We start from the raw sequence: 93064 nt of genomic DNA, 5'->3' as shown, positions 1-93064 counted from the left end.
CAGCAGCTCGATCGCCTTGCGCGCCAGTCCGTTCACCAGGCCGTACACCAGCAGGATGTGAAAAATCACAACGCCGGTGATGCCGATGATGCGTCGCTTCGGATCTTGGCGTTGGCCAAATTCCATCTCGAATCTCCTCCTCTATCTCCCGCCCCGAGATCCAGGACGGGCGAACGAATCTAGTCTTTATGGTTCTAATGACCGGCACACGATACAAACACATGTTACGAATATAGTGCGTATACGTATCGTTTGCTTCTATCCATTATCTGTTGACTTGCGCACGAATACAACCACGCCCATCGGACTAGCGTGAGCCCCTGAATAACATCAAAAATGCGTAGAGCATGGTCTTCAGCGACATCAGGCCCATCGCCTTGCGGATCTCGACGGGTTTGACGATCGCTCGTATGGGCATCGCGCCCATGATCGTGCCTTCGACGATCAGAGTGCCGTTCAGGTGGTAGATCTTGCTGATCTCCATCAGTTCGGAGTTGTCGCTGGCGTACAGTTTCATGGCTTATGTCTCGCTGGGATGGCACAGGTCTGTGGGTACGGCGAAGATCGTCGCCATTCGCTGGTAACGGGAGCAATCCGATTGGTATGCTAATGTACTGTTCGCGGATAAACCAATCAATCCAACAAGAGCGGGCGCCCGTCCGAGGCCTGCGGTGGCCCCACGAACCTGGGCGGGAGAAGGCGTTTTCATGAGCAAGGCATACGATATCGTCGTGGTCGGCGGTGGATCGAATTCATTGACGGCCGCGGCCTATATGGCCAAGGCCGGCAAGCGCGTGCTGGTACTGGAAAAGAACAGCCGCTGCGGTGGCGGCGTGGTTTCGGTCGAAGTCGCGCCGGGCTTCATCCACGACACGCATGCGACCGGCCTGATGACCTGCATGGTCAACCCCGCACTGTCCAAGGACGAGCTCGGCCTGAAATCCAGGTTCGGCCTGGAATTCAAGGAGTGGGACGCTGCGTTCACGACGCTGTTCGATGACGGCTCGGTACTGGCGACGGCCCAGGACGTGGACCGCACCGCACAATCCATCGCGAAGTTCTCGACCAGGGACGCCGAGAGTTATCGCGAACTCGCGCGCCGCTGCGTCAAGCTCGGGCCGCTGCTGAATGCCGGCGCGGCGACGCCGCCGATGCCGTTCTCGCGCTTCATGGGCCTGCTCGACGGCAACGAGATCGGATCGGAACTCGCGGCCGGTTTGTTCAACAGCGCCTACGACGTGATCTGCCGCTATTTCGAGTCCACCGAAGTGCGCTTGCACTATCTGAAGTGGATTGGCGAGGCGATGGAAAACCCCGAGTCCAACGGCACCGGCGTGCTGGTCTACAACCTGCTCGCGCTGGTGCACGGCTCCGGTCCGTACGCGGTGGTCGGCGGCTCGCAGCGGCTGTCCGACTCGCTGGTCAAATGCATCGAGCATCACGGCGGCACCGTGCGCACGCAGGCCGAGGTCGTAAAGCTGCAGATTTCCGGCGGCCGCGCCCGCGGCGTGGTGCTGAAGGACGGCGAAACCATCGCCGCGAAAGATGCAGTGCTGGCCTGCATTCATCCCTGGAACCTGAAGCAGTTCATCCCCGAGATCGACGAGCGCGTGGCCACCGATGCGCGCGCCACCAAGCTCAGCAATCATGGCGCGGTCAACCAGCAGATTTCGCTGTCGCGCGAGCCGATCTTCATCGGCGGCAACCCCGACATCCTGCGCAACAGCATGGTCGTGGAATATATGCCGCGCGGCGATTTTCTCGGCATGCGCAAAATCTACGACGGCTATCGCTACGGCGAGATTCCCTACGGCCACTTCAACCCGTTGTCGATCATCAACTCGTTCATCGACAAGACCCGCGTGCCGACGCCGGATCAGTGCGCGCTGTATCTGTATCACTTCGCGCCCATGCATCTGAAAGACGGCGGCATCGACGCCTGGGACGAGCGCCGGCAGGAATACGGCAACCTGGTCTGGGACGCATTCAAGAAGTACACGATCAATATCGACGAGAGCTGCATCAAGGGCCGCCTGATCGAGACGCCGCTCGACCATCACCGTCATTCCGGCAGCATGATGCAGGGCGACATTTTCGGCATCGGTACCGCGGGCGGACAGATCCTGGGCCGGCGGCCGACGCCGGCGCTCGCCAACTACCGCGTGCCGAACATCGGCGGCCTGTATCTGACCGGGCCGTTCATGCATCCGGGCGGCACGGTCACGATGGGCGGGCGCCCGACCGCGATGGTGATGTACCAGGACATGGGCATCGATCTGAGCGTCGGCTTCGAGATCTGAAGCTCGGAGCCCTGCTGCATCCGATGCGGGGCCGGCGGACACGTCGGCAAGGGATTGCCGACCTACGGAAGCGGCTCCAGCAGCCTGGAGCGCAGTTGGTCCCGGCGCGGCGGGCTCAGCCCGGCCTGCTGCTCCAGGTACCCGTCGACACCGCGATGCTCGCGTTCGATGCAGGCCAGGACTTCTTCCAGATATTCGCTGCGTACGCGGAACGCATCGACGCCGGCCGGCACCGGGCCATCGCCGGAATGCAGGATCGCGGCGATGCGCTCGCGGCCGAAGTGGCGATCGCTGAGCATGTAGTCGGCCTCGATCGTGTCGCGCGCCACTCCGAGCGCATGCAGGATCATCGCGCAGACGAAGCCGGTGCGGTCCTTGCCGGCGGCACAGTGGATCAGCACCGGACCGCGGTTCTCGATCAGGTGATCGAACAAGGCACGCAGGGTCGCGGCGAAAGCGAGCGGAAAGCCGCGATAGGTTTGCATCATGTAGGCGCGAGCCTGCTCGTGCGTGTCGCGCGGATGCCGGATCAGTGCATCGCGGATATCGGCTGCACCGGCGTCGGCGCTTCCATCGGCGGTCAGCAGCAAGGGGCTGACACCCTCCGGCCAGCGATTGGGCGCCCGGCTGCGCTCGCCGGCTGAACGCAAGTCGCAGATCAGCGCGATGTTCAGGCCTCGCAGAACATCGAGATCAGATTCGCCGAGACGATCAAGCGCCTCGCAGCGATACAACTGCGCGCTGCGCAGCCGGTAACCGTTCGCAGCCGTCAGCCCCCCGAGATCGCGGAAGTTGGGCGCCGCCTCCAGCTGCAAAGACAGCGCGGATGCGGCATCGTTTTTAGAACTCATAGGCTACTCAGGTCGCGACGATCAGCCGCATTGATACTGCGCTTTGTTTGCAAAGCCGAGTCAGATTCGCGTGGTCCGGCCTTTCCAGTAGCGATCCTTCACCAGCCGCTTGACCAGCTTGCCGGCCTCGTTGCGCGGCAGCTGATCGACGAAATCCACCGAACGCGGGCACTTGATCGGCGTCAGCCGCGCGCGGCACCAGGCGATGATATCGGCCTCGAGAGCCTGGGCGTCGACAACCTCGCCCCGCGCCTGCACGACCGCTTTCACTTCCTCGCCGAACTCCGGATGCGGCACGCCGATGACCGCGACATCGGCGATCGCCGGATGCGAGTACAGCAGGTTCTCGGCCTCCTGCGGATAGATGTTGACGCCGCCGGAAATGATCATGTGCGACTGCCGGTCGGTCAGGTACAGATAGCCTTCGGCATCGAGGTAACCGACGTCGCCGAGCGAGGCCCAGCCGTCTTCGGTATAAGCGCTGCGCGTCTTCTCCGGGTCCTGGTGGTACTCGAAGCGATGGCCGTTGTACATGTAGATCGCGCCCAGCACCATCGGCGGCAATATCGCACCCTGCTCGTCCTGTATGCGGATCGAAGCGCCGGCGAATGCACGGCCGACCGAACCCTTGTGCAGCAGCCATTCCTGCGAGCCGATCAGCGTGTGACCCACCGCTTCGGTGCCGCTGTACATTTCCTCGATCACCGGTCCCCACCACGCGATCATCTGCTCCTTGACCGCGATCGGGCATGGCGCCGCCAGGTGGATCGCGCAACGCATCGACGACACATCGCAGGCCGCGCGCACACTCTGCGGCAGATTGAGCATGCGGATGAACATCGTCGGCACGAATACACCGTGCGTGGCGCGATAGTCCGGTATCGCCTGCAGCGTCGCCAGCGCGTCGAACTTGCGGAACGCGACCACGGTGCCGCCCGTGCGCTGCACGCTGAGCATGAAGCGCCCCGGCGCCGCGTGGTAGAACGGCCCCGGATTGACCATCACGGTTTCACTGGAAAGGCCATAGCGATCAACCAGCATCGTCAGCCGCGGCGGGGCGGTTTCGGGCGGCTCGTCCGGCAACTCGGTCCGCACACCCTTGGGGCGGCCCGTCGTACCCGAGGAGTACAGCATCGACGGGCCTCGGCGCCGGTTCTGCAGGGCCAGCGGCGGATGTTGCGCGAGCAGGTCCTCGTAGGAGCCGAAGCCGGGCCGCGCGCCATCGAGCATCAGGCAGCGTAGATCGCCAGCGCAGCGTTGCGCGACGGCCAAGGCCGTCGCGGCCAGCATCGCGGAACTGATCAGCAACTTGGCACCGGAGTTTTCAACGATATAGGCCGCGTCGTCGACGCTGGACTGGCTGCCGACACAGGCATACGTGATGCCGGAATTCTTCGCCGCCCAGCACAGCTCGGGATAGCGAATGTGGTTTTCGATGAAGATCGCGATGGTGTCACCTTCGGCCAGCCCCAGCGCCTGGAACAGCTGCGCGGCGCGGTCGGCGTTGTCGACCATTTGCCGATAACTGATCGATTCACCGACGTCCGCCAGGATGAGCGCTGGTTGCGTAGGGTGACTCAAGGCGTGTTGTCGAGGATGCGCATTCATCATTCAATCTCCTTCCCGCGGATGCGACCCGACACCTTATCGGACAACGACTAAAGACAGTATCTCTGTGCGGCACAGAACAGAACAGTCTTTAAACATATCGTACGCTAGCTATCTTTGAATAGGTCGGTTTTCCAGGCGCCGCTATATTTAGGTCGCCTGCGTACCGTTTAGCGGGTGAATCACTACCACTTAATTGTAAAGCTGTATCCGCCGCTGGGTCCGACGCCATTGAATAACCCCCTTGCAGTTCTTGTGCAAAGCAATCGACTACGTCTCAGCGTCGCCCGTATTCGGCCGGCGGACGACACCTGTCAGCACGCACCAATAGCACTCAGATGGCAAGCACGGCCGATTCAGCCGATGCAACTACAACAGCGGAGGAGAGACAATGCAATCAAGAACAAAAAGGGGCCGATATCCAGGTATGGCGTTCAAGCCATGCCTGTTCGTAGCCGCCGCCATCGGGGCTACGAGCGCCCAGGGGTTTCAGATTGACGCCGGACCTGACTGGCAAGTCCACTGGGACAACACCGTGTCATACAACCTCGGCATGCGCGTGCAGAGCGTCGATGACAAGATCGGCGACAACCCGCTTTTCAACGAGTCCGACTACAAATTCTCAAAAGCGGGCGACATCGTCACCAACCGTATCGCCGATCTGTCCGAGTTCGATGCGGTTTACAAAAACGATATCGGTTTCCGCGTCAGCGGCTCGGCGTTCAACGACTTCGCCTTTGATGACGACGTCGAGTTCAACCCTGGAGAGGTCGCTCCGGGCACGCCGTACTCTGCGCTGAGTACCTATTCCAACAACAAGTTCAGCAGCTATACCAAGCGCTATTACCAGCGCGGCGCCCAGCTTCTCGACGCTTTCGTATTCGGCAACTTCGATATCGCCGGACACGCCAGCTCGGTACGTATCGGGCGTCTGACTCAGTTTTGGGGCAATGCACTGATTTTCGGCGCGGAAGGCATCAACTACTCGCAGAACGCGTCCGACAACATCAAGGCACTCAACTCGCCTGGAACCCAGGCCAAGGAACTCGCCATTCCGCGGGCACAGTTCCTGTTTCAGACCGCGCTGACGCCGACGATGACCTTGGCGGCACAGGTTTTCGGCGAGTTCTACGGCAACCGCCTGCCGGAAGGCGGCACCTATCTGGGCACGTTCGGGTTCGCGTTTTCCGGCCCCGACCAGTTGCCGGGCGGTGCTGGCACCAATGGTGGCAGCCGCGAGCCCGGCAACTTCAATTCCAATTACGGACTCAAGTACACCTGGAGCCCCGACTGGATGAGCGGCGGCAATGTCGGTGCCTATTATCGCCGTCTGGACGAGGTACAACCCTGGCTGCTATTCGGCGTGGACCCAGGCACCGGGGCGGTCAACTACCACCTTAGCTACAACGAGAACGTCAAACTCTATGGCTTGAGCCTGGACCAGCAGATTGGCCAACTCAGCACCGGCTTCGAGGCCTCGTACCGGCAGGGCACGGCGCTCAACAGCGCGACCGGCCCCTTACCCACCGATCTGTCGGGCCGCCAGGGGCCACGCGGCAATACGATCAACCTGATCGCCAATGTACTGGCAGGCCTCACGCCGACGGCGCTCTATCAGACCGGCACGTTCCTGGCCGAAGTCGCCGTTACCCACAAAGTATCGGTGACCAGCAACCAGGCGCTGTACAACGGCGTCGACAATGCATCGGGCTGCCCCTCCGGCTCCAAAAAGGACGGCTGCTCCACCGACAATGCAGTCGGCATCGCGGCGCAGTTCGATCCCCAGTGGCTGCAGGTGTTTCCCGGCGTCGACCTGGATACACCGGTCTTCGCGCAATACGGCATCTCGGGCAATGGTCCCAGCGTCGGCGGCGTGATCAACCAGGGAACGATCGTCTACACCGCCGGGGTGCACGCCTTCGTACGCCAGCGCTACAACCTGAGCCTGCAGTACAACGGCTTTCACGCGCCGACCAACGGGCTGACGAATGCGGCCGGTGGTGCTGCAGGGGGCGTGCCGCTCGGAACTCCCGGATTCCCGTCCTACTACAACGCCAACAACCAGCAGTTCTTCTTTAACGACAAGGGCTGGGTTTCCCTGACCTTCTCGACCGTATTCTGATCGGAGACCCACTATGAGAATAATTAGAACGATGCTGGCGGCCTGCTTTGCCGCTGCGATATCAGGCACCGCGTACGCCGCGGTGTCGCAGCAGGAGGCCGATCAGCTAGGTGGCACCACACTCACCGAATTCGGTGCCGAAAAGGTCGGCAATGCCGACGGCAGCATTCCGCCGTACACCGGCGGCCTGCCCAAGGACACGGCTCCTGCGGGCTGGAAGCCGGGGACGGGCCGCTACGATAAAAACCCGTTCGACGACGAGAAACCGCTGCTGTCGGTCAATGCCGGCAACATGGACAAGTATGCCGACCGCCTGACCGCGGGCGCTGTCGCGATGATGAAGAAATATCCGGACTACCGGATCGACGTCTATCCGAGTCATCGCAGCCAGGGCTACCCGGCCGAATGGCTGTCGCACTGCAAAACGAACGCGACGACGGTGAAGATGACCAAAACCGGCAACGGCGTTGAAGGCGGCCACTCCTGCGTCGCCTTTCCGATCCCCAAGGACGGCAACGAAGTGCAGTGGAACAACGCCACGCGCTACGTCTACGGGGTCGACGTCGAGATCTCCATGTCCAACTGGCTGATGGACGCCGCCCAGCACGTGACGGATCTCGGGCATATCACTTATACGCAGTCGAACTACTGGACGGACCCGGCCACGAACACGACACCGGGTTACCGGCTCGGAATCAGCCAGGGCGCATGGAAAGGGCCTCCGTTCCAAGTCGGCACGCTGGTCAGACAGACTCGGTCACTCGACTACGACAAGCAGTCCACACTGGCATGGTTCTACTCGCCGGGGCAGCGCCGCGTGCGTCTGGCTCCAGAGTTCGCCTTCGATACGCCGATCGCTTCCTACGGCGGTGCCATCACCTATGACGAGCAGTTCGGTTTCGGGGGGTCGCCTGAGCGCTTCGACTGGAAGCTCGTCGGCAAGAAAGAGATGTACGTCCCCTACAACGACTACAAGCTGTTTTTCACGCCGGTCGACAAGCTGTTCAGCAAGGGCTTCGTCAATCCCGACAACTTTCGCTTCGAGCTGCATCGCGTCTGGGTGATCGAGTCGACTCTGAAGCCCGGCAAACGGCATGTCTATTCACGCCGGACTTTTTATATCGATGAGGACACTTGGGCGGTTGTGGCCAGTGACTCCTATGATCAGAGTGGAAAAATTTATCGTGTGGGCTTCATTCCCAGCTACCCGGTCTGGGACAAACAGACCTTCGTCCAAGGTATGAATTTTTACGACATGACCAAGGGATCTTTCCTGATCGGCCCCGTCTATAGCCGGCCCGAGGATGGCGCAATCGTCAGCGACAAATTCCCGGCGGACTCATCCAAATGGTCACCGGACCGGATGGCGGGTAGCGGCATTCGTTGATGCATGCTGGATGAGCGGATCACGCAGGGCGGCGACAGCACCGAAACGTCGCTGGCTTCCCTGCGTGATTTCGCATGACGATGTAGAGCGAGAAGATCCAGTGTCTCCATCAATAGTGCAGAACCAATCTGCCGGCGAGCGCAACCCGTGCGACAACGATTATCAGCAACGGAACAACGGCGACTGACGACACTATTCGTCGGCCTCTATTTTTTAATGTCGACCACTGGCGTCGCGGACGCAGGATCGAACAAGCCCTTTCGCGATCCACTGAATACGCCGGCAGATGTCCTGATCGGGGCGCTGAATCCGGCACAGCAGCCGATACTGGCTGCCGCGCAGGCGGGCAAGCAACTGGTGGGCGTGGGACTGCGTGGTCTGATTGTCCTGTCGGACGACGACGGTCTCCGGTGGCACCAGATCAGCGCTCCGGTGCAGTCCGACCTCGTTGCCGTGCAGTTTCCAACTTCGCAACAGGGCTGGGCCACCGGCCACGAAGGCGTCATCCTGCATACTGCGGATGGCGGCCAGAGCTGGACCAAGCAGCTCGATGGCCGAATCAGCCAAAGCACGCTGCCAGTGCACTATCGGCAGCGCATCGATGCGGGTGAAACCGCGATGCAGCCGTTTCTCGACGAGATCAATCTCAACACTTCCGGCGGCCCCACGCTACCGTTCCTGAGCGTGTACTTCGAAGACGGCACGACCGGCTACGCGGTCGGCTCGTTCGGCATGATCGTGATGACCCGGGACGGCGGCAAAACCTGGATTCCCTGGCTCGATCACATCGACAACCCGGACTTCCTGAATCTCAACGACATTCGCAGGATCGGCAGCGAGATCGTGATCGTCGGCGAGAAAGGCAGCGTGTTCCGGCTCGATCGGGCGCAGCAGCGCTTCGTGTCGATCTCGACGACTTACATCGGCAGTTTCTTCGGCATCGTCGGCAACCAGGACTTCCTGCTGGCCTTCGGTCTCGCCGGCACGGTGTACAGAAGCCGCGACGGCGGCGCGAACTGGGACCTGATCGCCTCGGGCGTTCACGCAACACTGACCGCTGGGTCGATGTCCGCCGACGGCTCCACCGTGCTGCTGGCCACCGAGAACGGACAACTGCTGGCGAGCGACAACCAGGGCCAAAGCTTCAGGTCGGTTTCAACCACCTCGCCGATGCTGTTTACCGCAATGATCCCGACCGCCGACGGCGGACTCGTGCTCGCCGGCTACCAGGGCCTGGCGAAGCAGCCGATGCCGGGCCAGAGCCCGGCCACTTCCGGCAATCACTGAGAACCCAATGGCCGCTTCCCTGCAGACCGATGCGATGCCGGTGGTTCGCGATCGGGCGTCGTTCGATTCGAAATCCGGCAATGTCCTGGAACGGCTGATCTTCAACCACCGCCTGGCGATCGTGCTGCTCTGCACGCTGGTGTCGGCTCTGCTCGGCTGGCAGGCGATCCAGCTGCGCGTCAATGCCAGCTTCGAAAAAATGCTGCCGCAGTCGCAGGCGTATATCCAGAACTATCTCGCCAACAAGGATTTCCTGCGCAGTCTCGGCAACTCGATCCGCATCGACGTCGAGAACACCAAGGGCGATATCTACGATCCGGACTATCTGAGGGTTCTGCAGGACATCAACGACCTCGTATTCCTGATGCCCGGCGTGGATCGCTCGTTCCAGAAGTCGCTGTGGACGCCCGGTGTGCGCTGGACCCAGGTCACCGAGGAGGGTTTCCGCGGCGGCCCGGTGATGCCGCAGGACTACGACGGCACGGCGGCCTCGCTGGATACCTTGCGCAGCAACGTCGGCCGGGCCGGGCTGGTCGGCAATCTGGTCGCCAACAACCAGAAGTCGAGCACGGTTTTCGTGCCGCTGCTGGACCTCAATCCCGATACCGGCGCGCCGCTCGACTACGCCGAATTCGCGCGCGCGCTCGAAGACAAAGTCCGCAGCAAGCAGAACGCCTCCATCCACATCCACATCGTCGGCTTCGCCAAACTGGTCGGCGATCTGATCGATGGGCTGGTGCAGGTGATGGCCTACTTCGCCGTCGCTGCAGTGATGGCCGGCATCGTCATTTTCCTTTACACGCGCTGTATCCGCAGCACGCTGCTGGTCGTGGCCTGCTCGCTGATGGCCGTGCTCTGGCAACTCGGCATCGTGCATCTGCTCGGCTACGTGCTCGATCCCTACTCGGTGCTGGTGCCGTTCCTGGTGTTCGCCATCGGCGTCAGCCACGGCGCGCAGAAGATGAACGGCATCATGCAGGACGTCGGCCGCGGCACGCATCGCTATGTGGCAGCGCGTTATACGTTCCGCCGCCTGTTTCTGGCCGGCTTGACCGCGCTGATCGCCGACGCGGTGAGCTTCGCCGTGCTGATGATCATCGACATCCCGGTGATTCGTGATCTGGCGATGACCGCGAGCCTCGGCGTCGGCGTGCTGATCTTCACCAATCTGGTGCTGCTGCCGATCCTGCTGTCCTATATCGGCGTCAGCCCCAAGGCCGCCGCGCGTGCGATGCGCGCGGAATCCAACATGCCGGGCCGATTCGCGCTGCCGCGTCTGGCCTGCTTCACTCAGGCGCGGTACGCCGTTCCGACACTGATCGCCGCGGCGATACTGGCGGTGGCCGGCTATGTCGTCAGCCTCAATCTGAAGATCGGTGATCTCGACCCGGGCGCGCCGGAGCTGCGAGCCGATTCGCGCTACAACCGAGACAACAGCTTCATCGCCGCCAACTACGGCCTGTCCAGCGACCAGTTCGTGATCATCGTCAAGACGCCGACCGCCGGCATTGCGACTTTCAACACACTGACCGAACAGGACCGGCTGCAGCAGAAGCTGCGCGAGCTGCCCTCGGTGCAGACCGTCGCCTCAGCGTCGCAGGTGATCCGCTTTGCAACCTCGGGCAGCTACGAGGGCTCGCCGAAGTGGCTGTCGATCAATCGCGATCAGGCCGTGCTTTCGCCGGGTGCCAACTTCGTCAGCGACAACAATCCCGAACTGATCAACAAGGAGTGGTCTCTGGGCACCGTGATCGCCTATCTGAAGGATCACAAGGCCGAGACGCTGGAACAGATTGTCGAAGTCTCGCAGCAGTTCGCCGACCGCCACAACAATCAGGATGTGCAGTTTCTGCTCGCTGCCGGTTCCTCCGGCATCGACGCCGCCACCAACATCACCGTCAAGCAGGCCAATCGCACGATGCTGCTGCTGGTCTACGCAGCGGTCATCACCCTGTGCTTCATCACTTTCCGCAGTTGGCGGGCCGTGGTCGTCGCGGTTGTGCCGCTGGCGCTGACCTCGATCCTGTGTGAGGCCCTGATGGTCGTGCTCGGCATCGGCGTAAAAGTCGCGACGCTGCCGGTGATCGCGCTTGGCGTCGGCATCGGCGTGGATTACGCGCTGTACCTGCTGAGCGTGCAGCTGACACTGCAACGTTCAGGCCTGCCACTGGGCGATGCCTACGCCCGCGCGGTGAGCTTCACCGGCAAGGTCGTCGCGCTGGTCGGGGTTACGCTGGCAGCCGGCGTCATCACCTGGGCCTGGTCGCCAATCAAGTTCCAGGCCGACATGGGCATCCTGCTGACCTTCATGTTCCTCTGGAACATGCTCGGTGCGCTGGTCCTGATCCCGGCGCTGTCGAGTTTCCTGCTGCGAGACGTAGCTACCATGGTCCACGTCGGCGAGCGTGCGGCGCACGCCTAGCCCACCGAATCATTGGAAATGGGGCTGAGGGACGCCCGAGGCCGGGTGCCGCGACCCGTGTACATTCAATCTATGCTGGCCGAAGACCGGCACCGACATCGTAAGCAAGCAATCCAATAGAATGTCGCCAGGTCAACGGAGACGAACTTGAACGACACGGTTCTGGTGCAGGAACAGGACGGCATTCTGGAGGTGGTGCTGAATCGCCCGCAGAAATACAACGCGATTTCCGACGAGATGCTGGAGATGCTGCGCGAAACGGTCGACCGCTTTGGCGCCCGGCGCGATCTGCGGGTCATGCTGATCCGTGCGGCCGGCCCGTATTTCACCGCCGGCATGGACGTGAATCCCGAGCTTTCACCGAGCGTGGCCGGCAGCACGCTCGATGGCCGGCACTGGTACCGCACCAAGTTCCACCGCATGTTCGACGAGCTGGAGGCGATCGAGAAGCCGATCGTCGTCGCCCACCAGGGGCCGTGCCTGGGCGGCGGCCTGGAAATGTCGCTGTCCTGCGACTTCCGCCTGGCCGCGGCCAGCGCGCGCTACGGCCTGCCGGAAATCGACATCGGCGCCCTGCCCGGCTCCGGCGGCATCAGCCGCCTGACCCGCATCGCCGGGCCGCACTGGGCACGCTGGCTGGTGATGGCCGGCGAACAGGTCGATGCCGCGCAGGCACTGAGCATGGGCATCGTGCACGCGGTGTACCCGGACGAGGAATTCGAAAGCCGGGTACGCGCGTTCTGCGCCAAGCTGACCCGCCAACCCTACGAGCTGCTCGGCCTGGCGAAGCTGTCGATCGAGCTGGCGACCGATCTCGACCGCGCGCAGGCGCGCAACGTCGAGCGCATCAGCAACAGCATCCTGTTCACCGGTGCCGAGCACAAGGCCCTGCTGCAGGCCTTCCTCGACCGCCAGGCGGCCAAGCGCAAGGCGCGTGATGGCAGCGCGTAAACAACTCGTCGTTCTGCGGACGCGGAAGTGAGTTCGGGTCCCGCAAACAGCCCATTCCGCCTCGACGGCAAGGTCGCGATCGTAACCGGTTCGACACGGGGTATCGGCCTGGCAAGCGCCAGGCTGATGGCGCAGGCCGGCGCGAAACTGGTGATCTCGTCGCGCAAGGCCGAGCGCTGCGCCGCGGTCTGCGACGAGTTCCGCGCGCAGGGTTTTGACGCGATCGCGGTTGTGTGTCACGTCGCGCGCGACGAGGATCGCGTGCAACTCGTCGAGCAGACCCTGGCACGCTGGGGACGCATCGACATCCTGGTCGCGAATGCGGCGATCAATCCCTCGTTCGATTCGCTGCAGGATCTGCCGCCGGCGGTCTGGCAGAAAGTGCTGGACACCAATCTCACCGCAGTCTGGCATCTGTCGCGCCTGGTCCTGCCGACGATGGCCGCCCAGGGCTCGGGCGCGATGGTCATGCTGTCGTCGACCGCCGGCACGCTCGGCGTGCCGAACTCCGGAATCTATGCGGTTTCCAAAGCGGCAGGGAATCACCTTGCGCGCCAACTCGCGGTGGAATGGGGCGCGCAAGGCGTGCGCATCAACGTGGTCGCACCGGGCACCACGCGCACCGACATGATCCGCTCGCTGATGGCGGTTCCGGGCGCGGAACAACAGGCGATCGCCAGCACCGCGCTCCGGCGTCTCGGCGAGCCGGACGACGTCGCCGCAGCCGTGTTGTTTCTTGCCTCGGACGCAGCGCGCCACATTACCGGCCAGATTCTGGTCGTCGATGGCGGCCAGTCGCTAAGCTGATGCTTCTTCGGGATCTGTCACCGATCCACCCATGACCGATCGCATCCGATCTTCCGCGTTGACGGGTTATCGCCGGCTAGTGGCGAAACTCGGCGGAGATGCGGACAGCCTGCTGCAGCGCGCCGGCATCGCCCCGGGTGCGCTGGAGGTTTCGGATGAACTGATCTCGTTCCGCTCGATGGTCCGGCTGCTGGAGGCCACCGCCATCACCCTGGCCTGCCCCGACTTCGGCATGCAGCTGGCACTCGAGCAGGACATGCGCATCCTGGGGCCGGTCGGCATCATCGGCCTGAATTCGCCGACGGTACGCGACGCGATCGCCGACATGATCGAGCACATCGGCTTCTACAGTCCGGCGATCCTGTGCCGGATCGACGAGCAAACCGATCCGCGGCGCCCGCTGCTGACCTACGACCTGCGATTCTCGGGCGAACCCCACAAGCGCCAGACCATCGAACTCGCCATGTGCCTGTTCCATCGTCACATGCAGACGCTGACGCACGGCCAGGGCTGGCTGGAGACGGTATTGTTCCGTCACGCCACGCCGCTGCCTCAATCGACTTACCGGCATTACTTCGGCACCGCCGCGCAATTCAGCCAGCCGGTCAATGCCTTGGTGGTAAGGGCGGAGGATCTGCGCCGGCCGCTCGAAAATACCGATGCGCAGCTGCGCCGCGTGATGACCGACTATCTGCGCCAGTTCAGTACCAGCAACCCCTTCGATTTTCGCTGCCAGGTCGAGCAACTGATCCGTCGCCTGCTGCCGAGCGGCCGCTGCAACCTGCAATACGTGGCCGGACAACTGCATCTGCACGAACGCACACTGCAGCGGCGCCTGACTCAGCTGAACCTGCATTTTGAAGACATGGTCGAGTCGGTGCGGCGCGAACGCGCCGAGGAACTGCTGTCGGAGTCGAAGCTGTCGATGGCGCAGATCGCCGAGCAACTCGGCTACCTGGATCAGAGTTCACTCAATCGCGCTTGCCGCCGCTGGTTCAGTACCGCGCCCAGGCAGATCAAGGCCCTGCATCGCCCCCAGCCGGAGCAGTGATAAAGACCTTTGATCGCGATCGCAATGACCTGATCCGCGCGCCAACTGTCATCAGATGCCAAGAAATTGTCGCTAGCAGCAAAAATGCTCCTCAAGGCCGTTCGCCAGAATGGCCGAGCTAAAAAGCACCGCCGTCAGGCAACTCCGTTGCCAGGAACGCGGAAGAATAACGAGGAGAAATGTCGTGAAAAAACACCATGTCGTGCCGTTTGCGCTGAGCTTCTGTCTGTATATCCCGATGGCGGCCGCACAGGACGCCGCCAGTCCACCGGCGGCGGAAGCCATCCCGGGATCGATGCCAGAACCGGCTCCGGCCGAATCCGCAGCCGGCGCAGCTCCCGGTGCCGCCGCTATACCGGAGCAAACGGCGGGCATCGAAGAAATCATCGTCACTGCGCAGAAACGCCAGGAGGCGGTCAACAGTGTGCCGATGTCGATCACCGCATTGAGCGGCAATTCCTTGCGCGACCAGGGCATCAGCAGCGTTGGTGATCTGCAGAAGATCGTGCCCGGCTTCCGCTATACGCAGAGCGCCTACTCCACGCCGATCTACTCGATCCGCGGCATCGGCTTCAACGAAAGCAGCCTCGGCGCCAAGCCCAATGTCAGCGTCTATGTCGACGAAGTCCCGCTGCCATTCCCGATCCTGACCGCCGGTGCGTCGATGGACCTGCAACGCGTGGAAGTGTTGAAAGGCCCGCAAGGCACGCTGTTCGGCCAGAACTCGACCGGCGGCGCCGTCAACTACATCGCGGCCAAACCCACCGATACGTTCTCTGCCGGTTTCAGCGACGAATACGGCAGCTTCAACACATCGGTCATCGAAGGCTTCGTCAGCGGACCGCTGGCCGACACGCTCAAGGGCCGCGTCGCGATCAAGACCGAGCAGGGCGGCGACTGGCAGCAGAGCTACACCACCGACAACGAGAACGGCAAGAAGAACAAGACCGCTGCGCGTGTGCTGTTCGACTGGGCGCCGAGCGGGGCGCTGAAAGCCGAGCTCAATCTCAATGGCTACGTCGACCGCTCCGACGAGCAGGCCGCGCAACTGATCGCGATTACCCCGTTGAGCCAGGCCAGGGTCGAGAAGTACACGCCGGACCTGCTGACGTATCCGACCTCGCCCCAGGACAATCGCGCCGCAGACTGGGGGCCGAGCGATACCTACAGCCGCGACAATCGCTTCGTGCAGTCCGCGCTACGCGTCGACTACGAGCTCACGCAGGACCTCACGCTGACCTCGATCTCCTCGTATTCCAGCTACAAGCAGGACCGCGACGTCGACCCCGATGGCACCACGCTGCAGAACATCGAGTACCACACCGACGGCGACATCGACTCGGTAAACCAGGAACTGCGCCTGGCCGGTGCGCTGGGCGAGCGCACGCGCTGGATCGTCGGCGCCAACTACGCCCACGACAAGGTCAAGCAGCGCGACGACGGCAACGTGACCTACAACGGCAACGCCTACGCGCTCGGCTCGCCGCCGTTCTTCGTCTACTACAACTACTCCGACCAGAAGTTCGACACGAAATCAGCTTTTGCCAACGTGGATTTCGATCTGACGGACCGCCTGACCGCCCACGCCGCCGCGCGCTATACGCAGGCCGATCTGGACTTCTCCGGCTGCACCGGCGACAGCGGCGATGGCTCGCTCGCCACGGCATGGAACCGCGTCTTCGGCACCGCCGTCGCTGCGGGGGATTGCACCACGACGACGCTGGAGGCCGACGGCAGCCTGAACGCCGGCTTGAAGAGCCGCACACTCGACGAGAACAACCTGTCCTGGCGCACCGGCCTGGACTGGAAGCCGGCCGACGGCACCTTGCTCTATGCCAACATCAGCAAGGGCTACAAGTCAGGCAGCTTCCCGATTCTGTCGGCGAGTTTCGACGCGCAGCTCGATCCCGCGACGCAGGAGTCCGTGCTCGCCTACGAGACCGGCTTCAAGACCCGGCTGCTGGATCGCACGATGCAGTTCAACGGCGCGGTCTTCTACTACGATTACAAGGACAAGCAGGTGCGCGGCCGCGTGATCGATCCGGTGTTCGGGCCGCTCGAAGCCCTGGTCAACATCCCCAAATCAAGCGTCAAGGGTGCCGAACTGCAGCTCACCTGGCTGCCGGTCGCGGGCCTGACGACGAATGTCGGCGGCACCTATGTCGACAGCGAGATCAAGGATTTCCAGAACTACGATCCCTACGGCCACCCGGGCGATTTCAGCGGCGAAGCCTTCCCGCTGACGTCGAAGTGGCAGGGCTTTGTCGACGCGCAATACGAGTGGCCGCTGAACAACGATCTGAACGGGTTCGCCGGGGCCAACCTGAGCTACCAGAGCAGCACCAACGGTGGGCTCGGCGATCTGGACATCCTCAAGATCGACGGCTACGCGCTGCTCGACCTTCGCGCAGGCGTGGCCACGGCGGATGGCAAATGGCGCTTCAGCGTCTGGGGCCGCAACCTCACCGACGAGTATTACTGGACGATCGCCGACCACATCTCGGACACCACGGTGCGCTATACCGGCATGCCGACCACGGTCGGCGTCAGCGTCGCCTACCGCTACGAATAAGGAGCCTGCCATGGGAATCGACGCACTGTCACAGGAACTGAGCCGCATCGAATCGGATTCGGTTCCCTGGCTGACTTATCCGCTGATCGAGAACTCGCAGTTCAAAGTCCTCAAGGTCAACGAGGAAACCAACACCGTCATCCTCAAGTTCAGGATGGGGCCCAACGTGGTGACTCCTCGCCACGGCCATCACTGCGTAGCCACCGCGTACACGCTGGCCGGAGCCTGGTACTACGGCGACCTCGAGTTCCGCGCCGGCGACATCGCGTTCGAGAACACGCTGGAGATCCATCAGCCGATCACACGCGGCGAAAGCGCAGAGTTGTTGACGACCTTCATCGGCGGACGCGGCAACGATCGGCTGCTGGAAGAACATGCGGACGACGGCTCGTCGCATGTCTTGCGCACGCGCTTCTTCAAGGCGATGGAAGGCATCACCAACGAGCAGCTCGCGCTGCTCGACCTGCAATCGCTGATCAACTGAGCCGCCATAGCTCGTCGCTCGTAGCTCGTAGGTTGGGGTGAGCGCAGCGAACCCCAACGGGCACTCCCGACGGCTGGCATCTCAGTTGGGGTTCGCTGCGCTCACCACCAACCTACGAGGCCCGACGGGGCTCTCGATGACTTAACGAGATCACGATGATCCGCAATCGATGGTGGCTGCTGCTCGCAGCATCGGCATGCTGCAACGTCCACGCAGAAAGCATAATCGACGGCGCCGCCATCGCCGACGAGTCCCGCACCGGCGACTGGCTGTCCTACGGCCGCGACTACAGTGAGCAGCGCTTCGTTCCGCTGTCGCAGATCAAACCGGACAACGTCGGCAAGCTCGGCCTCGCGTGGTCGCTGGATCTGCCCGGCATCAAGTCGCTGCAGGCGACGCCGCTGGCAGTCGATGGGACGATCTACTTCAGCGGCAACGATTCGATCGTCTTCGCCGTCGATGCGCGCAGCGGCCAGCTCAAATGGCGCTACGATCCGGAAGTCTGGAAGCACGCCGGCAAGCGTTATCGCCTGCTGTTTCCGGCCAATCGCGGCGTCGCCTACTGGAAGGGCCGCGTCTATGTCGGCACTTACGACGGCCGCCTGATCGCGGTCGACGCCGCGACCGGCAAAGAGAGCTGGGCAGTGCAGACGCTCGAAGGCGAAACCGGGTACATCACCGGCGCGCCGCGCGCGTACAACGACAAGATCATCATCGGCAACGGTGGCGCCGAGGCCGGCTATTCGCGCGGCTACGCCACCGCCTACGACGCCGCAACCGGCAAGCGGATCTGGCGCTTCTATATAACCCCGGGCGAGCCCGCCAAAGGCTTCGAGAACGCCGCGATGGCGATGGCCGCCAAAACCTGGAAAGGCGAATGGTGGAAGTTCGGCGGCGGCGGCACGGTGTGGAACTCGATCACTTACGACCCCGAGTTCAACCGCATCTATCTCGGCACCGGCAACGGCGGGCCGTGGAACCAGAACGTGCGCAGCCCCGGCGGTGGCGACAACCTGTTCCTGTCGTCGATCGTCGCGCTCGATGCCGATACCGGAGCCTACGCCTGGCACTACCAGACTACGCCAGGCGAGAGCTGGGACTACAACTCGTCGCAGGACATCGTGCTGGCGACGCTCAAATGGCAGGGCAGGAATCGCAAGGTGATCCTGCATGCGCCGAAGAACGGGTTCTTCTATGTGATCGATCGCAGCGATGGCAAGCTGCTGGCGGCCGATGCCTTCGGCAAAGTCACCTGGGCGACTCACGTCGACATCGAGTCCGGCCGGCCGGTGGAAACACCGGAGGCGCGATTCCCCGGCGGCGCGGGCCTGCTCTACCCTAGTTCGGTCGGCGTCCATGACTGGCAGGCGATGTCGTTCAATCCCCAGACTGGGCTGGTCTATATCCCGACCGTGGACATGCCGCAGTACTACAGTCAGAAGAACATGGACCCGCGCAGCTGGGTCGAAAAACCGTTCTTCTACAACACCGGCTACGACGTGATCGAAGTCGAGGGCCTGGGGCAGATCAGGCTGTCGGCCTCGCTGATCGCCTGGGACCCGATCGCCAAGCGCAAGGTCTGGGAGACGCCGATGCCGGGGCTGTGGAACGGCGGCACGGTGACCACGGCCGGTGATCTGGTATTCCAGGGCAATGCAGCCGGTGAGTTCGCTGCGTATCACGCCAGAACCGGCAAGAAGCTGTGGAGCTTCGACGCGGGCCTGGGCATCGTCGGCGCGCCGATCAGCTACCAGATCGACGGCCAGCAGTACGTCGCGATCCTGGTCGGCTGGGGTGGCGCGCTGCCTGGCGCTTTCGGCGTCGGCGTCGCCCGGCACGGCTGGGTCTACGGCGCGCAGCCGCGCCGGCTGCTGGTGTTCGCGCTGGGCCGCAAGAGCGTCTTGCCGCCGACGGTAAAAGCGCCGATGCCGATACCATTGGATGACACGAAACTGACGATCGACAAGCCCCTGGCGACGGCCGGGCAACAGCTCTTCAATACATCCTGCCATCTGTGCCACGGCTTCATGGCGATTTCAGGCGGCGGCGCGCCGGACCTTCGCGCCTCGCCGTTGATGCTCAGCCCCGACGCGCTGCGCAGCGTATTGCAGGACGGGGCACTGGCGTCACGCGGCATGCCGCAGTTCGACGACCTGAGTGATGAGCAGATTCGCAGCCTCTATTTCTACGTCCGCGACCGCGCGCGCAGCGATCTTGCCCGCCACAAAGCAGAGCCCGCGGGTGATACGGTGCTGCCCACCGGCAGTTGAATGACGGGGCTCAACCTGTCGCGGAGATGCAGCATTCATTCGATCCGTCGTCACTTGGAACCGCTGAAGTAGGTCGGCAATCCTTTGCCGACAGAAACTCCTCACGTCGGCAAGGGAAGGGGTTGCCGACTTACCCACGCCGTCCTGTCTCCACTGCAACCCGGAGTACCCGATGAATCCCGAAATCATACAAGCCGCCTACTATCGCGACCGGCTGCACAATCGTGTTGCGGTGACTGCCGACGACTTGCCGCTGTCGTTCGAGGCGATCACCGATGGCTGGCTGACAGCCGTGCTGTGCGACAAGGCGCCCGATGCAGCGGTGACGGCGCATCGTCTCGGCGCGATCGATACCGGCACCTCCAATCGCCGTCGGATTTTTGTCGACTACAACGCGGCGGGCGTGAAAGCCGGACTGCCGGCCGCGATGTTCTGCAAGGCATCGCAGGATCTCGCCAACCGCATCGTGCTCGGCGTCTCCGGCGCGGCGCGCTGCGAGACGCTGTTCTACACGCAGGTACGGCCGCTGCTGGATATCGAGGCGCCGATGTGCCACTACGCGCGCTTTGATCCCGAAAGCTTCAACTCGATGATCATACTCGACGACCTGACCGACACGGCCCAGGCGTTCTGCAATCACAAAACCGTGATCACGCGGCAGCGCGCGGAAAGTCAGATGCGCCTGCTGGCCAAGGTCCACGGCAGCTGCTACGGCAATGAGGCCTTGCGTGAGCGCATCGCCGGGTTTCCGACGTTCAAGGAATTTTTCACCGACACGCTGGGCTTCGGCATGCGCGAAGGCTCGGAGGCGGGCTTCCTCGCAGGCGCCGAGGTGATTCCGCAACGGCTTTACCAGCGCGCCGCAGCGATCTGGCCGGCCACGCTGGCCGCGGTCGATGCGCTGGACCACGGCCCGCGCACACTCGGGCACGGCGACGTGCATCTGAAGAACTGGTACGTGGCCGGCAACGGCGAGATGGGCCTGGCGGACTGGCAGTGCTGCTCGCTCGCCAACTGGGGCCGCGACTTCGCCTACACGATCGCGACCGCATTGACGGCCGAGGACCGCCGTGCCTGGGAGCGCGAGCTGCTCGCCTACTACCTCGAACAACTCGCGGCGGCCGGCGGGCCGGCGGTCGCCTTCGACGCCGCTTGGGATATCTACCGCCAGCAGCTGATTCCAGCGCTGACCTGGTGGACCGTCACCTTGTGCCCGACACCCGATATACCTGACATGCAGCCACGCGACGTGACGCTCGAGTTCATCCAGCGTATCGCCACCGCGATGGACGACCTCGATTCGCTGAGTCTTTAAGTGTTACCCAGCGGTTCGATCTGCGGCTCGCCGGCATCGCCCGGGGTGCGCTGGAGGTTTGGAAAGACCGGCGTAGATCGGCCGAGATGCAATCGACCAACGACCCGTCTCCAGTGTCCTTTGCATACCGTACGCTAGACTATCAATATGCCGTCACCGATGAGCGCGACCATGATCCCGAAAATCCTCGAGCTGGTGCCATGGACCGCGACGATGCCGGCGCTTCCGCAGGCGATCCTGATCGCGTTGTCTTGCCTGATGTTCGTGCTGGCGAGCTGGTTCGTCGTCGCCGAGACGCGGCGCCGCGGGGACTGGGTTCCAGTATTCGCGTTTCTGGGCGGCGGGCTCGCAGTGGGCTACGAGCCCCTGGGCGATATCCTGGTGAGCGTGCTGTATCCGGTCCATGGGCAAATCGGCTGGATCGATTTGTTCGGCCGTCAGGTTCCACTGTTCATCGGCGTACTCTACTTCTGGTACATGTCGGTGCCGGCGCTCTACTTCCTGAAAAAGGTGGAGCAGGGGCTAAACCGGGCGACACTGTGGAAGCTCTATGCGTTTACGCTAGCTATTGCTATCGGCATCGAGATTTTCGGCGTCAATCTCGGTGCCTGGGTGTACTACGGCCCGCAGCCCTTCGTCGTCCTCGGTGTGCCCTTGAGCTGCCCGATGACCTACAGCGCATTCCTGGTGACGATTTCCATCGGCCTGCACGCAATGGCCACCCATCTGGATCGGAGGCATCACTGGCTGATCCTATTCGGTCTTCCGCTATGCATGGGCGGTGGCCATTGCGCTGCGGCGCTGCCGATCGCGGCCGCGATGTTCACCACCGACAATCCGCTATGGATCCATCTCGGCGCTTTAGCATCCTCCGCATTCAGCCTGTTGCTGGTCTACACCGCCAGCCTGATCTACTGCAACGACGGCAAGGCCGCGGCGCGCCGCCACGCAAACCGGGCCTGGAACGGAACCGCTCCAGCGCTCTGACGAGACCGCGCCCCACCGCCAGAACGCTCCGCCGGAGGTTGCCGAAGCAACGGCCGGGGGTGGCTGCCCGCAATATTGGTACATTAGATTAACGTACGCTAATGTACGACTACGGCTCACTCAGAAGCCCACCGATATCGGCGACGGAGACAGCGATGCAAGACAACAAGGCGGTCGTCACGGCATTCATGCGCGCGCTGGGCAGCGGTGATCTGGATACGCTCCAAGCACTGATCACCGAGGACATCCAGGCGGTCTGCACCGGCACCAGCGTCGTGTCGGGAACCCGCCACCACGCCGACATCTGCGCAGTCGCCGGATTTCTCGGCACGGTGACCCGCGGCGGCATCGATTTTCAGATCCTCAGCATGACCGCCGAGGACGAGCGCGTCTCCTGCGAAGTCCAGGGATACTCGACTCTGGTCAACGGCACGGCGTACAACAATCAATATCACTTCCTGTTCTTCATCCGCGACCGACGTGTCTTCAGGATCAGGGAGTACATCGATACCAAACTCGCCGATGAGGCGCTCGGGCCCTTGCTGCAGATCGCTTCGGCCTAACGTCTCCCGCAGTGCAGCATGACGGATGGCCGGTGTGGGATCACCCTTGGCCGGATCCGGTAGCTTACTAGTTAGCTTGCGACCGATATGCTTGCTGTCTATCGTGAGAGCCGCGCACGGAGAAGTCCTGCAGACTCGGCCAGACAGCCGAATCAGGGATCAATAGAGGAGAAGCTCCACCATGTACGACGCACACGCCGCCCTGCTGGCGATCGACCAGCACACTTTCACCATCATGGCCTGCCTGCTGAGCACGGCATTTTTTGTGTTCGTGTACTTCTTCATCGCCTTCGCGATGGCCAGAAAACAGCAGGTCTATGTCGTGCCCTTCATCGGCTCCGCCGTGTTCCTGTGGCACGACTTCAGCTTCGTGCTGATGTACGACAAGTGGTTTCATTTTTACAACCACTGGTGGGTCAAGATGTGGTGGTTCGCGCTGTGCGCAACCGTGGTGCTGGAAGTGGTGATGCTGTACCAGGTCTACCGCTACGGGCACAAGGAGCTGTGGCCGAATCTGTCCAAGCGCGCCTTCGGCATGCTGATCGTGCTGGGCACCATCGGCATCGGCTTGCTGTGGGCGCTGGTCAAGGTTTCGCTCGGCGACGAGTTGTTCTTCATCACCTTCGCCATCACCGCGTCGTTCTCGGTGCCATTCCACACCGCGGTGATGTCGCGGCGCCAGAGCCGCGCGGGCCAGTCGGTCGTCATGGAACTGTCGACCATTGCGATGCTCTGGTCATTGACCGGCGCATTCGCCCAGATCGATGCGTTCTTCCGATCGCCGGTCTACCTGGCCTACGTGGCCACATTCACGCTGTGGCCGCTGGCCAATATCTGGCTGATGCGCCGCCTGCCGCCGGTTGCGGCCGGCAGCGTCACGCGTACCAGCGGTGGCCGCGCGATGGCCACAGCCTGAGCTTCGCAATATACGGATAAGGCCTGGCCAACAGGCCACGGCGACGGAACATTGCCTAGCGGAACATTGCTTGGCATCAACAGATCGTGCAGCTCGGACGACAAGCACGGCTATCAGGGAGAGGACGAATGCATCACGCTACTGTGAGATTTCTGCTGGGCGTCAGCGCCGGCATCTTCGCACCCACGACGCTGGCGCAAGCCGAGGCACCGGCCGCCACCGAGGCCAGCGCCGGTGCAGACGCCGATAGCGGCCCGGCCGCGGCGCCCGCAGCCGACGCTCCTGCGAGCCTGGACACCATCCCGGTAGCAGGGCCGGCCGAAGCCGAAGCCGCGCCGGAGCGAGCCCACAGCAGCAGCCGCCTGATCGAAGAAGTGATCGTGACCGCGCAGAAGCGCGAAGAAAACCTGCAGGACGTGCCGATATCGGTGCAAGCATTTTCGGCCGAAGCACTCGACGCACGCGGCGTCAGCGACTCGCTGAACCTGCCGACGGTCACGCCCGGCATGGTGTATTCGGTGATCGCCGGCTATTCGATCATCTTCATCCGCGGTGTCGGCACCGACGCCTTCGTACCGTCGGCCGACGCCAGCGTCTCCACCTATATCGACGGCATCTTCTTCCCTTTTTCGCACGGCCTGGTGCAATCCTTCGGCGCGGTGCAGCAGGTCGAAGTGTTGAAAGGCCCGCAGGGCACACTGTTCGGCCGCAATTCCACCGGCGGCGCGATCAACGTGATCACCAAGAAGCCGACCGATACCTTCGAAGGTTCGGTGCAGGCGAGCTACGCCAATTTCGACGCGATGCAGACACGCGCCTACGTCAATGTGCCGGTCACGGACACGTTCGCGTTCAACGTGTCGGCGCTCTACAACCTGGCCGACAGCTACTACAAGCTCACCGCCGATTCGCCGCGTGTTCCGCTACCCCGGGAGCGCGAGCAGGGCGCACGCATACGCGCCAAATGGTCACCGACCGACGACTTCGACATCACGCTCAGCGGCCTGCTGGTGGAGCAGTCCGGCATCGCGCCGGTGATCAACCAGAACACCTCACCGAATGCGCAATACGTGCTGCTCGGCGTCACCACGACGCCCAAGTACCAGAGCAGCATCGACAATCACTCGTACAGCAACTCGCGCAACCCGGTGATCTATGGCGAGGCCAACTATCGCTACGACTGGTTCGACACCAAGCTGCTGGCGAGTCACCAGTCGATCACCACTTCAGCGGCAATCGACTATGACGCCACCAAGGCACCGCTGGTGAGCTTCGACGCCGATCAGCTGGCGCGCGTAAACACGCAGGAGCTGCAGATCATCTCCAACGCGACCACGCCCGGCGCGGACTGGTTCAAGTGGATTGGCGGCCTCTATCACATCGACAGCTATGCCGGCTTCGACCCGGTGCTGTTCTCAGTGGGCCGCGATGTGCCTGTGTTCGACGACATCATCACCACGCTCAACGACCAGCTCGGCCTGCTCGGCAACACCAACCTGCTCGACGGCCTGGGTACCCGCGTGGACATCCAGGCACAAGGGTTCCTGAGAACCAAGTCGCTGGCCGGTTATGCGCAGGGCACGGTGCAGCTGCCCTATGACTTCGCGCTGACGCTGGGCGGCCGCTATCAGACCGAGAGCCGCGAGCTGCAGGATTCCAAGGATCAGCTGCAGGTGTCGGACGGCGTGTTCGTGCCGCTGTTCAATTTTGCGAACCAGAAGGCGGATACCTCCAACTTCTCGCCGAAAGTCACGCTCGACTTCCGCCCGGCCGACGATGTGCTGACCTACGCCTCGTACCAGAAGGGATTCAAGAGCGGCACCTACAACATTCTCAACATCTACACGCCGACGCAGTATATCGAGCCGGAAACCGTCACCGCGTACGAACTCGGCGTGAAGAGCCAGCTGTTCGATCACCGCCTGCAGTTCAACGCTGCGGTGTTCGACACCGAGATCGACAACATGCAGGTGCAGTTCATCTCGCTGCTCAGCGGCGGCGCAGTGCGCTTCGAGTCGGCCAAGCACGCCCGCATCCGCGGCGCCGAGTTCGACCTGCTGTGGCAGATCGCGCCCGAGCTGCTGCCCGGCCTGATCGCCACCGCCAACGGCGCCTATCTGGATGCCAAGTACACCGACTACCCGAACGCCAGCGGCTTCACCGATCAGGGCATCCCGTTCGGCGGCAGCGGCTTCGTGCTCGGCGGCGGCGTGCTGCCAGGGCAGGACTTCGCCGGCAACCGCATCGTGCGTTCGCCCAAGTTCTCGGGCACCGGCGGCCTCAGCTACACCTTTGACGTGGGCCCCGGCACCGTCGAAACCGGCGCCGACGTCTATTACAACTCGGGCTACTTCTACACTGCGCAGAACTTGTCCAGGGCCGAAGAGCCCTCGTACGCCACGCTCGATGCGCGCATCAGCTATCTGTACACACCCTGGCGCCTGCGCATCACCGCCTTCGGCAAAAATCTGACCAATACGCTGCACGCGATCAACAAGCTGCCGACCGACATCGGCACCTGGACCACGTACGCGCCGCCGGTGACCTACGGCGTCCGCGTGAACTGGGATTTCTGAAGCAAGGCATGCAGCTTTTCAATGCCAGCGCGCGTACCCAGCGCCTGCTGATCGCGCTGAGCCTGGGCATGGCGACGGTCTATTTCGCGGCCCTGGTCTTCATGATGGGTATCTTCCCGCCGCCGGCACCGGACCTGAGTGCCGCGCAGGTCGCGGAGATCTATGCACACAGCAATCTGAAGTTCCGTATCGGCGTGGCGCTGACGATCATCAGCGGCGGCTTCTACCTGCCGTGGTCGATGGTCATCGCGGTGCAGATGGACCGGATCGAGCAGCGCACTTCGATATGGACCATGCTGCAGGCCCTGACCAGCGCCGCCGGCACCTGGATCTTCGCGCTGCCGCCGCTGCTCTGGGGCGCGGCGGCGTTCAACCCGGGCCGCAGTCCCGAGATTACCGCGCTGATGCACGAACTCGCCTTCCTGACGTTCTACTGCGCGGCTTCGTTCTTCCCTTTCCAGCTGATTGCGGTGGCCCTGGTCAGCCTGTCCCGCAACAACCTGGATCCGCACACCGCCTTCCCGCGCTGGCTGGGCTGGCTGACGCTCTGGACCGGCATCGTCGCCAGCGAAGGCTTCATCGGCGTGATGTTCAACTCCGGCCCGTTCTCGTGGAACGGCATCTTCGTTTTCTACTTGCCGGTGCTGTTCTTCACGATCTGGATGATCGCGATGACGGTGATGATGCTGCGCGCGATACGGCTGCAGCAGACGCAAGCGGCCGCGTGACTCGTAGGTCGGCAATACCTTGCCGACATGAGGCCTCGATTGCGCATCGCAGCTACACGTCGGCAAAGGATTGCCGACCTACGGGTTCGTTGATACTTTGAGGAGTCGCCATGTACGACTACGCCGCCGCGATCGATGCGCTGAACCAGCACTGGCGCACGATCCTGCCCTGCCTGATCGGGCCGGTCATTTTCAGCTACATTTATTTCACGACGGCAGTGCGCCAGGCGATCGCCGAGAAGGTCTATGTCGAGGCCTTTTTCAGCGCGGCATTCTTCTTCTGGCATGACCTGAGCTTCGTGCTGTCGTACGAGCTGTGGTTCGGCGGCGCCTACAGCCACTGGTGGTTCAAGGCCTGGTGGTTCGCGCTGCTCGGCACGGTGGCGTTCGAGGCCTACCTGATCTACCAGGTCTACCGGTACGGGCACAGGGAATTGTGGCCGTCGATGGCACGCCCGAAGTTCGGCGCGCTGCTGGTGCTCGGCACGCTGGCCATCGGCGCGCTGTGGTTGCTGATCAAGCACGGCATCGCCGACGATCTGTTCTTCGTCACTTTCGCGGTAACCGCGGTGATTCCGGCGGCGCCGTATCACACCGCGCTGATGGTGCTGCGCAAGAACCGCGCGGGCCAGTCAGTGGCGCGGCAGCTGTGCATGGCCGGCAACCTCGTGTTCCTGACGGCGGCTTTCGCCCAGGTCAGCGACTTCTTCCTGTCGCCGGTCTACCTGGCGTTCGCCAGCGCGTTCACGCTGTGGCCGCTGGTCAATATCGGGCTGATCCGCAGCCTGCCACCGGCGCCGGCCTCCGGGCCGTAGCAGCCTGCCCCGTCCTTTCAATCTCTTACACTAGGAGACCCGCCGCCCGGACTGTGCACAGCGAATGTTTCGACCTGCCCGAATCCGCCACTACCTGGCCGTGATGCAGCTGCACGGGTTCAAGGCCGAAGCGGTGCTCGCCGGCAGCGGGATCGATGTCGCGGCACTGGCTGAACCGAGCTGCCTGATCGGCCTCGATGCCTACCGCAGGGTCGTTTCCAACCTGTTGCGCCTGAGCGGCAACCAGGGCATCGCGTTCGATCTCGGCAGCAGCAGCGAGATCGCCGACCTCGGCATCGTCGGCTACGCGATGATCTCCTCGCCGAGCCTGCGCCAGGCGCTGCTGCTGTGGATGCGCTACAGCCGCAGCCTGGTCGGCACCTGCTGGGGGCTGCATACGCTGGTCGAAGGCCCCGAGTATTCGTCCGTCGAAATAGCCGAGGAAATCCCGACCGAAGGCGGGCTGGCGTTCTGCGTGGAAGAATTCCTCGCGATGACGCACAAGATCGGCGGCACGCTGTCTGGCGAGCCCCCTTCATTCCACCTGGTGGAGTTGAGCTACCCGCCGCCCGCACACGCAGCTCTCTACCAGCAGACTTACGGCTGCCCGGTCCGGTTCTCGGCGTCGCATACCCGCGTCACGATGGCCACACGCTGGGTCGAGAAGTCGCTGCGCAGCAGCGATCGCGAGTTCAACGATATCTGCCTGCAGAATTGTGGGCAGATCATGCGGCAGCTGTCCCAGGAGAGCCCCTTGCTGTCCCGGCTGCGCTTGCTGCTGCTGCGCAGACCGAGCGCGACACCTACCCTGGACGAGGCCGCCGAAATCCTCGGCATGAGCGGGCGCACGCTACGCCGCCAGCTGCACGAACAGCACCGCAGCTACCAGAAGCTGGTTGCCGACTTCCGCACCGAGCTGGCCTGCGAATACCTGCGCTCGTCCAGCCTGTCGTCCAAAGAGATCGGCTACCTGCTCGGCTTCGTCAGCAGCAACGCGTTCCGCCGCGCGTTCAAGAGCTGGACCGGACAGACGATCAGCGAATTCCGCGGCAGCGAAATCGACGGGGACGACGCCGAGCCAGGCACCGGATAAAGCGGTCGCGCCGGGCAAGTGTCTAGTGTCGCGACACAGTGCTAACGAAACTTTCACAACCTACCGTCATTCCCGCGAAAGCGGGAATCCAGAGCCGCCGAGCGCGCATCTGTAAACTCTGGATTCCCGCCTTCGCGGGAATGACAGTTCCAAATTAATGTGTGGCACTACTAGGCCCCCGCCCTCACTACCGCGCCCCGCGACCGTGCGCGGCCGCAACCGATGCGCCATGGGCGACACAAACCAGACGGCCCAGGGTCCACATCAGCAGCAGCGACATGCCGATCGAAACCAGCGCGGCGATGTTCGTCACCACGGTGCTCTGACTCGCGTTCAGGGCGATGAACACCGGCAGCGCCACCGGGCCATGCGTGGCCATCAGGGCCAGCGGCGTCAGAGGAATGAACAACAGGCTCATCCGCTCCTGCAGCACCGTGCGACGCAGGAAATGAAACAGCACCGCCATCGCGAACAGGCAGAAGGGATTGGCAAACCACCACCAGGCCGGGAAGCCCATCAGGAAATTCAGCGGCTGGTTGTCGCCATAGTATTCCCAGAGCTGGTAGTGCAACGGCACCAGTTCGAAAACGGTGACGAATACCACGCCGATACCATACATCCTCCACCACTGCGCAGCTGTCACGCCTTCGGCGATGCGGCGCATGATGTACAGAATGCTGCCGCAGAAGTAGAACAGGTAGATCAGTCCCAGAAACGTCGGCATCTTGCGGTCTATCGCCTCGATCCAGGTCCACTGCCCTTGCTGCGGATACACGCATTGGCCTAGGAAATTGTTCAGCGGCTCGTAGGTCACCGCGAGCCCGCAGCCGATGAACAGCGCGATCGGAAACATCGAGCGCTGCGCGCGGGCAGTGCGCAGCGCATTGATCAGCGAAAGCACCGCTAGAACCGCAAAGAACACGGTGATGATCAGTTGGGGAGTCTCGGGCATCGCCAACTGCGGTTGAGGCGTGATCTGGCTCATTGTGTCCTCTGCTGCATCAGGAATTGACGATGGGACTTTGCTGAAAATGCGTGTGGGCGGCAGCTCTAGAAATTCCATTCGACGCGTACGCCATAGGTCGCCGGCGGCGCGAGTATCTTCGCCACGTCGAAATCGAACTCCTGCATGCCGTAGTAGTACTTGGTGTCGGTGAGGTTCTTGCCGAACACCGTAATACGCGTACTCCAAGGATCGTACAGATAGCTAGCGCGCAGATTGAGTATCCCGAAAGGATCCTGCTTGGCTCTGTCGACGTTCTGTGCCGAGAAGTAAAAGCCGGTGTTGTAGTAATAGTCGCCGGCAATTTCCGCCGATCCGTGACCGGCGTTGAATGCGTAACTGAGCCCGGCGTTGCCGGAGAACTTGGGTGTGCGTACCAGGGTATTGCCGGTGAAATCGCGGCCAGGAAGAATGCCGCCGCCCACCACCAGGCCGGTGCCGCCGAAGAACAGGCCGGTGACGTCGTCGTAGCCGCTACCGTTTTGGTAGTCGGTATAGACGCCTTTCAGATAGGCGCCGCCTCCGGTCACCACCAGGCCTGGCAGTGTCTCAGGCAAGGCCTGCCAGGTGAGATCGAAATCGGCGCCGCGAATCCGGGCGCCGCCGGCGGTCTCGAAGCGCGTCGCACCGCCGCTCAGCAGCGACACCGACTGGGACTGGAGATTGTCGATCTTGTTCTGAAAAATGGCTCCATTGAGTCGCATGGCGCCGTCGAGCATTTCGGCCTTGTAGCCGGCCTCTAGCGTGGTGACCTCTTCGGGTTTTATGTACTGTGAGCGCTCGTAGATGTTGATGATGTTGTACGTACCGCTCTTGAAGCCCTTGCTGAAGGAGAAATACGTGTGCTGCTTGTCGTTGATCTTGAAATCGATGACAGCCTTCGGCGACAGGTTGGTCGTATGGCTGGATTCCGGCGCAAAGTCGGTCAATGGCAACTCGCTGCTCTCGTCGGCCGTCCCCGGATTGAGCTGAACCCCTGAAGTCGACTTGACCAGGCTACGGGTTTCGACCTGGTATCGCGCCCCTAGAGTAAGAGCGGCCCAGTCGGTGATATCGGCTGTCGCCTGTGCGAAACCCGCGGTGGACTTCGTGTCGATGATGCCCCGCGCACCGATCGTGACTCCGGCGTTGACGCCATCGAGCGTGCCGCCGAGTATCGGCAAGCCCTCCAATGCGCCGATCAGCGGATTCACCACGTTGCCGAGCGCGGCTTCGAGAGGCCCGGTCGGGGTCTTCAGAAAGTTGAGGACGTTCTGCGCCACGTACAGGTTCAGCGGATCGAAACCGGCGGAACTCTTGATGTAATACAGGCCGCCAATCCACTTGAGCCAGTCATACGTGAAATCGTTCGAGATGAACTGCAATTCGGCGGTCTTGACCTTGGCGAACTGACCGACCGCCTCAAAGCTGACCAGCGGCGCTGACGAGCCGTCGAAATCGATCAGCGCGGGTGATTTGATGTTCTGATCTCCGCCGATGAAGCGCATATCGAGCCACGGCAAGTTGTACTTGATGTCCGCGGTCCAGACCTTGGTGGTGTTGTCCCCGTATAGCGGAATGTTGGAGCCGCTGACGTAATCAGGCTCCTCGGTCACCCCCAGCGCAACGCCAAGAGGCTTTACGTCACGGGTCGGAAAAACCTCCGCCTGCGAACCCTTGGTATTGAGATAGGTGCGACCGAACACCGCCTTCAGATCGTCGAATGGCCTGATGCCTACTTTGATCGAATAGCCCTGTGAAATTTCTTTCGGCAGGCCGTCCTGCCGCGGTTCGTCCTTGACCGCCTGTTTGTAGTAGCTGTCCTCTGTATAGCGCAGGCCCGATAGCGAGACTGCGATTTCATCCGTAACCGGGATGTTGGTGAAGGCGCGCAGGTTGGTCTTGTCGAAATTCTCGTGAGTCAGCAGCACATTACCTTCGAAGGTATCGCCGGGCTGCTTGGTGATGATGTTGATCGCACCGCCGGTGGAATTGCGTCCAAACAGCGTGCCCTGCGGGCCTTTCAGGATTTCGATGCGCTCGACCGAGCCCAGCGACGACGCCAGACCGTGCCCGAATGGGAAATAGACGCCGTCGATGTAGGTGGCGATGCTCGCGTCCGCCGACGGGATGAACACATCGGTACCGACACCGCGGATATAAATCAGCGTGTAGTTGGCAATGATGTTGTACTGCATGCCGGGCGTGCTCAGCGCCAGTGCCTTGGGCTCTTCGATACCCTTGGCGTCGAGCTGGCCGGCACTGAAAGCCTGCACCGAGATCGGAACGTCCTGCAGATTCTCTTCACGCTTCTGCGCGGTAACGACGACTTCCTCGATCAGGCGATTGCTCGGCCGTGCCTCCGCCGGCTCGGCGGCCTCGTCAGCGGCCACCTGGACCGGAACAGTCGGCAGTTCGCCTTCCGCCGATGCAGCGACGGACTCGGGTGCGCCCGCATCTGCGGTGCCGGTACCCGCTTTTTCTTCAGTGCCGGCGGCACTTTGCGCCTGCGCGGCCCCCATGCCGAAAGCCAGAAAGCCAGCGGCGATTGCGCCTGTACGAACTTGCATCTGGTCACTCCCCCGTGTTGACGCTTTGAAAGCATCTTGTTGTACTCGCACCAATAAACTGTAACGTGTTCCAGTTCTCTTTTACATACTATCAACTTAAAAAGATCGTTTCAATACGGAATGTAAGCGTACTAGTTAGTCAGTAACCGCCGGGATCGCCTGACACGCAGGCAGGCAGCCACGGGCGATGCCCATACCCGACAGCGCGCGGGATGACCCAAGGTCGGGCGCATGACACAATGCATTGGCTTGCTGTTTGCCGATGCCGGGGCTCGCCCGGACGGGGTCGGACCGATTCGCAAGCGCCGCCAGATGAGCCCGACCGACCATGCGTCTCGCTGAAAGAAAATACTTCACCACCACCAAGTTCGACCGCTTCGAGAGAATCATCGAAGCCACCAAAAAGCGGCTGGCCGAGGTCGGTGCCGACCGGCTGACGATTCGCGATCTCGCCGTCGCCAGCCAGGTGTCGGCGGCAACGCTGTACAACCGTTTCGGCAGCAAGGACAACATCATCTCCGTCGTGGTGATCGACCATTTCGAGCAGGTGGTGCGGCTCGCCCTGTCCAAAGAGAATGGCGCGCGCGAGCCTCCGGTGGCCCGGATACTTCATGTGCTCAAGCTGCTCGAGCGCAACACCTGCGACAACCGTGGCCTGGTCCAGGCCTTGATGAGCATCCACTTCAAGATCGACAGCAACGAGGAACTAAGGGATCAGCTGTTCCTGCAGTGCTACGAGCTGCTGCTGGGCATGGTCGAGGATCTCTATGCCGGCAAAGCCCTCAGCAACTCGATCCCGGTCGCGCTGCTGGTGGAGGAAGCGACCGACAAGATCTTCAGCGTCGTACTCAAATGGGCGCAGCAGAAGTTTCCGAACGAGCAATTGCTGGACCGTCTGATCCTGGGCGTCCTGTCGGTGCTGGTGGCCGGCTCGCAGGGCCGAGGGCTAGTCGAACTCGAAAATGAATTGAATGCGGCTGCGTCGCGGATCAGCGCCGCGCCGCTGCAAAAGAAAAATTCGAAGCCGGCAGCCGGAAAAAAAACAGCGGCGGCGGTACCGCGCGCGGCGCACAGATCCGGTGGGGTGCGCGCCCCAAAATAGGCTGAAGCGCGGCAGCTACTTCGCGAAACGCAGCGATCGACTAATTGTTAACAGGCCCTAGAACGTCCAGTTGACCCGCACGCCATACTCGATGGGCGGCGCCAGGGTATCGGCCCTGCCGAAGTCGGTATGGAATTGCTGAGTGTCGTAGCGCTCGTTGGTCAGATTGCTGCCAAAGGCCGTCAGGCGGACGTCCCAGGGCTTATACAGATAGCTGACACGGGCATTGACGACCGAATAGTGCGGCTCAAATGAGACCGGGGAGTTCTGCGCCAGAAAATAGAAGCCGCTGTTGTAGTAGTAGTCGCCACCGATTTCGATCGTCCCGTCGGTCACGTCGATGGTCTGGCTCACGCCGATCGTGGCCGTCGATTTCGGCGTGCGCGCAATGCGATTGCCGTTGAAATTGCCGTTGGCAAACGCGAGCCCCGTTGTCTCGTTAAATCCGGTGCCGTTGGTGTAATCGGTGTAGATCGCTTTGAGCAGGGACAGGCCCGGCGTGAACACCAGGCCCGGATCGAGATCGGGCAAGGGAACCAGGAGCATGTCGAACTCAACGCCACGGATGCGAGCCGCGCCGGCATTCTGGAACCGCACGGCGCCGCCAGAAGTCAGCGAAACGAATGCTGTTTGCAGATCCTTGATATCGGTCTGGAACACCGCAGCGTTGAAGCGAACCAGGTGATTGAAGAACTCCGATTTGATGCCGAGTTCGTAGGACGACACAATTTCCGGCTTCACGAAGTCGGGTTGCTGATAAATGTTGACAATGTTGTAGGTCGCACTTTTGAATCCCTTGGAGTAGGAGGCATATGCCAACACATCCTCGAAGGGTTTGATGTCGAGCGTGATCTTCGGCGAGAGGTTGTTCTCCTTGGAGCTTCGCGGGGCATATTGGATAAGCGGCGTTGTGCTTCCGCCCAAATTATCGACCTCGACGTTCGATACCAGCAGCGCGCGCTTCTCGACCTGATAGCGGCCACCCAGTGTCAGATTCAGCCAGTCGGTGAAGTTGTAAGTGCCCTGCACGAAACCCGAGTAGGAATCGGTACCCAACAGGCCGCGGAAATACAGCCTTACACCTTGAGGTGCCGGCAGCCCCGCCAACGACAGCGCGTCGAGTGCGCCCCGCGGAATGAGATTGACGATTTGCCCGGTTGGCAGGGTCAGCAGGCGGCTGGCGACCTGCAGGTAAGCCGGGTCGTAGCCGCCGACACTGTGCAGATAGTAGAAGCCACCGACCCATTTGAACCGATCGGCCAGCCAACTCGTATCGTTGGAGGTGAGCTGCAATTCCGCTGTCTTGATCGTCTGATATTCGGGCTGCGCAACGAAGTTGATCAGCGGTCGCGCGGACCCGTCGAAATCGTATTGGAAGTCGTGCGAATCGACCTTGTAGTCACTGCCGATGAGCTTGATGTCGAACGGATCCGATTTCCAGATGCCCTGGCCATAGATCGCGGTGGTGTCGATCGTGATCATCGGGAAGGAGTCGTCGGTGACGACATAGTCGCGCTGCTCGGCCGGAACCAAGGCCACGATCGCGAGCGGGCTTGGATGCGTGGTGATCGACGAAGCGGCTACCGAGCTGACCTGGCGTGTGCGGATGCCGGTGAGCGTGAAGTCGAGCGAGTCGAGGGGCGTCCAGCGTAGCTTGATGCGTCCGCCGCGGGTTATATCCTGCATCAGCGGTCGGCCATCGGCATTGTCCCGAACATAGTAGGGATCGGAGTTGTTATAAACGACCGACAAACTCGTCGCGAGCGTGTCGTTGAGCGGAATATTCGTGTAGCCGCGAAACTTGAAGTCGTCGAAGCGGCCGTAGCTGGTCTGGATCTCGGTTGCCTGGCTCTGGTCGGGATCTTTGGTGACCACATTGATGGCACCACCGGTTGAATTGCGGCCGAATAAGGTTCCTTGCGGCCCCTTCAGGACTTCAATGCGCTGCAGCGCGCCGAACGACTGGGCCAGGCTATGCGCCGACGGGAAATAGACGCCATCGACGTAGGTTGCGATGCTCGGATCGGCCGACGGAATGAAAGCGTCGGTTCCGACGCCTCGCAGGAAGATAATGCTGTAGGACGCAAGGTCCGTGAACTGGAGGCCGGGCGTCGCCAGGGCCAGATCCTGAATGTTGACCAGTCCACGAGCATCCAGCGTGTCGGCACTGAATGCGGATATCGAGATAGGAACGTCCTGAAGCTTCTCCTCTCGCTTTTGAGCCGTGACCACAATTTCTTCGATCAGCCGCGAGGATGAACCCCGCTTGAGTTCAGGGGCGTCCGGGGCCGGCGCATCGGCAACAGGGATCGTCGGGAGCGCAGCGGAATCGTCGCCGGCCCCACCGGCGTCCGTCGCTGTCGCTGGCTCGTCCTGCGCCTGTGTCGCGATGGTGGGCAATGCCAGCGCCAATGAGAGGACCGCGAAGCGAGCCGAACGGCCGCGCAGGCCTCGGGTTGCCGTTATGTTTTTCATGAAATCTCCCCCTGTCCCTTATTTTTTTGACTGCAGCACTTTTGTCGATTCCAGGTCTTCGATCGCATTGGAGGTGCGCTCGATAATGGGAATGGATATCGAGTCCGGCTGCATGGCCGGTTGAAGTGCGCCCGCCCCTATCGTGAAAACCCAGGCGAAATACGGATACAGGGTCGACTGGCGGTATTGAAGCCAGGCTGCATCGAAGCCCAGGCGCGGGCCGCCAAAGGCCAGCAATCGATCCAGATAGAAGCGAAGCAACTCGTCCTCCCACGCACGGCGGTCGGCTACTTTCAGGCTGGTCGTCAAGATGTAGGCGTAGTCGTATGCCCAGCCGCCACGCTGCACGACTTGCCAGTCGCTGTAGCCCATCCGGCCATCGCGCGTCATGTAGGTGTTTCCCACATGCGAGTCGCCGTGAAGCAGCGTCTGCGGCCCCGAACTCAGCAGTTCGAACGAACGGCCGTAGGCGTTCCACAGTTCTTGTTGCCGGGGAAATAGCGCGGGAGGGATGACTCGCTCGGCCCGCTGCGCCCCGATCAGGGAACGCTTCTGCATCGCGATCAGCGCGCTGGTCTTTGCACGAAACCGGGCCGGGGTCATCAGCCAGGACAGCTCGCCGTTGAATTGAGAGCTGTTCCACATGGCGCCGTGCCAGGCCGCCATGTTCGCGAGTAAATCCTCAATCCGCGTACGGGTGATATCGGTGGCCGGGGAACAGAAGCTCACTCCCTTGGTCGCCACGATGTCCTCCATCATGGTGATCGACCGCCATGACGCCGGATCGCAGGAGGCGTGGTAACCCCAGGGCGCCTCGATCTTCAAGTGAGGCCGGATCTGCGAAAAGAAACCGGACTCGCCGCGAATCACACCGGCCAGGCCCAACACCATTCGCTGCGTCCACTGCGCGGTGGACTTGGTGTACATCGAGGCCGGCAGTCCCGCATCGACACCAGCCTGGTTATAGGTCAGGCTGATCCGTCGACGGCTCGATGTCCCTGCGCTCCCGTCGACGGGTTTGACCGAGAGGACTCGGGCACCGGGGATGTCCTTGCACAGCACCGCGGTCAGCCATTCCGGTGTGAGCGCTTCGGCGGATCGAGGCACTTCGCTTGCGGACGTCGGCTTCAAATTGGTCATCCGTTCACGGGCGATCTGAAGCCCGATCTGTGCCGCCCGATGAATGATTTGAGTGGTGTCTTTCAAACTAGGCATGCCCGCTCCCCATTGCGGGCAGCGGAAGGACGAGCTTGCCGTCTTTGCGGAATGGCGAGTCGCTGGCCAACACGAAGCTGATCAGGTAAACGCAAACGACCGCCATGAGCCAGGACCATAGTCCGGCGACGTGCGTGAGCGCCGGGCTCAGTGAAGCATTGTTCACGACCGTTATCGCCGGGTAGGCCAGCAGCCCATAACTGACCAGGTCGATCGTGGGAGATATCAACGGAATCAGGAAAAGCTTCCAGGCTTTCAGGTGCGGCATCAGCAAGTACACGGTGACGACACCGCCGAACTCGCCCAGCGCATTGATCGGCGGCCACCACAGCGGCAGCCAACCGATGAAATCCAGCGGCTGGTTTCCGTAGTAGTAATAAAGGCCATGGCTCAGCATCAGGTTCTCCATGACGATGTCGACGACGACCGGCGTGAAGAACCCGATCCAGATCATTTTTCGGGTAATGCCGTAGCAGAACCACAGGTAGTTGGCGGCCGCAATCGCGCCGAAATAAACGAAGTATCCGATGCACACCCACGGCGGAATGCCGCGCCCCAACAGGGAGAAAACCGTCGGTTGCTCCACTTCCGGGTGCCAGCAGGCGCCCAGAACATCGGCAAACGGCTCGACCAGTGCGCAGAGGCAACCGCCGACCATGAACAGCAACATGATCTGGCCCTTCCGTTCCCGGACATGCCAAAGCGCATACAACAGAACGGGCAGGCCGAAGCAGAGGTAAACCACAGCGGCCCAGAAGCCCACGGTGTGGTTGTAGACCGCATCGACCGGCGGGATCGGGAGGCGCAGTTGCGCGTCCCACAGTGTGGGTGTCGTCACCAGAGGATTCTCCTTTTGCACTTTTCTTCGAGTTCGTACACAACCGAACCGTAATCTCTATGTACTAACTATAAGCGTCGGCCCTTTGAAAAGGACTAGCTGAAATCGCCGTCTGTATATGCAAAGATCGCCATCTAAATTGGGCAGGCGTCCTACTCCATGTCGCGTGAGGTTGCATGTTCCGGCCGATCAAGATTCGACACTACGTTTCGCTGATGAAAACCAGGGGCTTCGATACCGCGGACGTTCTTCAAGGCTCGAAGATCAAGTCGGAACGGCTGGACGATCCCTCGTACTTACTCGATCTGAAGCAATGCGAGGCGGTGGTTTCCAACCTGATTCGCCTGACCGGCGATCAGGGCATCGGACTGACGATAGGAGAGCAGGAAAACCTGGCCGATTTCGGGATCATCGCGCAGGCGATGATCTCGTCGAAGGACTTGCGGCAGGCGGTCGGCTACTGGATTCAGTACAGCAATCTTGTCGGCATGCTGATTCACATCACCCTGATCGAAGAGCCCAGAAAAGAATGGACGGTCGTATTCTCAGCAACCGAGCCGCTCGGCTTCATTTACAACTTCTGCGTGGAGGAGATTCTTGTCGCAGGCTTGCGACTTGGCTCCGCACTCGGCAAGGTGCCGCTGGTCGTCAAGGAAATATCCTTGTCGTACCCGGCCCCGCTTCACGCTCATCTCTATAAGGAGCGTTTTGGGTGCCCGATCCATTTCAACGCTGCGCGCAGCAGCCTCACAATCAAGTCGCCCGGACTGGACATTGCATTGCCGGGATACGACGAAGAATTGAATGACATCTATCGCAGGCGCTGCCGCGAAGTCATTCGGCAAATCAGAAGCAAAGACCCTCTCGTCGCTCGACTTCGCAGCCTGCTTCTGAGTCGCTCATCCTCTCTGCCTGACTTGGAAACGGCAGCGGGCATGCTCGGGACCACGCCGAGAACGCTGCACCGTCATCTGGTGAGCGAGGGGTCCAACTACCAGCAGACCGTGAACCGGTTTCGCCTGGAGCTGTGCATTCAGCTCCTGAGATCCGGCGATCTGACTCTCAAGGAGATTGCGGTGCAAGTTGGCTTCCGGGACACCAATTCTCTGCATCGAGCGTTTAAGAGCTGGACCGGATCTACGATCAGGACATACCAGTCATCAAGGAAGTTCAGCAGTCAGCCGCGTGGTTAGACGCTACGGCGTAGTAAGCAATTTTCGCCGGGCTTGGTTGCCCAAGTGCTTCAGCTGAGGTCCTCAAGGATGTCCCACGATACGGCACTTCAGACGAATGGAAGTGCTTTCATGAGATCTTGACAGTTCAACGCCACGTCAGTACCGGACCATTCCTAACGAACGCAAGCGTCTCGCAGGCGTTGAGGTCCGTGTTACTTCTTGAAGAACATGCCGAAGACGAAGAGCACCAAGCTCAAGCTCAACAGCTTGAATACCTTGCGCAGCTCGGCCGGCGTCAACATTGCCTCTGTCGGCATGGCGCCCATGATGGTGCCGACAACGATGAGGTTGTTGCCCTCCGTCTTGAGGCTGCTGACTTCCATCAGTTCAGCATTGTCCGATGTGAAAAGCTTCATGGCAGGTCCTGTTCTGTTGTGAGAGGAAAAGCGATTTCTACGTAGATGCTCAACCCGATCTCCTTGTGTCTTAAAGGACGGTGAAGGCCTTCTTCAGGTCCATCTTCCAGTCCATCATCATCCGCATCGCAGTCGCGCGGCCGCCGAAGGTCACGGTGCCGCCCGGATGCTGCGACGGGCCGGCGAGGTACAGCGCGTCGATGCCCGGCACCTTGTACTGCGCCAGTTCGACCAGCGGGCGGCGGCCGAGCAGCTGGCCCGCCGTGGTGCCGATGCCGAAGATGTCGCCGGCCATCATATTGTTGGAGTGGTGGTGATGATCCAGCGGCGTCTCGATATGCCGCGCGATGATCTTGGAATCGTCCATGTTCGTGCAGTAGCTCTTGAACTCTTCCCAGATCGCATCGGCGAAGGCCTGGCCGTGTTTTTTCCAGCCCTCGAGCCCCCCATCGGCGAGCACGCGCGGCGCGAAGTGATACAGATACATCGCGCAGTGATCGTGACTCGGTGCGCGCGTCGGGTCCTTGCGCGAATTCATGATCGTCAGCGGGCTCAGGTGGGTCTGCGGGATCTCGCCGTAGCGGTACTTGTCGAAGACCTTGCGCACTCCAGTCAGGTCCTTGCGCACGTACTCGATGCACAGCGCCTCGGACCACGGGTCCTGCCCGGCCTTGAACTGCGGCCATTCGGATAGCGCGATCTGCTGATTCAGCGCGCCGTGATTGCTGAGCTTGACGCCGCGCGCGGCGCGCACCAGCGCCGGGTCGACCGCACCCGGCAGATATTCCTCGAGGCGCCAGGGATGGATGTTGGCCATCACGGCGTCTTTCGCCAAGATTTTTTCACCATCGGCCATCAGCACGCCGGTGGCCTTGCCGCCGCTGATCAGCACCTGCTTGACGGTGGCCTGGGTGCGCACGGTGCCGCCGTAGTGCTCGATGCATTTGATCAGCGAGTTGGTGACCGCGCGCGAGCCACCGACCGGGATGTGGCCGTCGTAGCTGTGCGCCAGGCCCAGCAGGTTGACCAGCGTGACGCCGGTGCCTTTCACGTCCGGGCCTTCCATCGCCTCGGCGCACCACTTGCACAGGTGGATGCGGACTTCGTCGCTCTCGAACAGGTTTTCGAGGATGTCATAGACGCTCATGAACATCATGTCGACGAGCCGGCGTCCGCCCGGGCTCGAGTCGAGCATCGAGATGAACGGGCCGGTCGGCAGCGGCGGCGTCGCCGCGCTCTTGCTCAGCAGCGGCAGCAGCGCGACGCACTCTTTCGCGAAGCGCCGATAGGTCTCCGCATCCTTCTGCGAATAGCGGGCGATGTCCTCGCAGGTGCGGTCCAGATCACCGTACGCGACCAGGCCGTCGCCGCTGTCGAAGATCGTCGCGAAACCGGCCTGCCAGGTCTTCCACTGCAAACCGAACTTCGATGCAAGGCCGAGTTCGTCGTCCTTGACCGCGGGGCTGGCGATGCACAGGTAGTAACCCGAGGCATGCGGGTCGTGAATGAAGCCCGGCGCGATCTCGATCGATACCACGCCGCCGCCGCACTGCTCGTTCTTCTCCAGCAGCAGCACCTTCTTTCCGGCCTTCGCCAGATACGCCGACGCGACCAGCGAATTGCTGCCCGCGCCCACCACCACCACGTCATAGCTTGTCGACATTCGTGTCTCTCTTTAGATGTTCTTTGATGATGGGTTGGATAGCGATGCCATCGCGCCTAGCCACCGATGCGACGCTCATGGCCTGCCCAGAACGGATCGCGCAGCTGATACTTGACGACCTTGCCGAAGGCGTTGCGCGGCAGCGCTGCGACAAACTCCAGCGAGCGCGGAATCTTGAATCCGGCAATGCGCGTGCGCAGGAAAGCGGTCAACTCCTCCGCCGTCGCGATGCTGCCGGGCTTTAGTACGACGATGGCGTGCACCGCCTCGCCCCAGCGCTCGTGCGGCACGCCAATCACTGCGGCTTCCTGTACGGCCGCGTGCAGCACCAGCTCGCGCTCGATCTCGGCCGGATAGATGTTCTCGGCGCCCGATACGATCATGTCCTTGTAGCGATCGGTCAGGTAGAAATAACCGTCAGCATCGCGGTAGCCGGCGTCGCCGCTGCGATACCAGCCGTCGCGAATCTGCAGACGATCTTCATCGGGCCTTCTCCAGTAGCCTTTCATCAGGCCGAGGCTGCGCACCCAGATCTCGCCGACCTCGCCCTGCGCCACCGGCTCGCCATCGATGCTGCGGACATCGAGTTCCGCCGTCGGGCCGGCCTTGCCGATCGACAGCAGATGTTGCGGTTGCGCGGGATCGTGATCTTCCGGCGCGAGAAATACACAGGTGCCGGCGACTTCGCTCATGCCATAGCCCTGAGCGAAATCGCATTTGAAAACGGTCAGCGCTTGGGTCAGTGTTTGCGGCGCAATCGGCGATCCCCCGTACATCACCAGGCGCAGGCTGGACAGCTCGTAGTCGGCGATCCGCGGCGAGGCCAGCATCATGTTGATCAGCGTCGGCACGAGCAGCCCGCGCGTCGGGCGCTTTTCGGCGATCGCGGCGAGCAGCGCTTCCGGATCGGCCGCGTCCATCAGCAATACCGCAGCCCCGCGATAGAACGCCATCATCGTCGCCGACAGGCAGCCGATATGGAACAGCGGCAGAGCGGCGAAGAGTTTCTCCTGCGGCTCGTTCCATTGCATCCACCTGCCCAGCCCCAGCTCGGCCTGGCGCGGCGCGATGAAGCCGCGATGCGTCAGCTGCACGCCCTTGGCACGGCCGGTGGTGCCACTGGTATACAGCAGCACCGCTGTATCTTCAGGATCGGCGGAAGGCACTTCCGCAAGATCGCCGTCGGCGAACCAGGTCTCGAGGTCGTGTGCGCCGGTCAGCGTGTCGATGCTGAAGCGGCATAGTTTGTAGCCGGTGTCGGATACGGCCGCTTCGAAATCGCGATCCACCATCGTCAGCGCGGGCTGGGCGTCGTCGAGTACCTGTGCGAGCTCGGCTGCCGCCAGTCGCCAGTTCATCGGTACGAAGATCGCGCCGACGATACTGCAGCCGTACAGCAGCAAAAAATACAAATCCGGATTGCGGCCAAGGAACGCCAGCCGGTCGCCCTTGCCGATGCCCTCGCGCCGCAGCGTCGCCGCAACGCGGCAGCTCTCGCTCCACAGCTGCGCGTAGGTCAGCTGCCGCTGCCGATACTCGATCGCCAGTTGCGCGGGCTGCACCGCCGCGTAATGGCGCGGAAGCTCGGCCAGCGTGCGGATCGCGGCGCTGCTCATTCAGAAATCCCAGTTCAGACGAATGCCGTAGACCGCCGGCGGCGCCAGCGCGTCGAGCGCGCCGAAGTCGTTGGTGAAGCGGCTGTAGTTGTATTTCTCGTTGAGGATGTTCTTGCCGAACACCGTCATCCGCAGATTCCATTGCTCGTACAGATAGCTGATGCGCGCGCCCATGACGCCGTAGGCCGTCTCGTGATTGAAGTCGGTGTTCTGCGGCAGGTAGTAGAAGCCGCTGTTGTAGTAATAGTCGGTCGCCAGCTCCAGCGGCCCGCCCGGCACGTCGAAAGTCTGGCTCAGGCCAACCGTTCCGGAGAACTTCGGCGAGCGCACGATCTGCTTGCCGGTGTAGTCGTTGCAGGCGTTGTAGACACCCAGATTGTTGAATCCCTGGCCGCAGGGGAAATCGGTGTAGCGCGGGTCGAGCGCGGCGCCGCCGATGGTGAACACCAGGCCGTTGAACACACTCGGGAACAGCTGGCTGGTCACGTCGAAATCGACGCCGCGGACACGCGATGCCGGTGCGTTCTGGAACGTCACCGCACCACCGGCGAGCAGCGAGATGAACTGCACCTGGTCGTTGCGGATCTCGTACCAGAATGCGGCGCTGCTCAACCGGGTCGTGCCTTCGAACAGATCGGTTTTCAAGCCGACTTCATACGCGGTCAGCTTCTCGGCCTTGACCACGTCCGGCTCGGCGAAACGCAGGAAGTTGACGACGTTGAAAGTCGAGCTTTTGGTAGCGGTCTGGTAAGACAGGTACAGCAGGCCGCCGTCCCAGAGCCGGAATTCCGGTGAGATTTTCGGGCTGAAGCTCGTCGTGGTGTCGCTCTCGCCGGAGAAGTCGGTGTACTTGATGCCGGGGCCGTCGCCCGGCGTGTTCACTGCGCCGCTGGAGTCGACGATGGTGCGCTTTTCCTGCTGCAGGCGGCCGCCGAGCGTCAGCGCGAACCAGTCCGTGAAGTTGTACGTGCCCTGCGCGTAAAGCGAGTTGGAATCGGTATCGAGAATGCCGACTGCATTGAGCAAGCCGTCGTCGAGTAGCGGCGGGACGCCGAGCGGCCCCAGCACCGGCGCAAGCAGTGCGTTGACGCCGCTCAGCAGCGAGCCGGCGACGCCGAACTGCGCCGGGTTAAGTCCCTGCCGCCCCTTGAAGAAATAGTAGCCGGCGATCCATTTGAGCTTGTCCGAAGCCCATGAATCGGCGTTGGACACGATCTGGGCTTCGGCGGTCTTGACGTCGGCAAACTGGAAGGCCTCGAAGTAGACCAGGGGCGTCGGCGAGCCGTCGAAATCATATTCGGATTCGGTATGCAGACGCTGATCGCTGGCGATCAGCTTGACGTCGAACCAGTCCGTGTTCAGCGTGCCCTGGCCGTAGATCACGGTGTTCGCCAGGTTGAAGTAATCGCCGGCATCGTTGGCGCCGCCATAGCCGGTCTGCGGCGTGATGACCGCGCGGAAGTCCGGCGCCGGATCGGAGTTGGTCGCGAACATCGTGCTGACGCCGGTCTGTTCGATATGAAAGCCCGCCAGTGTCAGATCCAGATTCTCGATCGGGTCCCAGCGCAGCTTGACGCGCGCGCCGCGCGCGATTTCCTGCGGCATCGGGTTGCCGTTGATGGTGCCGTCGAGATAGCTGTCGGCATTGTTGTAGATGCCCGATACGCTGACCGCGAAGTTGTCGGCGATCGGAACATTGACGTGCGCGCGCGTCTGCACATCGTTGAAGCGCTGGTAGCTCGTCTGCAGCGATACCTCGGTGTCGGTGAAGCTCGGCGCCTTGGTGTACACGCTGATCGCACCGCCGACCGCATTGCGTCCGAACAGCGTGCCCTGCGGGCCCTTGAGCACTTCGACGCGCTCGATCGCGCCGAAGTTCTGCGCCTGGCCGTGCGCGAACGGAAAGTAGATGCCGTCGATGTACAGCGCGACGCTGGGATCACCGAGCAGGAACGCATCGGAGCCGACACCGCGCAGGTAGGTCACCGTGAAGCCAGCCTGCGAGCCTATCGTCAGGCCCGGCGTCACCAGCGGCAGGTCCTTGGGATCGCTGACGCCCTTGGCGTCGAGCATGTCGGCACTGAACGCGTTAATCGAGATCGGCACGTCCTGCAGGTTCTCTTCGCGCTTCTGTGCGGTAACCACGACCTCCTCGATCATGCGGCTGTTGCTGTGCGCGCGCGGCTCGGTGGCTTCGGCCGCGCCGGCGACCGGGATCGTGTCGAGTTCCGCCGCAGCGGCGGGCTCAGGCGCTGTGGCGGAGGATTGTGCCCCGGCCGGAAACGAAATCAGCAACAAGCCCAGAACCAAAGTCCACGACTGCTTCCTGATCATGCCCGTCTTCATGCCCGTCTCCTCCATCGCATTTTGAGATCGATGGGCTTTTCGCCCTTTTAGGTTCATGCTTAACCAAACCGTACACCATGTATACCATTTATTTTGGCGTATCGTAAACATGTGTACTAAATTAATGCAGCCGGTAAAGCGGCCTGGATGCGGCTCGGCTACTGTTCAGTGCGTCAGCGATGCCGGATCATCTGCGCTTCATTCAACCGCCATGGCGAAGGATCTTATTCATGCCGCAGCAGAGGGCCGCGATCCAGACGGGCTTCCTGATTCACGATGTCACCCGCCTCGGTCACCAGATCTTCGACGAGCACATCAAGCCGCTGGTCGGCATCACCCGGCCGCAGTGGTGGTTGCTGATCAGCCTGACCAACCGCGACAGCCATACGATGACCCAGGTGGAACTCGCGCGGCTGCTCGACATCGGCAAGGTCGCACTCGGCAAGATGGTCGACAGGCTCGAGGCCAAGGGCTTCGTCGTCAGAACCACCGACAACGAAGATCGCCGCTCGAAAAGCGTGCGGCTGACGCAGAAAGGCGAAGAGCGTATCCGCCACGCGGAGGAAATCGAGAACGAACTGAGCTTGCGCTTCATGCTCGGCATCGCGCCGGACAAACAGCGGGAACTGGAGCAGATGCTGGCGACGATCAAGCAGAACCTGCTGACGATCGCCGCCGCGCCGGCACCGCCGGCCCGCGCGCACCGTGCACCGTGCACCGGCCAAGACCACGCGCCGCGCCAAGAGCAGCCGCTGACGCAGCCGCTGACGGATCAGGCAGGCGCTGCGAGCGACCGCTTCGGCAGGCGCGACACCACGAACAGGTTCGCGAGTCCCCAGATCACCGCTGCCGCCCCCAAGGCGAGCCAGGGCAGCGAACGGAAATACGGCGGCAGGTACAACAGGCCGGCCAGCCAGTAGAAAACCGGGATCGCGGTATAGCCAACCCACATCAGCCGCGACTGGCCAATGCTCGATCGGCGCCGCAGTATCAGCGACATGCCGAACGGCGCGCACCAGAACGCGGTGAGCCCGAATGCGAACAGATAGAGATCGTCGACCAGCACCGCCTTGACCGCAATCCAGACACCGGTCGACAGCGCCAGGCCACCCAACACCAGCGCCGTGAACACCGCGCGCGACACCTGCGGCAGCAGTTCCTGGTGGCCGTAGCGCAGCAGCTGCCACAGGAACACCCAGGCCGACGCGGACGTAAGCACCAAGCCAAGCCAGAACAGCTTCAGGAACCAGTGATCGTATTCGACGAACCACTTGTGCCAGAGCAGCGCGTAGCTCATATCGTGCGGGATGAAGAAGTACAGCCCCGCGAGCGGCATCGTGTAGACGCGGTCGCGAAAGCCCAGCCGCATCGATTCGAAATAGTAGATCGCGTTGCCGAGCAGCGCCGCGCCGCACAGCAGCAGCACAGGCACCGGATGAGCATCGACGGCGGCAAGAACGGCAGCGGGATCGTACATCGCTAGCTTCCTCCCATGGCCGCGCTCGGCCGCGTCAAGATTGTCGGGCCGGAGCCCGACCCACATTCCGCCGCGGGTTCGGTGCTTTCCATGAACCTGGCGCAGACCGTAGGGCGGGTCGTGACCCGCCGCCTTTGTTCGGGCTCGACGACGGCGGGTCACGACCCGCCCTACACCGGGTCATGGCCCATGAGCAGGTCCGCAAGGAACACGCGGCTTTCCAGGTACGTATACATACCGTACTCTATGCTTATCAACGGCGCAATTCACGACGTCGGAATCGAGTGCGGCGGCACCAGCGGAGATCGAGCGTGTTCCAGGAATTGAGAGAATTAAAAAAAGGCGCAGCCGTGATCATCGGCGGCAGCGGCGGGCTCGGCATCGAGATCAGCCGCAGCTTCGCGCGCGTGGGCAGCGCCGTGGCGTTCAACTATCACCAACGCGCACAGCGGGCCGAAGCGCTGCATTCCGAATTGGCGGACGCAGGCGCGCGCGCGCTGATGCGCCAGGCCGATCTCGCCGATGTCGGATCGATCCGCGCACTATTCGACGCGGCCGAACAACAGTTCGGCAGCATCCACACCGTGGTCTACGCGTCGGGGCCCACGGTGCGGATTTCGGCGATCGCCGATCTGCCGCCGGAGGAATGGGCCGGCATCGTCAACGCCGACGTCAACGGCTTCTTCAACCTGGTGCATGTCGCGATCCCGGCATTGCGGCGCTCGCGTGGATCGCTGGTCGCGCTGTCCACCGCCGGCACGCGCCGCTTTCCGCCGCTGGACGTGATGTCGGCCGGGCCGAAAGCCTCGGTCGAGATGCTGGTGCAGGGCATCGCACGCGAAGAAGGCCGCAACGGCATCCGCGCCAACTGCGTCGGCGTCGGCCATATCGACGCCGGCCAGGGTCTGACCATTCAGCAGGACCCGCGCGGCAAGCGCCTGGCCGAGCGCGTGCTCGCCGCAACGCCGTTGCGGCGCCTGGGTACCGCTGCCGATATCGCCAATGCGGTGCTGTTTTTCGCATCGCCGATGGCGAGCTTCATCTCCGGCGAAATGCTGTGCGTGGACGGCGGTGGGCATGTTTAGCCCGAACTTCAGCATAGACCCGATCGACCCGGATCAGGAGTAGCGCATGTACGATCCCGTCGCGACACTTCAGGCCATCGACGAGCACGTCGTGCCGATCATGCTGCTCAATGCGCTGGCGCTGATCGCCAACGTGATCTACTTCGGCGAAGCCGTGCGGCTCGCGGCGCGCGATCGTCTCTACACAATGCCGCTGGCGGGCACGCTGCTGTTCATTCCTCATGACCTGTCGTACATCCTCAACTACGACAAATGGTTCAACCAGTACCATCACTGGTTCAGCGAGCTGTACTGGTTCGGCCTGATCGCGACGCTGGCGCTGGAGCTGCTGTTCCTGTACCAGACGATAAAATACGGCCGAAAAGAGCTGTTTCCGAGGCTGACGCAGAGGTCTTACACTGCGCTGCTGCTTGCCGGCCTGCTCGGCGTCAGCGTGTTCTGGTGGGTGCTCAAGCAGAACCTGGCGGACGATCTTTATGTCGTCAGCTTCTTCGTGACGACGATGCTGTGCCCGATGCTCAGCATCGGCCTGTTGGTCAGGCGGCAATCGGCGCGCGGCCAGTCCACTCTCATGTGGATCGCGTTCTGCGCGATGGTGATCGCATACTTCGGCTGGACCCAGTACCTGGGTGACTACTTCCGCTCGTTCTGGTGGCGCGCTTTTGCCGTCGTCGATCTGGGCTGGGGTCTGGCGATGCTGTGGCTGGTCCGTTCGATTGGCGACGTAGGTCGGCAATACTTTGCCGACATCGCGTCGGCGACAGGCACGTCGGCGACAGGCACGTCGGCAAAGGATTGCCGACCTACGTCGGGCGTGCCCACAGCGTGACCGGCTTGTTGCGCAGGTCGGCGTAAATCGTCTGGCCGTCGACGCGCGCGGGGAACAGATGCAGCGGCGCAACCGCCGGGCCTGAGCGCGCTGCGCCGGTCCGCAAGTCGAAGCAGGCACCGTGAAACGGGCACGAGATCTGGCCTGCCATCAGCTTGCCGCGATCCAGCGGCCGGCCCATATGCGTGCAGTGGTTGTGAGCAACGACGACGTCGGCGCCATCCAGCATCAGCAGCAGATCGATGCCGTAAATGCTGCGCACCAGCTTGCGCTCACCGGCGAAGTCCGCGATGTCCGCAAGCGGCGTCCACTCCGGAAAATCGCTCAAAGCTGCAGGCCGCCATCGACGGCGAGACTCTGCCCGGTGATGAAGCTGGCCTGGCGCGAGCACAGGAACAACACCGCGTTCGAGATATCGTCAGCCTCGCCGAAACGCTGCAGCGGAATGGTCTTGGTGCGGATCGCCTCGCGGGACTGCTCGTCGAGCTTTTCTTCGAGGCCTTTCTTGCCGAGGCCGGCGTTGATCCAGCCCGGGCCGACGCAGTTGGCGCGGATACCGAAGCGGCCGGATTCCTTGGCGACACCACGCATCAGCATCTGGATCGCCGCCTTGGGCGCCGCCGACATGATGTCCGCTACCGGCACGCGCTCGACCGCGCTGGTGATGACCGCGACCAGGTTGCCGCCGTCGCCCTGCGCACGGAAGGCGCGCACTGCCGCCTGGATCAGATGGAAAGCACCGTTGAGGTCGGCGTTGACCACGTGGTGCCACTGCTCGTCGGGGATCTTGCCGATGAAATTGAACTCGAAGTGCGGGCCGGCGGCGTAGATCACGTCGGCGATGCGGCCGTGCCGGCTCGTCACCTCGGTGAACAGCGCGTTCACCTGCGCTGCGTCGGCCAGATCCACGCGATGACAATCGCAGCGGCCACCGTCAGCCTCGATCTCGGCCTTGATCGCGGCTGCCCTGGTTTCGCTGCTGTGGTAGGTGATGGCAACCGGCAAGCCGGCTTTCGCAAAGGCCCTGGCGATCGCCTCGCCGAGGCCGCCGCTGCCGCCGGCGACGATCACCACGCCGGCTTCGAAATCGAGGTTGAGCCCCATGTTCACGATGTCCTGATGGGTTGAGAGGGACAACGTCGGCAAGGGATTGCCGACCTACGGTCCGATCGAACGAGTAGGTCGGCAATCCCTTGCCGACGTGCCCGGCGAAAGGCTGTGATTCCACAAGGTCTCAAAGACCGAGCGTCTTTTCCAGCACTTCGTGGAAATGCAGGATGCGCTGCTCCTGGTAGCGGCCGAACGTCGCCACGGCGCGAGTGTCGGACGCCGCCCGCAGGCCGCTCTGGATGCGTGGCAGGTTGCTCATGTCCTGGTCGAAGATCACCGCCAGCAGGCCGATCTCGGGTGCGCTGTTGAACAACTCGTCGAAGCCGATCTCGCGGATCGGCGCGGAAGGCGGCCGCGGCGCCCCGCCACCCGGCAGCGGCGCGGTAAGCCTGACGCTCATCACCGACTGGTTGGGGTCATCGCCGTAAGGCAGGAACTGGTACACCAGCGGCAGACCTTCGCCGTACCAGGGGCAGAAGTTCGGAAACATGTGGTATTCGACGCTGTCGATCATCGTCACGTCCGGCCAGGACGAGAAGTCGCGTGCCAGCCCGGCGCCCATCATCTGCCGGCGCCATTCGGCAACCTGGGCACGGCCGCTCAGCTTGGAGTCGACGTCGAAGCTCGGCACCGGCACGCCCGGCATCGCCAGCGCGAACGCCTGGAACGCATAGTTGGCAGCCTCGGCGATCGAGGCCCCGTCGCCCAGGTGCGGGCTCGGCGTCGCCAGCGGCGTGATCAGGCGGCTGATGTGGGCATCGCCCTGCTCCCAGATGTCGTACTGCGTCGATGCGTCGCCGGTGAAGCCCAGCGATTCGGTATGCGTCTCGACCACGTGGTAGGACTCAAGGAAAGCCTCCATCGTGATTTTCCAGTTGGCGCGGACCCGCTTGCGGATATGGAAGGCGGTAAAGCGGTTCTCCGGCTCCCAGCTCTTGAAGTGATCCGGCATCACGCCCAGGTAATTTTCCAGCGGCGCCGCATCCGGATCGGGATTGATGAAGACGAAACCGCCCCAGGTCGCGACCCGGGCTTCGGGCAGCTTGAACTCCTCGGTCTTCACCTGCGGGAAATCCCAGCGGCTCGGGATGTTCTTAAGGCTGCCGTCGAGCTTCCATTCCCAGGCATGGAACGGGCAGCGGATGCTCTCGCTCCAGCCGTTGCTGGAGCACAGCTGCGTGCCGCGATGCAGGCAGCTGTTGTTGAACGCCCTGATCTCGCCCGGGCCGCTGCGCACGATGAACCAGGACAGCGTGCCGACGTCGTACTTGTAGCGGTCACCGACTTCGGGGATGTCTTCTTCCCGGCAGGCATACTGCCAGGTCTTCTTCCAGAGTTTTTCTTTCTCGAGTTCGGCGAACGCCGGGTCGTAATAGCGCGACAGCGGGATCTGCCTGCTCGGCGGCAGGTAATTGCCCTGCTGCTTCAGGCCGGCCGGTACCGCGCGGCTGTCGGCCTCGAGCAGGCCCGTCACCAGGGGGCTGGCCTTGGAAGAAAAACCTCGAACGATGTCGCCGAACTCTCCAGCCATGATGCTCTCCGAATAATGGAGCGCGCCGACGCTGCGCGCACCGGTGATCGCCCTGAATTTTCGGTAGTTTGGACCTCATGTGAATGGTACGCAAGCAATCGGTTTCCGGCTGTCCATGACTGCGGCTCGATCATGCGCGCTGCCCGCCCGCCTCGCGGTGGACCGCCTTCATCGCCGGCAAAGTCATGCCCACAACCCAGATGAAAAAGATGAATGCGGGGATATAAAACGCAACGACACCGTTCCACGAGAACGGCCCTTTCTTAAACCAGAAAATCATGCTTGAAACAACAACGGCTGCGACTTCGTGTCGCAACCAACGCCGAAGCTCACGCGAGGCGAAGGCTTCGCGTGCAGCGCCCTATTGGGGCGCGATGGTGGCTGCGCAAAACTTATTTCTAGGCCGCAGCGGCGGCATCCCTAAATCGATCTTCCCGAGGCGAGCGCCCGTAACGGGCTTTGTAGACTCGACAAAAATGGGCAGGGTCCTCGAAACCCCAGTCGCCCGCAATCTCGATGATGGTCCGGTGTTGCACCCTGGGGCTCATCAGCATCTCACGGGAAGCTTGAAGGCGATGCTCACGGATGAGGCTCGCCACAGACACCGGGGAAAGTGCGGCGAATGAGGCATGCAGATAGCGCGTGGAGACGCGGCAATGTTCCGCGACACGCGCTGGATCAAGTTGGGGATCACTCAAATGGGAGGCAATGAATGCCATCGCGCGGTCCAGCGTTCGCTGGTGGGCGTGCGGCCCCGGGCTATCGGGTACACAACTATCGGCGAGTCCCGTCGCGACGCCCCCTATCAGCTCGAGCAGGTTCGCCCCCAGTCGCTCCCTCTCGGCCGGCGACAGAAACGGGCCATCGTTGAGTGCGACATCGAACATGGAAATCATCATGCGGCCGCTGCCGGGCAACAACGGAATCTCGCGACCACAAGCATCGTCGAGATTCGGAATCTGCCGCCTCAGCAGCGATCCGGAGACGCGGACATGCATCGCGGAGAAGAACTTGCCAGGCACTTCAGAGCGGATGCGGGCACTGAACGGCCGGTTGGTCGAGAGGAGTGTGCAAGTGCCCGCTCTCAGTTGGATATCCGAGCCGTTCTGGCAGATGCCGAGCTGCGCAGCAACTGGTGCGCATACCACGTAATAGTCGACTCGATTCATCCGAATGTGGCGTTGGTCCCGTGCGCCCCATTGTTCTCCCAGGCCGCTGTAGCGCAGCACGTCCACGGGACCCACCTGCAGACCTGCCAATGAGGGTGGGCGGCTGCGAGCACAGACATCGCTCTGATACTGCATTGCGCACAGCTCGTTGCGAATCACGGCGGTGAAGTGCGGCGGTTCGGCCGGTGATCCCATCGAGTGAATATCAGATGTCATAGCGCCCTCCGAAACAGAACAACGCTGAAATCTCGAACCTTCATGATGAGGCCGCTGCTAACAATGGAGAGAGGCTCATCGAAGTCAGTCGCGCCCGAAAAATGGCCTGACGCAGTACATAGAAGTTCAGAAGAAAAAAACCGCTGAAGACGACAACGGGAATCCACAGGCCGAAGAGTCCGTTCCAAGCGAATGGCCCACTATGGAAGAAGAACAACATCTGATCGGGCAGAATCATAACAGTCAGCCACAAATTGGCGTATCCACACCAACGCGGGAACGGAGCCTCGGGACGGCGGTCCAGTAGCGCCGCCGCTGTCACCGCGAGCGGCATCGCGAGATAAAGCGAGACACCCCCCAGAAACTGAAGCCAGGCGAGATCGTTCATCAGGTAGATCAGCTCCGCCGAACGATCCGGCCGGAACGCTGCGACCAACCACCAGATGGCTGGATAGAATGTCAAGGCCATGTTGCCGGCGGCGCCAAGAAGGAACGTGTAAGTCAACATGCCCGCCCCTCGCTCTACCTGGGCAATGAAGTGCGTCATGGCGGCGGCAAAAGGGATGAAGATCAGCGCGGCAAACATCACGATCAGCATGCCGATGCGAATTCGCACATAATCGCTCTGAAATAGAGCACTGATTTGTTCGGCCGTATGGGTCGGTGGCGTCGCCGGCAGAAAACCGGCAACCAATCCCCAACCGCCCAGGACCGCAGCAAGGTAGAGAAGTGCGCTCCACGCACCGAACATCAATAACCCGGACTTTGCACTCTCATCCACAGCATCACCTCCGGGCGGCTACCGCCTTACTTGCGCTGGCCGCCGAATATGCCAGCCGTTGTCTGCACCAGCCTTCATTGCCTCAGAGAAACACCACAGCCCAAGCACTGCTACAGGTTCTCGATAGCAGATCGCGACACAGCTGAATAGAGTCCAACGACCCGACGCTTTAGGGGGATGGGACATGCCTTAAGACGAGGCACGGTGCGCGCCGCTGTCGTGGGTCTGGCGGTCTGGGTCGCGACGGTGCCGGCTTCTCCACCCGATACCCGTAATTACGGGTTATCGCTGGCCCAGTGTTGAGCGGATTGTTCAAAATGTCTCTCCTCATACTCGGGCCGTTCTGTTGCGGCTCAGATCAATGTTCATCGCCGTCTGTCGTCGCTTTCGATGCAGATTCGCGTCTCGTACCCAACAGCGCTCAACCTGCGGAGCGCCAGCTCGCGGGGGCGACTTGGATGTTATATTGACTAAACATTCACATTCAATTCGTGTTCTAGTCGCGACTGTCATCGATGGCAATTAAAGTTCCACGAGATTCTGGAAGGGCCGCCGGCCGTCGCCGAAAGATTCCCCGGCAGGTCCGCTCGGAGGCGACGGTGGCCAGTATTCTGCAGGCCACGGTCGCGCTCGCTGAAAAGGAAGGATTTAAGAGGTTGACCACCCCTCGTATTGCCGCGAAGGCCGGAGTCAGCATCGGTTCGCTTTACCAATACTTTTCAGATCGAGAGGCGATTTACAGCGCCCTGTATGACGCGACATCGACCGAGTGCGCCGTTGAGGTGCGCGCCAACATGATGAAGATGGTGAACGAGTCGCCGGAGCGGGGCATGCTGGCAATGGTCTCGGGTCTATTGGCCGTGTACGAGCACAATGCGCTGATCTTGCTCAGGCTGGTGAACGACGTGCCCGGTATGCGCGAGCGGACCATGATGCTGTCGTCGTTTGAGTCGTTGGTACGTGCCAGCATTAAGCTGTATGTAAAGCTGCATCTAGCCAAAGGCAGCGAAAGCAAGATGGAGACCCAGCTGTTTCTGATGGAAAGCGGTGTTGTTCATGCAATACAACGGTATGCACTCGAACGACCGCCGCTCGTCTTGCGCGAAAAGCTCCTCAAGGACCTTTCGAATACGGTCCTATATTATCTGAACGAAGAAGTGAGAATCAGTGGAGGTCGAGTGAAATCGACAAGGGCGACAAAGCCTTAGGGGTCGAAACGCAGCCTCACCCAGAGACCTTCAAGGCCCCTCTGTTTTGCCCTCGTTACCGAACCACTGGTCGAGTCGCGATTGTATGCGTCGACTCATTAACCGCTGCGAGTGTACTTTTTAGAATGGATACTGCAGACGCAGGCCGATGGCTCTAGGATCGCTGGGCTCCTGGAGGCGCCGGGATTGCACGAAGACGGAAGCGTGTACAAGAGGCTCTCGTCAATCAGTTCGAGCCGAGACGGGCGACAGCGCGCTCAAGAGTGGTGATTCGCGACTCGATATCTTGGTCAAAGTGCGTTTCATCGTCCCGATTGATCGCACGGATGGTCATCAGTGTGGTGCCCACTACCCATAGAAAGTAGACGGTGACGGCAACCCAGAACCCGAGGATGCCGTTCCACGCAAATGGTCCTGTTTTGAAGATGAAGACCCCGAAGGTGAGCCCGACACCGACCGCACACCAGAGTTGGAAGAACGCGAACCAGCGCGGAAAGACGGGATCAGGGCGCGAGTCGCGAAACGTAACGACAGCAAGGGCGACCATCTGAAACATCCCGGTGCAGACGATACCCAGGAACGGTAACCACCCCAAGTCGTTGAAGGTCTGAACGCGCGTAGCGTCATCCGGCCGGAAGGCGGCGACGAGCCAGAACGTGCATGGATAGACGAACTCAATTACTACGCAGCCCTGCGCCGCGACCCAAGCCCACATGAGAGGTGCACGCGGACCTTCTATGCGAAGGATCTGCGCAGACACGGCGCCTCCCCATGGCAACAAAAGCGCTGATGCAAAAATCGACAGCACCATGCCGATACGAATCCCCAGGAGGTTGGCTCGGTAGAACTGTGCAATGTCGTCTGCCCCCTCCATCGGAGATCGAGGCGGGACGAATCCTGCAAAGCCTACCCAGCCGATGAGGAACAGCACGATGAAGCCAAATACCGAATAGGCGCACCACAGTTGTACGCGCTTGTCACTCACTGGCTCCCTCCTCGTGCATCGCGGTTTCAGCGGCCAGCCGACCGGGCCAGCCGCAAACACCACCGGACGGATGCGAACCTGCGCCAGCCAGATACAGGCCCCCGAACGGCGTCTTGTAGCCGCCCAGACCCGGAGCGGGGCGGTTCATCAGCATGCGCGACGGGATCATGTCGACGTGGAAGTAGGCGCCATTGGGCGCACCGAACTGCTCCTCAAAGTCCTTGGGACAGTGCTCGATACTGCCGATCTCCAAATCGAGCCCGTCGACATAGTGACTGACAGCGGAGCGGATCTGCTGGCTGTACTCCGTCTTGCACGCATCCCAGCCGCCGATGGGATTGATCGGCGTGTTCACGTACAGATAGAACACGTCCTGACCCTTAGGCGCGATGCTCGCGTCATTGGCGGACATGATGGAGAAGTACAGTGGTGGCCTGAAATCCACGGGCTCGCCGCGCAGGCTAGCCTTGTGCTGGGCGATGTGCTGCTCCAGCGTGCCGGTCATAAACGTGGTTTTGCGCACGTCCATGTCATCGCGCCTGGCGCGCATGGCCACGGCCTTTTTGTAGGTGATCCGGCCGCCGACGGCGTAATCAATCTTGAACGGCGCCACCGAGACGGAGTTGGCGGGAATGAAGTCGATCTTCGTGCGCAGCTTCTCGTCCACGACCGACGCCGGCAGCAGTTTGCCCAGCACTACCTGCGGCGCACAGTTGGCAAGCACGGCATGGCGGGCGAACAGCTCCTGGCCGCCGACGATGCGCACGCCCTTGATGCGCTTGCCGTCGAGCAGCAGTTGCTCGACCTTGTGATTGCAGCGGATCTCGCCGCCCTTCGCCGTGAGCGCCCCCTCCATGGCCCGGATCATGCCGCTCATGCCGCCCACGGGCCGGAAGATGCCGGCGCGATGCACGCTGCCGAAAGCGGCGAGGTATACGCCGCTGGCTTGCACGGTCGCCGGCGCGAACATGCAGGCCCAAAACGCCCACAGTCCGCGCATGGCCTCGGACTCGAAAGTCTCGGCAATCATCTCGAACGCATTGACCGACAGCATGCGCCCCAGCACCTTGCGACTCTTGCGATCGATCGCGGCCTTGAGTGCCATCTTGATCAGCAGGCTCTTGGGAATCTGCGCCGGGTGGTAGGGCATGATCCCTTCGAGGCCGCCCATCACCAGGTCGATCGCGCCGCGCACATCGATGTAGGTTTGCGCGTCCCTGGGCGAAAAGTATTTAATCTCCTCCACGGTGCGGTCGAAGCTGTTGTGCAGCAGCAGTGTTTCGCCGTCTTCACCCATCCAGCCGTAGGGCGCGGCCATGGGTATGGAGTCGTAGCCGTACTGGCGCAGACCGAGAAAGTCGATCATCGGGCTATGCCCCATCAGAGCGTCGTCCATCGCGCCGATGCTTAAGTGATGGTTGGGCGCCGCCGTGACGAACGGGTGGCTCACGGAAAGCCCGCCGGTGATCGCTCGCTGCTCGACCACTAGAACTGACCTGCCGGCTTTGGCCAGGGTGCAGGCGGCTGTCAGGCCGTTATGCCCGGCACCGATGACAATGTAGTCCCAGGACTGATTCATGCGCTAAGTACGGCCCCCACGATCTATTGAACAGCGCAGTCTTCAGGCCGCTTTAAGTTGCGGAGCCGATTCGACGCTCTTGCCAATTTTTGACAGGACACGATCGGCGGCCTTTTCTCCCCATACCACCGCCGCTTCCATGGAGCCCGCGCCAAACAGGTCGCCCGCCAATTGCACGCGTGAGGGCGCGAGATTCGCAAAAAGTGTCGAAGTTCTGCGGTAGAAGCCAGGGGAGGCAAAGTAAGCGGTGCGGGGCTCTCTTCCCACGTGACCGAAGACGAAGTGCCCCTTCAATTCCGGATACCAGTTCTCGATGCGCTCACGACCCCAATCGATGATCGCTTGATCGGACATCGCCGCAAAGCGATCCCAGACGGCGTCGTCGGTGTAGATCGTGAACAGGCTGTGGCCCGGCGGCGCCCGATCGGGCGCCTTGTTGTGGACGAGCGCGAACATCATTAGGTCCGGACTTTCGATGGTTGCGGCCTGGGCTACATAGGCCTTGCTTCTCGTGGCGACGCTGTAGCCCAGCTTGAGATCGATGAGTCGGCAGTACTTGAGAGAACGTCCGAAATCCCCTGCATATTTTGCCAATCCCGGGAAAATACGCTCGGCATCGTCGTACTGCGCCGAGACGATGCAGTGGTCGGCTCGTAGCGTCTGGGCAACGCCGTCGGCGTCGACGACACCGACATCGACGCCACCACCCTGTTCAAGCACCTTGGCTACCCGCATGTTGTAGCGGACCCTCAGCTGGGTCGCGATGCCTTCGGGCACGCGGTAAAGGCCACCGAGGATCGTTACCATCGACGAAGCCCAACTATTGACGCCGCCCAGGGCCGTCAGTTGCGAGACCTTGCCCATTTCGGAACCCCCCAGCGTGCGCATCAGCGGATCGATCAGATAGTCCGCCGCTTCGCGTCCAAAGGCCTTGACCGCAAAGTCCTCCGCGCTTGTCTTGGGATCGTCCAGCGCGGCGAGCTCGCCCAGCTTGAAGGCGTTGGCGGTCTTGATCAGTTTGAAGTTGCGGATCAGACCAATCGCGAGCTGTAATTTCGCTTTCCACGACAGAAACGGCGTGAATAAGAGAGACAATGGACTACGGGTGTCGATGTCGACCATCTTGCCGTTGCGTAGCGAACTGATCACCGTGCTGCAATCGACGATATCGGCTTCCAGCCCCGCCGCCTTGGCCAACGCGAAGAAGCGGTGATAGCTGGCGGCCGATATCTCCGGACACATGTCCACGAGAAAGCCGTGGGTGCGCATTACCCCGCAGCGGCCACCGGGACGCGTACTGGCTTCCACGACTTCGACATCAACGCCAGCCTGCTGCAGTCGATATGCCGCCGCGAGCCCCGAAAGGCCTGCACCCACTACGACAACTTTCATGATTGAGCTTCCTGTCGCCTTGATTTCGGAGCCGCGTAGACGATCCCCTCATCCGCCGGACCGATAGTCGGTCATCGCCGGCTTAATGCGGATTGCATTGAGCGAGCATCGTAGGAAACCTTGTTCCTGTCTTGCCATGCAGCGAATCGGCTCTAGTAAATCCGCGCACTCCGAATCCGCAGCGGGGTACGGATCGACAAATGCTAGTTCACGCAAATGCAAGATCGCAACGAGCCAATGGGGCAGGCTACAGGACACAAATCACAAGTCCCTTCTGCTCCGGAGCGCGCTGCCATGAGGATCGCAACATCATCGACATCAGTTGAGACCGGCACCGTCATATCAGCAGCGCGTACACGAGCCTTGGATGTCCCCGCACATCGGGCGAGTCCGGTTGCGATCTGGGCCGCGCTGGGAGGGCTGATCTTCTGTTTTCAGGCCTATGTCCTTCTCAAATGGATGACGGGGCCCTATTTCGTTCCAACGCCGACGGGACCGGACAAACTATCGCAAGCACAGAGCGTCTACTTCTTGTTTCTGCAGATCGCCGTACCCCTGGGGGCTTTGTACTGTCTGATGAAATGGGTGGCGCTTCCCCGTATCCGTCTTGGCCATCTCACGGCAGACGGTCGCTTGTTTCTCGCGGGAACGCTCATTTTCTTCTGGGATATGAGCATGAACTACTCGTCGACCAGTCTGCTCTATAACTCGCACATGCTGAATTTCGGCGCATGGACCCTGGGTTCATGGCCCATGTGGTTCAGTCCTGCTGCGAATCTCCTGCCCGAGCCCGTATTAGTGACGATTCCGGGCTATACCGCTCTGGTGACGACGCAGGCACTCTTCGTATGCTGGCTACTTCGCAAAGCCAAGGTCCGTTGGCCGCGGCTTGGGATTCTCGCCAGCGTTGCCCTGATCATCGTCGGCTGCACCGTTGTTGATTCCACTATCGAATTATTGCTGATCCGCACCGGCGTATACGCATATCCCGGTGCTATTCGTTCATTTGCCATTTTTCCGGGACAGACCTACCAATTTCCTCTGAATGAGGGAATCCTGTTCGGTGGGCTTGGTGTCGGCTCCATGACGGCGCTGCTGTTTTTCCGCGACGATAAAGGTCAGACCTTCGTGGAGCGCGGTATCGAATCGCTGAAGTACGGCCCGGTGGCGAAGGGCTGGCTGCGTGGATTCGCCGTCTTCGGCTACTGCCACTTGATGTTCATCATTCTTTACGCGATTCCGATGCAGTTCTTTTCACTTCATGCCGGCGCATTTCCCGAAGGTTACCCCTCGTACATGCTCAACGGCATGTGTGTGTACGGCGTTACCGGCGATCAATGCCCGGGGCCCGGCGTGATGATTCCACGGATCGACACCCCGCAGTAGCCGCTGGCCAGCGCCTGTTGCGTTTTCTATAACGCGATCCGTAATAGGGATCGCTCACATGGGCTTCATGTACGTCTAAAAAGGGGAGAGGCCGCGCTGTAGGGCCGGTTTCGTAGGTGGCATCGAGATCACCAAATGTATGGAGGGAGAAAATTGACCATCAGATCCAAGCAGAAATTATTGTGGTCCCTGCTTGCATTCGCGGCCGGGGGCGGCCCATGCGAAGCGAACGCCCAAGACATCGCACGAGCGCTCTACAACGGTCCGTATGCGGCGATCCTGGGTCAATTCGACAGAACCGATGGCGACAATGAGTTGGGCGACGGAAGCGGCGTCACCCTTGCCGGTGGAATACGCCGAGGTGCAGTCGGATTTGAGGCGCGCGGCAGCTATACCTTCCACGGACACGGTACCGCTCTCGGCGCCAGCGTGGACGGCCTCGTTTTTCCGATAGACAAACTCTCCGGCCTATATGCAATCGGCGGAATCGGTTTGACCAACGTCGACGGCTACCCTGGCGTCGGCGACAAGACGTTCAATAACACGACCCTCAGCGGCGGAATGGGCTACCTCCTTCCGCTGCATTACAGCCGCTATGAATTCGGGCTTCGTGTTGAGGCCCTGTATCAATACGGCAAGAGGAACAAGCGGTCGCAGGACCAAGTGCCACCGACAGTCGACCTTCCGGTGGAGTCCTCGTTCCGGGACGTCATTCTGCAGGTCGGTCTGCAATTTCCATTTGGGGCGCCATTGCCGACCGAGCCGGAGCCTGCGGTGCCGGCGCAGGTGGTCCCTGTCGATCAGCCGCCGGCGGTAGCACCGGAACCCATGCCGCCTTCCCTGCCACCGCCGCCTTGCGAGGTTCCGGCAGCGGGGCAGCCCGTTTCGCTGGCGGGTTGCAGGACTGGCGATAGCTTCGTGTTGCGGGGCGTGACTTTCGAATTCGACAAGGCTCGCCTGACACCCGACGCCAAGATCATCCTGGACGGGATTGCCGACGCCTTGCTGACTCAGCCGGGCCTGTCCGTCGAACTGGACGGACATACCGATGACCATGGCGCGGCTGCCTACAACCAGAAGTTGTCTGAAACTCGGGCGCGATCGGTACTGGACTATTTGGTGCTCCGCGGCGTCGACGGCGGTCACCTCCAGTCCCGGGGCTTTGGTAAATCGATGCCGGTTGCGGACAACGCGACCGACGAAGGGCGCGCGCTCAATCGGCGGGTTGAATTCAAGATTTTAAGCGGACCGGACGCCATGCAAGCTCAGCCGGCCGCACTCGGCGCTGCGGCGACGGCGCTGCCGATCGAGAGTTCCGATGCGGGCGCTGAGGGAGGCAACTGATGCGCATATCAGAAGCCTGTTCGGCCATTGAGCGTGACTTCTCCCATAAAACCAATAAGCCCTGCGATAACGCGATGGAGATCGGAAAGATGTGCAGGACATTGTTCAGCTGCATTTTCTATTGGATGGGGGTGGGGGTCGCATCGGCGCAGCAGGGAACCGACTCGGATCCCGCACAAGGTTCCGCCCAAACCGCTGAACAGAGCCTGCCGCCGAACGATTCCAGTGCCGTCGTTGGCGCTGGCGCGTCCTACGACGCCGTACCCGTGGCGAACGCGACGGCAGAAGCTGAACCTGCCACGACGCGCGAACGCTCCTCAACCAACTCGATCATTGAAGAGGTCGTCGTCACGGCGCAGAAGCGGGAGGAGAATGTTCAAAACGTTCCGATCTCGATCAGCGCCTTCAGCGCGGAGAAACTGGAGGCGCTGGGTGTCAAGTCGGCCGATCAACTGGGCAAGATCACACCTGGCTTGACGTTCTCGAACCAGGCGGGCTATTCGCTGATTTTTCTACGCGGCGTCGGTAACAACGCGTTTCTTCCTTCGGCGGATCCGGTCGTCCCGATTTATCTGGATGGAGTGGCGCTTCTGGCAGGCCAAGGTGTAACCAGTACTCTAGGCCGCGTCGAGCGAGTCGAGGTGTTGAAAGGCCCTCAAGGCACCTTGTTCGGGCGCAACTCGACTGGAGGTGCCATCAGCATTGTCACACCCGATCCAGGTCCTGATCTGACGGCTGACGTGCAGTCCGAATTGGCTAACAACGGAACGCTGAATGAGCTGGTGTTCCTCAATCTGCCAATCGCCGACGGCCTGGGGGCAACGCTCACCGGCTACTCGCAGCAGCATGATCCATACACCACCAATCTCGCAGGGGCTACTGTTGCTACGTATTCGCGAGGCGGCCGCCTGAAACTTGTCTGGAACGTGACAGAGGATCTCTCGTTTAATGCCTCGGCAAGCTACGGCGAGCAATCCTCCAACGCTGGCACCACCGGTCAACTTACACGCGTTGCGCCTGATTTTTCATTGATTATCCCGCAGGACCCGAAACTGGACTACCACTATAGCGAGAATGTCGTCGGTGGCTCGGTTACGAATATGACGTTCTTTGCTGGCGGCGGAAACTGGCGGCTGCCTTGGGTCGACCTGAAGTTCATCGGCTCATATCAGCACCAAAATAGTCCATACCAGGCATATGACTACGACGGCAGCACGCTGCCGGTGCTCTCGTTCAACTCCTACGACCTATACTTTCGCCAATCCAGCGCGGAGCTGCAGGTTCTGTCTTCAGAAAGTACTCCGCTCAATGAGTATTTCTCTTGGGTCGGCGGTGTCTACTATCTGGACGGGACAGGAGGCTACCCGCACTTGAATCTGTCGGTTGCCAACGGAAACCAGTCAGCTGGCGTGCTAAGCATTATTCCCTCGTTGGATGGATTCATTAACAGCCTAAACGGACTCCTCGACACGGTCGGAATCGGGCCGATCGCGGGTTTGACGGGCCCGATCACGCTGGTATCCGGCGGTCTGCTCAATACCGAGTCGCTGTCCGGATACTTTCAAGGCACGACGCACTTTCAGGATATTTTCGATCTCTCTCAAGAACTCAATCTGATCCTGGGGGCTCGGGTCGATCATGAATCCCGGAGCCTGTCGGACAATCGCCTGGGCATCGTTCAGCCGGTCGGCACGTCAATGAACGAAATCAGGCTGATTCCTTTCAGTGTTCCCGAGGTCACTGCCCTGCAGGTTCCGATCAAGGTCGGCCTGCAGTGGTTTCCGGTAGAGCAAACCCAGTTGTATGGCTCGTTCTCCCGGGGATTCACCGCTCCCACCTACAGCACCGTAAACTTCTTCGGGCCGCCCAATGCCGTTAAGGGAGCCAAGACCAATGCGTACGAGCTCGGCGCGAAGACCGAGTTGTTCGACAGAGCGCTTAGGCTCAACGGTGCGGTGTTTTACACCGACGTATACAACGCCATTACGGGCTTTGCCTCCATTACCTCAGGTGGCGTCGTTGAGTTCGATAACGTCCCGCGCTCAAAGATCAAGGGCGCTGAGATCGATGCGACGTGGCAGCCTCTGCCTGACTTCGATCCCGGTCTGGTCATCTTGGGAAGCGCCAGTTACCTCAACGCGAAGTACACGAAGTACCCTGATGGCCGCGGCTATGATCCGAATACCGGTTTGTCATTCGGCCCTGGAAATCCCGTACCCGTGCTCGGGGCGGCCCGCGATTTCAGCGGCAACGATATCGATCGGACGCCGCACTTCTCCTACAACCTGGGGATCAACCAGAGCTTCCCGCTCGGAGAGACCGGCGAACTGGGAATCAATGTCGCAACCAACTACAGCGACGGCTTTTTCTTCGACCCTCAGAACGCGCCCGAGTATGCCAGCCCGTCCTTCCAGTTGTGGGATGCCAGCGTCGCTTATACCTACATTCCGTGGAATCTACGGATTACTGCATTCGGTAAGAACCTGACCAAAGAGTTGTATCCCGCTTCGGTCTTCGTGCTCGATACCGGCCGCTTCCAAGAGCCGAACGATCCCCGCACGTTTGGTCTGCGACTGCAATACACATTCGGAGTGTGAGCCGACAGGCGATGCCGATTCAGTTGATCACGACATCTGAATATCCAATTGTAAGAGACGCCATCGATCGGCGCTGCCCATTTATGGCTTGGGGAACTTTCGTAATGACTGATGTACTTCTCAGACTTGGCTTCGATCTGACGAGCAATTGGGGCGTCTTTTGGCTCTGTACCGCCTACACGTTTCTGGTTGTCACGATCATTTTGGTGATCGGCAACTTCCAGACCGATCACTCGATGATGGATGGGTACTATGGGTTTGGATATGCGATTCCGACGCTGATCGCGTTCTGCGTGGTCGGTGCTAAGTCGCAAACTGCAGCGGTTCTACTGCTGATGTGTTCCTTACACGGCTGCAGGCTCGGGATGTACTTGTCCAGGCGCTGGCTGGGGTATCGGCGCACCACCGGCGGGGGCGACCAGCGCTACATGGGTTTCGTCAAGAAGTTTGCACCGGGCTACTGGTGGAAAAGTTTCTTCGTCGTCATGGAACCGCAGGCGATCGTCATTGCCGTCATTTGCCTGCCGGCAGTCTTTGGTGTCCTGGCTGCCAAGGACGTTGCGGGTGGCGACCTAAATGGGCTGTCGCTGATCGGCATGGCGCTATTCGGCTATGGCTACTACTTCGAAGTGGTCGCTGACGGGCAGCTGCAGGCCTTCAAAGCCGACAGCAACAACAAGGGTCGCTATCTGCGCACAGGCGTGTGGACGCACACGCGGCATCCCAACTACTGAGGCTTACCCGGTTTCGCATGGCTTGTGGATTTATTACGACTACCAGCCGTTGCGGATTTGGAACGGCACCGCTCCGCTGACCTGGAACTTCCTCAACAGCGCCTGCATGCTCATGGGCGCTAGTTTGATGTACGTCACGCTGCCGTCTCTTAAAGGCTGGAAGCAGATATTGATCGTACCCATGGGGCCGATGGGCGCGCTGATGGGTCATGCGGGCGCTGGCTTCCCGATGTACAACGCCATGAACACGGATTGGCCACATTGGATCATCCAGGCGTCCGGTGTGGCTACCGTGGCGCTGACGCTCATGATCGTTTGGATCTGCACGATCTTGCTAACACGACGATCGCTGCGACTTTCAACAAACGGCTGTCTGGGCTGACGCTGTTGCAGTGCGACGGTGCGCCTCAGGTCATCTTGCCCTGAATTCCTTTGGGCCCGAAGCCTTCGGCCCGGCGGGCTGGAAGGGTGAGCAGCGGCCTGCGCGCTATACCCCCAAGGAGCTTTCCGAATTCGGCTATCTGCTGGCGCAGGATGTGCGGCGCATTCCCGAAGTGCAGAAAGGCCTGGAATCGGAATACTTCAAGGGCACGCGACTGTCGGAATCCGAAATCCGGATCCGGCATTATCTGGCGGAGATCGACCGGCTCATCGGGCGCTTGCCGTCCGAGCCGTCGACCTGACGCAGTCTGCAGATGCCCATCGGTACCGCAGCGCTCCATCAATCCCATTTCCAGGCCGAGACCAACGTCGACTTTCTCGACTGGTCGGTCGGGCAGCTGCTGCGCGATGCGGCGCAGCGGCAGCCCGAGCGGCTCGCGCTGATCGCGCCGCGGGCCGATCAGCCGCCACGGCAGTGGACGTATCGCGAACTGCTGACTGATGCCGAACGCACGGCGTGTGCGCTGCTGCGGTGTTTCAAGCCCGGTGATCGTGTCGCGACCTGGGCGGGCGGCAGCGTCGAGATCGTGCTGCTGCATCAGTTCACAACGGATTGTTTTCCGGTCGCGGCATCATCACGCCCGGCCCCGGGCACTGGTTGCGCTCGACGCCGTAGGTGCACATGCCGTTGAGCATGTACGAGGGATAGCCTTCCGGGTACGGATCGGAGTGCGTGGCCAGCCACTGGTTCGGAATCGTGAACACCACGAGCATGCTGAGGTGCACGTAGGCGAACAGCGCGAGGAACTTGACCCACTGCCGGCCGGCCTTGCCGATGCGCAGCTTGTCGATGCCCTGTTCGACAAAGGTCTGCCCCTTGTCGTCGCGGTACAGCAGCAGCACCATCGTCATGCCGATGGTCAGACCGCCGTAGGTGAGGCCCTCGGTCAGCGGGAACTGGTAGGTTTCACCGGCGAACAAGGTCAGTTCGCGAATGCCGCCCGGATAGGCGTAGACGCCGGTGCGCAGCAGCAGCGATTCAAAGATCGTGTCCAGCACCGCCAATGTCGCGATGCCGATCAGCGCAAGCCGGAACTTGCTCAGAGACGGCCAGCGCTGCTTGCAATGGTTGAGCATCGCCAGCACCGGGAAACACAGCGAGTAGCCGATGATGGTATAGCCCACGATGATCAGCAGCAGCGGCTCCGGCAGGTTGTTGCCGTTGGGGCTGGTCCAGCCCGGCGTCGAGCCCAGCGTCCAGGTGCCGAGGTTCACCATGTAGGAGTTGTACAGCACCGTCGCCGAGGTGTAATTCATCATCGGGTCCTGGAAGAACAGCGTCAGCCAGGCGATGTAGAGCATGCCGGTGGTGGTCAGCTGCCCTTCGCGTATCCACGGACGGATCACGAAGTACCAAAACGCGAAAGCCCCCATCAGCATCGCGACGATCTGCACCCAGAAAATGAACTGCCCCATCACCGGCGGCAGCGGGTCCGGGCCCGGATCGGTCGGCACCGCGCGGCCGCTGATGAACCAGGTCGCGAATACCGCGATGATGAACACCGCGATCGCTGCGCCGGCATAGGCCCAGCGCAGCACCGGCGGCGTCGCTTCGCGGAACAGCGGCACCGCTGCGGAAGTCGACTTTTGTGCCGTACTTTTCATCACCTTCGACATGCCGATCTCCCAATCACTTGCCTGGTCACTTGTCTACAGCGCCCGCCGTCACGCCTAGCCGCTGGATGCGTTCCGCGAGCAGCTTGCCACTACTGACCGCGGCCTCCATGCCCATCGACAGAAAATCGCTGCCGAACTGCACGCAATCGGACTCGTCGATCTCTGATTCGTAGTCGCGGATGCGCTGGTACAGGCCGCGCTCGCTCCTGATGATCGCGTACGGCCAGCGCTGCACGACGTAGGTCTCGACATCTGCGCTGACATCGCCGATGAAGCCACGTGCCATGCGCAGGGCCTCGTTCAGAATCTCCGGGTCCGGCCGCTCGAAATTCGCTGCGGACCATTCTTCGCGGAAGAACAGCGACACCACCGCCTTGCCGGCCGGCGCGCGGCCGGGTGCTTTCAGATGATCCATGACGATAGTCGTCAGATCGCGATGCTCGCTCTCGGGCGGCAGCACGAAAGTCTCGCTGATCGGCGGCGGACGGCGCAAGCCCAGATGCACGTTAACACTGCGCAGCGGCTTGGCCGAGTGCAGAAAGCGGCGCTGCTTGTCACCGAGATTCGGCGCCAGTTCCAGCAGCGCCGGCGGCGGCAGCGCGATGATGCAGGCGTCGAAGCTCTCGCTGAAGCCGCCCTGCGGACCCTGCCCGGCCACACGCACTTTCCCATGCTGCTTGCTGACCGACTGCACCTGCATCCGATACTCCACCGGCAGCCGCGTGCTCAGCGTTTCGGCCAGGAAATTGATGCCTCGATCGAAGCCGTAGACATAGGGCGCCGCATACTGCCGCAGCATCCACAGCAGTTCGCCGATCGGCGCGTTCGACGTGGAATTCAGCGTATTGCCGCGAATGATCGGGCCGGCGATGTACTCGTTGATTTCGTCGCCGAGTTCGCGCTTCACATAGCTGGCGATGGTCTCGCCGTCCCACTCGGCCAGCGGCGACAGCGACTGGTAGTTGGAGCGGTTCCAGCTGCGCAGCATCGGAACCAGCAGCTTCAGCAGCCGCAGCTTGGCGCCGAACGAAATCAGCTTCGTAGCAAGCAGACTGCGCACCGGCCGGCTCAGGTCCAAACGATGAATACGGCCGTTGCGCGGGATACCGATCAGCGGCTGCATTTTGTGCAGATGGGCACTGATGCCAAGCTCGGCTATCAGCGCGCAGGTCACTGCGTAAGTCGGCAGCATCGTGATCGCGCCGACGTCGAACACGAAGCCGTCCTTGCGGATCGACATCGTCCGGCCGCCTGCGACGTCGGCCTTCTCGAATACTTTCACGCGCAGACCGGCGCTCTGCAGCCGCCACGCGGCGGTGAGGCCAGTCAGGCCGGCACCGACGATGGCGACGCTGAAAGGTTCGCGGGCGGGAGTCATCAGAAATCCCAGTTCAGGCGCAGGCCGTAAGTGCGCGGCGGCGCGAGCAGGTTGGCGGTAGCGAAATCCAACTCCTGCTTGACGTAGCTGTACTTGCCGCCGTTGATGTTCTTGACGAACGCAGTGATGCGCGTGCCCCAGGCCCTGTGGAAATAGCTGGCCCGCGCGTTGACCACGTAATACGCATCCTCGCTGGCAGTCTCGGTATTCTGCGCCGAGTAGAAGAAACCGGAGTTGTAGTAGACGTCGGCTGCCACCTCGACGCTGCCCGAATCGATATCCATGCCGTAGCCAAGCCCGGAGTTGCCGGAGAACTTGGGCGTGCGCACCACCTTGTTGCCGGTGAAATCGCGGTTCGGGAAGATCGTGCCATCGAAATACACGCCGGTCTTCTCGTCGAAGCCGCTGCCCTCCTTGTACGAGGTGTAGATGCCTTTCAGATACGCGCCACCGGCGGTCAGCACCAAGCCCGGCACCAGCTCCGGCAGGAACTCCCAGGTGGCATCGAAATCCGCGCCGCGGATCCGCGCGCCGCCCGCGGTCTCGAACTTGACCGCGCCGCCGCTGGTCAGTGAAATCGTCTGAACCTGCAGATCCTTGATCTTGTTCTGGAACACCGCGGTGTTGAAGCGCAGGTGACCATCGAGAATCGTCGTCTTGTAGCCGAGTTCGTACGCGGTGACTTTTTCCGGTTTGATGTACTGCGTCGGCGTGTAGATGTTGATGATGTTGTAGGTGCCGCTCTTGAAGCCCTGCGTGTACGACAGATAAATCAGCTGGTCCTCGGCCGGCTTGAAATCGAGCACCGCCTTCGGCGAGAAGTTCGACGTGTGCGCCGACTGGGTCGGATAGCGGATCAGCAGTGTGCCGGCATCGCCGGAGCTGGGATCGGTGGCGAGATTGACATTGGATTTCACCAGATCACGCGTCTCCACCTGGTAGCGGCCGCCGACGGTTGCGTCGAGCCAGTCGGTGATGTCGTAGGTGCCCTGGAAGTAACCAGCGGTCGACTGGGTATCGAGCACGCCCTCCAGACCGAGGGTTACGCCGTTGTCGATGTAGTCCAGCAGCGGGCCCAGGCCCTGCGTGTTTTTCAGGAAGCTGATCAGCGGCGAAGTCACACCCGTCAGCGGCCCGGTCGGCGCGGCAAGATAAGAAATGGCACCGGGGGCAGCCGAGAAATACAGCGGATCGTAGCCGGCGGAACTGTCGATGTAGTACAGGCCCGCGATCCACTTGAAGCGATCGGCGAACGGCGTGTCCTGGTTGGACAGCAGCTGCAGTTCGCCGGTGAACACGTCCGCGAACTGGCCGATCGATTCGAACGTGAAAAGCGGCTGGCTGGAGCCGTCGTAGTCCGCGAGCGCCGGCGAGGTGATGTGCTGGTTGGCGACGATCGCACGTGTATCGAACCACGGCGTCGTGTACTTGATGTCGCCGGAGAAAATCGTCGCCTTGGTCGAGATGTAGACCGGTGCGTCGATACTGGTCTGGTAGGCCGGCGCCTCGGTGACGCCCAGCGCCGTCCCCAGCGGCTTGACGTCGGTGGCTGGCAGCATCATCGACTGCGCGCCGTCGACATTCAGCTGGGTAGCCGCCAGCACCACTTTCAGCTCATCGGTCGGCGTCCACGCGAGCTTGAAGCGGCCGCCCTTGGTTTTCTCTTTCGGGAACACGCCGCGCGGAGAATCGGCCGAGCGGCTGTAGTAGTTTTCTTCGGTGTTGTAGATCGCACCCACCGACACCGCCAGCGAATCGACGATCGGCAGGTTGGTGTAGACACGGGCATTCATCTGGTCGAAGCGGCCGCCGCTAAGCAGGATCGAGGTCTCCGCGCTCGGCCCCGGATCCTTGGTGACGATGTTGATCGCGCCGCCAGTAGAATTGCGCCCGAACAGCGTGCCCTGCGGGCCCTTGAGCACCTCGACGCGCTCGACCGCGCCGAACGACGACGCCAGGCTGTGGCCGAACGGGTAGTAGACGTTGTCGATATAGGTGGCGATGCTCGCATCGGCCGACGGAATGAAAGCGTCGGTGCCGACGCCGCGGATATAGATCAGCGAGTAGCCGGCAAACAGGTTGTATTGCAGGCCCGGCACGGTCAGCTGCAGCGCCTTGGGATCGTCGATGCCCTTTGCGTCCAGCGTATCGGCGCTGAAAGCCTGGATCGAGATCGGCACGTCCTGCAGGTTTTCTTCACGCTTCTGGGCGGTGACCACGACCTCCTCGATCAGGCGGCTGGCGCTGCGCTCGCGGGCAGGTGTCGCGGCGTCTTCGGCTGCCGGACCCTGCACCGGGATCGTCGCCGTGCCGGTGTCGGCTGCGGCCAGATTGCCGTCGCTCGCGGACGTCGGCGGCGCGGCAGTATCTTCGACGACAGCCTGCTGCGCGCTCACCGGCAGGCTCAGCCCGCACAGCAACGCTAGCGCTGAGATCCTACCCTTGGCCTTGCTCATCGTCCCTCTCCTGAACACCTGATATCGCCCTCTGCAGGGGCTTGAACCGCGATAGAAGCGGCGCGGTATACAGCGTACTGTATCCATGGAGACAATATGTAAGCAATCTTAAACCCGGACGTCAACTCCGTTCGTCGCGAGGCCCGGTTGGCGGCCTGCCTGGGCTACGCGGTTTCTGCTGTAAACTTTTAAAAATCATTACTTTCACATTACTTTCAGCCGGCGTTGCATGACGTGAACAACAAACTTCCCGAATCGCTCGAGAACTACACCGGCTACCTGATCACCGACATCGGGCGCCTGTACCGTACCGAGATGGACAAGCGCATGGCGCGTTTCGAACTGACCCGTTCGCAGTGGTGGCTGATCTCGTTCCTGTCGCACTTCGAGGGCGCCACGCAGCAGGAGCTTGCCGACGTGATGGACGTCGGCCGCGCCGGCATCGCCAAGCTGATCGACCGGCTCGAGAAAAAAGGCCTGGTGTGCCGCGCCGCCGATGCGCGCGACGGACGATCCAAGCGCGTGTACCTGTCCGAGCGCATCAAGCCGCTGGCGATCGAAGTGGAGAAAGAAATCGCCGACACCGGCCAGAGCTCGATGCGCCGTCTCGGCAAAGACGACATTGCGACACTCAACCGCCTGCTCAATACGATCCGCGCTACCGTGCTCGAAGACCAGCAGGCCTTGGATGCCGCAGACCGGCCGCCGCCCGACGGCTGACGCATCGCACCGCGCATCAATGTAGTTCGCTATAGTACGATGACAAAGGAGCCGTGAGGGCTGCTGGCAGATCATCACGATCGCAGCCGTCACCAGAACGCTCGCTTGGAACGATCGTGGTACCGGGAGATGATGATGGGAACGAGGGGACAATGGCTGTGCCTGTGGTGCGGGCCGGCTTTTCTGCTGCTGTTCGGCATTGGCTTCTGGGGCTGCGCGGGATTCGTGCCGCCGATCGCGCCTTCGCTGGGCGCGGCCGATGTCGCCGCCTACTATCAGAGCCACACCACCGGCATCCGGCTGGGCATGGCGATCGCAATGGGCGGCGCCGGGCTGATCGCGCCGTGGGTTGCGCTGATCACGGTGCTGATGCTGCGCATCCGCGGCAATAGTCCGGCACTGGCCTACACGCAGCTCGGCGCGGGCTGCGGCGGCATCGTGCTGCTGATCCTGCCGACCTTGATCTGGGAGATCACCGCGTTCCGCCCGGACCGCGATCCGCAGCTGACGCTGTTGTTGAACGACATGGGCTGGATCATGATCATCGTGCCCTTCACGCTGGCCACGGTGCAGTGCCTGGCGCTGGCCGCAGCGATTCTGCTCGACAAGGCCGAAACGCCGGTTTTCCCGCGTTGGTCGGGCTATTTCAACGTCTGGATCGCGCTGCTGTTCGTGCCCGGCGCTGTCGCGGTGTTCTTCAAGACCGGCCCGTTCGCATGGAACGGAATCTTTCCCTGGTGGATCCCGTTCGCGTCCTTCGGCACCTGGTTCGTCGTGATGTTTGCGGTGCTGCACCGGATACTCCGCCGGCAATCACTGGCTGTGCCGGCGGTGCCGGCATGAACTCGGCTGTCGATATGCCGCTACCCAAAACGATGAAAGGCCATGTGCCCGGCGAAACCGGCATCTGGGTTTTCGTGCTCGGCGACATGAGCGTGTTCGCGCTGATGTTCGGCACCTTCCTGTATTACCGCGCGCTGGACGTGGATCTGTACATGCGTTCGCAGGCCACGCTGAACCAGAACTTCGGCGCGATCAACACGCTGCTGCTGCTCGCCAGCTCCTGGTTCGTGGTGATGGGCGTCGACGCGGCCCGGCAGCGGCGCACGCGCGCTGCGTCCACACTGTTCGCGTCGGCGTTCGTCTGCGGCATCGGCTTCGCGGTGGTGAAGTTCTTTGAATACCACGAGAAAATCAGCGCCGGCTTGACGCTGACCACCAACGGCTTCTATTCGTACTACTACATGCTCACCGGCCTGCACTTCGCGCATGTGTCGATCGGCCTGGTGCTGCTGGGCTTCATGTGGGCGAAGTCGCGCAAGCCGCTGACCGAGGCCAAGCAGATCATGCTGCTGGAGAGCGGCGCCACCTACTGGCATATGGTCGACGTGCTGTGGATCGTGCTGTTCCCGCTGATCTATCTGCTGAAGTGAGCCCGCGATGACCCTGCTTCGACATCATGCGACCTGGATCTGGCTGCTGCTGGCCACGGTGACCGGCCTGTCCTGGTGGTTCGGCTCCGACCACGGCATCCATTCCAGCACGCCGCACGCCGGCATCGCGATCGGCCTGCTGATCGCCGCCTGCATCAAGGCCCGGCTGATCATCTTCCACTTCATGGAGGTGCGGCATGCACCCTGGCCGCTGCGCCTGGTCTGCGATGTCTGGGTGCTGGTGGTGGGCGTTTCGCTGATCTCGCTTTACTGGATGGGCTTGCCGCCGGCCTGAAGCACTGCGCTCGCAAGCTCGGACAGCATGGAACTTCCAGCCGGATGACTAAGGGCTCGTAAATCGCCACAGGAGGAAATCTGCCGCCATGAAAAACCCTATGAGAGTCGTCGTCTGGGGCCCGGGTGGCCTCGGCATGGTCTGCATTCGCGAGATCTCGATGCTCAAGGAATTCGAGCTGGTCGGTGTGCGCGCCTACAGCGATGCCAAGCACGGCATGGATGCCGGCGCCTTGATCGGCATCGCGCCGATCGGCGTCAAGGTGTCGTCGAACGTCGAAGAGATGCTCGCGATCGACTGCGATGTCGTGCTCTATACCGCGCGCGACCTTGCCACCTACAACAATGACGAGGAGATCGTACAGCTGCTGGCGGCCGGCAAGAACCTCGTTACCGCACTGCCCTATCACTACATGCATGTCGTACGGCCGCCGGAGTACGTCGCGCGCGTGGAGGCCGCGTGCAAGCGGGGCAACAGCGTATTCCACGCCACCGGCGTCAATCCTGACCTCGTCGGCGAACGCCTGCTGCTGGCACTGACCGGCCTCTGCAATGACGTACGCCACGTCAAGATGCAGGAAAACTGGGACGTCTCGTTCCTGGAGCCCGAGACCTTCAAGGTCTGTGGCTACGGCGAGTCGCCGGAAGTCGCAGCGCAAAGTCCGGTGGTGCTGGCGATCTCCGGCAACTTCGTCAAGCAGGGGCTCGCGGCCTGGGCCGAGACTATGGGCGTGACCTACGATCGCATCACGGTCGAAAACGAGTATCCGGTCGCCGCTCAGGACTTCTCGCACGGCAGCCTGTTCGTCAAGAAAGGCACTGTCAGCTGCATCACGACGCGCATGTGCGGTTATCTCAAGGATGCCGAACGTCCGTTCATGACGGTCGAGGTCAACTGGGCGATCACGCACCAGAGCCTGCCGCCGGGTGTCGAGAAAGTGCAGGGCTGGGTGCTGACGATCGAAGGCCGGCCATCGGTGCGCACGGTCATCGACATCAAGTCCGACTTCAGTACCGGCGAGCGTTTCATCGTGCCGGGCGACACGCGCACCGAGTCGGGCTATCACGCCGTGGTTGCGACGCTGCTCAAAGCCGTGCCGAAAGTCATGAAGGCGCCGCCCGGCATCCTCAAGCCCTTGGGCACACCGATTCATTGGCTGCCGGATTTGCGCAACCTGTAAGACGCATCCCAGTCACATCGAGACCCAGTCACATCGAGAAACTACGGAAAAGTCGATGAACACGAGATTGCAATTGTTCTGCGCGTGGATGGGGCCGGTGTTCCTGGTTCTGTATGGTCTGGCCTTCATGGCCCTCGGCAAGTACATCCCGCCGCAACCGCCAAGCTGGAGCCCGGTAGACGTGGCGATGTTCTACGCGGAGCACACCAACCGCATCCGCATCGCGCAGCTACTCGGCATCATCTTCAGTACGCTGCTGTTCCCGTGGTTTGCGGTCATCTCGGTGCAGATGGCGCGCATCGAGGGGCGCTATCCGATGCTCTCGCTGATGCAGTTCGGCGGCGCCACCTTGCTGATCGTGTTCTTTCAGATCTGCAGCATGCTGTGGATTATCGCCGCATGGCGGCAGGACCTGGACCCCGCGATCGTCCGCATGTTGCACGAGAGCGCCTGGCTGATCTTCGTCATGGTATTCCCGGCTTTCACGATGCAATTGATCTGCCTGGCCATCGCGGGATTCATGGACAAGAGCCCGAATCCGGTGTGGCCACGCTGGGCCTGCTACTTCAACATCTGGGTCGGCTTCGCCGGCATGGGTGGCGGACTCGCCTGCTTTTTCAAGAGCGGCCCGTTCGCCTGGAATGGCTTGATCGGGTTCTACATTCCAGTCGCAATGTTTTCCATCTGGCTGTTCATCAACGCCTCGCTGATGATCAAGGGTATCAAGCAGCAGGCAGAACTCCCGTCAACCTGAACGTCTCGTCTTGCCATCACGTCAATGAATTTTCGTTAGGCGACATTCGCGAAGCCCGGGCGCATGTTTCATGCCCGTCAACATTCGCCGCGGCGGGCTTACGCTGATGCAGGAACGCGGCTTTGGCCCCGACATCGTGGTTGCCGGGACCGGTGTTGACATCGAGCGACGAAGCGAACCGGCCTATCTTCCGGCCTACGCGGTGCCTGGATGAACCTGCAGTAAGCCTGCGTCGCGGCTAGTAAGGCGGTCGCGGCATCGCGATGCCCGGCCCGGGGCATAGATCCCGATTCGGGCCGACGACGCACATGCCATTTTCGAGATGGCTCGGATAGCGCAGGAAAGGATCGGAATGCATGCCGAAGCTGATCATCGGGATCGAGTAACACAGTGCCATGAACAAGTGCATGAAACCATAGACGGCGAAGAAGCGCAGCACGGTCTTCACCGGCTGCGAATACGAAAGCCGGTCCAGCCCGCGTTCGGCCAGCGTCTGGCCCTTGTCATCGCGAAAGAAGCGCAACATGCCGCCGGATGCGATCACCGCGCCGAACAGAATGCCCTCGTACATCGGGAACTGGTAGGGCCTGCCATAGAACAGGCTCAAGCCCTTGATTGCGCCGGGCCACGCGAAGGTGCCGGCCGCCGCCAGCGACACTTCGGCCGCCACGTCGAGCACCACGCACAGGGCAAGGCCGGCGAGCATCAGCTCCGGCGCGCTGGCGCGTGGGAAGCGCTGCCGGATGCGGCTCATCAACCAGAACGCGCTCATCCCCGCCAGAAATCCCAGCCACAGGTAACCGAAGCCCATCACCAGGATCGGCTCCGGCAAGTGATTGCCGGCCGGGCTGATCCAGCCCGGCAGCGATCCCAATGTCCATGATCCCCTGTTGACCCAGTACGAACTGTAGTAGAGCTGAGTGCTGGCCAGGTTACCCATCGGGTCCTGAAACCACAGCGTGAAATAAGACACCACGAGCATGCCGTCGAGCGTGAACCGCCGCTCGCGGATCAAGGGCGCAACCAAAAATTTCAGCACGATGAAGACGCAGACGATCGGCGAGATCACCTGGGTGACATGGATCACCTGCCGGGTAAACTCCGGCACGCTGCCGACGTCGACCGGCCGCGGAGCAAAGTTGGCCGAGCCTATCCATCGCGCCCAGACATAGCACTCGAAAGCGGCGAATACCGCGCCGGTACCCGCCCAGATCGCGACCGGGCTGATGCGGCGCGGCATGATCGATTCGGCGCTGGCCACAGCGGCAGGCATCGCAGACGATCTCGACATGGCAGCTCAGAAATCCCAGTTCAGACGCAGGCCGAAGGTTCTCGGCGGAGCCAGCGTGACATTGGTGCCGAAGTCGGCGGTAAAGCCGGAGAAGCTGTAGGCCTTGTCGTTGAGGTTCTGGCCGAACGCGGTAATGCGCAGCTTCCACGGATCGTACAGATATCCGACGTGGGCGTTGAGCAGATAGTAGGAGCCCTGCCGCGCCACGTCGGTATTCTGCGCGCTGTAGTAGAAGCCGCTGTTGTAGTAGACGTCGGCCGACAACTCCAGCGAACCCTGGCCGACTTCCAGCGTCTGGTTCACCGCAAAATTGCCGGTCTGCTTCGCGGTGCGCGGAATCCGGTTGCCGGTGAAATCGCCGCTCTTGCTGAAGAACAGACCGGTCTGCTCGTTGAACCCGCTGCCGTTGCGGTAGTCGGTGAACACCGCGTCGAGATACGACACGCCCAGCGTCAGCACCAGGCCGGGATCGGCGTCCGGCAGCGGCACCAGCAGCGTATCGAATTCGGCGCCGCGGATTCTGGCGCTGCCGGCGTTTTCAAACGTGATCGCGCCGCCGTTCACCAGGGACACATAAGTGACCTGCGGGTGCCGGATGTCGTTCTGGAAAATCGCGGCGTTGAAACGCAGCTTGTGGTCGAAGTATTCCGACTTGAGCCCGAGTTCGTAGGCATTGACTACCTCCGGCTGAACGTAGCTCGGCGGCGTATAGATGTTGATGCCGTTATAGGTGCCGCTCTTGTAGCCCTTGGACCAGCTCAGATAGACCAGCATGTCGTCGGCCGGCTTGAAGTTCAGCGACACCTTGGGCGTGAAATTGTGCTGCGTAATCTTGGGCTCGTGGTACCGGAACAGCGGCAGATCGTTGTTGCCGTTGCCCGATTCCAGCAACACGTCCTGCCGCGTCAGAAAGCGGTCCTCGATCTGGCCGCGCAGGCCCAGCGTCAGATTGAACCAGTCGCAGAAGTCGTAATCGCTCTGCGCGAATGCGGAGTACGAGTTGGTTCTGAGCACGCCGTGGATATCGACCTGCACGCCCGGCGTCGCCGAGCCCAGCCCGGGGATACCCTGGAGAAATTGCTCGACCGCATCCAGCACCTCGGGCGTCAGCAATCCCGCACCGATTCGCGGGACTCCGCTGCCGGCGATTTCCAGCGTGATCGGATCGTAGCCGCCGAGGCTATGCAGGTAGTACAGGCCGCCGATCCACTTCAGCCGATCCGACATCCAGCTCGACGCGTTCGACGCGATCTGGAATTCGGCCGTGGTCACACGGTTGTAGGCGTTGTTGGTGAAGAACGAGACCAGATCCTTGGCCGAATTATCGAAGTCGTAGTACGCGTCCTCGGTGACGATGTCCTGGTAGCCGGTGATCAGTTTCAGATCGAAGGCCGGCAGATTCCACGTGGCATTGCCGGCGATCACCGAATTGCTGACCGCCAGCTTCGTGGGTTCGTTGCGATGGATTTCGTAATCCTGCTGTTCGGCTTGAATGCCGAGCAAGGTCGCCAGCGCGCTGGGCTTGGTCAGCGCACCGATGGTGCTTCCGGTACCGACCTGCCTGATGTGATAAGCCGTCAGGCCCAGATCAAGTTCCTCGATCGGGAACCAGCGCAGCTTGACCCGCGCGCCGTAGCTTTCGTCCGGGTAAAGCCGATCGGCAGGGGCGGATTCCAGCGATCCGAGATCGTCGGTGATGAGCTTGTAGTACGGATCGGTATGGTTGTAGATCGCCGAGACGCTCGCGGCGAGCGTGTCGCTAATCGGCGTGCTGGCATAGACCTGGACTTTCTTGTCGTCGAAATTGCCAAGCTCGGCCTGCGCCGAGATCTCGGTGGTCTGATCCGGCGACTTGGTGATGACATTGATCGCGCCGCCGGTGGAGTTGCGGCCGAACAAGGTGCCCTGCGGGCCTTTCAGCACTTCCACGCGCTGGATGCCGCCGAAGGAATTGACCAGGCCCTGCTGCGCCGGAATGTACAGGCCGTCGACATAGGTGGCGACGCTGGGATCGGCATACGGCAGGAACGAATCCGTGCCGACACCGCGCAGATAGATCAGCGTGAAACCCGCGGTCTCGGTGAATTGCAGGCCGGGCGTGACGCGGCCCAGGTCCTTGGTGCTTTCGACGCCCATCGCCTGCAACTGCTGCTCGGAGAAAGCCGCGACCGAAATCGGCACGTCCTGAATCGCCTCCTCGCGTTTCTGCGCGGTGACGACGATCTCTTCGATCAGACGATTTGCGCCTCTCGGCTTGTCGTCACCTGTCGGCGCATCGCTTTCCGCCGACGGCGGAAGCGTGATCGTCGCCAGTGTATCCGGAGCGGCGCGATCCGCATCGTCGGCCTGGTTTTCCTGCGCGGCCAGCGGCGTGACGACCGCCGACAAGATCAGCGCACTGCTGATCATTCTTGCAACCGACATGAGTCCCCTTCTCCGTGCGGAGTCTTTCTTATAGTGGCTGATACGAGCGTGCCGACCGACCGCCCTGAAATCCTTTCGGTGAGCATTACGCAATATTCGCGGCGCCAAGAACAGACGCGCGGCGGGCCAATCTGTTGCGGATCAGGCCAGATATCGAACTGCAGTTTTAAATGCGCGCCACGACATCAGTTCGCGTGGCCGCATACGCAACACTTTGGCCGCTCAGCCATCTTGCGGCGCCGCCACGACTGCAGCGTAATGAGCCACGCATCGCCCCTACATTCGGAGAGCGCGCCTCGCTGCGCAGAAAAAGCCGTGGGCGCGCTGCCACGAAGTCCCGCTATTTCCCCCATGTCACCGCCGGCGCCGGCCGTCGATACGCAAACTCCGCCTGAGCTTGCATTGGTTTTGGTACTACAGGAGCAACCATGAAACAGACAGAAATGAATACGAGCGTGATGCGTGCGCTCGTATGGTCCGGCGTCGTGCTGATCGTCGCGATGCTGGTGGCTCAGGGCTGGCTGATGGGTTTCATCCCGCCACCCGCACCGTCGCTCAGCGCCAAGGAACTCGCGCAGATCTTCATCGAGCGCCAGGACGGCATTCGCCTGGGCACGCTGATCCAGTGCATCTGCTGGTCGTTCTGGAACACCTGGGCGATCGCGATCACGATGTTCATCCGCAAGATGGAGCGCGGCATGCCGGTGCTCACCTACGCATCGATCGCCAACATCGGCGGCGGCTACGTGTTCTTCATCCTGATCCCGATGACCTGGGCGGTGATCGCCTTCAGGGCCGAGTCGCTCGACCCGGCCACGATCCAGATCATGAACGACTGGGTGTGGTTCGATTTCCTGTTCACCTGGCCGCCGTTCGCGCTGTGGATGGTGATCATCGCTGTCGCGATCTTCAACGATCACAACCTGCCGACCGTGTTCCCGCGCTGGGCCGCCTTCTTCAACCTGTGGTGTGCACTGCTGATCTTCCCGGCCGGCCTGATCGTGTTCTTCAAGACCGGGCCGTTCGCCTATAACGGGCTCATCTCGTTCTGGTTCGCATTCTTCGTGTTCTTCGGCTGGATGGTGGTGATGACCGTGCTGACCTTGCGGACGATCAGCGCCGAAGAGCGCCGGCTGTCGCTGGCTACGCAGCACAGCGGCAGGCCGGCCGCGCTGCCGGCCTGAGAGGCTGTGAGTTCGTCGCGATGGCGGTGCACGCGGCGCGCAGGCAACGCGGTAGAACGACGCCGATGCTGCTGATGCTGGCGTTCGTCTGCGGCCTGGGCTTCGCCATCCTGAAAATCATCGAGTACTGCGAGAAATTCGCCGCCGGCATCACCGTGACGAGCAACGATTTTTACACGTACTACTTCGTGTTCACTGGCATCCACTTCGTGCACGTGCTGATCGGCATGGGCGTGCTCGCATTCATGGCGCGCCATACCTGGGCCGACGCGTAGCACGAGCACAAGCTCCGCAACCTGGAAAGCGCCGCCAGTTTCTGGCACGTGGTCGATCTGCTGTGGATCGTGCTGTTCGCGCTGCTCTATCTGCTCCGATAGACGGGCATGCGATTCTTTCTGTTCAACCGCATCACGCTGGTGTGGTTCCTGCTCGTGGCGGCGACCGCGCTGTCCTGGGAAATGGGCCATGGCTCCGGCGAAGCCCGGCACGCCGGAGTGGCGATCATCGTCGTCGCATTCATCAAGCTGCGCTTCGTGATTCTCGAGTTAATGGAGATTCGCTACGCCCCGCGTTTCATGCGTGTCGTCGCCGAAGTCTGGACAGTGATCGTCTGCACGACGCTGGTCACGCTGTTCTGGACGGCAAAGCAATAAAGATCAACCAACCTGCAAGATCTGCTGGCGATACTCCCGGGCGGTTTTGCCGGTCCAGAGCTTGAACGAGCGCCTGAAGGCGCTGTGATCCTTGAAGCCGAGCAGATAGGCGACCTCCTTGGTCGACATCCGCGTCGAGCGCAGATATTCGCAGGCGAGATCGGCGCGGAATTCGTCGACCAGCTTCTGGTAGCTGGCGCCCTCCTCGCTGAGGTGGCGGCGCAGCGATCGCGGACTCATGCCGAACTGATGCGCGGCGGCGTCGAGTTTCGGCAAGGTACGTGGGCTGCGCAGGAAAATGTCGCGCAGCCTGCCGCTGATCGGACCACTGCTTTCGATCTGCTGCAGGATCTGGCCGCAGTGCTGCAGGCAGATCTTGTTGAATTCCTCGTCGGTGGTGCGCAGCGGCGCGTCCAGCCACTGGTGCGCGACCACCGCGCTGGAACGTTCGGCGCCGAAGCGGATCGGGCAGCCGAACTGCTCGTCGTAGCGCCGGCGGTGTGCGGGCGCCGGATAGGTGAATTCCAGGCGCCTCACTACCGGCTCGCCGCCGGCGAGGATGCCGCCGATCTTGTACATCATCACCAGGATTTCTTCGACGCAGAAAATATAGATGGCGTCGATGTCGGTGGGTTCGACGACGCTGACCGTCAGGCCGTCGTCGGTTTCTTCCTCGAGTTCGAGCTTGCTCATGATGCCGACCAGCGAGCTGCTGTACTGGCGCCACAGCTGCAGCGTCTGGCGCATGGTGCGGCAGGACATGATCGCGTAGCCGACGATACCCAGATCGGCGGGCTCGGCATTGTGGCCGGTTTCGAAGCCGATGCCGGGATCGCCGCTCAGCTCGATCATGTTGCCGATCACCTTGCGGCACTGGCGAGCGTCGATCAGGTAGTTCGGGTCCTGCAGGCGCCGACTGTCGATGCCGGTGCCGGCCAGCACCTGATCCGCGGCAAAGCCCTTGGCCTGCATCACCGCAAGATAGTGTCGGATTCTGACCGGGCGCAGCATCGAGTCAATGATTCCAGGGCTGGGCGATGCGCGCCAGTCTAGCGACAATCCTGCGGCGCAAGGCCGTCCAAACGCGTCAGCGGCGTGAACGTCTCGATCAAGCTTCCCCGGAAGCCTGTCGCCTGACGCCCTTGATCAGCAGCGTCGAGAAAATCAGGCTCAGCAACTGGCCGGCTCGGATCGAGTTGGCGTGCTCGCTGTAGAACGCGGCGACTTCGGCGGTGCCGAGGCTGGGCGGATGCGGCGGCAGATAACCGGCGAGCTGCCAGAACGCCAGCATCTAGAGCACCAGGAACGTCGGGCCGGCCCATACGCACAGCAATTGAATTCGGGTATTCATCGGGATGCTCGGGCTGTGCTGGATTGGAGACGGCGTTGCGAAACCGCGCCCAGCGCCTGGCGGCAGACGCGGCGGATGCTCGTCGTGACCTGTTGCGGCTCGTCGACGATCAGCAGATTGGCCGCGCCGAATACCGCGCGCAGCTGGTCCGCGTCACTGCTGCCACCAACGCAGATGCAGACGCAGGCGGTACCGGCGGCGCGTGCTTCTTCCAGCGCCTTGCGTGCGTCGCCTTGGGCATAGGCCGTTTCGTAGTCCTGGTCATAGGCGATGCCGTCGGTGATCAGGATCAGCAGGCGATTCGGCAGGCGCATGTCGGTCCGCAGCATGCGCGCACCGTGACGGATCGCGGCGCCGGTGCGCGTATAGCCCACCGGTTCGAGCTGCGCGAAGCGTTCTGCGACGCACGCGCTCCAGCGCTCTTCCGGCCCCTTCAGCCGCACCGAGCGCACCAGATTGCGCCCCCAGGAATGGAAGCCGAACATCGCCACGGTATCGCCCAGATCGTTGAGCGTGCGGCCCAGCCGATACGCGAGCTGCAGCTGCCGATCGAATACCGATACGCCTGCGCCGCTGCGCTCGCCGGTGGAACCGGAAATGTCCAGGCCGACGACGATCGCCAGATCGCGGCGCGTGCGGCGGCTGGCGCGATAGACGTCCAGCGATGGCGGTGAATGCCCGGTCGCGAGATCGATCGCGGCATCGAGCAGGCGGCCGACGTCGAGTTCGGCGCCGTCCTGCTGGCGGCGATGCATCTGGTGATCCAGGCCGAGGCTGCCGAGCTGACGTTTGAGCTCGTGGCCGGCCGGCTTGAGCACCTCGCCGAGATCGCGCGCGCCCTCGGGGCGCCAGGCCTCAACCTCTTCGACCATCGCCCAGTCCGGCCGGTATTTTTTCTGATGGATGTCCCATTCCGGATATCGCAGGCCGGCGGATTCGCCGCGCGCATCGATGTCCGGCACTTCGAATGGGAGCCTGGCCAGCACCGCGTGCACGCCGCGCCGCAGTGCGCGCTCGATCGAGCCCACCGGCAATTCCGCACCGGCGCCTTCGCCGGCCTTCTTTTCGCGACCACCCTTGGAAGTACCGGCACCGAGGATCTTGTTCAACAGCTCGGCCATCGCATTGCCGGCCGCGAACGGGTTTTGGAACAGGCGCAGCAGCGCGCTTTCCTCGGTGGCGTCGTCGTCGTCGAACTGCCGCTGGGGCTGCTTGTGCTGGAACTCGCCTCGCGCCTGCTGCTGCGTCAGCGCCGACCAGCCTTCCTCGCTGATCGCCTTGCGCAGCGCCATCAGTGGACGCACCGTGCCGAAATACGCGGGCGATTCCGGCACAGGGCGGCGGCTCAGCGCCCACGACAGCGAATCGGCGGCGTTCTGCGGCGGCGCGTGTTCGTGACGCAGTTCGGGCAGATCGAGAAACGCAGTCGGCATTCTCGCGGCCAGCAGGCGCGATGCACGCAGCACTTCGAGACAGGCGTAGCGCCTGGCCGCATCCGGACGGCCCACCAGCCTGCGCAGCAGCTGCAGCTGCAGCGATCCGGCGCCGATCAGCGCGGCCTGCGCGACCACCTGCTTCCATGTCCGCTGCTCGTCGCCCGCGTCGTCCTGCAGCACCGTCGACGGCAACAGGATCGCCTGGCCGTCGCTGCTGGCCAGCGTCTCGCTGCCGCTGGAAACGTGCACGGCGACACGGCGGCCGGCGACCGCACAAGCGAGAAAAAGATAGCGGCTGGCGTCTATCATCGGCAGGTCTTCAGGCCCCTTCAGGCGATGTAGATCCGCATCATCTCGAGCAGTTGTTTCGCGGCGACCGGATCGTCGGTCAGCGGCCCGGTGATCGCCGCTTCCGCGGCGTCCTGCGGCGCGACGCCGTCCTTGATCAGCAGCGCGGTCGATACCAGCGTGCGCGTCGACGCAGCCTCCGGCAATCCTTCATGCTGAAGCTGGCGTATCGCCTGGCCCAGGCGCACCAGGCGGCGCGCGTTGTCGATGTCGATGCCGGTCTCCTGTACCAGGATGCGCTCTTCGATTTCCGGGCTCGGGAACCTCAGCTCGATCGACACCATGCGCTGGCGCGTCGACGGCTTCAGATCCTTGAGCACGCTCTGATAGCCCGGGTTGTAGGACATCACCAGCATGAATTCCGGCGGCGCGATCAGCTTGACGCCGAGACGCTCGACGTTGAGTTCGCGGCGATGATCGGCCAGCGGATGAATCACCACCGTGGTATCGGCGCGGGCTTCGACGACCTCGTCGAGATAGCAGATCGCGCCGTCGCGCACCGCCCGGGTCAAGGGCCCGTCTTCCCAGACCGTCTCGCCGCCGCGCAGCAGGAAGCGGCCGACCAGATCGCCCGCGGTCAGGTCCTCGTGACAGGCGACGGTGATCAGCGGGCGGCCGAGCGCTTCGGCCATCGCCTGCACGAAGCGCGTCTTGCCGCAGCCGGTCGGGCCTTTCAGCAACACCGGCAGACCATTGCGCGACGCCGCTGCAAAAATCTCGCGCTCTTTGCCGGATGCGATGTACGCGGTGCTGCGAACCATAGAGTCTCCTTGCTGTTTTTATCGGCTTCGCGTCGGTGGCACGACAATGCCCGGCCGGCGATGCTCCTGTTGTTCAAGCTTCAAGCGACTCTACCAACGGCGGCTGACGACGAACTGCGCGATCAAGCCTTCCCAGCGATTGTAGGCGTCGGCGCCGAGAGGCAGTTCGGGATTCGTATACGTCATCTCGACGATCGGCTGGTAGTACAGGCAGGAAGAGAACTGCCATTGCGCGGTGAAATCGTGCGAGAAACCCACCGCAAACGTGCGATTGGCGGTCACCGCCAGCGCCGGATTCAGGGTTTGCGCCGGGATCGGGTTGCGGCCGTAGTTGTAGCCGAAGCGCAGGCTCGTGCTCGGGCTCCAGCGGTATTCGGCGCCGATCGCGAAGACATACTGGTCGTGCCAGTCCAGGCGCGACGTCAGGCTCAGATCCTGCGGCACATCGGCGTTGTCCGGCTTCGACAGCATCAAGGTCGAGGCACGCATCGCCGATGACCAGTCGACCCAGTTGATTTCCGTGCTCAGCAGCCAGGCCGGGTTCGGCCGATAGGCGACGCCGATGCCGGCTTCCTGCGCGAGCGTCAAGCCGGCCAGGCTCGCGTCGCGATACACCACGCGGCCCTGGCCGATCGCCTCGTAGTTGACCGTCGCATCGCCGCCTTCCAGCTTCAACCGGGTCTTGCTGGTATAGGCGCCGGCCAGGGTCCAGTTCGGGTTCGGCCGATACTGGAAACCGACCTTGCCGTTGCTCGACCAGCCGCCGGCACCGTCGACGCGGATTCCGAAGAACGGCGCTGTCGCGCCGGATGGATCGGCGACCGAGGTGTCCGGAAAAAACTTCTCGCGCGCCATCGAATAGGTGATGCCGAGCGATGCGCCCAGGCTCAGGGAATCGCCCAGCTGCCAGCCGAAGCCGGGCTCGATCTTGAACGAGCCGAACGTGGCGGACAGCTCGTCCTGCGTGCCGAACGCGGTGTTCAGATCGTCGTAGCTGAAGCCGGCGCCGCCTTGCGCAAACAGGCCGACACCGGCGACGAGCGATGAACCCGGCAGCCGCTGCGCGTAGCCGCCGCTGGCGATGGCCGACAGCAGGTTGCCGACACCCTTGTCATTGCCGTACTGATCGCGATGCCGCGTTCTGCCGAGGTAAAACGGCTCGATATCGAAATCGAAAGCCCGGTCCCGGATCTGTGTCAGGCCCGCGGGGTTGATGTTGAGCGCGGCGGTGTCGCGCGCCACCGCCAGATCGGCACCGGCCATGCCGCCCGACTCCGCGCCGTAGCCGATGTCGTTGGTGCCGTTGCCGGCGATGACGACGGTCGGCGCGATAGCCGTCACGCCGCCCAGTACCGTGGCACAGAGGTTTCGGAACCAAGGCGCGAAGGGATGGTGGCGCGAGACAAGGCGTGAGGAGGAGTCATAGCGGTCGCTATGGCGACGACGAGCAACGCAGTATCGCGTCACCAGACCGAGCGGATTGGTTTCGAAACCTCTGTGCCACGGTACCAGCGCTGCGCGGCCGCCGTTGACCGCCATGCGCCGGCAGTTCATGCGCGCACCGGTTTTTTCCTGGCTGCGCGAGCCGCCGCCGGCGCTCGCTGCTGCTCGGCCTTCTTCAAGGCCGCGACCGCCGCCGCAGAAGCCGGCGCGGTGCACAGCGCCACCAGGCAATCCTCGAGGTTGCGAATGAACAGCTCGGTATCGGTCGCCGGATCGGCCGGCGCACGATCGAGCAGGCGCGAGTGGTCGGCGAGACCGTTGAGAATCAGCGCGACTGCCAGCGTGACGCGCTGCTGCGCGATCGGCTCGGGCAGGTGGTGCATGAACTCGGCGCGCGCGGCATTGAGCCAGTCGATCGGCCCGATCTGGAACACCGCCTCGGTCGCTCCATTGATCGCCGCCGCGTGCGCTGCCGCGAGCTGCGCATTGATGCGGATGAAATCGCGGCCGCCATTACCGTCGAACAATTTCTCGGCCAGCGGATACAGCAGCGTGCCGACGACGGTCGCCGCGGTGTAGCCACCCTGCGCCCGGCTCGCTTCCAGCAGCTGGTTGCGGCGCAGGACGATCGCCGGCAGATGCTTGTCGATGATCGCCTGCAGCAGGCCGCGCTTGTCGCCGAAATGGTAGTGGGTGGCGTTCTTGTTGCGCTGGCCGGCGGCGAGGTTGATGTCGTTGAGCGTGACGCCCTCGATGCCGCGCTCGGCGAACATCCGCTCGGCCGTCGCGATCAGGCGCGCGCGGGTCGCGGCGCTCTTTACGGTTAAGGCGATCTCCTTGTTTACGATCAGCTTCGACACCGCGCTTCTCCCATTCAATAGCCGTTACACCGTCGATTGTCCACATACTGACGGCCGTCTATTTAAGGATGTTACCTTATTTTATACTCAAGGCCAGCGCAGGCAAGACTCACCGCGGCCATCGCCGGATCAGTTGCCGCTGTAGTCGGGTTTGCGCTTGTCGCGGATCGCGTCCATCGCCTCGCGGTGATCCGCGGTGGCGTTGGACAGCGCTTCGTAGGCGATCGAGGCATCCATGATCGAATGCGCCAGCTGCTTCAGGCCGATGTTGATCGAGGCCTTGGTCCACTGCACCGCACGCGCCGGCATGCCGGCGACCTTGTCCGCATAGGCGCGGACGCGGGCGTCGAGTTCGCTCGCGGGCACGGCGTGGTTGATCAGGCCGAGCCGCTCGGCCTCCGGCGCCAGCAGCGCCTCGCCGGTGAACAGGTATTCCTTGGCGCGGTTGTAGCCGATCAGCTGCGGCCAGATCACCGCGCCGCCGTCACCGGCGGCGAAACCGATCGCGACGTGCGGGTCGGCGATCCTGACGTGATCGGCGGCGAAGCTGACGTCGCAGAACAGCGCCAGCGTCGCGCCCAGGCCCATCGCGTGGCCGTTGATCTTGGCGATGATCGGCTTGGGGCAATCCAGCATCGAAAAAATCAGCCGCTTGCCATAGGCCATCGCGTTCCAGAACTTGGGCGGCTCGTCCATGACTTCGCGGATATAGCCGAAGTCGCCGCCGCCGCTGAACGCCTTGCCCTGGCCGGTCAGCACCACGACCCGGGTCTCCGGATCATGTGCCACGTCGGTGAAAAACCGGCACAGCTCGATCTCCATCTCGGCGTTGGTCGCGTTGAGTTGTTCAGGGCGATTCAAAGACACGGTCAACACTGCGTCATCGCGCTCGAACTTCAGCGTGTGGTAGCCGTCGAGATCGATCGCGCTCATTTGAGCGGCTTGTGGTTGACACTCATGCTGAACATCCCGTCCATCCAGCGATCCGGCAACAGCCACGCGAGCCAGCACACGATTTTGGAATCGGTGCCGACGCGATAGCGCGTACGCGGCTTGCGCGCGAACACCGCCTGCTCGATGCCCGCCGCACACTGTGCCGCGCTAATGCCGGACTTGGAAGCCCCGGTCACCAGCTGACAATAGCGCTGGTAGAAATTGCCGTAGAGACTTCTTTGCGAGGCGTCCATCCTGGCCAGCAGCGCTTCGACCTCGCCGGTCTGCCCTGCCAGCATGTCGGTCTTGACGACGCCGGGTTCGATCACGATCACGTGCATATTCATGCCGAGCGTCTCGCGCCGCGCGACGTCGACCAGCGATTCGATCGCGTGCTTGGACGCGCAGTACGCTCCCAGCATCGGCCCCGAAGCCTGGCCCCACAGCGAGGTGATCAGGATCAGGCGCCCACCGTGGCCACGCAGGCGCGGAATACCCGCCTTGATGATGCGCAGGCTGCCCAGCGCATTGGTGTTGAGGGTCTGCTCGAACTCGGCAACCGGCGTCAGCTCGATCGAGCCCGAGGGCGCGATCGCCGCGGGGTTGATCACGGCGTCGAGCTTGCGGCCGGCGAGCAGGCGGTCCACCTCGGTGAAACCGCGCTCGACCGACCCGGTGTCGGACACGTCCATCAGCACGACGTGCAGCCCGGTACTGGGCTTGAAGCGGGCCTCGTCGGCCTGCTTGCGTACCATCGCAAAAACCGTGTCGCCGCGCGCCACGGCGCGCAGTACGAGTTCGTGGCCGATGCCGCGGGCGGCACCGGTGATCAGCAGAGTGGTCATGGCATCACTTGGAGTTTGAGTCGGATGGAGCCGCCAGCAGTCGCTGGCGCAGCAGCGAACGCTGAACCTTGCCCGAGGCGGTGCGCGGCAGGCTGCCGAAAATGATCGTCTTCGGGCATTTGTAGCCGGCGATGCGGCTGCGCACATGCGTGCGCAGTTCTGCTTCGCTGGCGCTCGCACCGGGCCGCAGTTCGACCACCGCCACCAGCTTTTCGCCCCAGTGCGCATCAGGCAGGCCGATGACGCCTGCGTCGAGCACCGCGGCATGCAGGCGCAAGGCTTCTTCGACCTCGACCGGGTACACGTTCTCGCCGCCACTGACGATCATGTCCTTGATGCGATCGGTCAGATACAGAAAGCCCTGCTCGTCGACATAGCCGCCGTCGCCGCTCGCATACCAGCCGTCGACCAGCGCCTCGGCGGTTTTCTCGGGCTGTTTCCAGTAGCCGAGCATGCGCGTCGGCGACTTCACCCAGATCTCGCCGTGCTCGCCGGCCTTGAGCAGCTTCCGGTCCGGCCCGCGGATCTGCAGGCTCATGCCCGGATACGGTTTGCCGACCGACTTCAGCAGATGCGGACGGGCGCTGTCGTGATCCAGCGGCGCCAGCGAGGTCGCCGAGCCGGTGTTCTCGGTCATGCCGAAGAACTGCAGAAAATCGCAGCCGAAACACTCCATCGCGGCGCGCAGCAGGCTCTCGTCCATCGCCATCGCGCCGTAGAAGAGGCCTTTCATGCGCGGTGCGGGCCGCTGCTCGCCGCGCACCCCTTCGAGCAGCGCGCGGATCAGCGTCGGCACCATCCAGCTGTGCTCGACGCGATGTTCGCGGATCAGCTTGAGCATGTTCGCCGCGGTCGGATCCGCTGTGATGATGACCGTGCCTTCGCGCACCAGGCCCATCAGCACCCAGGACATGCCGCCGATATGGAAATTCGGCATCGCCGACAGGCTGATGCAGCCCGCGCCGAGATGGCCGAACTCGGGCGCGCGCAGCTCGGCGTGCCGCGCCAGCGACAGCGCACCATGCGAGATCAGCACGCCCTTGGGCTTGCCGGTGGTGCCGCTGGTATACAGCTGCAGAATCACCTGGTCCATCACCTGTGCGGCGGCGAGCGCCGGTGCCCGGCGCAGCAGCAGCGCGCGCAGGCTTTCGTCGCCGGAACCGTCGACGGCCTCGGTGGAAATCACCGGCACGCTCAGACCGGCACCGGCCAGCGCCTGCGTCGCGGTCGCGCTCAACGCGGGATCGCAGATCAGCAAGCGCGTCCCGGAATCGGCGAGCTGAAAACCGATCTCCGGCGCCGCCAGGCGCCAGTTGATCGGCACCAGCACCAGCCCGGCGCGGATCGCACCGATCAGCACCGGATAGTAGAGATCGCTGTTCGCGCCCAGATAGGCGACGCGATCACCGGGCGCAAGGCCGCGCTGCTGCGCCAGCGCGGCGAACGCATTGCAGCGGCCGTCGAACGCCGCGTAGCTCATCCGCTCGCCGCGGTCGGCGAACACGATCGCGCTCCTGTCGGGGCAATGCCTTGCTCCGAGAGCCGGGATATCGCCGATCCAGATCATTGGGTCGAGCCCGTCGAGAGGCGGGCCCTCGACGTGCGCGTATTCGAGCCCGGACATTGCTGCTCTCCTCGCTACGCTATTCATTGTAAGTGGCTTATAGTTCGTTAACGTACGATGCGGACGCCGAGGCGTCAATCGCCCGTCACGATGCCGCCTGCACGATCCGCCACCGGTAGGTCGGCAATCCCTTGCCGACGAGCAAAATCCGACGCGCAATCGAGGCCTCACGTCGGCAAAGGATTGCCGACCTACGGCTACAGCGGCAGCTGAATCAGCTTCTTGCCGGTATTGCGCCCGGCATAGACGTCGACCAGCGCCTGCGGCGCCCGCTCCAGGCCCTGCTCGATGTCCTCGTCGCAGCGCAGCTTTCCGCTGGCCGCCAGCGCCGCCAGTTCGGCGGCGACCGCGTCATAGCGCGCCGCGTGATCGAAAATCACGAAGCCTTGCATGCGCAGCCGCCGGGTCAGGATTTCACGCTCGTTGCGCGGCCCCTGCGGCGGCGGCACCCAGCACGGGATCGAGATCGTGCCGCACTGGATCACGCGGCCATCGCGATTCATCTGGCGAATCACGCCATCGGCGATATCGCCGCCGACATTGTCGAAGTACACGTCTACCCCTTCGGGGCAGACCCGGCGCAAGCCGTCGCCGATGTGCTGGTGATAATCGAGATAGGCGTCGTAGCGATAATCAGCGACACAGCGCCGCCCCTTGTCGTCGCTGCCGACGACTGCGACCACGCGGCAGCCGGCCAGGTGCGCCAGCTGGCCGGCCAGCGCGCCGACCGCGCCGGCCGCCGCGCTGATCACCACGGTCTCGCCGGAACGCGGCCTGCCGATGTCGTGCAGCGCCATCCAGGCGGTCAGGCCGTTGATGCCGAGCAGTCCGGCCGCCGCCGACAGCGAGGCCTGCCGCGGATCGACACGGCGCAGAACGGCGTCGGGCCGGCACACGCAGCGCTCCTGCCAGCCGAACCATCCGTACAGGTAGTCGCCGACCGGATAGGCATCGTGTTGTGACTCGGCGACGCGGCCTATCGCCAGCGCGCGCATCACCGCACCGACCGCGACCGGCGGCGCGTAATTGTCCTCATCATTGACGTAGCCACGCTGCGCCGGATCGACTGACAGGTAGACGTTCTCGACCAGCAGCTCGCCGTCCGCGAGCGCCGGCAGCTCGGCCGTCGTCAGCTCGAAATGCCGCGCCTGCGGAATGCCGACCGGCCGCGAAGCCAGGATGATCCGGCGGTTGCTGCGACTCATGTCGAGATCTCCGGGTATTGAGTTAGCATGCGTACTATATACTAGCGCCTGGCAGCGGCGAGCGCTGCCGCCGCTCACGCATCTCCCAACCGACAGGCCCGAGCATGATCCCACGTTCGCTCTTCTCTCCCGAACACGAGCAGTTCCGCGACGCGGTGCGCAAGTTCATCGAGCGCGAGATCACGCCGCACCATGAGCGCTGGGAGGAGGAAGGCAAGGTCGACCGCGAACTGTGGCTCAAGGCCGGCGAAGCGGGCCTGCTATGCCCCAACCTTGCCGAGGCCTACGGCGGCTACGGCGCCGACTTTCTGTTCAACGTGATCATCACCGAGGAGATGGCGCGGGCCGGCGCCACCGGGCCGGGCTTTTCGGTGCATTCCGACATGGTGGCCACCTACATTGCGAGCTTCGGCAGCGAGCAGCAGAAGCAGCACTGGCTGCCGAAGATGGCGGCCGGCCAGGCGATCGGCGCGCTCGGCCTGACCGAGCCCTCCGCCGGCAGTGATCTCAAGGCGATCCGCACGCGTGCGCTGCGCGACGGCGACGAGTACGTGATCAGCGGCCAGAAGGTCTACATCTCCAACGGCCAGCTCTGCGACATCATCGTGCTCGCCTGCAAGACCGACCCGGCGGCCGGCGCCAAGGGCATGAGCTTCATCCTGGTCGAGGCCGACCGTGCCGGCTTCCGCCGCGGCCGCAATCTGAAGAAGATCGGCCTGAAGGCCCAGGACACTTCCGAGCTGTTCTTCGACGAAGTGCGTGTGCCGCTGAGCAACCTGCTCGGCACCGAGGGCAGCGCGTTCAAGATGGCGATGAGCAAGCTCGCCGAAGAGCGGCTGACGATCGCGGTGTCGGCGATCACCGTCGCCGAGTCTGCGCTGCGCTGGACCATCGACTACACAAAGGAACGCAAGGCCTTCGGCCAGACGATTTCGGATTTCCAGAACACCCGCTTCAAGATCGCCGAACTGCATGCGGATACGCTGGCCAAGCGTGTATTCGTCGACCGCTGCATCGCGCTGCATCTGGACAAGCAGCTCTCGGCTGTCGATGCGGCCGCGGCGAAGATGCTGTGCACCGAACTGCAGTGCAAAGTCGTCGACGAATGCCTGCAGTTCTTCGGCGGCTACGGCTACATGCTCGAGTATCCGATCGCGCGCGCCTACATCGATTCGCGCATCCGCAAGATCGCCGGCGGCGCGTCCGAGATCATGCGCGAAATCATCGGCAGGGAACTGTTCGCGAAGAACGGGTGAGCCGATTTCAACGGGCGGCATGCTCGATCCGCCTACGGATGCCTGGCGCCGCTAGTGCGATGACTCACAAGTTTGGAAACATTGACGGCAGCGCTGGTCTCCTTCCCCCGCCTGCGGGGGAAGGCCGGGATGGGGGCGCGGGCGCGGAAGAAAGCTCGGTTCTGCCATCACGCCCCCTCCCGCGGTTGGCTTGGGCCGGGAGTGACTCAATGTCACTCCCGGCTAGGCCAACCGCCCTCCCCCGCACGCG

79 protein-coding genes are annotated in these 93064 nt (G+C 62.3%); 43 read left to right on the top strand and 36 right to left on the bottom strand.

Annotated features, from left to right (window positions below; all coding sequences use genetic code 11):
• Positions 1–307: 307 nt before the first annotated feature.
• On the bottom strand, positions 308–517 hold the full coding sequence (locus JWQ90_RS04380) for a hypothetical protein (RefSeq protein WP_299689957.1): 210 nt from the start codon (positions 515–517) through the stop codon (positions 308–310).
• Between the two features lie 190 nt (positions 518–707).
• Here JWQ90_RS04380 and JWQ90_RS04375 point away from each other — a divergent pair, with 190 nt between their 5' ends.
• Positions 708–2300, top strand: coding sequence for an NAD(P)/FAD-dependent oxidoreductase (locus JWQ90_RS04375; protein ID WP_299689954.1), 1593 nt, complete (start codon positions 708–710; stop codon positions 2298–2300).
• Positions 2301–2362: 62 nt separating this feature from the next.
• Here JWQ90_RS04375 and JWQ90_RS04370 read toward each other — a convergent pair whose 3' ends face one another.
• Positions 2363–3151 (bottom strand): tyrosine-protein phosphatase, encoded by a 789-nt coding sequence (locus JWQ90_RS04370; protein ID WP_299689951.1) that lies wholly within the window; start codon positions 3149–3151, stop codon positions 2363–2365.
• A gap of 60 nt (positions 3152–3211) precedes the next feature.
• Positions 3212–4759 (bottom strand): AMP-binding protein, encoded by a 1548-nt coding sequence (locus JWQ90_RS04365; RefSeq protein WP_299689948.1) that lies wholly within the window; start codon positions 4757–4759, stop codon positions 3212–3214.
• A 391-nt stretch (positions 4760–5150) separates the two neighbouring features.
• Here JWQ90_RS04365 and JWQ90_RS04360 point away from each other — a divergent pair, with 391 nt between their 5' ends.
• The 18 genes from JWQ90_RS04360 to JWQ90_RS04275 all read left to right on the top strand — a co-directional run bounded on the left by JWQ90_RS04360 (position 5151) and on the right by JWQ90_RS04275 (position 29105).
• Positions 5151–6881 (top strand): DUF1302 family protein, encoded by a 1731-nt coding sequence (locus tag JWQ90_RS04360; protein ID WP_366919434.1) that lies wholly within the window; start codon positions 5151–5153, stop codon positions 6879–6881.
• A gap of 31 nt (positions 6882–6912) precedes the next feature.
• The gene (locus JWQ90_RS04355) at positions 6913–8268 is read left to right on the top strand and encodes a DUF1329 domain-containing protein (protein ID WP_299689943.1); all 1356 of its coding nucleotides are present in this window, start codon (positions 6913–6915) and stop codon (positions 8266–8268) included.
• A gap of 216 nt (positions 8269–8484) precedes the next feature.
• Complete coding sequence (locus JWQ90_RS04350; RefSeq protein ID WP_299689940.1) at positions 8485–9555, top strand: YCF48-related protein; 1071 nt, start codon at positions 8485–8487, stop codon at positions 9553–9555.
• Between the two features lie 7 nt (positions 9556–9562).
• Positions 9563–11977, top strand: a complete 2415-nt coding sequence (locus JWQ90_RS04345; RefSeq protein ID WP_299689937.1) for an MMPL family transporter — start codon at positions 9563–9565, stop codon at positions 11975–11977.
• 147 nt (positions 11978–12124) lie between these two features.
• On the top strand, positions 12125–12928 hold the full coding sequence (locus JWQ90_RS04340; protein ID WP_299689934.1) for an enoyl-CoA hydratase/isomerase family protein: 804 nt from the start codon (positions 12125–12127) through the stop codon (positions 12926–12928).
• A 27-nt stretch (positions 12929–12955) separates the two neighbouring features.
• On the top strand, positions 12956–13735 hold the full coding sequence (locus JWQ90_RS04335) for an SDR family NAD(P)-dependent oxidoreductase (protein ID WP_299689931.1): 780 nt from the start codon (positions 12956–12958) through the stop codon (positions 13733–13735).
• A 31-nt stretch (positions 13736–13766) separates the two neighbouring features.
• Positions 13767–14786 (top strand): AraC family transcriptional regulator, encoded by a 1020-nt coding sequence (locus tag JWQ90_RS04330; RefSeq protein WP_299689927.1) that lies wholly within the window; start codon positions 13767–13769, stop codon positions 14784–14786.
• 184 nt (positions 14787–14970) lie between these two features.
• Positions 14971–17358 (top strand): TonB-dependent receptor, encoded by a 2388-nt coding sequence (locus JWQ90_RS04325; RefSeq protein WP_299689924.1) that lies wholly within the window; start codon positions 14971–14973, stop codon positions 17356–17358.
• Between the two features lie 10 nt (positions 17359–17368).
• On the top strand, positions 17369–17842 hold the full coding sequence (locus JWQ90_RS04320; protein ID WP_299689921.1) for a cupin domain-containing protein: 474 nt from the start codon (positions 17369–17371) through the stop codon (positions 17840–17842).
• A 155-nt stretch (positions 17843–17997) separates the two neighbouring features.
• The gene (locus JWQ90_RS04315; protein WP_299689918.1) at positions 17998–20112 is read left to right on the top strand and encodes a PQQ-dependent dehydrogenase, methanol/ethanol family; all 2115 of its coding nucleotides are present in this window, start codon (positions 17998–18000) and stop codon (positions 20110–20112) included.
• Between the two features lie 172 nt (positions 20113–20284).
• Positions 20285–21427, top strand: coding sequence for a phosphotransferase (locus JWQ90_RS04310; protein ID WP_299689915.1), 1143 nt, complete (start codon positions 20285–20287; stop codon positions 21425–21427).
• A 171-nt stretch (positions 21428–21598) separates the two neighbouring features.
• Positions 21599–22414: a hypothetical protein gene (locus JWQ90_RS04305; protein WP_299689913.1), complete on the top strand. Its 816-nt coding sequence runs from the start codon at positions 21599–21601 to the stop codon at positions 22412–22414.
• 155 nt (positions 22415–22569) lie between these two features.
• Positions 22570–22977 (top strand): nuclear transport factor 2 family protein, encoded by a 408-nt coding sequence (locus JWQ90_RS04300; RefSeq protein WP_299689911.1) that lies wholly within the window; start codon positions 22570–22572, stop codon positions 22975–22977.
• Between the two features lie 181 nt (positions 22978–23158).
• Complete coding sequence (locus JWQ90_RS04295) at positions 23159–23893, top strand: hypothetical protein (protein WP_299689909.1); 735 nt, start codon at positions 23159–23161, stop codon at positions 23891–23893.
• 128 nt (positions 23894–24021) lie between these two features.
• Positions 24022–26469, top strand: coding sequence for a TonB-dependent receptor (locus JWQ90_RS04290; RefSeq protein WP_299689906.1), 2448 nt, complete (start codon positions 24022–24024; stop codon positions 26467–26469).
• An 8-nt stretch (positions 26470–26477) separates the two neighbouring features.
• Positions 26478–27197 carry a hypothetical protein gene (locus JWQ90_RS04285; RefSeq protein WP_299689904.1) on the top strand — a complete coding sequence of 240 codons (720 nt, stop codon included), beginning with the start codon at positions 26478–26480 and terminating at the stop codon, positions 27195–27197.
• Between the two features lie 110 nt (positions 27198–27307).
• Positions 27308–28012 carry a hypothetical protein gene (locus tag JWQ90_RS04280; protein WP_299689901.1) on the top strand — a complete coding sequence of 235 codons (705 nt, stop codon included), beginning with the start codon at positions 27308–27310 and terminating at the stop codon, positions 28010–28012.
• A 64-nt stretch (positions 28013–28076) separates the two neighbouring features.
• Positions 28077–29105: an AraC family transcriptional regulator gene (locus JWQ90_RS04275; protein ID WP_299689898.1), complete on the top strand. Its 1029-nt coding sequence runs from the start codon at positions 28077–28079 to the stop codon at positions 29103–29105.
• 187 nt (positions 29106–29292) lie between these two features.
• On the opposite strand, the gene JWQ90_RS04270 is transcribed toward JWQ90_RS04275, so the two are convergent.
• Both JWQ90_RS04270 and JWQ90_RS04265 read right to left on the bottom strand, forming a co-directional pair.
• Positions 29293–30090 (bottom strand): hypothetical protein, encoded by a 798-nt coding sequence (locus JWQ90_RS04270; protein ID WP_299689895.1) that lies wholly within the window; start codon positions 30088–30090, stop codon positions 29293–29295.
• 65 nt (positions 30091–30155) lie between these two features.
• Positions 30156–32657, bottom strand: coding sequence for a TonB-dependent receptor (locus JWQ90_RS04265; protein ID WP_299689892.1), 2502 nt, complete (start codon positions 32655–32657; stop codon positions 30156–30158).
• A gap of 328 nt (positions 32658–32985) precedes the next feature.
• Here JWQ90_RS04265 and JWQ90_RS04260 point away from each other — a divergent pair, with 328 nt between their 5' ends.
• Positions 32986–33759: a TetR/AcrR family transcriptional regulator gene (locus JWQ90_RS04260; RefSeq protein ID WP_299689889.1), complete on the top strand. Its 774-nt coding sequence runs from the start codon at positions 32986–32988 to the stop codon at positions 33757–33759.
• A gap of 57 nt (positions 33760–33816) precedes the next feature.
• Here the strand turns inward: JWQ90_RS04260 and JWQ90_RS04255 are convergent, their stop codons facing one another.
• Genes JWQ90_RS04255 through JWQ90_RS04245 form a run of 3 tightly spaced genes read right to left on the bottom strand, consistent with a single transcriptional unit; the run spans position 33817 to position 38287 of the window.
• Positions 33817–36234 carry a TonB-dependent receptor gene (locus JWQ90_RS04255; RefSeq protein ID WP_299689886.1) on the bottom strand — a complete coding sequence of 806 codons (2418 nt, stop codon included), beginning with the start codon at positions 36232–36234 and terminating at the stop codon, positions 33817–33819.
• 18 nt (positions 36235–36252) lie between these two features.
• Positions 36253–37449 carry an aminoglycoside phosphotransferase family protein gene (locus tag JWQ90_RS04250; protein WP_299689883.1) on the bottom strand — a complete coding sequence of 399 codons (1197 nt, stop codon included), beginning with the start codon at positions 37447–37449 and terminating at the stop codon, positions 36253–36255.
• On the bottom strand, positions 37442–38287 hold the full coding sequence (locus JWQ90_RS04245) for a hypothetical protein (protein ID WP_299689880.1): 846 nt from the start codon (positions 38285–38287) through the stop codon (positions 37442–37444). The genes JWQ90_RS04250 and JWQ90_RS04245 overlap by 8 nt, the downstream gene beginning before the upstream one ends.
• Before the next feature lie 176 nt (positions 38288–38463).
• Between JWQ90_RS04245 and JWQ90_RS04240 the strand changes: the two genes are divergently transcribed.
• Positions 38464–39480, top strand: a complete 1017-nt coding sequence (locus JWQ90_RS04240) for an AraC family transcriptional regulator (protein WP_299689877.1) — start codon at positions 38464–38466, stop codon at positions 39478–39480.
• A gap of 194 nt (positions 39481–39674) precedes the next feature.
• On the opposite strand, the gene JWQ90_RS04235 is transcribed toward JWQ90_RS04240, so the two are convergent.
• From JWQ90_RS04235 to JWQ90_RS04220, 4 genes are all read right to left on the bottom strand, one after another.
• Positions 39675–39878: a hypothetical protein gene (locus JWQ90_RS04235; RefSeq protein ID WP_299689874.1), complete on the bottom strand. Its 204-nt coding sequence runs from the start codon at positions 39876–39878 to the stop codon at positions 39675–39677.
• 70 nt (positions 39879–39948) lie between these two features.
• Positions 39949–41541 carry an NAD(P)/FAD-dependent oxidoreductase gene (locus JWQ90_RS04230; protein WP_299689871.1) on the bottom strand — a complete coding sequence of 531 codons (1593 nt, stop codon included), beginning with the start codon at positions 41539–41541 and terminating at the stop codon, positions 39949–39951.
• A 56-nt stretch (positions 41542–41597) separates the two neighbouring features.
• Entirely contained in the window at positions 41598–43157 is a 1560-nt protein-coding gene (locus tag JWQ90_RS04225) for a long-chain-fatty-acid--CoA ligase (RefSeq protein WP_299689868.1), read from the bottom strand.
• Complete coding sequence (locus JWQ90_RS04220) at positions 43158–45503, bottom strand: TonB-dependent receptor (RefSeq protein ID WP_299689866.1); 2346 nt, start codon at positions 45501–45503, stop codon at positions 43158–43160.
• 230 nt (positions 45504–45733) lie between these two features.
• Here JWQ90_RS04220 and JWQ90_RS04215 point away from each other — a divergent pair, with 230 nt between their 5' ends.
• The 3 genes from JWQ90_RS04215 to JWQ90_RS04205 all read left to right on the top strand — a co-directional run bounded on the left by JWQ90_RS04215 (position 45734) and on the right by JWQ90_RS04205 (position 48894).
• Positions 45734–46423, top strand: a complete 690-nt coding sequence (locus JWQ90_RS04215) for a MarR family transcriptional regulator (protein WP_299689864.1) — start codon at positions 45734–45736, stop codon at positions 46421–46423.
• Positions 46424–47291: 868 nt separating this feature from the next.
• Positions 47292–48065 (top strand): SDR family oxidoreductase, encoded by a 774-nt coding sequence (locus JWQ90_RS04210; protein WP_299689861.1) that lies wholly within the window; start codon positions 47292–47294, stop codon positions 48063–48065.
• A 46-nt stretch (positions 48066–48111) separates the two neighbouring features.
• Complete coding sequence (locus tag JWQ90_RS04205) at positions 48112–48894, top strand: hypothetical protein (RefSeq protein WP_299689857.1); 783 nt, start codon at positions 48112–48114, stop codon at positions 48892–48894.
• On the opposite strand, the gene JWQ90_RS04200 is transcribed toward JWQ90_RS04205, so the two are convergent.
• From JWQ90_RS04200 to JWQ90_RS04175, 6 genes are all read right to left on the bottom strand, one after another.
• Positions 48869–49222 carry a Rieske (2Fe-2S) protein gene (locus tag JWQ90_RS04200; protein WP_299689854.1) on the bottom strand — a complete coding sequence of 118 codons (354 nt, stop codon included), beginning with the start codon at positions 49220–49222 and terminating at the stop codon, positions 48869–48871. The two genes, JWQ90_RS04205 and JWQ90_RS04200, sit on opposite strands and share 26 nt — an antisense overlap.
• Positions 49219–49998 (bottom strand): SDR family oxidoreductase, encoded by a 780-nt coding sequence (locus JWQ90_RS04195; RefSeq protein ID WP_299689851.1) that lies wholly within the window; start codon positions 49996–49998, stop codon positions 49219–49221. The genes JWQ90_RS04200 and JWQ90_RS04195 overlap by 4 nt, the downstream gene beginning before the upstream one ends.
• A 130-nt stretch (positions 49999–50128) precedes the next feature.
• Positions 50129–51535, bottom strand: coding sequence for an aromatic ring-hydroxylating dioxygenase subunit alpha (locus JWQ90_RS04190; protein ID WP_299689848.1), 1407 nt, complete (start codon positions 51533–51535; stop codon positions 50129–50131).
• A 130-nt stretch (positions 51536–51665) separates the two neighbouring features.
• Positions 51666–51815, bottom strand: a complete 150-nt coding sequence (locus tag JWQ90_RS04185; RefSeq protein ID WP_299689845.1) for a hypothetical protein — start codon at positions 51813–51815, stop codon at positions 51666–51668.
• Between the two features lie 118 nt (positions 51816–51933).
• Entirely contained in the window at positions 51934–52920 is a 987-nt protein-coding gene (locus tag JWQ90_RS04180) for a helix-turn-helix domain-containing protein (RefSeq protein WP_299689842.1), read from the bottom strand.
• Between the two features lie 40 nt (positions 52921–52960).
• Entirely contained in the window at positions 52961–53701 is a 741-nt protein-coding gene (locus JWQ90_RS04175) for a hypothetical protein (RefSeq protein ID WP_299689839.1), read from the bottom strand.
• A 599-nt stretch (positions 53702–54300) separates the two neighbouring features.
• Here JWQ90_RS04175 and JWQ90_RS04170 point away from each other — a divergent pair.
• Positions 54301–54909, top strand: coding sequence for a TetR/AcrR family transcriptional regulator (locus JWQ90_RS04170; RefSeq protein ID WP_299689836.1), 609 nt, complete (start codon positions 54301–54303; stop codon positions 54907–54909).
• A gap of 226 nt (positions 54910–55135) precedes the next feature.
• On the opposite strand, the gene JWQ90_RS04165 is transcribed toward JWQ90_RS04170, so the two are convergent.
• From JWQ90_RS04165 to JWQ90_RS04155, 3 genes are read right to left on the bottom strand one after another with little or no spacing between them, the layout of a single operon-like run.
• Positions 55136–55894, bottom strand: coding sequence for a hypothetical protein (locus tag JWQ90_RS04165; RefSeq protein ID WP_299689833.1), 759 nt, complete (start codon positions 55892–55894; stop codon positions 55136–55138).
• On the bottom strand, positions 55887–57473 hold the full coding sequence (locus JWQ90_RS04160; RefSeq protein ID WP_299689830.1) for an NAD(P)/FAD-dependent oxidoreductase: 1587 nt from the start codon (positions 57471–57473) through the stop codon (positions 55887–55889). Before JWQ90_RS04160 ends, JWQ90_RS04165 begins: the two co-directional genes overlap by 8 nt.
• Before the next feature lie 42 nt (positions 57474–57515).
• On the bottom strand, positions 57516–58865 hold the full coding sequence (locus JWQ90_RS04155) for an FAD-dependent oxidoreductase (RefSeq protein ID WP_299689827.1): 1350 nt from the start codon (positions 58863–58865) through the stop codon (positions 57516–57518).
• A gap of 294 nt (positions 58866–59159) precedes the next feature.
• Between JWQ90_RS04155 and JWQ90_RS04150 the strand changes: the two genes are divergently transcribed.
• The 7 genes from JWQ90_RS04150 to JWQ90_RS29100 all read left to right on the top strand — a co-directional run bounded on the left by JWQ90_RS04150 (position 59160) and on the right by JWQ90_RS29100 (position 65999).
• Positions 59160–60251, top strand: coding sequence for a spirocyclase AveC family protein (locus JWQ90_RS04150; protein WP_299689824.1), 1092 nt, complete (start codon positions 59160–59162; stop codon positions 60249–60251).
• A gap of 153 nt (positions 60252–60404) precedes the next feature.
• The gene (locus tag JWQ90_RS04145) at positions 60405–61595 is read left to right on the top strand and encodes an OmpA family protein (RefSeq protein WP_299689821.1); all 1191 of its coding nucleotides are present in this window, start codon (positions 60405–60407) and stop codon (positions 61593–61595) included.
• Complete coding sequence (locus JWQ90_RS04140; protein ID WP_299689818.1) at positions 61595–64192, top strand: TonB-dependent receptor; 2598 nt, start codon at positions 61595–61597, stop codon at positions 64190–64192. Before JWQ90_RS04145 ends, JWQ90_RS04140 begins: the two co-directional genes overlap by 1 nt.
• A 104-nt stretch (positions 64193–64296) precedes the next feature.
• Positions 64297–64926 (top strand): DUF1295 domain-containing protein, encoded by a 630-nt coding sequence (locus JWQ90_RS04135; protein ID WP_299689815.1) that lies wholly within the window; start codon positions 64297–64299, stop codon positions 64924–64926.
• Positions 64927–64948: 22 nt separating this feature from the next.
• A complete protein-coding gene (locus JWQ90_RS04130; RefSeq protein WP_299689812.1) occupies positions 64949–65308 on the top strand; it encodes a hypothetical protein in 360 nt (119 codons plus the stop codon).
• Between the two features lie 10 nt (positions 65309–65318).
• Positions 65319–65609 (top strand): hypothetical protein, encoded by a 291-nt coding sequence (locus JWQ90_RS29105; RefSeq protein WP_366919433.1) that lies wholly within the window; start codon positions 65319–65321, stop codon positions 65607–65609.
• A 12-nt stretch (positions 65610–65621) separates the two neighbouring features.
• Positions 65622–65999, top strand: coding sequence for an AMP-binding protein (locus JWQ90_RS29100; protein WP_366919432.1), 378 nt, complete (start codon positions 65622–65624; stop codon positions 65997–65999).
• Here the strand turns inward: JWQ90_RS29100 and JWQ90_RS04120 are convergent.
• Genes JWQ90_RS04120 through JWQ90_RS04110 form a run of 3 tightly spaced genes read right to left on the bottom strand, consistent with a single transcriptional unit; the run spans position 65911 to position 70818 of the window.
• On the bottom strand, positions 65911–66984 hold the full coding sequence (locus JWQ90_RS04120) for a spirocyclase AveC family protein (RefSeq protein ID WP_299689806.1): 1074 nt from the start codon (positions 66982–66984) through the stop codon (positions 65911–65913). The two genes, JWQ90_RS29100 and JWQ90_RS04120, sit on opposite strands and share 89 nt — an antisense overlap.
• A 25-nt stretch (positions 66985–67009) precedes the next feature.
• Positions 67010–68362: an NAD(P)/FAD-dependent oxidoreductase gene (locus JWQ90_RS04115; RefSeq protein WP_299689803.1), complete on the bottom strand. Its 1353-nt coding sequence runs from the start codon at positions 68360–68362 to the stop codon at positions 67010–67012.
• Positions 68362–70818 (bottom strand): TonB-dependent receptor, encoded by a 2457-nt coding sequence (locus tag JWQ90_RS04110; RefSeq protein ID WP_299689800.1) that lies wholly within the window; start codon positions 70816–70818, stop codon positions 68362–68364. Before JWQ90_RS04110 ends, JWQ90_RS04115 begins: the two co-directional genes overlap by 1 nt.
• Before the next feature lie 234 nt (positions 70819–71052).
• On the opposite strand from JWQ90_RS04110, the gene JWQ90_RS04105 reads away from it, so the two are divergent.
• The 7 genes from JWQ90_RS04105 (at position 71053) to JWQ90_RS04075 (ending at position 75414) form a co-directional block, all read left to right on the top strand.
• Complete coding sequence (locus tag JWQ90_RS04105) at positions 71053–71538, top strand: MarR family transcriptional regulator (RefSeq protein WP_299689797.1); 486 nt, start codon at positions 71053–71055, stop codon at positions 71536–71538.
• A 135-nt stretch (positions 71539–71673) separates the two neighbouring features.
• The gene (locus tag JWQ90_RS04100) at positions 71674–72381 is read left to right on the top strand and encodes a hypothetical protein (RefSeq protein ID WP_299689794.1); all 708 of its coding nucleotides are present in this window, start codon (positions 71674–71676) and stop codon (positions 72379–72381) included.
• On the top strand, positions 72378–72971 hold the full coding sequence (locus tag JWQ90_RS04095; RefSeq protein WP_299689791.1) for a cytochrome c oxidase subunit 3: 594 nt from the start codon (positions 72378–72380) through the stop codon (positions 72969–72971). Before JWQ90_RS04100 ends, JWQ90_RS04095 begins: the two co-directional genes overlap by 4 nt.
• Positions 72972–72978: 7 nt before the next feature.
• On the top strand, positions 72979–73266 hold the full coding sequence (locus JWQ90_RS04090; protein WP_299689787.1) for a cytochrome C oxidase subunit IV family protein: 288 nt from the start codon (positions 72979–72981) through the stop codon (positions 73264–73266).
• Between the two features lie 88 nt (positions 73267–73354).
• Positions 73355–74446 (top strand): hypothetical protein, encoded by a 1092-nt coding sequence (locus JWQ90_RS04085; protein WP_299689784.1) that lies wholly within the window; start codon positions 73355–73357, stop codon positions 74444–74446.
• 55 nt (positions 74447–74501) lie between these two features.
• Positions 74502–75200, top strand: a complete 699-nt coding sequence (locus JWQ90_RS04080; protein ID WP_299689781.1) for a hypothetical protein — start codon at positions 74502–74504, stop codon at positions 75198–75200.
• 70 nt (positions 75201–75270) lie between these two features.
• On the top strand, positions 75271–75414 hold the full coding sequence (locus JWQ90_RS04075) for a hypothetical protein (protein ID WP_299689778.1): 144 nt from the start codon (positions 75271–75273) through the stop codon (positions 75412–75414).
• Between the two features lie 24 nt (positions 75415–75438).
• Here the strand turns inward: JWQ90_RS04075 and JWQ90_RS04070 are convergent, their stop codons facing one another.
• Together JWQ90_RS04070 and JWQ90_RS04065 are read right to left on the bottom strand one after the other, a co-directional pair.
• The gene (locus JWQ90_RS04070) at positions 75439–76473 is read right to left on the bottom strand and encodes a spirocyclase AveC family protein (protein WP_299689775.1); all 1035 of its coding nucleotides are present in this window, start codon (positions 76471–76473) and stop codon (positions 75439–75441) included.
• Positions 76474–76497: 24 nt separating this feature from the next.
• On the bottom strand, positions 76498–78915 hold the full coding sequence (locus JWQ90_RS04065) for a TonB-dependent receptor (RefSeq protein ID WP_299689772.1): 2418 nt from the start codon (positions 78913–78915) through the stop codon (positions 76498–76500).
• 428 nt (positions 78916–79343) lie between these two features.
• Here JWQ90_RS04065 and JWQ90_RS04060 point away from each other — a divergent pair, with 428 nt between their 5' ends.
• The 3 genes from JWQ90_RS04060 to JWQ90_RS04050 all read left to right on the top strand — a co-directional run bounded on the left by JWQ90_RS04060 (position 79344) and on the right by JWQ90_RS04050 (position 80752).
• Complete coding sequence (locus JWQ90_RS04060) at positions 79344–80099, top strand: hypothetical protein (RefSeq protein WP_299689769.1); 756 nt, start codon at positions 79344–79346, stop codon at positions 80097–80099.
• 65 nt (positions 80100–80164) lie between these two features.
• Positions 80165–80374 carry a hypothetical protein gene (locus JWQ90_RS04055; RefSeq protein WP_299689766.1) on the top strand — a complete coding sequence of 70 codons (210 nt, stop codon included), beginning with the start codon at positions 80165–80167 and terminating at the stop codon, positions 80372–80374.
• Positions 80375–80482: 108 nt separating this feature from the next.
• Positions 80483–80752 (top strand): cytochrome C oxidase subunit IV family protein, encoded by a 270-nt coding sequence (locus tag JWQ90_RS04050; RefSeq protein WP_299689763.1) that lies wholly within the window; start codon positions 80483–80485, stop codon positions 80750–80752.
• Positions 80753–80755: 3 nt separating this feature from the next.
• Here JWQ90_RS04050 and JWQ90_RS04045 read toward each other — a convergent pair whose 3' ends face one another.
• The 10 genes from JWQ90_RS04045 to JWQ90_RS04000 form a co-directional block, all read right to left on the bottom strand.
• A complete protein-coding gene (locus JWQ90_RS04045; RefSeq protein ID WP_299689760.1) occupies positions 80756–81763 on the bottom strand; it encodes an AraC family transcriptional regulator in 1008 nt (335 codons plus the stop codon).
• Between the two features lie 97 nt (positions 81764–81860).
• Complete coding sequence (locus JWQ90_RS04040) at positions 81861–82043, bottom strand: hypothetical protein (RefSeq protein ID WP_299689758.1); 183 nt, start codon at positions 82041–82043, stop codon at positions 81861–81863.
• Positions 82044–82099: 56 nt separating this feature from the next.
• Complete coding sequence (locus JWQ90_RS04035) at positions 82100–83848, bottom strand: VWA domain-containing protein (protein WP_299689755.1); 1749 nt, start codon at positions 83846–83848, stop codon at positions 82100–82102.
• A gap of 20 nt (positions 83849–83868) precedes the next feature.
• A complete protein-coding gene (locus JWQ90_RS04030) occupies positions 83869–84648 on the bottom strand; it encodes a CbbQ/NirQ/NorQ/GpvN family protein (RefSeq protein WP_299689752.1) in 780 nt (259 codons plus the stop codon).
• Between the two features lie 90 nt (positions 84649–84738).
• Positions 84739–85989 (bottom strand): outer membrane protein transport protein, encoded by a 1251-nt coding sequence (locus JWQ90_RS04025; protein WP_299689749.1) that lies wholly within the window; start codon positions 85987–85989, stop codon positions 84739–84741.
• Positions 85990–86198: 209 nt separating this feature from the next.
• Positions 86199–86951 carry a helix-turn-helix domain-containing protein gene (locus JWQ90_RS04020; RefSeq protein ID WP_299689746.1) on the bottom strand — a complete coding sequence of 251 codons (753 nt, stop codon included), beginning with the start codon at positions 86949–86951 and terminating at the stop codon, positions 86199–86201.
• Between the two features lie 129 nt (positions 86952–87080).
• Entirely contained in the window at positions 87081–87884 is an 804-nt protein-coding gene (locus JWQ90_RS04015) for an enoyl-CoA hydratase-related protein (protein ID WP_299689743.1), read from the bottom strand.
• Positions 87881–88729: an SDR family NAD(P)-dependent oxidoreductase gene (locus JWQ90_RS04010; protein WP_299689740.1), complete on the bottom strand. Its 849-nt coding sequence runs from the start codon at positions 88727–88729 to the stop codon at positions 87881–87883. Before JWQ90_RS04010 ends, JWQ90_RS04015 begins: the two co-directional genes overlap by 4 nt.
• A gap of 4 nt (positions 88730–88733) precedes the next feature.
• Positions 88734–90353 (bottom strand): AMP-binding protein, encoded by a 1620-nt coding sequence (locus JWQ90_RS04005; RefSeq protein ID WP_299689738.1) that lies wholly within the window; start codon positions 90351–90353, stop codon positions 88734–88736.
• A gap of 197 nt (positions 90354–90550) precedes the next feature.
• Entirely contained in the window at positions 90551–91558 is a 1008-nt protein-coding gene (locus JWQ90_RS04000) for an NADP-dependent oxidoreductase (RefSeq protein ID WP_299689735.1), read from the bottom strand.
• A 104-nt stretch (positions 91559–91662) separates the two neighbouring features.
• Between JWQ90_RS04000 and JWQ90_RS03995 the strand changes: the two genes are divergently transcribed.
• The gene (locus tag JWQ90_RS03995) at positions 91663–92814 is read left to right on the top strand and encodes an acyl-CoA dehydrogenase family protein (RefSeq protein ID WP_299689732.1); all 1152 of its coding nucleotides are present in this window, start codon (positions 91663–91665) and stop codon (positions 92812–92814) included.
• Positions 92815–93064: the final 250 nt, after the last annotated feature.

It is taken from the genome of Hydrocarboniphaga sp., from assembly GCF_028291725.1.
In the GTDB taxonomy this organism is placed as follows: domain Bacteria; phylum Pseudomonadota; class Gammaproteobacteria; order Nevskiales; family Nevskiaceae; genus Hydrocarboniphaga.
Note: the sequence above shows the minus strand (reverse complement) of the source record. Positions and strands in the feature narration are given on the sequence as shown.

What these genes read in the sequence shown, in the direction of transcription:
- JWQ90_RS04380 (WP_299689957.1), bottom strand. Translation starts at nt 517, where the DNA reads ATGAAACTGTACGCCAGCGACAACTCCGAACTGATGGAGATCAGCAAG.
- JWQ90_RS04375 (WP_299689954.1), top strand. Translation starts at nt 708, where the DNA reads ATGAGCAAGGCATACGATATCGTCGTGGTCGGCGGTGGATCGAATTCA.
- JWQ90_RS04370 (WP_299689951.1), bottom strand. Translation starts at nt 3,151, where the DNA reads ATGAGTTCTAAAAACGATGCCGCATCCGCGCTGTCTTTGCAGCTGGAG.
- JWQ90_RS04365 (WP_299689948.1), bottom strand. Translation starts at nt 4,759, where the DNA reads ATGAATGCGCATCCTCGACAACACGCCTTGAGTCACCCTACGCAACCA.
- JWQ90_RS04360 (WP_366919434.1), top strand. Translation starts at nt 5,151, where the DNA reads ATGCAATCAAGAACAAAAAGGGGCCGATATCCAGGTATGGCGTTCAAG.
- JWQ90_RS04355 (WP_299689943.1), top strand. Translation starts at nt 6,913, where the DNA reads ATGCTGGCGGCCTGCTTTGCCGCTGCGATATCAGGCACCGCGTACGCC.
- JWQ90_RS04350 (WP_299689940.1), top strand. Translation starts at nt 8,485, where the DNA reads ATGTCGACCACTGGCGTCGCGGACGCAGGATCGAACAAGCCCTTTCGC.
- JWQ90_RS04345 (WP_299689937.1), top strand. Translation starts at nt 9,563, where the DNA reads ATGGCCGCTTCCCTGCAGACCGATGCGATGCCGGTGGTTCGCGATCGG.
- JWQ90_RS04330 (WP_299689927.1), top strand. Translation starts at nt 13,767, where the DNA reads ATGACCGATCGCATCCGATCTTCCGCGTTGACGGGTTATCGCCGGCTA.
- JWQ90_RS04320 (WP_299689921.1), top strand. Translation starts at nt 17,369, where the DNA reads ATGGGAATCGACGCACTGTCACAGGAACTGAGCCGCATCGAATCGGAT.
- JWQ90_RS04315 (WP_299689918.1), top strand. Translation starts at nt 17,998, where the DNA reads ATGATCCGCAATCGATGGTGGCTGCTGCTCGCAGCATCGGCATGCTGC.
- JWQ90_RS04310 (WP_299689915.1), top strand. Translation starts at nt 20,285, where the DNA reads ATGAATCCCGAAATCATACAAGCCGCCTACTATCGCGACCGGCTGCAC.
- JWQ90_RS04305 (WP_299689913.1), top strand. Translation starts at nt 21,599, where the DNA reads ATGATCCCGAAAATCCTCGAGCTGGTGCCATGGACCGCGACGATGCCG.
- JWQ90_RS04300 (WP_299689911.1), top strand. Translation starts at nt 22,570, where the DNA reads ATGCAAGACAACAAGGCGGTCGTCACGGCATTCATGCGCGCGCTGGGC.
- JWQ90_RS04295 (WP_299689909.1), top strand. Translation starts at nt 23,159, where the DNA reads ATGTACGACGCACACGCCGCCCTGCTGGCGATCGACCAGCACACTTTC.
- JWQ90_RS04290 (WP_299689906.1), top strand. Translation starts at nt 24,022, where the DNA reads ATGCATCACGCTACTGTGAGATTTCTGCTGGGCGTCAGCGCCGGCATC.
- JWQ90_RS04285 (WP_299689904.1), top strand. Translation starts at nt 26,478, where the DNA reads ATGCAGCTTTTCAATGCCAGCGCGCGTACCCAGCGCCTGCTGATCGCG.
- JWQ90_RS04280 (WP_299689901.1), top strand. Translation starts at nt 27,308, where the DNA reads ATGTACGACTACGCCGCCGCGATCGATGCGCTGAACCAGCACTGGCGC.
- JWQ90_RS04275 (WP_299689898.1), top strand. Translation starts at nt 28,077, where the DNA reads ATGTTTCGACCTGCCCGAATCCGCCACTACCTGGCCGTGATGCAGCTG.
- JWQ90_RS04270 (WP_299689895.1), bottom strand. Translation starts at nt 30,090, where the DNA reads ATGAGCCAGATCACGCCTCAACCGCAGTTGGCGATGCCCGAGACTCCC.
- JWQ90_RS04265 (WP_299689892.1), bottom strand. Translation starts at nt 32,657, where the DNA reads ATGCAAGTTCGTACAGGCGCAATCGCCGCTGGCTTTCTGGCTTTCGGC.
- JWQ90_RS04260 (WP_299689889.1), top strand. Translation starts at nt 32,986, where the DNA reads ATGCGTCTCGCTGAAAGAAAATACTTCACCACCACCAAGTTCGACCGC.
- JWQ90_RS04255 (WP_299689886.1), bottom strand. Translation starts at nt 36,234, where the DNA reads ATGAAAAACATAACGGCAACCCGAGGCCTGCGCGGCCGTTCGGCTCGC.
- JWQ90_RS04250 (WP_299689883.1), bottom strand. Translation starts at nt 37,449, where the DNA reads ATGCCTAGTTTGAAAGACACCACTCAAATCATTCATCGGGCGGCACAG.
- JWQ90_RS04240 (WP_299689877.1), top strand. Translation starts at nt 38,464, where the DNA reads ATGTTCCGGCCGATCAAGATTCGACACTACGTTTCGCTGATGAAAACC.
- JWQ90_RS04235 (WP_299689874.1), bottom strand. Translation starts at nt 39,878, where the DNA reads ATGAAGCTTTTCACATCGGACAATGCTGAACTGATGGAAGTCAGCAGC.
- JWQ90_RS04230 (WP_299689871.1), bottom strand. Translation starts at nt 41,541, where the DNA reads ATGTCGACAAGCTATGACGTGGTGGTGGTGGGCGCGGGCAGCAATTCG.
- JWQ90_RS04225 (WP_299689868.1), bottom strand. Translation starts at nt 43,157, where the DNA reads ATGAGCAGCGCCGCGATCCGCACGCTGGCCGAGCTTCCGCGCCATTAC.
- JWQ90_RS04220 (WP_299689866.1), bottom strand. Translation starts at nt 45,503, where the DNA reads ATGAAGACGGGCATGATCAGGAAGCAGTCGTGGACTTTGGTTCTGGGC.
- JWQ90_RS04215 (WP_299689864.1), top strand. Translation starts at nt 45,734, where the DNA reads ATGCCGCAGCAGAGGGCCGCGATCCAGACGGGCTTCCTGATTCACGAT.
- JWQ90_RS04205 (WP_299689857.1), top strand. Translation starts at nt 48,112, where the DNA reads ATGTACGATCCCGTCGCGACACTTCAGGCCATCGACGAGCACGTCGTG.
- JWQ90_RS04195 (WP_299689851.1), bottom strand. Translation starts at nt 49,998, where the DNA reads ATGGGGCTCAACCTCGATTTCGAAGCCGGCGTGGTGATCGTCGCCGGC.
- JWQ90_RS04190 (WP_299689848.1), bottom strand. Translation starts at nt 51,535, where the DNA reads ATGGCTGGAGAGTTCGGCGACATCGTTCGAGGTTTTTCTTCCAAGGCC.
- JWQ90_RS04185 (WP_299689845.1), bottom strand. Translation starts at nt 51,815, where the DNA reads ATGATTTTCTGGTTTAAGAAAGGGCCGTTCTCGTGGAACGGTGTCGTT.
- JWQ90_RS04180 (WP_299689842.1), bottom strand. Translation starts at nt 52,920, where the DNA reads ATGACATCTGATATTCACTCGATGGGATCACCGGCCGAACCGCCGCAC.
- JWQ90_RS04160 (WP_299689830.1), bottom strand. Translation starts at nt 57,473, where the DNA reads ATGAATCAGTCCTGGGACTACATTGTCATCGGTGCCGGGCATAACGGC.
- JWQ90_RS04155 (WP_299689827.1), bottom strand. Translation starts at nt 58,865, where the DNA reads ATGAAAGTTGTCGTAGTGGGTGCAGGCCTTTCGGGGCTCGCGGCGGCA.
- JWQ90_RS04150 (WP_299689824.1), top strand. Translation starts at nt 59,160, where the DNA reads ATGAGGATCGCAACATCATCGACATCAGTTGAGACCGGCACCGTCATA.
- JWQ90_RS04140 (WP_299689818.1), top strand. Translation starts at nt 61,595, where the DNA reads ATGCGCATATCAGAAGCCTGTTCGGCCATTGAGCGTGACTTCTCCCAT.
- JWQ90_RS04135 (WP_299689815.1), top strand. Translation starts at nt 64,297, where the DNA reads ATGACTGATGTACTTCTCAGACTTGGCTTCGATCTGACGAGCAATTGG.
- JWQ90_RS29100 (WP_366919432.1), top strand. Translation starts at nt 65,622, where the DNA reads ATGCCCATCGGTACCGCAGCGCTCCATCAATCCCATTTCCAGGCCGAG.
- JWQ90_RS04120 (WP_299689806.1), bottom strand. Translation starts at nt 66,984, where the DNA reads ATGTCGAAGGTGATGAAAAGTACGGCACAAAAGTCGACTTCCGCAGCG.
- JWQ90_RS04115 (WP_299689803.1), bottom strand. Translation starts at nt 68,362, where the DNA reads ATGACTCCCGCCCGCGAACCTTTCAGCGTCGCCATCGTCGGTGCCGGC.
- JWQ90_RS04110 (WP_299689800.1), bottom strand. Translation starts at nt 70,818, where the DNA reads ATGAGCAAGGCCAAGGGTAGGATCTCAGCGCTAGCGTTGCTGTGCGGG.
- JWQ90_RS04100 (WP_299689794.1), top strand. Translation starts at nt 71,674, where the DNA reads ATGGGAACGAGGGGACAATGGCTGTGCCTGTGGTGCGGGCCGGCTTTT.
- JWQ90_RS04095 (WP_299689791.1), top strand. Translation starts at nt 72,378, where the DNA reads ATGAACTCGGCTGTCGATATGCCGCTACCCAAAACGATGAAAGGCCAT.
- JWQ90_RS04090 (WP_299689787.1), top strand. Translation starts at nt 72,979, where the DNA reads ATGACCCTGCTTCGACATCATGCGACCTGGATCTGGCTGCTGCTGGCC.
- JWQ90_RS04085 (WP_299689784.1), top strand. Translation starts at nt 73,355, where the DNA reads ATGAAAAACCCTATGAGAGTCGTCGTCTGGGGCCCGGGTGGCCTCGGC.
- JWQ90_RS04080 (WP_299689781.1), top strand. Translation starts at nt 74,502, where the DNA reads ATGAACACGAGATTGCAATTGTTCTGCGCGTGGATGGGGCCGGTGTTC.
- JWQ90_RS04075 (WP_299689778.1), top strand. Translation starts at nt 75,271, where the DNA reads ATGCCCGTCAACATTCGCCGCGGCGGGCTTACGCTGATGCAGGAACGC.
- JWQ90_RS04070 (WP_299689775.1), bottom strand. Translation starts at nt 76,473, where the DNA reads ATGCCTGCCGCTGTGGCCAGCGCCGAATCGATCATGCCGCGCCGCATC.
- JWQ90_RS04065 (WP_299689772.1), bottom strand. Translation starts at nt 78,915, where the DNA reads ATGTCGGTTGCAAGAATGATCAGCAGTGCGCTGATCTTGTCGGCGGTC.
- JWQ90_RS04060 (WP_299689769.1), top strand. Translation starts at nt 79,344, where the DNA reads ATGAAACAGACAGAAATGAATACGAGCGTGATGCGTGCGCTCGTATGG.
- JWQ90_RS04055 (WP_299689766.1), top strand. Translation starts at nt 80,165, where the DNA reads ATGCTGCTGATGCTGGCGTTCGTCTGCGGCCTGGGCTTCGCCATCCTG.
- JWQ90_RS04050 (WP_299689763.1), top strand. Translation starts at nt 80,483, where the DNA reads ATGCGATTCTTTCTGTTCAACCGCATCACGCTGGTGTGGTTCCTGCTC.
- JWQ90_RS04045 (WP_299689760.1), bottom strand. Translation starts at nt 81,763, where the DNA reads ATGCTGCGCCCGGTCAGAATCCGACACTATCTTGCGGTGATGCAGGCC.
- JWQ90_RS04040 (WP_299689758.1), bottom strand. Translation starts at nt 82,043, where the DNA reads ATGCTGGCGTTCTGGCAGCTCGCCGGTTATCTGCCGCCGCATCCGCCC.
- JWQ90_RS04035 (WP_299689755.1), bottom strand. Translation starts at nt 83,848, where the DNA reads ATGATAGACGCCAGCCGCTATCTTTTTCTCGCTTGTGCGGTCGCCGGC.
- JWQ90_RS04030 (WP_299689752.1), bottom strand. Translation starts at nt 84,648, where the DNA reads ATGGTTCGCAGCACCGCGTACATCGCATCCGGCAAAGAGCGCGAGATT.
- JWQ90_RS04015 (WP_299689743.1), bottom strand. Translation starts at nt 87,884, where the DNA reads ATGAGCGCGATCGATCTCGACGGCTACCACACGCTGAAGTTCGAGCGC.
- JWQ90_RS04010 (WP_299689740.1), bottom strand. Translation starts at nt 88,729, where the DNA reads ATGACCACTCTGCTGATCACCGGTGCCGCCCGCGGCATCGGCCACGAA.
- JWQ90_RS04005 (WP_299689738.1), bottom strand. Translation starts at nt 90,353, where the DNA reads ATGTCCGGGCTCGAATACGCGCACGTCGAGGGCCCGCCTCTCGACGGG.
- JWQ90_RS04000 (WP_299689735.1), bottom strand. Translation starts at nt 91,558, where the DNA reads ATGAGTCGCAGCAACCGCCGGATCATCCTGGCTTCGCGGCCGGTCGGC.
- JWQ90_RS03995 (WP_299689732.1), top strand. Translation starts at nt 91,663, where the DNA reads ATGATCCCACGTTCGCTCTTCTCTCCCGAACACGAGCAGTTCCGCGAC.